Annotated in this window: 70 protein-coding genes and 1 other RNA gene (1 of these 71 only partly in view); 50 read left to right on the top strand and 21 right to left on the bottom strand. The window is 42.2% G+C overall.

Going from position 1 to position 115,343, the window contains the following annotated elements; all coding sequences use genetic code 11:
- The first annotated feature begins 231 nt into the window (after nt 1-231).
- The 8 genes from FSB76_RS02425 (at nt 232) to FSB76_RS02390 (ending at nt 14,671) form a co-directional block, all read left to right on the top strand.
- Nucleotides 232-858 (top strand): RNA polymerase sigma factor, encoded by a 627-nt coding sequence (locus FSB76_RS02425; protein ID WP_147052012.1) that lies wholly within the window; start codon nt 232-234, stop codon nt 856-858.
- Between the two features lie 73 nt (nt 859-931).
- Nucleotides 932-1,969 (top strand): FecR family protein, encoded by a 1,038-nt coding sequence (locus FSB76_RS02420; protein ID WP_147052011.1) that lies wholly within the window; start codon nt 932-934, stop codon nt 1,967-1,969.
- Nucleotides 1,970-1,987: 18 nt separating this feature from the next.
- Nucleotides 1,988-5,437 carry a SusC/RagA family TonB-linked outer membrane protein gene (locus FSB76_RS02415; protein WP_147052010.1) on the top strand — a complete coding sequence of 1,150 codons (3,450 nt, stop codon included), beginning with the start codon at nt 1,988-1,990 and terminating at the stop codon, nt 5,435-5,437.
- Nucleotides 5,438-5,455: 18 nt separating this feature from the next.
- Nucleotides 5,456-6,985: a SusD/RagB family nutrient-binding outer membrane lipoprotein gene (locus tag FSB76_RS02410; protein WP_147052009.1), complete on the top strand. Its 1,530-nt coding sequence runs from the start codon at nt 5,456-5,458 to the stop codon at nt 6,983-6,985.
- 294 nt (nt 6,986-7,279) lie between these two features.
- Nucleotides 7,280-9,253, top strand: a complete 1,974-nt coding sequence (locus FSB76_RS02405) for a sialate O-acetylesterase (RefSeq protein ID WP_147052008.1) — start codon at nt 7,280-7,282, stop codon at nt 9,251-9,253.
- Nucleotides 9,254-9,869: 616 nt separating this feature from the next.
- Nucleotides 9,870-10,259, top strand: coding sequence for a BlaI/MecI/CopY family transcriptional regulator (locus tag FSB76_RS02400; protein WP_147052007.1), 390 nt, complete (start codon nt 9,870-9,872; stop codon nt 10,257-10,259).
- Nucleotides 10,260-10,262: 3 nt separating this feature from the next.
- Nucleotides 10,263-11,987: a M56 family metallopeptidase gene (locus FSB76_RS02395; RefSeq protein WP_147052006.1), complete on the top strand. Its 1,725-nt coding sequence runs from the start codon at nt 10,263-10,265 to the stop codon at nt 11,985-11,987.
- 245 nt (nt 11,988-12,232) lie between these two features.
- Nucleotides 12,233-14,671, top strand: coding sequence for a TonB-dependent receptor (locus tag FSB76_RS02390; protein ID WP_147052005.1), 2,439 nt, complete (start codon nt 12,233-12,235; stop codon nt 14,669-14,671).
- Between the two features lie 55 nt (nt 14,672-14,726).
- Here FSB76_RS02390 and FSB76_RS02385 read toward each other — a convergent pair whose 3' ends face one another.
- Together FSB76_RS02385 and FSB76_RS02380 are read right to left on the bottom strand one after the other, a co-directional pair.
- Nucleotides 14,727-15,188 carry a hypothetical protein gene (locus FSB76_RS02385; RefSeq protein ID WP_147052004.1) on the bottom strand — a complete coding sequence of 154 codons (462 nt, stop codon included), beginning with the start codon at nt 15,186-15,188 and terminating at the stop codon, nt 14,727-14,729.
- Nucleotides 15,189-15,263: 75 nt separating this feature from the next.
- The gene (locus FSB76_RS02380; protein WP_147052003.1) at nt 15,264-15,599 is read right to left on the bottom strand and encodes a hypothetical protein; all 336 of its coding nucleotides are present in this window, start codon (nt 15,597-15,599) and stop codon (nt 15,264-15,266) included.
- 647 nt (nt 15,600-16,246) lie between these two features.
- On the opposite strand from FSB76_RS02380, the gene FSB76_RS02375 reads away from it, so the two are divergent.
- The 3 genes from FSB76_RS02375 to cls all read left to right on the top strand — a co-directional run bounded on the left by FSB76_RS02375 (nt 16,247) and on the right by cls (nt 19,878).
- Nucleotides 16,247-17,308: an acyltransferase gene (locus tag FSB76_RS02375; RefSeq protein WP_147052002.1), complete on the top strand. Its 1,062-nt coding sequence runs from the start codon at nt 16,247-16,249 to the stop codon at nt 17,306-17,308.
- A 78-nt stretch (nt 17,309-17,386) separates the two neighbouring features.
- Complete coding sequence (locus FSB76_RS02370; RefSeq protein ID WP_147052001.1) at nt 17,387-18,430, top strand: metal-dependent hydrolase; 1,044 nt, start codon at nt 17,387-17,389, stop codon at nt 18,428-18,430.
- 2 nt (nt 18,431-18,432) lie between these two features.
- A complete protein-coding gene (gene cls, locus FSB76_RS02365; protein WP_147052000.1) occupies nt 18,433-19,878 on the top strand; it encodes a cardiolipin synthase in 1,446 nt (481 codons plus the stop codon).
- On the opposite strand, the gene FSB76_RS02360 is transcribed toward cls, so the two are convergent.
- The 4 genes from FSB76_RS02360 to FSB76_RS02345 form a co-directional block, all read right to left on the bottom strand.
- Nucleotides 19,879-20,688 (bottom strand): DUF4249 family protein, encoded by an 810-nt coding sequence (locus FSB76_RS02360; RefSeq protein WP_147051999.1) that lies wholly within the window; start codon nt 20,686-20,688, stop codon nt 19,879-19,881.
- On the bottom strand, nt 20,679-23,489 hold the full coding sequence (locus FSB76_RS02355; protein WP_147051998.1) for a TonB-dependent receptor: 2,811 nt from the start codon (nt 23,487-23,489) through the stop codon (nt 20,679-20,681). Before FSB76_RS02355 ends, FSB76_RS02360 begins: the two co-directional genes overlap by 10 nt.
- Nucleotides 23,490-23,768: 279 nt before the next feature.
- Entirely contained in the window at nt 23,769-24,473 is a 705-nt protein-coding gene (locus tag FSB76_RS02350) for a LytR/AlgR family response regulator transcription factor (protein ID WP_225976395.1), read from the bottom strand.
- On the bottom strand, nt 24,470-25,501 hold the full coding sequence (locus FSB76_RS02345; RefSeq protein ID WP_147051997.1) for a sensor histidine kinase: 1,032 nt from the start codon (nt 25,499-25,501) through the stop codon (nt 24,470-24,472). The genes FSB76_RS02350 and FSB76_RS02345 overlap by 4 nt, the downstream gene beginning before the upstream one ends.
- A gap of 685 nt (nt 25,502-26,186) precedes the next feature.
- Here FSB76_RS02345 and FSB76_RS02340 point away from each other — a divergent pair.
- The 4 genes from FSB76_RS02340 (at nt 26,187) to FSB76_RS02325 (ending at nt 30,226) form a co-directional block, all read left to right on the top strand.
- Nucleotides 26,187-26,789, top strand: a complete 603-nt coding sequence (locus tag FSB76_RS02340; protein WP_147051996.1) for a hypothetical protein — start codon at nt 26,187-26,189, stop codon at nt 26,787-26,789.
- A 330-nt stretch (nt 26,790-27,119) separates the two neighbouring features.
- Entirely contained in the window at nt 27,120-27,800 is a 681-nt protein-coding gene (locus tag FSB76_RS02335) for a 3-keto-disaccharide hydrolase (RefSeq protein ID WP_147051995.1), read from the top strand.
- A 5-nt stretch (nt 27,801-27,805) separates the two neighbouring features.
- The gene (locus FSB76_RS02330; protein WP_147051994.1) at nt 27,806-29,329 is read left to right on the top strand and encodes a Gfo/Idh/MocA family protein; all 1,524 of its coding nucleotides are present in this window, start codon (nt 27,806-27,808) and stop codon (nt 29,327-29,329) included.
- 72 nt (nt 29,330-29,401) lie between these two features.
- Nucleotides 29,402-30,226 carry a tetratricopeptide repeat protein gene (locus FSB76_RS02325; RefSeq protein ID WP_147051993.1) on the top strand — a complete coding sequence of 275 codons (825 nt, stop codon included), beginning with the start codon at nt 29,402-29,404 and terminating at the stop codon, nt 30,224-30,226.
- A gap of 137 nt (nt 30,227-30,363) precedes the next feature.
- Here the strand turns inward: FSB76_RS02325 and FSB76_RS02320 are convergent, their stop codons facing one another.
- Nucleotides 30,364-31,218 carry a hypothetical protein gene (locus FSB76_RS02320; RefSeq protein WP_147051992.1) on the bottom strand — a complete coding sequence of 285 codons (855 nt, stop codon included), beginning with the start codon at nt 31,216-31,218 and terminating at the stop codon, nt 30,364-30,366.
- A gap of 564 nt (nt 31,219-31,782) precedes the next feature.
- Here FSB76_RS02320 and FSB76_RS02315 point away from each other — a divergent pair.
- Together FSB76_RS02315 and ssrA are read left to right on the top strand one after the other, a co-directional pair.
- Complete coding sequence (locus tag FSB76_RS02315; protein ID WP_147051991.1) at nt 31,783-37,659, top strand: DUF3320 domain-containing protein; 5,877 nt, start codon at nt 31,783-31,785, stop codon at nt 37,657-37,659.
- Nucleotides 37,660-37,787: 128 nt separating this feature from the next.
- Nucleotides 37,788-38,156: a transfer-messenger RNA gene (gene ssrA / locus FSB76_RS02310) on the top strand.
- A gap of 495 nt (nt 38,157-38,651) precedes the next feature.
- On the opposite strand, the gene FSB76_RS02305 is transcribed toward ssrA, so the two are convergent.
- The gene (locus FSB76_RS02305; RefSeq protein WP_147051990.1) at nt 38,652-40,178 is read right to left on the bottom strand and encodes a gluconokinase; all 1,527 of its coding nucleotides are present in this window, start codon (nt 40,176-40,178) and stop codon (nt 38,652-38,654) included.
- Nucleotides 40,175-41,068, bottom strand: a complete 894-nt coding sequence (locus tag FSB76_RS02300; RefSeq protein WP_147051989.1) for an AraC family transcriptional regulator — start codon at nt 41,066-41,068, stop codon at nt 40,175-40,177. Before FSB76_RS02300 ends, FSB76_RS02305 begins: the two co-directional genes overlap by 4 nt.
- 479 nt (nt 41,069-41,547) lie before the next feature.
- Here FSB76_RS02300 and FSB76_RS02295 point away from each other — a divergent pair, with 479 nt between their 5' ends.
- From FSB76_RS02295 to FSB76_RS02195, 21 genes are all read left to right on the top strand, one after another.
- A complete protein-coding gene (locus FSB76_RS02295) occupies nt 41,548-42,384 on the top strand; it encodes a fumarylacetoacetate hydrolase family protein (protein ID WP_147051988.1) in 837 nt (278 codons plus the stop codon).
- Nucleotides 42,385-42,479: 95 nt separating this feature from the next.
- Nucleotides 42,480-44,195 carry an IlvD/Edd family dehydratase gene (locus tag FSB76_RS02290; protein WP_147051987.1) on the top strand — a complete coding sequence of 572 codons (1,716 nt, stop codon included), beginning with the start codon at nt 42,480-42,482 and terminating at the stop codon, nt 44,193-44,195.
- A gap of 15 nt (nt 44,196-44,210) precedes the next feature.
- Nucleotides 44,211-45,527 carry a gluconate:H+ symporter gene (locus FSB76_RS02285; RefSeq protein ID WP_147051986.1) on the top strand — a complete coding sequence of 439 codons (1,317 nt, stop codon included), beginning with the start codon at nt 44,211-44,213 and terminating at the stop codon, nt 45,525-45,527.
- Nucleotides 45,528-45,699: 172 nt separating this feature from the next.
- Nucleotides 45,700-48,858: a SusC/RagA family TonB-linked outer membrane protein gene (locus tag FSB76_RS02280; protein WP_147051985.1), complete on the top strand. Its 3,159-nt coding sequence runs from the start codon at nt 45,700-45,702 to the stop codon at nt 48,856-48,858.
- Nucleotides 48,859-48,871: 13 nt separating this feature from the next.
- A complete protein-coding gene (locus FSB76_RS02275) occupies nt 48,872-50,383 on the top strand; it encodes a SusD/RagB family nutrient-binding outer membrane lipoprotein (RefSeq protein WP_147051984.1) in 1,512 nt (503 codons plus the stop codon).
- A gap of 523 nt (nt 50,384-50,906) precedes the next feature.
- Entirely contained in the window at nt 50,907-52,451 is a 1,545-nt protein-coding gene (locus FSB76_RS02270; RefSeq protein WP_147051983.1) for a carboxylesterase/lipase family protein, read from the top strand.
- Between the two features lie 588 nt (nt 52,452-53,039).
- Nucleotides 53,040-54,734 (top strand): cellulase family glycosylhydrolase, encoded by a 1,695-nt coding sequence (locus FSB76_RS02265; RefSeq protein WP_147051982.1) that lies wholly within the window; start codon nt 53,040-53,042, stop codon nt 54,732-54,734.
- A gap of 368 nt (nt 54,735-55,102) precedes the next feature.
- Entirely contained in the window at nt 55,103-59,302 is a 4,200-nt protein-coding gene (locus FSB76_RS02260) for a hybrid sensor histidine kinase/response regulator transcription factor (RefSeq protein WP_225976394.1), read from the top strand.
- A gap of 581 nt (nt 59,303-59,883) precedes the next feature.
- Nucleotides 59,884-63,075 carry a SusC/RagA family TonB-linked outer membrane protein gene (locus tag FSB76_RS02255; protein WP_147051981.1) on the top strand — a complete coding sequence of 1,064 codons (3,192 nt, stop codon included), beginning with the start codon at nt 59,884-59,886 and terminating at the stop codon, nt 63,073-63,075.
- 31 nt (nt 63,076-63,106) lie between these two features.
- The gene (locus FSB76_RS02250; RefSeq protein WP_147051980.1) at nt 63,107-64,696 is read left to right on the top strand and encodes a RagB/SusD family nutrient uptake outer membrane protein; all 1,590 of its coding nucleotides are present in this window, start codon (nt 63,107-63,109) and stop codon (nt 64,694-64,696) included.
- 23 nt (nt 64,697-64,719) lie between these two features.
- Nucleotides 64,720-66,216 carry a glycan-binding surface protein gene (locus FSB76_RS02245; RefSeq protein ID WP_147051979.1) on the top strand — a complete coding sequence of 499 codons (1,497 nt, stop codon included), beginning with the start codon at nt 64,720-64,722 and terminating at the stop codon, nt 66,214-66,216.
- Between the two features lie 76 nt (nt 66,217-66,292).
- A complete protein-coding gene (locus tag FSB76_RS02240; protein ID WP_147051978.1) occupies nt 66,293-67,795 on the top strand; it encodes a cellulase family glycosylhydrolase in 1,503 nt (500 codons plus the stop codon).
- A gap of 223 nt (nt 67,796-68,018) precedes the next feature.
- Nucleotides 68,019-69,383, top strand: a complete 1,365-nt coding sequence (locus FSB76_RS02235; RefSeq protein WP_147051977.1) for a glycoside hydrolase family 5 protein — start codon at nt 68,019-68,021, stop codon at nt 69,381-69,383.
- 198 nt (nt 69,384-69,581) lie between these two features.
- A complete protein-coding gene (locus FSB76_RS02230; RefSeq protein WP_147051976.1) occupies nt 69,582-71,669 on the top strand; it encodes a beta-galactosidase in 2,088 nt (695 codons plus the stop codon).
- 21 nt (nt 71,670-71,690) lie between these two features.
- Nucleotides 71,691-73,250 (top strand): GH39 family glycosyl hydrolase, encoded by a 1,560-nt coding sequence (locus FSB76_RS02225; RefSeq protein ID WP_147051975.1) that lies wholly within the window; start codon nt 71,691-71,693, stop codon nt 73,248-73,250.
- A 54-nt stretch (nt 73,251-73,304) separates the two neighbouring features.
- Nucleotides 73,305-75,461: a glycoside hydrolase family 3 C-terminal domain-containing protein gene (locus tag FSB76_RS02220; RefSeq protein WP_225976393.1), complete on the top strand. Its 2,157-nt coding sequence runs from the start codon at nt 73,305-73,307 to the stop codon at nt 75,459-75,461.
- A 69-nt stretch (nt 75,462-75,530) separates the two neighbouring features.
- On the top strand, nt 75,531-77,960 hold the full coding sequence (locus FSB76_RS02215; protein ID WP_147051973.1) for a glycoside hydrolase family 2 TIM barrel-domain containing protein: 2,430 nt from the start codon (nt 75,531-75,533) through the stop codon (nt 77,958-77,960).
- 382 nt (nt 77,961-78,342) lie between these two features.
- A complete protein-coding gene (locus FSB76_RS02210; protein ID WP_147051972.1) occupies nt 78,343-79,023 on the top strand; it encodes a helix-turn-helix domain-containing protein in 681 nt (226 codons plus the stop codon).
- 646 nt (nt 79,024-79,669) lie between these two features.
- Nucleotides 79,670-80,473, top strand: coding sequence for a hypothetical protein (locus FSB76_RS02205; protein ID WP_147051971.1), 804 nt, complete (start codon nt 79,670-79,672; stop codon nt 80,471-80,473).
- 758 nt (nt 80,474-81,231) lie between these two features.
- Nucleotides 81,232-81,762, top strand: a complete 531-nt coding sequence (locus FSB76_RS02200) for a hypothetical protein (protein WP_147051970.1) — start codon at nt 81,232-81,234, stop codon at nt 81,760-81,762.
- A 443-nt stretch (nt 81,763-82,205) separates the two neighbouring features.
- Nucleotides 82,206-83,891, top strand: coding sequence for a DUF262 domain-containing protein (locus FSB76_RS02195; RefSeq protein WP_147051969.1), 1,686 nt, complete (start codon nt 82,206-82,208; stop codon nt 83,889-83,891).
- 163 nt (nt 83,892-84,054) lie between these two features.
- Here FSB76_RS02195 and FSB76_RS32920 read toward each other — a convergent pair whose 3' ends face one another.
- Nucleotides 84,055-84,228 (bottom strand): GldM family protein, encoded by a 174-nt coding sequence (locus tag FSB76_RS32920; RefSeq protein ID WP_158642822.1) that lies wholly within the window; start codon nt 84,226-84,228, stop codon nt 84,055-84,057.
- A gap of 389 nt (nt 84,229-84,617) precedes the next feature.
- Here FSB76_RS32920 and FSB76_RS02185 point away from each other — a divergent pair, with 389 nt between their 5' ends.
- From FSB76_RS02185 to FSB76_RS02140, 10 genes are all read left to right on the top strand, one after another.
- The gene (locus FSB76_RS02185; RefSeq protein WP_147051968.1) at nt 84,618-87,986 is read left to right on the top strand and encodes an FtsX-like permease family protein; all 3,369 of its coding nucleotides are present in this window, start codon (nt 84,618-84,620) and stop codon (nt 87,984-87,986) included.
- A gap of 237 nt (nt 87,987-88,223) precedes the next feature.
- Nucleotides 88,224-89,648, top strand: a complete 1,425-nt coding sequence (locus FSB76_RS02180) for an MATE family efflux transporter (RefSeq protein WP_147051967.1) — start codon at nt 88,224-88,226, stop codon at nt 89,646-89,648.
- 156 nt (nt 89,649-89,804) lie between these two features.
- Complete coding sequence (locus FSB76_RS02175; RefSeq protein WP_225976391.1) at nt 89,805-90,908, top strand: twin-arginine translocation signal domain-containing protein; 1,104 nt, start codon at nt 89,805-89,807, stop codon at nt 90,906-90,908.
- A 283-nt stretch (nt 90,909-91,191) separates the two neighbouring features.
- Nucleotides 91,192-92,613 carry an alpha-L-fucosidase gene (locus FSB76_RS02170; RefSeq protein ID WP_147051965.1) on the top strand — a complete coding sequence of 474 codons (1,422 nt, stop codon included), beginning with the start codon at nt 91,192-91,194 and terminating at the stop codon, nt 92,611-92,613.
- 154 nt (nt 92,614-92,767) lie between these two features.
- The gene (locus tag FSB76_RS02165) at nt 92,768-94,816 is read left to right on the top strand and encodes a BatA domain-containing protein (RefSeq protein ID WP_147051964.1); all 2,049 of its coding nucleotides are present in this window, start codon (nt 92,768-92,770) and stop codon (nt 94,814-94,816) included.
- A gap of 27 nt (nt 94,817-94,843) precedes the next feature.
- The gene (locus FSB76_RS02160; RefSeq protein WP_147051963.1) at nt 94,844-96,094 is read left to right on the top strand and encodes a dihydroorotase; all 1,251 of its coding nucleotides are present in this window, start codon (nt 94,844-94,846) and stop codon (nt 96,092-96,094) included.
- Between the two features lie 6 nt (nt 96,095-96,100).
- Complete coding sequence (locus tag FSB76_RS02155) at nt 96,101-96,769, top strand: hypothetical protein (RefSeq protein ID WP_147051962.1); 669 nt, start codon at nt 96,101-96,103, stop codon at nt 96,767-96,769.
- A 30-nt stretch (nt 96,770-96,799) separates the two neighbouring features.
- Nucleotides 96,800-97,375, top strand: a complete 576-nt coding sequence (locus tag FSB76_RS02150; RefSeq protein ID WP_147051961.1) for a DUF4199 domain-containing protein — start codon at nt 96,800-96,802, stop codon at nt 97,373-97,375.
- A 200-nt stretch (nt 97,376-97,575) separates the two neighbouring features.
- The gene (locus FSB76_RS02145) at nt 97,576-98,136 is read left to right on the top strand and encodes a DUF4199 domain-containing protein (protein WP_147051960.1); all 561 of its coding nucleotides are present in this window, start codon (nt 97,576-97,578) and stop codon (nt 98,134-98,136) included.
- A 700-nt stretch (nt 98,137-98,836) separates the two neighbouring features.
- Complete coding sequence (locus FSB76_RS02140) at nt 98,837-100,177, top strand: OmpA family protein (protein ID WP_147051959.1); 1,341 nt, start codon at nt 98,837-98,839, stop codon at nt 100,175-100,177.
- A 122-nt stretch (nt 100,178-100,299) separates the two neighbouring features.
- On the opposite strand, the gene FSB76_RS02135 is transcribed toward FSB76_RS02140, so the two are convergent.
- Nucleotides 100,300-101,331 carry a LacI family DNA-binding transcriptional regulator gene (locus FSB76_RS02135; protein ID WP_147051958.1) on the bottom strand — a complete coding sequence of 344 codons (1,032 nt, stop codon included), beginning with the start codon at nt 101,329-101,331 and terminating at the stop codon, nt 100,300-100,302.
- Nucleotides 101,332-101,770: 439 nt separating this feature from the next.
- Here FSB76_RS02135 and FSB76_RS02130 point away from each other — a divergent pair, with 439 nt between their 5' ends.
- Together FSB76_RS02130 and FSB76_RS02125 are read left to right on the top strand one after the other, a co-directional pair.
- Nucleotides 101,771-103,240 (top strand): tagaturonate reductase, encoded by a 1,470-nt coding sequence (locus FSB76_RS02130; RefSeq protein ID WP_147051957.1) that lies wholly within the window; start codon nt 101,771-101,773, stop codon nt 103,238-103,240.
- A gap of 30 nt (nt 103,241-103,270) precedes the next feature.
- Entirely contained in the window at nt 103,271-104,923 is a 1,653-nt protein-coding gene (locus FSB76_RS02125; RefSeq protein ID WP_147051956.1) for a UxaA family hydrolase, read from the top strand.
- Between the two features lie 296 nt (nt 104,924-105,219).
- Here FSB76_RS02125 and FSB76_RS02120 read toward each other — a convergent pair whose 3' ends face one another.
- From FSB76_RS02120 to FSB76_RS02075, 10 genes are all read right to left on the bottom strand, one after another.
- Nucleotides 105,220-106,569 carry a sugar transferase gene (locus FSB76_RS02120; RefSeq protein ID WP_147051955.1) on the bottom strand — a complete coding sequence of 450 codons (1,350 nt, stop codon included), beginning with the start codon at nt 106,567-106,569 and terminating at the stop codon, nt 105,220-105,222.
- A 261-nt stretch (nt 106,570-106,830) separates the two neighbouring features.
- The gene (locus FSB76_RS02115; protein WP_147051954.1) at nt 106,831-107,940 is read right to left on the bottom strand and encodes a glycosyltransferase family 9 protein; all 1,110 of its coding nucleotides are present in this window, start codon (nt 107,938-107,940) and stop codon (nt 106,831-106,833) included.
- A 173-nt stretch (nt 107,941-108,113) separates the two neighbouring features.
- Nucleotides 108,114-109,166, bottom strand: a complete 1,053-nt coding sequence (locus FSB76_RS02110; RefSeq protein ID WP_147051953.1) for a glycosyltransferase family 4 protein — start codon at nt 109,164-109,166, stop codon at nt 108,114-108,116.
- A 7-nt stretch (nt 109,167-109,173) separates the two neighbouring features.
- Nucleotides 109,174-110,028, bottom strand: coding sequence for a glycosyl hydrolase 53 family protein (locus tag FSB76_RS02105; RefSeq protein WP_158642820.1), 855 nt, complete (start codon nt 110,026-110,028; stop codon nt 109,174-109,176).
- Between the two features lie 194 nt (nt 110,029-110,222).
- Complete coding sequence (locus FSB76_RS02100) at nt 110,223-111,038, bottom strand: glycosyltransferase family 2 protein (protein WP_147051951.1); 816 nt, start codon at nt 111,036-111,038, stop codon at nt 110,223-110,225.
- 12 nt (nt 111,039-111,050) lie between these two features.
- Entirely contained in the window at nt 111,051-111,797 is a 747-nt protein-coding gene (locus FSB76_RS32020; protein WP_158642819.1) for an O-antigen ligase family protein, read from the bottom strand.
- A gap of 619 nt (nt 111,798-112,416) precedes the next feature.
- Complete coding sequence (locus tag FSB76_RS02090) at nt 112,417-113,571, bottom strand: glycosyltransferase family 4 protein (RefSeq protein ID WP_147051949.1); 1,155 nt, start codon at nt 113,569-113,571, stop codon at nt 112,417-112,419.
- Nucleotides 113,550-114,443 (bottom strand): NAD-dependent epimerase/dehydratase family protein, encoded by an 894-nt coding sequence (locus FSB76_RS02085; protein WP_225976390.1) that lies wholly within the window; start codon nt 114,441-114,443, stop codon nt 113,550-113,552. The genes FSB76_RS02090 and FSB76_RS02085 overlap by 22 nt, the downstream gene beginning before the upstream one ends.
- 30 nt (nt 114,444-114,473) lie before the next feature.
- Nucleotides 114,474-115,082, bottom strand: a complete 609-nt coding sequence (locus tag FSB76_RS02080) for an acyltransferase (RefSeq protein ID WP_147051948.1) — start codon at nt 115,080-115,082, stop codon at nt 114,474-114,476.
- A gap of 7 nt (nt 115,083-115,089) precedes the next feature.
- Nucleotides 115,090-115,343, bottom strand: partial view of an oligosaccharide flippase family protein gene (locus FSB76_RS02075; RefSeq protein WP_147051947.1) — the 3' end only. The gene runs 1,099 nt beyond the window's last position; only the last 254 of its 1,353 coding nucleotides appear in the window; its start codon lies beyond the right edge, outside the window; its stop codon occupies nt 115,090-115,092.

Here is a 115,343-nt window from a genome sequence, read left to right as displayed (position 1 = left end):
ACATGGTAATTATAAAGCACGCCCAAAGCGAATGTATCGTTCTTTAGATTATTAAGGCGAGTTTTTTTCGTTTAATCAGCAACCAGTTTCTACGTTAATTGAGTTAGCCTATTTGAAAGCTTGCCTTTTGCGGGCATAATTATAATTTAAAGTTTATGTAAAATGATTGTTATAATTCATTACATTGTACTTAAATTCATTTTTTAAAAAGTAGATGATTTTGGCTTAATTATGTCTGAAAGTATTGTAGGTATTTACGACGACAATGTTGCAACCTGGCTTGCCTTTAAAGAGGGCAGCTGGGATGCCTACACACAGCTTTATAATAACCATTTTAAAGTACTTAATAATTACGGGTACAAATTTACCCGCGACGTAAATATTATTGAAGATGCAATACATGACCTGTTTATTAAACTTTGGACAAACAGGGCAACCCTTGGAACCCCGGCATCGGTAAAAAATTACCTGTACAAATCGTTGCGCGGTATTATTTTTCGCAAAATGCAGGGGCAATCGCGTTTTGTCGATTTAGAATCGGAAACCGATTACAATTTTTCTTTCGAGATATCCTTTGATCACCAGATTATTGCCAATGAAGAGGAACGCGAGCTTCAGCATAAAATAAAAACGGTGGTAAAAACTTTGCCGGCCAGGCAGCAGGAAATCATCTACCTGCGTTTTTACGAAGGCCTGGGCTATGAAGAGATATCCGACATTATGGAAATCAACATCAACTCCACATACAAACTGCTCTACAAGGCATTCAATAACTTGCAGGGTGCGCTAAAAACCTCAAAACTGGTTATTGTTATTGGCCTTTATGGCTGTTTAGGTACCCATATTCACGCAAATTAAATTTATTTTTATTAAGGAGGGATAATTCCCGCATGCTCATGTATATAAGGTTAAAATCAGAAACTTATATAGCATGGAGATTGCAAAATACGGCACTTATACCCTACAGGATTTTTTAGATGATGACGATTTTATTCAGTTTGTTATCAGCCCTACTAAAAATGACATCAACTTCTGGCAATCGGTTACAGCTATGTATCCTGTGCAAAAAGAAAACATTGATGAAGCTGCCCAAATTATATTAGCCTACCGCAAGCAGGATGTTTTTACAAACGAAGCAAATCAACAAAAAGTCTGGAACCGTATTGAAGGTACTTTACACGGTAAAAAGGCAGAAAAACAAAAAGTATTCCGCTTAAACACATTCCTGCGTGTAGCAGCAATGATCTTATTGGTATCATCAGCAGGCATAGCTTTCTGGATGCTGAAATACAACTCGAAAAATGAAGTAGTTACCGCTTTTGGCGAATTGCGGACAGTTACCCTGCCAGATAATTCGATAGTGATACTTAACGGCAACTCCAAATTAACATATGCCAATAACTGGGACAAAAAGGCAAGAGAAGTTTGGATTAGCGGTGAAGGGTTTTTTAGTGTAAAACATATTAATAAAGACCCCCGCCATATAAAAGCTACCGAAAGATTTATTGTGCATTGCAACGATGTTAATATCGAAGTGTTAGGCACCTCCTTTAACGTACGTAACAGGCATAATAAAACCAATGTAGGCCTGGTAAGTGGTAAAATTATGCTCGAATATCTCGACCAGGCATCGCACGATAACCGGTTGCTGGTGATGAAACCGGGCGATTACGTGGAATACGCTCACCGGAAAGTGGTAACCCAAAAGAAGCTTGCTGTGCCCGAGAAATTAACACAGTGGACAAACCACCAATTACTTTTTAACAATGCTACGTTATCACAAATCGGCGAAGTCATGACCGACGATTATGGGTATCACATTGATTATACCGACCCGGCTATTGCCAATCTGAAAATTGAAGGTGAGATAAGTGTATCAAACGTTGACGAACTTTTGGAAACAATCTCAACTACGTTATCGGTAAAGGTCACCCAATCAGACAAAAAGATCACAATCACAAAAAATTAACCCCTAAACAACTCATTTATGCGAAAATTTGACTTTTCAACTTTTTTAAAATGTTGCTGTTTCTTGTTGGTGTTGCTTGGCCAGTCGGTTTACGGCTACGCCCAGCTGGCGCTTACCAGCAATAACAGGTTTCATACCAAAGCCCCGGGCTACGCCATGCAGCAGGTTGCCGAAAACAAAGTGCTGTTAAAGGATGCGCTTGAAAACATCAAAAAGCAATTTAATGTGCAAATTGCTTACCAGGAAGGGTTGTTGGATAATAAATTTATCCCGGTTAGCTTATTTAACAACGCCAGGCAGTTTAACCTTGATGACAACCTGAAACAATTATTATCATTTTTTCAGCTGGAATACCGTAAAATCAGTAACAGCCAAATCTCTATCTATTCGATAAAAGAAACAGCCGTTTATACGGCTCCCGTAGTTGCCGCTGTTTTAATAGGCAAGGTGGTTGACGAAAAAGACGGCCTGCCGGTTATAGGCGCATCGGTATATCTGAAAGCCGATCCTAAAATCGGGACTTCGACTGATGTATCCGGTAATTTTAAACTGGTTGTTCCGGATAAATTCACCGGGAAACCATTAACCTTATTGGTTGCTTACATTGGTTATAATAAAGAGGAAGTTACTGTAACCGATTTATCATTGCCTGTTCAAATAAAACTGAAACAGAATAACAGCACCCTTAACGAGGTTGTGGTAACTGCACTCGGTATCAGTAAGCAAAGAAAATCATTAGGCTACTCTGTTACCGAAGTTAAAGGAACCGAGTTTACCCAGGCCCGCGAAAATAACGTTGCCAATGCTTTAACAGGTAAGGTTGCGGGCGTAAATGCTGCTGGTTTATCAACAGGCCCCGGCGGTTCAAGCCGTATAGTTATACGTGGTAATGGTGGCCTTGCAGGCGATAACCAACCCCTGTACGTGGTAAACGGTATGCCTATTGATAATAGTGTACCGGGTGGTGCGCCAACTGTTAATGGTATTACCAACAACGTTGACCGTGGTGATGGTATAGCTGCTTTAAATCCCGATGATATTGAATCTATCAGTGTGTTAAAGGGAGGTACTGCAGCAGCTTTGTACGGTTCGCGGGCCGCAAACGGTGTTATATTGATTACCACCAAAAAAGGAAGGGTTCAAAAAGGGGTAGGAATTGAATATAATTCAACCGCTACCTATGATAATGTTGCAGTTTTTCCTGATTATCAATATGAATACGGACAGGGTGACGGAGGCGTAAAACCGACAACGCTGGCCACCGCCCAGGGTACCGGCAGGCGTTCATGGGGTGCAAAAATTGACGGTTCGACAGATTATGTTGCTGTTGATGGTAAAACACACCCTTATACGGCTCAAAAAAATAACCTTAAAAATTATTATCAAACCGGAAGCACCTACACCAACAGCGTTGCATTTTTGGGCGGAAATGAGGCCATCACATATCGTTTCTCGGCTGCCGACCTGAATAGCAAGGGTATTTTGCCAGGTACAACCTATGATCGTAAAACCTTTAACCTGGCTTTAACCAGTAAGTTAACCAGCAAAATATCTATTGAAGCATTAGCGCAGTACAACATCGAAACGGGCCACAACCGCACCGGCGCAGGCGATGCATTGGGCAACCCTAACTGGACCCCACTTGAGGTTGCTAATACCGTTGATGTGCGCTGGCTTAAACCCGGGTACGATGCCAATGGTAATGAGCAGGTGTGGAATGATGCCGCCATCGCTTCAAACGGTTACTTTGTGATTAATAAATTTAAAGAAGATGACGTAAAAGACCGCTTTATAGGCCAGGGATCAGTATCGTACACGCCGATAACAAACCTGATTTTTAAAGCCACCCTAAGTCGCGACTTTTTTAATTACAATTATTCAAACATATTACCTACCGGTACATTGTACGTTCCTAACGGGCAATACCAGGCTATAAAATCAGATGTTTCTGAAACCAACGAACTGGTAACTGTATCGTACAAAACAAAAATTGTAAGCGATTTTAATGGCGCGGTATTAGGTGGCGTAAACAGCCGTAAAAACATCACCAATCAGCAAACCGTAAATGGTTCGCAGTTTGTTATCCCTTATTTTTACAGTTCAACTAACCTTGCTACAACGTCAACTACTCCTTATAACGCCAAAATAGTAACCAACTCGATATTTGGTTCGGCCGATTTCGACTACAAAAGCCTGGTATTCTTATCGTTCACCGGCCGGAAGGATTGGTTTTCGACATTAAGCTCAAAAAACAACAGCATTTTTTATCCAAGTGTGGGTGGTAGCTTTATATTGTCAGATGCTGTTACGCTGCCCCAGTTTTTTACCCTTGCCAAATTAAGAGCCTCCTGGGCGCAGGTAGGTGGTGGTGCACCTGATCCTTATGTAATTAATCTTACTTATAGCAATGTTCCAAGTGCAGGACAGCCATTGCAAAATGTTACCAGCAATAACATTACCAATAGCGCCCTCAAGCCCTACACCTCTACAACTACCGAGGCCGGTCTTGAACTGCAGATGCTGCAAAATCGCTTAGGTATTGATGTTACCTTATATGATCGTAAAACAACAAATGATATCGTAAATACAGCTATCTCATCAACTTCGGGTTATAATAATGTGATCCTCAACGTAGGCGAGGTACGTAACAAAGGTATTGAGGTTGCTTTAAACGGTTCGCCAATAAAATCAAAAGAGTTTAGCTGGAATGTTAACTATAATGTTGCATATAACGACAATAAGGTAGTAAAACTTGCCCCTGGCCTCTCAACCATTCAAATGGCGACATCGGTAAATGGGTACGCGCTGTTAAATAATACCGAGGGAATGTCATTCGGTACTTTATATGGCACACATATGGTGAAAAACAGCAGCGGGCAAGTGGTATTCAATTCAACCACCGGCTTGCCTGTACAATCATCATACCAACCGCTTGGCAAAAGCGTTGCCCCGCTTACCATGGGCTTAACTAACGAATTCAGGTACAAACGCTTTTCATTGAACTTCCTGCTTGATGGCAAGTTTGGTAATAAGGTGTTCTCATTAATGGAAGTATATGCTACCCGGTTAGGTTTAATGAAATCAACGCTGCCCGGTCGTGAAAATGGTTTAGTGCTAAACGGTGTAGACCAAACCGGAGCTGCTTATACTCGCACTGTTCCGGTAAGTGGCTTACGTACATATTACGACAACTATAAAATTTATTCAGACCTGTTTACACATGATGGAAGCTTTGTAAAACTTCGCCAGGTTATTTTGTCATATAATTTGCCCGGCCTTGATCTTAAAAAGGTTCATATTCAGTCGGCAAGTATTTCGTTGGTGTCGCGTAACCTGTGGACGCTTTACAAAAAGACAAAGAATTTTGATCCCGAGGAAAGCTTCACCAACAGCAATACGCAGGGTTTTGAATCCATTGGTTTGCCGCGTACCCGCTCACTTGGTGTAAACCTGGCCGTTAAATTCTAATATCTAAAGTTGATTAAGATGAAAAGACACATATCAAAATATACTTCGTGTTTGCTGTTGATGCTTGGCATTATAGCTACACAATCATGTACTAAAAACTTCGATACGCTAAACGTAAATCCCAACGCATCGTCAAAAGCTGTTCCGCAATACATTTTTACCAAAGCCGAGTACGATGGCACCGCCCGCATGCTCGATTTATTGCTGGGTACCATGCAGTATACCACCAGCTTTAATGATGTTGCAGGTTTTGGCTCTAAATACGTTTTAGCTCAAAGCCAGCAGTCGTTTGCGGCGTTCGCCAACGCTTATCCTAACGAGATAAATGAGCTGGTTGAAGTAATTAAAGCGGCTGGTACCGATGCATCGCAGGTTAACCTGGTTGCCGAGGCACGCATCTGGCGGGTATATTGTTTTAGCAGGCTTACCGACTTGTATGGCGATATCCCATATTCTCAGGCAGCGCAAGGCTATAACGGCTCAATTTACAAGCCAGCCTACGATGCGCAAAAAGATATTTATGCCGATATGCTAAAAGAACTTGACCAGGCCGCTACGTCGCTTGATGCCAGCAAGGCTACTTTTGGCGCTGCCGACCTTATTTACGGTGGAAGTACCGACAAGTGGAAAAAATTCGCCTACTCGTTAATGTTAAGATGTGCCATGCGCATGACCAAGGTTGATATAACTTCGGCGCAGTCATGGGCCACAAAAGCCATTGCCGGCGGTGTGATATTAAACGATGCCGACATTGCCAAAGTGTCGTATGTTGGGTCGGGCCAGGATATCAACAAAAATCCCTTAGCAAATGATTTGTGGAACAGTGATTATATCGCTCAAAACGGCAGTACAAATACAGAAGGCGGTAAATACCAGGATGCATTTATAAGCTATCTGAAAGCCAATAAAGATCCCCGCCTTGGTGTAGTGTCAATTGTTTACAATAGCGGCGTTGCAGATACTACTTCATCAATACAAAAAGGTATGTCGGCTTCGTTAAATGCAAAGCCTGCTGATTTTGTAACTTACTCTGAACCTAATCCTAAAACTATCCTGCTTTTAAACTCTCCGCGTTTGGTATTTACCGCTGCCGAAAGCTATTTCTTGCTGGCAGAGGCAGCATCCAGAGGTTGGTATAGCGCTGCTACTGCATCGTCGTTGTACGAGAGTGGTATCGCTGCATCTATGCGCCAGTGGGCTATTATCGGCGGCAGCGCGGGCGCTATAAGCGATGCCCAGATTAATACCTATATCAATTACCATAAGTTTAATTCGGCAGGTACCCTTGATCAAAAAATGGCGCAGATTTATACCCAGTTTTGGATTGGAATTTTCCCGGATGCACAGGAGGTATTTGCTACTTACAGGCGTACCGGGTATCCGGCTTTGGTACCTAATAATTATGTAGGCAATGCCACCGGCGGCAAAATATTCCGGAGGATGTTGTACCCGATATCCGAGCAAAATCTTAACGCCGCATCCTACGCAGCTGCAATAGCGCGGCAGGGAGCCGATGATTTCCTTACGAGGATGTGGTGGGATAAATAATGCATTCGTGTTAATAAATTGATAGATTGGTTTAAGGAAGGGTTTGGCTGCCCTTCCTTTTTATTTTAATAACGGGTTTGGGTTTGGTTAAACTGGCCTGTTTTAATTACAGGCCTTACCGCGGCCAGGTTGAAACGCTTTATGCGGGTAATTCAGATGGTTATTTTCGGTGGATTGAATTGGTTTCACGATCCCAATCGGTTGTTTTGTAATAAAGTTAACGATTGATAAATAATTTGAATTAAGGTGCTACTTTTATCCGCAAGGAAAAGTAAACCATCTATCAATTAAGTTATGTTCAAATCGTTATTGTTAACCGTGTTTTCATTTTTGGTTACTGCGCAGTTAAGCAGCGCCAAAGTAAGCCTGCCATCTGTTTTTAGCGATAATATGGTTTTGCAGCAAAAAACCAAGGCTGCTATTTGGGGGAAAGCCGAAGCCGGTAAAAAGGTAGTGATAACAACAACCTGGTCGGACAAAAAATACAGTACCATAGCAGATGCCGACGGAAACTGGAAAATAAAAGTTGGAACCCCATCTTATGGCGGGCCTTTTACCATCACCATTTCGGATGGAGAGGCGCTGGAGTTGAAGAACGTAATGATAGGTGAGGTGTGGTTATGCTCGGGCCAGTCGAACATGGAAATGCCTGTTGCAGGTTGGGGAAAGATAAATAACTATGAAAAAGAAATAGCCGGGGCCAATTACCCCAATATTCGCTTGTTGCAGGTTGAGCATATAACCAGCAGTGTACCCCTGGCCGATGCAAAAGTAACCAAAGGCGGGTGGGTGCCCTGCACGCCCGAGAATGTGGCCGAATTTTCGTCGGTTGCCTATTTTTTTGCAAGGGAAATTTATAGCAAAACAAATATACCCATAGGTTTAATTCACACCTCATGGGGCGGAACTATTGCCGAGGCCTGGACAAGCGGCACTGCTTTACGAACTATGCCTGAGTTTGTTGAACCTGTAACCACCGTTGAAACAGAGAATAAAGAAGAAGCCCAAAAAGCTTACGTGCTTAAGGCGCAGCAATGGCAAAACCTTATTGCCGAAAAGGATTCGGGATATAACCAGGGTAAGCCGGTTTGGCTGGCTGCAGATCTGGATGTTGCTAAATGGCACGATATGGTTTTGCCGGCTATTTTGGAGAAAACCTTGCCAAATTTTGATGGCGTTATCTGGTTACATAAAAAAATAGTTGTTCCGGATGATTGGGCGGGCAAGCCGGTTAAATTAAGCTTGGGCGCGGTAGATGATGCCGATATTACCTGGTTCAACGGCGAAAAAGTTGGCGAAACTGCGGGTTACAATACGCCAAGGATGTATACCATACCCGGTAACCTGGTTAAGGCAGGAGAAAATATAATTACCATCCGCGTGTTTGATGGCTCAGGCAATGGAGGCCTTTATAGTGATGCCAAATTACTATACCTGGCTAATGATAATGGCCAGCAAATTCCGTTAAACAATGCCTGGCAGTATCGTATAGGTATGAACCTTAAAAACATGCCGCCTTTTCCAACCGATCCTAAAAGCCCCAACAGGCCTTCTGTTTTGTTCAACGCGATGATTAACCCTTTTATCCAGTACGCTATTAAAGGCGCAATCTGGTACCAGGGCGAATCAAACTCGGGCAGGGCGTACCAATACCGTCAGTTATTCCCCACCATGATTAATGATTGGCGTACCAGGTGGGGCGAGGGTAACTTCCCGTTTTATTTTGTACAACTGGCCAATTACTACATCACCGAACCACAGCCATCAGCTTCAGATTGGGCCGAATTGCGGGAAGCGCAACTTAAAACGCTCTCGCTGCCAAATACAGGGATGGCCGTTGCTATTGATTTGGGCGGGTATGATATCCACCCAAAAAACAAGCAGGAAGTAGGGCGTAGGCTGGCACTGGCTGCCCTTGCTAAAACCTATGGCGAAAAGGTTGATTACTCGGGGCCAATATTTCAAAAGTATGCCGTCAATAATGATAAAATAACGCTTTCCTTTAAATTTGCAGACGGCCTTAAAACCACCGACGGCCAGCCACTAAAAGGATTTGCCATAGCCGGTGCCGACCAGAAATTTTATTGGGCCGATGCCGCAATTGTTGGCGATAAAGTTGTAGTGAGCAGTCCGCAGGTTACCAACCCGGTAGCGGTGCGTTACGCCTGGGGAATTAACCCGGTATGTAATTTATACAACGCAGCGGGTTTGCCTGCATCGCCGTTCCGTACTGATGAATGGCCGGGTGTTACTTTAAATAAAAAGTAGTTTAGGGGCAGGGAGATCCATGTAAAGTGGGTTAACATAACTTAACAGAATTTGAATTTTACTTTTATAATTATTTGATAATAAGTAGTTTGTATTTTATCATGGTTAACACTAACCTGGCGTTTTACACAACTTAATCATACCCAAATGTTTGTCCCGTTGCCGGCCAAAAAAGGTGTCGGAACGAAACTCTGAAGGGGAAATGACAACGATTTAATCGCCAATGTCATGCCGAACTTGTTTCGGCACCCCACATGCTAAGTGTACTTCATGCGGGTCACCTGTCCTGTGGGATCCCGAAACAAGTTCGGGATGACTTTCGTTTTTCAACTTGTCATGGGGGTACCTGTCGAACCATCGCGGGCAAAGGCCTCTCCGCGCGGCTCTTCGACAGCTTCATGGAGACTGGGCCTACGCACCTCGACAGTACAACATGTCATAGATAACCTGTCGATAAATAGCGCGCAAATAAATATTTAACTACGTTTGTCGTTTCTTTAGTTATGATTTATTTCCATAGCCTTCCTGGCATATTTATACGTCGTTCTCAAAAGGTACGAAAAAATTATTACCTAAAATTTGTTTCGTACGAAAATATTCCTACCTTTGAATTGTTATGAGTGAAACACAACAAAACAAGCAGCTTGAACCTACAAAATCTGAACTGGAAATATTACAGGTTTTATGGGAAAAGGGCCCGTCGACCGTTCGTGCGGTTAATGATGAGTTGCTGAAGCAGAAAGAGGTAAATTACACAACCACCTTAAAGTTGATGCAGATTATGGCCGATAAAGGTATCCTTAACCGGGACGAAAGCCAGATGAAGCATATTTACAGTGTGGCCGAAGAGGAGCAAAAAACTAAATCGCATTTGCTGGATAAGTTTGTCGATTCGATGTACAAAGGATCGGCAAGTAAACTGGTGATGCAGTTGCTGGGCAACAAAAAAACAAGCGACCAGGAATTACAGGAGATAAAAGAAATTTTAAGAAAACTGGAGGAATAAACCATGACTTACCTGAATGAATTACTGCCCCAGGGCTTCACCGCAGCGTTAAGCTATACACTGCTGCATTCGTTGTGGCAGGGTGTTATCCTTGCTGTAGTTACAAGCCTTATATTGGTGTTTACCCGCAGGCAGGCTGCGGCAAAACGCTACACGTTAATGGTAGGCGCGCTCATCTTATTTGCTTTAGCGGCCATAGGTACATTCATTTGGGAAATTAACCAAACAACGGTAGATAAAATATCGTCGGTCAGTTACATTTCGCATAATCAAACGCCGCAAATGCCTGTTTTGGGTGTTGCCGGGTTTACGCCAGGTTCGGCAATTGATAGAGGGATAAGCTATGTGAATACCCATGTCCAACTGATAGCTTTAATATGGTTTTTGGTGGTTTTTGCGCGCAGCCTCCAGTTATTGGCCGGGCTACAGGGGCTGCATCACTTGCGACGTAGGTCTGTTTTTACTGTTGATGACTATTGGAAAAAACGCGTCGCTTCATTGTCGCAAAAACTGGGAATAAAGCAAATGATAGGCATTGCCGAATCGGGCATAGCAAAAGTGCCTATGGTAATTGGCCATTTGAAACCATTGATCCTTATCCCGGTTGGTATGCTAACTGCCTTGCCTCCTGCCGAAGTTGAAGCGATCCTGGTACATGAGTTGGCGCATATCCGCCGGAGAGATTATTTGATAAACCTGTTACAAAGCTTCGTCGAGATCATTTTCTTTTTTAACCCGGCTGTACTATGGCTGTCGGCCCTGATCCGTGCCGAGCGGGAAAACTGCTGCGATGATATAGCCGTACTGGAAACAAGCAGCAAGGTAAACTACATCAGGGCCCTGGTAAGCTGCCAGGAGTTTAAGCTATCGGCACCAGCCTACGCCATGGCTTTTCCCGGCAAGCGCGATCAGTTGATTAACAGGGTTAAACGCATGGCATCGGGCAATAACCACAGCCTTAATATTCGCGAACGATCTGTTTTGGCCGTGTTATTATTAAGCGCCGGTTTGCTCACTATGGCTTTTAGCAATGCCAAAAGGATTGATAAAATGTTGATTAATACAGGTAAAACAGTATCGCATGCGGCTGTTTCTGTTAAAAAAGAACTGTTTCCTATAGATGATACCTTATCAAATCAAGCTGATTTAAAACCGGCTGATGCAAAGAAAGAAGCAAAAACAGCACTTACCGCATCGTTAGGTGCAGCTACCCCGGCTTCGGCAGATACACCGGCTAAAGCAAAACCATTGGATACCCTAAAAGGTAAATTAGGCAGATTGCATGGCCGCCTTGGAACACTAAGCGGGAAGCTTGATGAACAAAAAGAATTGGCAAAAAACGATTCTATCAACCAAAGCAGAACACAAACTGCAAAACCAACTGAGCCGGCAAATAGCGCTTATGGTTATGGCAACAAGCCTTATAATAAACAGGAGTATAAAACAGCTTACAAAGCCGACTATAAACCTTACCATGCACCAGCCGAACCAAGTATAGGAGAGGTGGTTACTGCCGAATTGAAAAAAGACGGGTTGATTGATGCTGATGCACCTAAGGTTTCTTTTAAACTTAGTCAAAGTGAAATGATCATTAACGGGGTAAAACAGCCGGATGATGTTTTTCAGAAATACAAGAAAAAGTTTGTGCCCGCGACAGGCAAAAATCAATGGACCTTGTTTAATAATTACGATACCGATACTAAAGTAACCACAACAGACAAGCCATAAGTGTTGTGTCATCGATAAATTGACGGATAGCCTTTAGCCAAAAGTCTTAAGTTCCAAGTCAAAGAAGAAAAAAATCAACTTTAGACTTACCGCTTAGTACTGTTGACTTAACACTAAATTATCCTGACTGCATGAATTTTAACCAACCCTAAACAGGCTAACGGAAATTGCCATGCCCAAAATTTGAAAAATATTAAGATTAAATAACAGATCGACCTAAAAGAAACCTCCTAACACACATCAATATGAAACTAAAAATTGCTGCTTTTTTAGCCGCCTGGCTTTTTATTGCCCCAACATTAGCTAATGCCCAGAATTTGATAACGATAACAGGTAAAATTAAAAGCAACGACGCCAGGCCGCTGGATGGTGCTACAGTTTATTTATACAAGCTTGCCGATTCGGCACTGGTAAAAACCAGCGTGGCCGATGCCATTGGTGGTTATGTTTTTAAGAATGTAAAAGCCGGACAATACAAGATAACTGTTAGCATGATAGGTTATCAAAATTATAAAAGTGCGCCTTTAAAGTTTGAAAAAGATGTGGCGCTGCCGGATGTTATTTTGCAGCTTGCCGGTAAAGAATTAAAAGAAGTAGCCGTTGTTGGCCAAAAGCAGTTGGTTGAGCACAAAATTGACCGCACTGTTGTAAACGTAGATGCCATGATTGGTAATGGTGGCAATACGGCTATGGATGTGCTTGATAAATCGCCTGGCGTAATCGTCGATCAGAATGGGGGGATCAGCCTTAACGGCAGCGGTAGCGTTAAAATTTATATCGACGACAAGCCTACCTACTTATCGGGAACGGATCTGCAAAACTACCTGCGCTCGTTACCGGCGTCAACTATCGACCAGGTTGAACTAATGACCAATCCGCCGGCTAAATACGATGCCGCCGGGAATGGCGGCGTAATCAACATCCGCATAAAAAGAAATAAAGCGAAAGGCTTTAACGGTGGCCTTAACATGAATTATACGCAAGGTAAGTACGGTAAAACCATCAACAGTTTTAATTTTAATTTCAGGGACAACAAAATCAATGTATTTGGCAACCTGGCCTATAGTACTTTTAATTCGTTTAATGACCTGGTTATTAACAGATACTTTTTAAACGATGATGGCAGCCCGGCCTCCAATTTTTTGCAGCACTCATTTATCCGCAGGCAAACAAAAAACCTGAACCTAAGGCTTGGGGCCGACTATTATGTATCTGATAAAACTACCATCGGCATTAATCTATTTGGCTTGTTGAATCCCGGCGATATCAATACCCGTAACACCAGCAAATTATTGGATGCGGCTAACGTGTTGGATTCGACTATTGTAGCCGACAATAAGGAGCATATTAACTTTAAAAACGGCAATGTAAATCTTAATTACCGCCATCAGTATAACAAAAAAGGGCAGGAGCTTACGGTCGACCTTGATTATTTGAACTACGACAACAGCACAAAGCAATCGTTCTTAAATACAGGCTATTTACCGGATGGAACAGAGATAAGTAACGACCTGCTTACCGGTAACCTGCCCGAAAATATCCACATCTATTCTGCCAAAACAGATTATACACATCCTTTAAATAACGGTATTAAACTGGAAGCCGGGCTTAAAATCAGTAATACACAAACCGATAATATTGCCAACTACTTTTATACCATCAACAATGTAACCAACCCCGATTATGGTAAAACCAACCACTTTATTTACAAAGAACAAATAAACGCCGCCTATATCAATACAAGTAAAGACTGGAAACGATTTTCGGCCCAAGCCGGCTTAAGGTTTGAAAATACTACATCAAACGGCCACCAGTTGGGCAATGTGCAGAAATCCGATTCGACATTTAAGCGAAATTATAATGGCTTGTTTCCAACCGTTTATCTGCAATATAAACTGGACACAGCAGGCAGCCAAAGCATCAGTCTGAATTATGGACGACGGATTGACAGGCCGTACTACGAGGATTTAAATCCATTTTTATCGCCGTTGGATAAGTTTACTTATTATACCGGTAATCCATTCCTTAAGCCATCGTATACCAACAACATTGAACTGGCCTATAACTGTAAAAACGTTACGGTAACCCTAAACTACAGCAATACGCAGGACGATGTAAACGAAACTATTGAGATAGTAAATGGTATTTATTATAGCAGGCCAGGCAATTTAGGCAGTATAACGGTAAAGGGCATAGCAGCCGATGCCGGTTTCGATCTTGCTAAATGGCTTAATTTTCACCTATATTCAAGGGTTTCCAATATTCACTCCGTAAGCGGGTTTTATACCGGCACCTTAAATACGCAGGGAACATACTTTTTTATAAGGCCGGTATTCAAGTTTAAGCTGCCCCATGATTGGACAACCCAACTGGATGGTGGCTATCAAAGCAGAGTAACTAACGCCCAGTTTGTAACGGTAAGCAGGGGGCGTGTTAATGCTTCTGTATCTAAAAAGTTTTCGCCATCGTTCACCCTTAGCCTGGTGGCCAATGATATTTTTTATACATTCAATGGCGGCGGTGTTATTAACAACCTGGCAAATACCCGCGCCAACTGGACTAATCTTTCCGACAGTCGTAACATAGCGCTGTCATTAAGTTATCGTTTTGGTAAAACCATTGCCGGCCTGCGCAAACACGACGCGAATGGTGCCGAAAGCGAGCAAAACAGGGTTAAGAACTAAAAGAAAGAATTAAGCCCCGGCTAATTTGTCGGGGCTTAATTCTTTAATGGATAAGTTATTTTTGAAACTGGCTGTTTAGCAGTTGCTCCCAGTCTTTTGCCTGGGTTTCCAGTTGTTTTAGCTTTAGTTCATTGTCAATAAATTGCTGGTAAAATGGTATGCTGCAAAGCTGCCGGTTTGCCTGGTCGGCAATTTGCAAAATGATTGATTTTACCGCCGTGCCATTCATGCTTTTTAAAACATAGCAGCGGGTAGCGTTATTCAGATCGTTTACAGTGAGGGTTTCCTGAGTTCCAAAAAGCAAGGCTTTGCCCGATTGCGCCCAGCCTATGATTTTATTGCCGATGAATTCCGACCGGCTTAAACTGAGGTGGTGTTCATTTGCAATTGCCTGCAGGCGCTGGTTTAGCGCCGCAAATCGTTTTTGTTTTGACCGGCGGGTGATGATCACTACCGGGATAATAAATACAGCTAATAGGGTGCCCGCAACCAGGGCATTTTCCGTTATATGGTTCATGCTTGATAATTAAAATTGAATAAATACGCGCTGTAATAAACGCGAAGAATTAAAAAAAATTAGATCAGCATGGATTTACCAGAAACCATGAAAGGGGAAAAGGATGAGCCGGTAAAACCGGGACGGCGGCACATTTGAAGCCTGGCTAATGTTAAGCCTTGCAAGCGTGTAAGGTGCACCCAGCTCAATAGCACTAAAAAAAGCTGCCGGATGTACCGTAACCTGTAATAGCGGTGCATTAATTTCGGTACCTGTCTCGGCAATTAATTGGTCATGGCGGGTGTTTTGTTTAACACTCGCTTTATTGCTGTCTTGTTTGCCGGTATAAGCGCGTACCTGTCCTGGTCCGCTTAAGTGTAAAGCGAAAAACAAGGTAACTACCAATAACGATTTCATTAACCTGGACAGCATGGGGCAAAGATAATGTTTTAGGAAAGATGAAGCAGGGAAATCGCGCTTAAACTTATTACCTCATGCAATAGCTTTTAATGTTGAGATAGGTAGCCCCTACGGGGCATAAAAGAATTTTAGACGTTTTATTCTACAAACGGGTAGCCTCTACGAGGCAAGCGCCTTGTCTCGTCCTCAAAAAAAAATTCACTTTTTTTTTAAAATCTTGCTATTTATTTACAGGTTGTTAGAATCTGTCTAAAAACGGAAATTATTCATTGCCGTTGACTTCAGTCAACGGTAAAAAAATTATAATTGCTGGCTTTAGCCAAATTATTCAAGCGGACTTTGGCTAAAGCCACTCACCTTTCAGCCATTATTCCGTTGACTAAAGTCAACGGCAATGATCTTTAAGTAATCTAAATCAAATTTAGACAGCCTCTTAGTATTGTGCCTCGTAGAGGCTACCCGTTTGTAATAAATGTCCAATGTGCTTTTTGCCCCGTAGGGGTTACCTTCTTTCTACATCAAGTTTTTAAAAGTGATTTGTTCCCAGGACGAAACGCATATGTGATAATGGTAACCAATCAAAACTATAAAAATCTAAATTTGGTCGCCTATTAACGAAACCCTTACTGCAAAATCAAAATATTGTATAAGTTTAGCCAATGAAATTTAGCGAAGCGGTTGTAAACAATAAAGATCACAACATTGAATGGATAAATAATTTGCGGCTGATCAGCATGTTTGCCGTTATTGTGTTACATACTGCTTCGCCCTTGCTCTTTGGCTATAAAAGTGTGCCGTTATTCAACTGGCTTACCGGCGATGTTTACAACGCGCTGGTACGTTTTGCGGTGCCGGTTTTTGTGATGATAACCGGGGCGTTATTGCTGCATCGTGAGTATGAGTTGGGCGACTTTTTGAAAAAGCGGATTGGCAGGCTCATTCTTCCTTTTTTGTTCTGGAGCCTGGTTTATGTTGCCTACCGGCTGTATAACGAGGAGTTTACGTTTACCGGTCATTTGTGGCCGGATGTGAAATTTGTTTTACATCAATTAAAATCAGGAGCTTATTATCATTTATGGTATGTGTACCTGTTAATAGGGCTGTACCTGTTTATTCCTGTTTTAAGTAAGTTTGTACAGCATGCTACCGAAAAGGAAATATTGTATTTTTTGGTGATCTGGTTTTTGGCGATGCTGTTGGCCACACCATATCTGAGCATCTTTAATACCGCTGTCGATCTTCATAATTTTACAGGCTATATTGGCTACCTGGTATTAGGGCATTACCTCACTTACAAGCGGTTCAACTTACGGGTGTTGCCGTACATTGCTGCACTTGTGTTCGTAGCCCTGGTGGCTTTAATTAGCTGGGGTACTTACTATTTGCAGGTAAAAGATCATGAGCTTAAAACCTTCTTTTATGAGCCGGTAGGCCCTTTTGTTGTTGCGTTGGCCACATGCGCTTTTTTGATAGCCAAATACACCAAAGTAAAACTTAATGCTACGGTGAAACGCGTTTGTAATAATGCCGGTAAATATACCCTGGGCATTTACTTAAGCCATGCCCTGGTGCTAAACATATTTGATTTAAACGATATCAATTTTACCATTTTTAACCCGGTGGTAAGTATTCTTTTAATAGCTTTTGTTTGCTTTTTACTGTCGTGGCTGTTGGTATATGGCATGAGCAAGGTGCCGGTAATTAAACATTTGGTTGGATAGCAACCAATACAAATAATTAATAAGCCGCAAACAATATCTGCGAAAAATCATTATCAAAACAAAATATAAAACCGGCCAATGGATTCAGTTACCCATATTACTTTAGGCGCCTGCATTGGCGAACTTGTATTGGGTAAAAAATTGGGCAAGCAAGCGCTGATGTGGGGAGCGATAGCCCAAAGCCTGCCCGATATTGATAGTGCCGGGGCTTTGTTTCTCTCTCCCGAACAGGCGCTTTTGGCTCATCGTGGTATAACCCATTCCTTAGTTTTCGCGTTAGTTGTTGGCCTGGCCTTAGCTTTTTTGGTTCGGCGGATACATCATAAGGTTTATGTGCCGTTTGTAACCCTGGCCCTGTTTTTTTGCCTGCAATTAATGCTGCACGATTTGCTGGATACCTGTAATGCCTACGGTACCGGCCTGCTGGAACCGTTTAGCCATCAACGGTTTTCGGTTAACCTGCTTTATGTGGCCGATCCTTTATTTACCACAGGCTTGCTTGTAGCCTTTGTAGTTTTGGTTTTTAAAAATATCCGTTATCAGGGCCGCGCGAAATGGGCTTTTGTAGCTATTGCACTTTCCGGGCTATATTTATGCTTAGCTGTGTTTAGTAAGTTGTACATAAGCGGCAGGGTACAGGCAACATTGAAAAAAGATGGGGTTCAACCTGGCTACTTAATTACACCAGCGCCCTTTACCAGCATGCTTTGGTACATTGTTGCACCGGTAAACAATGGTTATAACACGGCATATAGTTCGGTATTTGATGGTAATGCCAACGGTATTGCGTATCAATTCCATGCTAAAAATGATTCGTTATTAAATGGCGTTCAAAACAAAAACGTAGTAAATAGCCTGGTTACGTTTTCCGACAAATACTACACTATAACCAAAGCGGGAAATGATATCAATATCAACGTGTTGCGGTTTGGGCAGGTACAGGGCTGGGCAGTTGCCGATGCGCAGTTTGCGTTTAGTTACCCGCTAATTGCCGGTAAAAACCAGGCTATGCTGCTGCAAAAAGGTCGCCTGAGCGGCTGGAACGGTCATGCGCTTAAAATTTACGTTAAGCGAATACTGGGCAAATCAGTTATCGAAAATAAACCTAATCACAAAATTTAGCAATGAACTGGTATTTACCCGCAATTGGCATTTATGTTATCCTGGTTGTTTTTGTTTGTTTGCGTATATTATATGATATCCGCTCGGCAACTAAAACTTTCGCGTACTTGCTTATTACCATCCTTATGCCGGTTGTTGGTATGGTTATTTACTTTGCCGTGGGTGCCAATTACCGGAAAAATAAACTGTACTCCAAAAAAATAGTAAGCGACAGCAAGCTATTGGCCGAGATTCGTGAACAGGTGATACAGGAATCGGAAAGAAGTTGGAATAGCGGGGAAGAAGAGTTAAAAGGCTATAAAAAGCTTACCCGTATGCTGCTGAATGATAATAGCCCGCTAACCTGTAATAACGATGTTAAGCTTTACATTAACGGCGAGGAGAAATTCCCCGATGTAATAACTGCCTTAAAAAATGCCAGGCACCACATCCACATGGAATATTACATTTATGAGGATGATAACATTGGCAACCAGATAAAAGACATCCTGATTCAAAAGGCTTCCGAGGGTGTTAAAGTGCGTTTCATTTATGATGATTTTGGCAGCCGCTCCATACGCCACACCCTGGTACCCGAATTAATAGCCGGAGGGGTGGAGGCTTACCCTTTTTACAAGATCCTGTTTATAGCACTATCCAACCGTACTAATTACCGCGACCATCGCAAAATCATCGTAATTGATGGCTGCACAGGTTTTGTAGGGGGCATAAATGTAAGCGACAGGTATATTAACAACGGCAGCAAAAAGAAACTTTACTGGCGGGATACGCATGTGCGCATCAATGGCCCCGGCGTATATTATTTGCAATACCTTTTTATCTGCGATTGGAATTTTAGCTCGGGTAAAAAACTGGCTTTAGAGAAGAATTTCTTCTGCTCAACCAAAAGCGACAAAGGGCAGGCCGTAGTGCAAATTGCCGCCAGCGGCCCCGATTCGGATATACCTACTATCATGTTCTCGCTCATCCAGGCCATTGGTATGGCCGAAGAGGAACTGCTGATCACCTCGCCATATTTTATCCCCGGTGAAAGTATCCTTGATGCACTTAATGTAGCCGCGCGTAGCGGCGTTAAGGTTAAACTACTGGTTCCGGGCAAGTCCGACTCGGCATTGGTAAACGCCGCAGCCCGGTCGTATTATGGCGAGATTTTAGAGGCAGGTGTCGAAATTTACCTGTATCGCAAAGGATTTGTACACGCCAAAACCATAGTTGCCGATGGGCAACTGGCCATTGTTGGCACCGCCAATATGGATCACCGGAGTTTTGAACTTAATTTTGAAGTGAACAGCATGATATATGACGATACAATAGCCGGCCAGTTAAGCGATGCTTTTTACGCGGATATTAAAGATGCCGTTAAAATTAACCCTAAAACCTGGGCCAAACGTACCCTGTTTAAACAACTGCCCGAAAAGCTCATCAGGCTTTTATCGCCATTGTTGTAGCTATTGCGTAGTAACCCTTAAACTCAATGTATCTGTTTGCATAGCCGTAAATATGCCCAGGCCGTTGGTTACATTGGTGGGCTCGTTGAGCAAAGCCTGCGAATCGCGGGTGATATTGGTTGTTAGTATGTTGATGTATTCCTGGTTTACCCGCATTAATATCACTTTATAATGGCCGTAATAGTTAAACGACGATTGTACCAGGTTGTAATACGATGCCCGCTCGGCGTTAATCTGGAAGCTGGGCTTATTATTACTGCGGATGTAAGATATATAATAGGGATCGTTGTCAAGATTTTTGAACACCAGCAGGTGGTACAGCGAATCTGGATTACTCCATTTAATGGTAGCCCTTGTTACATCGGCATATAAAGGGTTAATGGTGCTTAACACATGAAAAACACTATCAGATAACGTAAAATTCTGCGGTTTGCCCGGCATAATGGTAGTGGCGCTAATTGCTACGCCGGCATAGGTAAACTGCATGGTATACGTTTTACCGGTGGTGATAAACGATTGATCGGCATAGGTATACGTGCCGCTTGCGCTTTCGGTTAATTTAACGCTTTTGCTGCCGTCAGATACGCTGATGCTTAAACCTGTAAGTGCCGCGCCGTAAGTTGTAGTATCGGTAAGGGCCTTTTGCTGGTAAACTTTAATACTTAACACCTGGCCGGGGATAAGGTATGATTCAACCACCGGTTTGTTGGTGGCCAATATATCCGACTGATTTTTTTTACACGATGCCAGCAGTATTAAACTGCCCATTAAACTCAATGCGATATAGCGTGTATATGTTTTTATTTCCATCTTAAGCTGAGTGTTAGGTTGGGGGTAAAGCCCAGGTAATTTACATTGGTGGTTATCACCTGGTTATTTTGCACCTGGTACTCTTTATACCAGGTATTAGTATGGTTGTAAACGTTGAAGAATGACAGGCCTATCGAGCCTACTTTATGACCATCAATCTTCAGCAGATCATACGATACCGACATATCCAGACGATGGTAGGCGGGCAGGCGTTCGCCGTTTTTGTCGCTAATGTTCAGGTAAGTTTTACTGTTACCGTCGGCTGTTTGAATGGTATAGGTTGATAGGGGGGCAGTATATGGCCTGCCGGTGCTAAACAGGAATGTTGCTGCAAAGTTAAACCTGTTGTAATGGTACATATTGATGGATTTAAACTCATGCCTTACATCCTGGTTGGCATCGTAATAATAATCGCCGAAAGCTGCAAATTTATTCTGGGCTTTGGCAAGCGTATAGCTTACCCAGCCGGTATAGTTGCCCAGCTTTTTTTGTATCAGTAATTCAACACCGGCATCGCGACCGGTACCTGTATAAAAATCTTCGGTTACGGTTTGCGTTTGCGGCGCGGCCATACGGAAACCGCCACCTCCCGTTTGGGTTTGCTTCACCGTATATTGCGTAAGCCCGGTTAAGGTTTTGTAATAGCTTTCTACACTAATCAAAAATTCATCATTTTCATAGCTAAGGCCGCCTATATAATGCCGGGCCATGCCAACCGGGATATTGTCGCCGTTGGATAGCACCCAAAAGTTACGGTCGCCGGCAAGGATGTCTTGTCGTATTACCTGGTTTTCAAACTGGTAAAATTGCCCGGTAGCACCCTTTACCGTAAAATGCTCGTTCAAATTATAGCTGGCTGATAGCCGGGGTTCAAAATAAGGCTTACCCGTCGGGCCGTAATAGCTGGCCCGCAAGCCCGGCTGGATGTGGAAGTTGTTGTTTGGGTCGATAGAAAGCTCGGCATAAACACCTTCCAGCATGGCGTTGTTATGCTGGTTAATCAGTTTGCCGGTATCGTTTTGGGTGTATTCGTAATCAATTTTTTTATAGTTAACAAAGCCTCCAAAAAGCAGCTTGTAAGTTTCGCCGGCTTGCCATTCCCATTCAGATTTATAGCCAACATCTTTCAGATGGTTGGTTTCTACCGTGCTGTTGCTAAAAGTGTGGGCAATGCCATTACTATCCAGCAATGAGCCGCCCGAACTGGCGCGTTCCCGGTTGTTGAAATACGAGGAGTAGGTAATGTAATTGTTGGAGTACAGTTTTTTACCCCACTGCCTGAACCATTTTACACTGCTGCCCAGGTTGCCATATTTGGTATAATCGGTAATGCCAATTCCGCTGCCCGAACCTGAAAGGCCTGGCGGCAGCCCGAGGGTACGGCTGTTATCGGTTTTATCGGTTCCGGAGTAATAGCTTACCGAAAGTTTATCCTTATCGCTGATGGTATATGTGTATTTGGCGTTGGCATCGTAAAAATACGAGGCAGGCGTTACCTGGTTGGCAAAGCCGCCACCACCTCGGCCGCCAAAACCGCCTCCACCGCCTCCCTGGAATGTTGTTGTCTGGTTAAACTGGTTAAATATCTTGTTATAAAAAGGCCCCTGGTATGATCGCCTGATGGAAAGCAATAAGGTTTCATTTTTGGAAAGTGGTGTCTCCAGGAAGCCGCTCGCGCTTAGTAAGCTCAGGTCCACACCCATATTGGTTTCGTTTTTATTGCCTTCCTTGCCGTTAATTTCGGTAACGCTTGATAGCCTTCCGCCGTATTTGGAGGTAAAGCCACCTTTATACAGCTGCACATCCTTTACCGCGCTGGCGTTAAAGGCGCTAAAGAAGCCATATAAGTGATCAACCTGGTAAACGGTAAAGCCATCCAGCAAAACCAGGTTTTGATCGGGCGTACCGCCACGCACATAGGCCCCGGATGATGATTCGTTTGTGCCGCTCACGCCAGGCATCAGCTGGAAGGCGCGTAGAATATCCTTATCGCCCATGGTTGGCAGTTTATCTAAATTTGCCGGCGAAAGCTGGAGCACGCCCACCTGCCTGCTATCAGTGTTCATAACTCCGCTTTTTTTGCCGGTAATATTAACTTCATTTAATGTATTTAACGATGCGTACAGCCCACATATAAGCGTGTTGTTGATTTTATCGCTGCTAAGCCTGAAATAGTCTGTTTGGTAGCCCGAATAAGATACTTCTACCACGCAAGTGTCTGAGGGTACCCGTAAAAAAGTAAAATAACCATCCGAATTACTCATTGCGGTGAGGTCGGAGTTCCGGATCTTCACTGAAGCCGATGGGAGGGATTCGCCGGTTAGCTGATCAATCACCCGCCCGTTTATGCTGAACATGAAATGTTTGGGGGCTATCTTTGGCGCTATGTCCGGGTCGTCATCATCGGTCTTTTTCCGTTTTATTTTGGCATTTGCAGCCTGCAACGAAAGTTGGTTTAGCTTTTTCAACCGGGCCAGGTCGTCGGTATTTTTCAGGATGTAAATGGTGCCGGTCGATTCAATCCAGTATTTCAAATCGTGCTCCTCGCAAACCTGTTTGATGATGTTTTTTAAAGGCTCTTCAAAAAAGTGCTCCACCACATCCATACCTTCCAGTTGGTTTTTATCATACACAATACGGATTTGGTAGGTGGTTGATATGGTATCAAGCATTTTATCAAGCGTGCACAAAAAAAAGTGGTTAACGATGATGTCTTTCAGCTTTTTTTGTGTTTGCTGTGCCTGTGTGGCCGAATGGCCTAACGCTACGATAGTAAATAACAATAAGGAAAATCTCTTCATCAGGGGCTGTATTTTCTTTGCAACGAAATTGCACCCTATTTTCATCCACATAAAATAAATGCGACATCAGGAGAGCTTGTGTAGATAAATGGGGGGAATGTGTAGTGGGGGGAGGTCCGGAAGTCGGAAAGTCGGAAAAGTCCGGAAGTCGGAAAGTTCGGGAGTCAGGGGGGCCGAAAGTCCGAAGGGAAGATAAATCGTAAAACTTGCAGCCTAATCTTCAAACTTTTAGGCATTCCTACTTCCGGACTTTCGGACTTCCGGACTTTTCCGACTAAACTAAACCTTCCCAATCATTTTATTAATCACCTCCCTGTAGCTGTCGCTTAGGGGCACTTCGGTGTTGATGAGTTTTATGCGGGCACGGCGCAGCTGGGATACATGCTGCAGGTTTACCACGAATGATTTATGCACCCTGAAAAATTGCTCGGCGGGTAGTTGCAGTTCTACAGCTTTAAGGCTGATGCGCGATAAAACCGGTTTTTGCTGATTAGTGAAATGTACTTTTACATAATCTTTCAGCCCCTCGATATATTCTACCTGGTCAAAACTGATTTTGATGAGGTTATAGTCGGCATGCAAAAAAAAATAATTTTTTACAACAGGCTGGGGTACATAGCTCCGGCGAAGTTCAAACAGGTCGATAGCCTTATGGCAGGCTTTTAAAAAACGGTCAAGCGGTACCGGTTTTACCAGGTAGTCAATTACATCCAGTTCAAAACCTTCCAGTGCAAATTTTTCATAAGCCGTTACAAATATCACCATGGGGCGCTGGGTGAGGCTTTTAATGAGCTGTAAACCATTAATGCCTGGCATATAGATATCGCAAAATATCAGGTCAATCTGCTCCTTCTGCATGGCCAGGATGGCTTCGCCGGCATTGCGGCAGCGTGCTGCTATTTGTATGCTATGCACATGTTTCAGGTTATCTTCCAGCAGGTCGAGGGCCAGCGGTTCGTCGTCAATAATCAGGCATCGCATCATTTAAGTTCAATTTGCAGCATTACAATATAAGTTTGTTCGTTTTTATTGATGTATAAGTTGTGTTTACCGGGGTAAAGTAGTTCCAGCCGCCGTTTTACATTGGCTAAACCGATGCCGCTATCATTATCCTTTTGCTTTTCGGCCGCGTTATACACGTTTTGTACGGTAAACCGCAGTGTTTCTTCATCGGCAAAAAGTGTAACCGCTATATCGGGCCGGGCAATATCGCCGGTTCCGTGCTTAAAGGCATTCTCCACAAAAGGGATCAGCAGCATAGGCTCGATAGTTTTATCAGGCGCTTTTATATCCGATTTAAAGTAAATTTTTACCAGGTCGCCAAAGCGCAGTTGTTGCAGGTCGATATAACTGCGCAGGTAATCTTCTTTTTTTTGCACTGTTACCATTTCGGCATCAGTAACATAAAGCATGTAACGCAATAATTTTGATAATTGTATAAGCGTAGGCTCAACTGCCGCAGGATTTAACCTGGATAAGGCCACAGCGCTGTTTATAACGTTAAATATAAAGTGCGGACTGATCTGCGAACGCAGAAAAGCCAGTTCGGACAGGAGCGAGGCATTGGTGATATCCTTCTTTTTATTCATCGCCCTAAACTGATCGGCCAGGTAATGGTAGGCGAAACTGCCCGCTGTAATAGATAGTAATGGGAAAAGTACAAATAAAGGTCCGCGTGGTGCCCGGCCTTCCATATCTTTTACATTGGGCAAAGGAAAATGCGGCCTGGCATATAGCAGCACGATGTTAAAAACTACAAAGGATGCCAACAAAGCCAAAAAGTAAAGCCAGATATTCTTTTTTAAAACCTTGGGGATAAGTAAAAAGGCATTCAGGTAAAACTCGGCGGCAAGTACCAGGTTGAAGGTGATGATACGTCCGGGCGAAAAAAAGTGCTGCGGCATGCCCCGCATATCCGGCCGGGAAATAATAGGGGTATAAATAATAAGCGCCCAAAATAGCAGGTGGATAAACACCTCGATAACAAGCGCCGGCTTTATGCGGTTAAACATGCGGGCTAAGGTAAACTCATTTATCCATCGTATTAAATACAATAGACGAGCGGCTTAAATGTGCCGACGAAAAGGCCTTTAGTTCTGAGTTCTGAGTTCTGAGTTCTGAGTTCTGAGTTCTGAGTTCTGAGTTCTGAGTTCTGAGTTCTGAGTTCTGAGTTCTGAGTTCTGAGTTCTGAGTTCTGAGTTAGCATTATGTTAAATAGTTAAAACAATCATAAGTCAAGGAGCTTTCCATAATGACCAATGACCAATGACCAATGACCAATGACCAATGACTAATGACCAACCACCTACTGCGTCATTATTACACAATAATAGTGGAGTAATTTCCACAAACTATTACGCAATTTTAAATTAAGTGTTGTTTTAAGCATTTTAACCCATATTTAATAATTGGTATTGCAATTGAATATAACTTAATATCCTTCTCAAAGGATTGTTTTTCATAGGTAGATGTAAAGGCCGATAAAACTGCGAGAGTTTTTCGGCCTTATTTTTTTGCTGCCTGATGATTGTTGAATAACCGGATAAGGCCAGCTTCACCGTTCTTTTGACTTAGTACTACAAAGTGCCTTGCGAAATATATAATTAGGTCCGTTACAAAATCAACAAAACAATTATCTTAGCCATTGAAAGTCGCGATCTTTACTCGTTGTTTTAAACCTTAAACCCACAAACCGGTATGCATATTTTTTTACGCGCCAAACACTGGCAATTGTTCCTTTTATCGTTTGGTATCCCTATGTTGCTGCAAATAGTAATGATGGGCAGTATTATTACGGGTTTGAGCCCTAACGCCGGTCCCGATTTTATATTTAGCTATTTTAAATTTTTTCCGTTTATTATGCTGCTGTTTATGGGCACCATGTTTGGCTGGTTTTGGTCGGTGGCCACAGGCTTACAAAGCACGGTTCCTGCGGGTATAAAAATGAAGGTTACCTTATTTAAGGTTTTTCTGCTTATCCCTGTAATATATATAACAGTCCTTTGTATAACTCTTCCTACGTTATTTTTGTCTCTCCATTTTAATAACGTTCATAACCCGGCACCAATTTTATTGGCTTTTTCAGTTATTGTTCCGCTGCATTTATTTAGCATGTTCTGCATTTTTTACTGTATGTATTTTGCCGCAAAAACTATTAAAACAGTCGAGCTTCAGCGCGAGGTTACCTTTAGCGATTTTACCGGCGAGTTTTTCCTCATCTGGTTTTTCTGCATCGGCATCTGGATATTACAACCAAAAATAAACAGGTTGGTCAATCAACAGAAAGAGGAAGTTATTTAGTATCCAATATCGTTTAGTCTACAATTTATTAGACCAGGGGTTTTGCTATCCCCTGTTAGCTGCTAAGCCTGTTTGTTATTGCCAATGCTATCAATTGCGATATTATTCACCATAAGTCGTTATTGCTATTTATTGTTCCTTTTAAGCTTGATTGAGTTTTTAAGTACCGAATGGCGCATTAATTTTATGTTATGATATAGGTAAGGTTATCGTAAATGCGTTCATGTATCTGTATTAAATCAGCCTGCAAATTCCACCCCGCTTGCATCATTCAAATAAATATCTCTACATTAGTACAACCAATTATAAACCATTTAATTCCTGTCTGCCATGATTAAAAAGCACTTTCAGCGAGGCCTGTTTGGCTGTTTATTTTTCGCTATTTTATTTTCTGTAAATGCCCAGGCGCAAAATAAGGATGGCTGGCGACAGCTTTTTAACGGTAAAGACCTTAATGGCTGGAAACAGGTAGGCAAGGGCAGCCGCTATGTAAAGGATGGCTTAACCGGCAGCCACGGCGGCATGGGCTTATTGTACTGGACGAAGGAAAAATTCAGCAATTGCACCATCCGCGTAGTTTATAAAATGCAAAAGTTTAACAGTAATGCCGGCGTATTCATCCGCATACCGCTGGAGCCCCGCGAGGAATGGATGCCCGTATTTTATGGTTATGAGGTGCAGATAGATAACCACCCGGAAACCTCCAAAGAGGACGACTACCATATTACCGGCACCCTGTACTCGCTTACCAAGCCATTGGCCAAACCGGGTAAGCCCGGCCCGCAGTGGAATACTATGGAAATTACACTGGATGGCCCGCGAACTATAGTTGTGGTCAACGGTCAAAAAGTAACCGACTATAAAGAGGGCGACCCGACGCCGGCCCGCAAATTTGATTTTGAACCGTTCCGCGGCATTCGTCCTAATGAGGGCTACATAGGTTTGCAAAACCATGGCGATGACGATGTGGTTTTTTTTAAGGAAGTAGCTGTTAAACCATTGCATAAATAATAACCATGGAGCAATTGGATGAAACAAAAGACCACAATGGCATAAGCCGCGCCGACTTTATAAAAAAAGCCGCCATAGCAACAGCCGGTTTTTACATCGTGCCTCGTTTTGTGCTGGGTGGCAAAGGTTACACCGCGCCAAGCGATAAGCTGTACATTGCCGCGATAGGTTGCGGCGGCGAAGCCGAAAATGATATTAAGCACTTTGCTACCGCGCCTAAAAAGAATGCCGTTATAGCCTTTTTATGCGATGTTGACGACAGGCAGGCCGCCCCACGCCGCAAAGAGTTCCCCAAAGCGCCTTATTATCACGACTGGCGCGAGTTGTTTGATAAACAGCATAAAAACTTTGATGCCGTAACCGTGGCCATACCCGATCATAACCACGCTTTGGTTGGGCTGAGCGCTATGCAACTTAAAAAACATTTGTACCTGCAAAAGCCATTAACACATGACATTTACGAAGCTCGCATATTAACCCAGGCATCGGAAAAATACCAGGTGGTAACCCAAATGGGCGACCAGGGGGCATCCTGTGATGGTATGCGCACCATGCGCGAATGGTTTGAAGCCGGCCTGATAGGCGATATCGAGAAAGTATACTGCTGGACCGACAGGCCGGTTTGGCCGCAAGGCATTTCATGGCCAAAAACAAGCCCGCCAATTCCTAAAGAACTTAAATGGGATTTGTGGCTGGGTACTGCAAAGCAAACCAATTATATTGACAACCTGGTGCCCTTTAACTGGCGCGGCTGGTGGGAGTTTGGCACCGGCGCGCTGGGCGATATGGGCTGCCACATTATGGGGCCGCCTTTTAAACTGCTTGGCCTGGGTTACCCAACCGAAGTTTCGGGCAGTGCCAGCACCGTTTACAGCGGTATTTTTAAAGAAGGTATTTATCCCGAAAGCGGGCCCGTATCCAGTTCAATCAAGTTTAAATTTAAACAGCAAAATGGTAAAAACCTCGATTTGTATTGGATGGACGGCGGCATAACTCCCGAGCGCCTTAACGAGCTTGACCCAGCCTTAAACATGAATGAAGCCCTGGGCGATTTCCCCGGCGAAAATGATTTTGAAGGCTGTACACTGTTTATAGGCACCAAAGGGAAGGTTTCCTGCGGATGGGGAGGCAGTCACCCCCGACTGCTGCCGCTGACCTTAAACAAGGATATAAACGTACCCGAAAAGTACCCGCGCGTTGCCGGTGGTATGGATGGCCATTGGTGGCAATGGGTTGATGCCAGTATAGCTGGCTACGGCAAAATGGAGGTGGATTCGCCATTTGTGGGGTATGCAGGGCCATTGACAGAAACAGTGCTGATGGGCAACCTGTTGCTGCGCACCTTTAACCTGCGCGAGAAAATAAAACGCAACGATCCGGTTTATGGCAACATGGAAGGCTACAAATTCAGCGGCAGGTACACCGGTTTGAATTGGGATGGCGAAAACATGCGCGTAACCAACTTTGAACCAGCCAATCAATACATCCGCCGTACATACCGGCAGGGTTGGGGCGAGTTGAAATTGTAATAGCGTCGGAAGTGTTCTGGCTAATAATAGTTTGATCTTTGGAAAAGATGGTCGAAGGTTTATATTTACATCATGCGTAAACCTTTGGTGTTATTCCTAATAAACATGATAATTTCCTCAATAGGATTTTGTCAGACTGATACATTAAAAGCTTATGGATTTTTCCAGAAAGGGCATCAGCAACAGGTGCTTCGTAATTATTCTGATGCGCGGGTTTACTATGATTCTGCTATAGTTGTCAATCCAAAATATTACGGGCCTTATTTTTATAGGGGGCTGGTCAGATATTACCTTAAGGATATCAAAGGTTCTATCGAGGATTATAGTGTTTACTTACAGGGCTATCCTAAAGCGGCCAGTGCTTATGATAACCGTGGCTGGTCAAAATATGTTTTGGGAGACAATAACGGAGCCTTAACTGACTATAATCAAGCCATTTTCTTAAATCCTAACGTTTCAAAAGCGTATTTGAACAGGGGAGGGGTTGAAAACCGATTGCAATTACATAATGATGCGTTAAAAGACTTTAACAAGGCCCTCAGTCTGAATCCGGGTAATCCCGATATCTACTTTAATATAGGCATTACTAAGGCAGTGTTAAAAGATTTTTCGGGCGCGGTAACAGCATATGATGAAGTCGTTAAGTTAAAACCAGCCTTCGATTTGGGATATTTATACAGAGGGGTTTCTCGGGCACTTTTGAAAGATATAAAAGGAGCCATCGAAGATTTGAACCAATGCCTGAAAATAAACCCCGATAACGGCGAGGCATATTTAAACTTAGGCGCGATTAAACTTGATGCGAACGATAAGCCTGGCGCTTGTGCCGACTTTAAAAAAGCTTTGGCATTAGGCAATAAGCAAGCTGAAGCGGTTATAAAGGAAAATTGCAATTAATTTCTTATACGTATTAAACGTAGGCCGTAATACTTTGAGTGTATCGGGATGGGTTACGGCAACAGTCACTTGTGTAGCCTTTTTTAACGTTATAAAACCCGGCGGGTGATATTTGTCGCTCGCCGGGTTAAAACTGTTTATAAAGCTACCGTTGTACTGTTGGTCACCTTCCAGATGGCACTACCTGGTACCGGGAAGCTTACGCCGTTGGTATTGCCACGGGTTACGGCATCCTGTTCAAAATGGTATAGCGGATGCCCTTTATAAACAAGCTGTGTTTTTCCGAATACGTTGATAGTGGTAAACTGGGTTTTATCAAAAATTGAGGGGATGCTGGCTACCTCGGTAACCTCAAAAATGGGCCACGCGGCATTATTGCTGAAATCGGCTTTGGTAAAATTGTTTTTGCTGGATGCATCCTTGCTAAACATGTACAATGTAAGCCCCTTGTCATCAGTTATAAATTGCGATGAACCTGTACCAGCTATACCCTGATCGTTGTACTGGGCCTTATCCAGCCCGATAAGTTGGGCGTTGCCAAACATAATTGTGTAGTCGGCTTTGGCTATGGCCCAAAGGTTGGCAACCTTATCACCATTGGTATCACCAGCTTTAAGGTCTTTGCTGTAATAATATAAAGGCCAGCCTTTATAGGTACTTTGTTTACTGCCATCGGGCCTGTCAATCACACCGAAATCTGATGATGTCAGGCCGGTGCCAATGGTCAACCCTGCTTTGTAAAATACGGGCCAGGTAGTAGCGCAACCGTCTACACAGGCCGAAGCACCGCTTACATCTTTGGAGAAAAAATAAAGCGAGAATCCGTTGTTATCCGTAAGTAACTTGCCGAAGGTAGCGTTATCGGTCAGCACAACTCCGGTTAGCTGCGGCGTTGGTATAATCCGGTTTGAACTTTTACTGCATGAGGAGCCCAACAGTACAATGCTTACAAACACTGCAATGATAGCATGAGGTAACTTGTAATTTTTCATAGGTTTTAATTTAAGATGTAGTTGATTTTATTAGTCATTACTCTAAAAAAGGGTAAATGGTTGCTTTTTAAGAAATGTAAAATTTAGGATGTAACTAAATGCCCGGTGGAAATTCTGAATGGGGAATAACGTATATCGCATGGCGGCGAAGACTCACCCGGCGAGGCTGCGCCCGCCACCCTCTCTTCACCTGTGGTGGAAAGAGGGGCTTGAACGCTGAATATAAATACGTTATAAAAAATAAGTAATAAATTTTCAAACCCCTCTTTCCGGCGAAGCCGAAGAGAGGGTGGCCAGCGCAGCGTAGCCGGGTGAGTCTTAACCAGCGTTGAAAGCCAATGTTTGTGTAAATATTGAATGTGTCATATGAGTAACGAATCGGAGGTGATTTAAGCGATGCTGTGAATACACTATACTATCGAAATCACAACGTCTTTTTTATACGAGACTCATGTGTTCCAACCAGTCCCCCATGCCCATATTTTAGCCGGGTATATTAAAAAAACACATTCGCAGCGTTTAATATGGAACAGATAAAAATAAATATCTATCTTTTCAACTAATATGAGCACGCATATTTTAACAGCAGCAGATATCAATCTTACATATACCCCTGTAATCAATTTCGCACTTCAGCAAAACCATGTGCCGGTAATCCGGTCACTGGTAATTAACAACACTACCGGTGCCGATTGGAATGCCCTGGAAGTTGAAATTACCGTTGAACCGGCATTTGCACCTTCGTGGAAAAGGCTTTACGGGTATGTAGAACAGGGGGATGCCTATGAAACAGGGGCTATACAGCTCAATTTATCAGCCCAATACCTGGCAGAATTAACTGAGAAAGTATCGGGTACCATAAATATTATTATCCGTAATGGCGATGAACTGCTATTGTCAGAAAATCGCCCGATAGAACTGCTTGCTTATGACCAATGGAATGGCCTGGGCTTGCTGCCCGAGATGCTGGCAGCTTTTGTAACGCCAAATCACCCCGAAATTCCGAAGATCCTTCGCCGGGCATCTGCCATTTTACAAAGCTGGACGGATAACCCATCATTTGACGATTACCAAAGCCGCAGCCCCGATAGGGTACGTAAGCAAATGGCTGCTATTTACGAGGCCATTGCCGAGCAGCAACTGATATATTGTACAGTACCTGCCAGCTTTGAGGAAAGCGGCCAGCGCATTCGGCTTTGTGATGCCATATTTGCCAACAGGCTGGCCAATTGCCTCGATCTATCATTGTTATATGCCGCCTGTATGGAGGCTGTGGGGATCCATCCGATTATTATCATAGTGAAAGGGCACGCCTTTGCCGGCGGCTGGCTGGTTGACGAATCATTTGCCGATGCGGTGAACGATGATCCATCGCTTATTACCAAACGCACGGTGGATGGTATAAGTGAGATAGCTATTGTAGAGGCTACCTGCATGAATGCGGGCAACAATACCTCATTTGATTCGGCAGCTGCATCGGCCGGGCAAAAAATGTTGAACGCCAGCGAATTTATATTATTTATAGATATTAAGCGCGCCCGTTTTAGCGGTATACGGCCGTTGCCCTTAAGGGTACAAACCGCCGCAGGCTGGGAGATTATTGAAGAAAGCCGCCAGCAGCGGGCCAATGCCCTGCCCGAAGAAATTTACGCCGGACAAAAACTAAAAAATGTAGATCATATCGAGATTTCCAAACAGCGCCTCTGGGAGCGTAAATTACTCGACCTTACGTTGCGTAACAGCCTGCTCAATATCCGGATAACCAAAAGCGTAGTGCAATTTATGACCGTGAACGTTGGAAAACTGGAAGATGCCCTGGCCGATGGGCAGGAGTTCCAGGTGTTGCCAAGGCCGGCCGATTGGGATAACTCGCTGCGCGATGCCGGCATGTACCAGGCCCTGCATCAATCAGACCCGATTGCCGAGTTGATACAGCACGAACTGAGTCAAAAACGTATCCGTAGTTTTTTACCCGAGCCGGAGTTAACCAACGGCCTTACCAGTTTGTTCCGTGCCTCGCGGTTATCCATCGAGGAGAATGGAGCTAACACGCTTTATATCGGCCTGGGTTTGCTAAGATGGTATGAAACCGATGCAAGCGAGCGCCCGAGGTATGCGCCAGTATTGCTGGTGCCGGTAGAGATCATTCGTAAATCGGCCCAAAAGGGCTACGTAATTCGCAGCCGCGACGAGGAAACTATGGTGAACATTACCTTGCTGGAAATGATAAGGCAGGATTTTGGCATCACCATTGGAGGCCTGGATACATTACCTAAAGACGAAAGCGGGGTAGATGTAAAGCTGATATTTAACATTGTTCGGCAGGCCATCATGGCCAAGTCAAGATGGGATGTAGAGGAACAGGCGGTGCTGGGCACCTTCTCGTTCAGTAAGTTTATCCTCTGGAACGATATTCATAACAATGCCGATCATCTTTATCGCAATAAAGTGGTAGCCAGTCTGGTATCGGGCAAGCTGGAGTGGCAGGCGCAGGAAAATGCCGACGTATCGCTGATACAGGATAGCCAGCTGCACCCGGCAAATATCGCGCTCCCCATTAGTACCGATTCGTCGCAGTTGCAGGCCATAGTAAGTTCGGGCCAGGATAAAAGCTTTGTGCTGCATGGGCCCCCGGGAACGGGCAAGTCGCAAACTATTACCAATATTATAGCCAATGCCTTATACGCCGGGAAGCGGGTGCTTTTTGTAGCAGCAAAAAAAGCCGCTCTTGAAGTGGTGGAAGACAGGCTGGAATCAATAGGCATAGGCGATTTTTGCCTCGAGTTGCATTCCAACAAATCAAAAAAAACAGCGGTGCTGGAGCAGCTGAAAGCAGCTACCGAGGTGGCCCGCAAAGCCGCCCCCGAAAGCCACCGCGACGAGGCCGACCGCCTGTTTGCCCTGCGAAATGAGTTGAATACCTATGTTGAAGTGCTACATAAAAAATACCCGTTCGGGTATTCGTTGTTTGATTTGTTTAGCAGCTACAGCCGTTTTGAAAAAGGGGAGGATAGGGTATATTTTACAGCAGGCGCGATAGCGCAGCTAAGCCCTGCAAAGCTAACTGCCTGGCACGATGTAGCCGAAGAATTACAGGTAGCCGGTGCGCTAATAGGCCAGCCGGCAAACCATGCCCTGCAATACATGCGTTTGCAGCAATATAATAACCAGCTAAAACAAGACGCCGGCCAATTGATAGAGAATCTGCTTGACCTTTTAAGCAAATACCAAAGCGAGCTTGTTGGCGTAAGCAGGTTGCTGAAAATAAACGGGTTGGTTAAAGGCAAGGAGCAGCAGCAATCGTTACATAACCTGGTAAGTTTACTGCTCAACTTGCCCGATATTCCGGCATCATTGCTGCAGGCCGATTTTCTGGAGCAAACCTTTGCCCAGGTAGTAGGCGTTGCGGCTCATGGGCAACAGCGCGATAAACTACGTTCGGCTTTGCTTGGCCGGTATCAAAAAGAAGTTTTAGCTATACCTGCGCAAAGAATTTTATCTGAATGGAATATTGCCGATGGTAAATGGTTTTTACCCCGGTGGCTGGGCCAGCGGACAATTGTAAAAAACATGCGCGCGCTATCGGCCACGGGGCAAATTGATAAATCGGCCATAGCCCAGGACTTGCAGCAGGTGATAGCCTTCCGGGCAGAACAGGATGTGATTGACAAAGCTGCTTTTTTACCCGGCCTGCTCGGCTTTTTATGGAAAAGTGGCGATCCCGACTGGGACGGTCTGATTCGTATCAGCGATGCCGTTATCAATATTAACCGCGCCGCAGGAACGCTTGTAGGTGCCACCCAGTTAAGGGAGTGGCGGGCGGCATTATCGCGCGAGTTTACCGAAGGCAGCAGGGCGTTTATTATCCAAAACTCAGGCGCGTTAAGCGGCTTACTGGCTACAGAGCAGCAAATGACTACTACCGAAGGGCAAATTCAACAACTGTTGGGTATAAACTTTGCCACGTTGCCCGTTGTTACCGGCGATTATACTGCTGACCTGATTGATGAGGCCGTTAAATGGGTGCAACACCTTGACGAATTGAAAGATTGGTACAACTGGACATTGACACGGGACAAAGCCCTGGCCGTAAGATTAGACCCCTTACTTACCGCTTACGAAAAAGGCAGTATGGCAAATGCCGACCTGGTAAGGCAGTTTCAAAAAGGATTTTACCGCTCGGCGGCAGAATATATATTAAGCCTGCACCCCGAGCTGGCCAGTTTTAACAGCGGCCTGTTTGGCGAAAAAATAAGGAAGTTTCGCGAGGTGAGCAGCAAGTTTGAAATGCTTACCCGGGAGGAGTTATATGCAAGGCTTGCAGCAAACATTCCGTCGTTTACGCAGGAGGCATCGCAAAGCTCGGAAATTGGCATGTTGCAGCGGGTGATCAGGAATAATGGAAGGGCTATGTCTATCCGCAAAATATTTGATGGCATTCCTAATTTGCTGCACCGGCTGGCACCTTGTATGCTGATGAGCCCGATATCGGTAGCCCAGTATTTTGATGCGGGGAACCCTAAGTTCGACCTGGTGATATTTGATGAAGCATCCCAATTGCCTACCTGCGAGGCAGTTGGCGCCATTGCCCGGGGCACAAACGTAATTGTAGTAGGCGACCCCAAACAAATGCCGCCGACCAGCTTTTTTGCCACCAATAACTTTGATGAGGACAATGTGGAGAAAGAAGACCTGGAAAGCATCCTGGACGATTGCCTTGCGTTATCTATGCCATCGCAACACCTGCTGTGGCATTACAGGAGCAAGCATGAAAGTTTAATTGCGTTTAGCAATGCCAAATATTATGATAACAAGCTGCTTACCTTCCCGTCAACAGATGATATTACCAGCAAAGTGAGTTTTGTGCCTGTAGAAGGGCATTACGATAAAGGGAAAAGCAGGCAAAATAAATACGAAGCCAAAGCGATTGTTGATGAGGTGATTAAGCGATTGTCTGATCCGTTGCTGGCCAAAAGGAGTATTGGCATAGTAACCTTTAGCTCGGTGCAGCAGCTGTTGATTGATGATATGTTAACGGACGTTTTTGTACTTAGGCCCGACCTGGAAAAGATTGCCCTGGAAACAGGAGAACCCCTGTTTATCAAAAACCTGGAGAACGTTCAGGGTGATGAACGCGATGTGATCCTGTTTTCGATAGGCTATGGGCCAGACGAAAAAGGAAAAGTAAGCCTGAACTTTGGCCCGGTAAACCGCGATGGCGGCTGGAGGAGGCTAAATGTAGCTGTATCAAGGGCAAGATATGAGATGAAAGTATTTTCGACTTTAAGGTCAGATCAGATAGACCTTAACCGCACATCTTCTGAGGGCGTAGCAGGATTAAAAGCCTTTTTAGCTTATGCTGAAAAAGGGAAAAGCGCCCTGCCGCCACGTGCATCCGTTAAGCAGAAAGAAGATGGCGGGTTTGAGCTAAGCATAGCCGAATCGGTTCGTAAACATGGTTATGAAGTACACAGCCAGATAGGATGTTCTGATTTCAGGATTGACCTTGGCATTGTGGATAGGGAAAACCCATCGGCATATATTTTGGGCGTTTTAACCGATGGTAAAAATTACCATGCGGCAAGCACCTCGCGCGACAGGGAAATTGTGCAGGTGGATGTGTTAAAGTCGTTAGGATGGAATGTGCACAAGATCTGGTCGACAGAATGGTGGGAAAAGCCGGACAAGGTTATCAGCGGTATAATGGAGGCTGTTACTAAGGCAGAAGAAAGTAAAAAGAAAGCCGTCGAACCGGCGGTAACGGAAAAAGCAAAACCGGTACCACCCCGGCCCGAAGACTTAAACAACAAACCATCATTTAACAGGTCTGTTCCGGAAGCACAAGCCCGGCCCGCAACCCCGGCTGTTTCAAAAGTTGCCGAAGCATATGAGGTTAGCCACCTAGATACTGTTCATACCCTGACAGCCGATGATTTTATCATGCAGCATAACCGTGGCAAGCTTAAAGCGCAGGTATTTAATGTATTACAAACCGAATCGCCGATAAGCAAGGAGCTGCTCATCAGGCGTGTATTGGCAGCATGGGGAATTAATCGGGTAACTGCACGATACGTTAATCACCTGGACGGGGTATTTGAGCAGATGAACCTTACCCAAACTAAAACCGCAGGGGGCAATGTTTATTTCTGGAAAGTAGACCAAAACCCGGAAAAGTATAGCATCTATCGCGTTGCCAAAACCGATGCCGATAAACGGGATGCCGATGACCTGCCGCCCGAAGAGGTAGCGAACGCCATCCGCGAAATTCTTCATAACCAGGTAAGCCTTGCCCAGTCCGACCTGGTAAGGGAGGGGGCGAAGCTGTTTGGATTTGCCCGGCTTGGTACCAACGTTGAAAGCGCCATGTTAAACGGCATTGATATTGCGGTGAAAAAGGGTTTTGCAACCGTAAATGGCGAGCGTGTAGTTTATAATGGTTGATTTGTGTGTGAAAAATAGCGATGAGTATATAAATATTGCAAACTGTTAACTCAAAACTGCCAACTTTTTAACTACCTTTGTACCCTTAACTGCAAACTGCCCACCGGCAAATTGCGAACTCAAAAAATGGGGTCGACCGGAATTGACAGGATGGAGATAAGTAGGTAAGCATGCAGCGCGTTGGGTGAATTAGCGCTTTAATCTGAACGCTCAAACTTACAAATGGCGAAAATAACTACGCCTTAGCTGCCTAATTTAGAATTAGCATAGCTTTTGTCCCGCCGGTTCTGCGTTTCATTGGATCGGCATCAGGGGCATCGACAAATGAAACTGGCCTGCTTGGGGTGTGACAAGCGGGCGAGATAAGGCACCTACGGAACACGGTACAGGTAAGCGACTGACCTTCCTGTTCCCGACAATTAAACAGAAGCTAAGCATGTAGAAAGCTTACCTTATACCATGTTTGGACGAGGGTTCGAATCCCTCCGGCTCCACTTAATTCAATGTCAAAACAGACTAAAAGCCTGCAAATCAAATGATTGCAGGCTTTTGTTTTTTAGTCAAATGAGCATATTATTCACCAATTCGCAATAAAAAGGAGCGTAATTCGGTGAGTAAGTTTAAAAATTCCTTGCTCGCCAAAAAAAGACATATAGGTTTGATAATCAATGTGTTTAAATTTTAACATTTTGTACAGATGTGATTGCAAGCTTAATTTTGTTTCACTTTTTAATGCTTAAAACATTATGAAAACTAATTTCAGTTTGCTTTTTTATTTAAAAAAGCCCAAAACTATCAAAATGGCTGGTGTCTATTCATCTACGTATTATCGTAAACGGCAAACCCTCCGAAATCATCACAGGGAGCGAGTGTAATCCCAGCCTATGGAGCAACATTGCTGGTCTATTAAAGGGACTAAGCAGGACACTAAATCTTTTAAAACATACACAAGAATATTTGTAGTGGTAATACAATCTGTTCCACCTGTATCCTTATTGACTATACCGTTCCTGCAGATCTGAAATGGCGTCAAATTCATCCGCCACTTTTGTTATCAGGCTTTCAAATACTTTAAAATATTGGGCATATATCTGGTGGTTTTCGGCGTTAGGCAAATAGGTTTGATGCATGGTAACCGTTTTAGAGGCTTCTTCTAAAGAGGGATAAATACCCATCTCGGTAGCGCTTAACAGGTATGCACCCTTGCCTATGCTGTCGGCATGACTAAGTGTGCTCACCGGCTTGTTAAATATGTCGGCGATGATTTGAGTGCAAAAAGGTATGGATGCAAAACTGCCATTGATAGACAGGGTTTCAATATGCCGGTGGTTTTCCAGTGTACGGCCAATACTGTACATCTCGTATAATATCCCCTCTATGGTGGCCCGTATAAAATGTTTGCGCTCGTGCCTGATATTAACGCCAAAATAACAGCCCCTGGAGTTCGGGTTCCAGATAGGGGCTCGTTCGCCATGTAAAAAAGGAAGGAAGATTAAGCCGCCTGAGCCAACTTCAACGCCAGCTGCTTCCTCTATCAGCATTTCCATTGACTGGTCGATATCAAAAGCTTTTTGAAAATCACCAAATTGTTTAGCAAACCAATTGAATATCACACCTCCATTACTTGTAGGTCCGCCAGTGATAATATGTTTCTCAGTAAGCAGGTAGTTGAAAATTTGTTGTTTGGGATCTTCTATTATTTTATCTCCAATGATCCGGAATGCGCCACTATCTTCAATGGTAATAGTAGCCATACTGTTTTCCCATACACCGGCACCCAGTGTGGCCAGGCATCCGTCGCTTGATCCAATGAGGATTTTAACCGACGGCGACAATTTTAAAACCCTTTGATATTCTTTTTTTAGCGAAACGCCTGAATAGAAAACAGGGTGTAGGTCCGGAAGCTCCTCTGGTGTAATACCTGCAAACTCCAGCGCCGCACGGTCCCAGGTAAAATCGTGAATATTCATTAGCCCGGTTGCAGAGGCTATGCTATAATCTATCACACACGCACCGGTTAGTTGCTGAATGATATAGGTTTTTATAGGCATAAATTTCTTTGCCAGTTTAAATTTCTCAGGGTCGTGATTTTTCATCCACGCAATTTTTATCAACGACGACATAGGATGGATGGGAGTTCCCGTGGCTTTATAAATCTCTTCGCCCAGGGTGCTTTTTTTAAGGTCGGCAGCCTCTTTTTTGCCCCTATTGTCTGCCCAGGTAATGGCGTTGCCCAATGGTATGCCATCTTTATCTACCGCCAGCAAACTATGCATGGATGAGCCGAAGCAAATACAGGTTACAGTATATTTTTTAGGGTAGATTTTCTCAATAAGCAGATTTTTTAAAATATAGAGCATGGTAATAAACATCTGCTCAGGGTCCTGCTCGCTGTGATCGGGCTGCTCGTGAAAGGTAGGGTAATGCCCCTTTGATGAACTGATTAAATTACCGGAAAGATCAAAGGCAAAAACCCGTACCGCGGCTGTACCCATTTCTATAATGATGATGCAATTCATGATGTATGTTGATGATCTGATGTTTTATTTTTCCTGAATTCGCTTGGGGTGTAGCCCGTAAGTTTTTTAAAAGTTGTAGAGAAATGCTGCGACGAATAAAATCCCGTGCTCAGCGCTATGTCGGTAACATTTACCTCGTTTTTTTTAAGCAGCTTGGTAGCTTCAGTTATCCTGATGTTGATTAAATAATTCAGAGGCGAGAAACCGGAATAGTGTTTTACTTTTTCGGTAAAAGCAGTAGTCCCCATACCTATCAGCGCTGCCATTTCTTCCACTGTCCATTGATGCGCAAGGTTTTGCCGCAGCGTTTGCTCCAGCTTTAAAAATGTTTGAGGGAAATCTCTCCTGGAATTGTTTTGCCTTATCAACTGCCTGCTGATCAACACAAAAAGCTCATCAAGCAGCTGGTTTACACGCGTGTAAAAGCCCACTTCTTCATTTTGTAATTCCAGTTGTAAATTATGCATTAAAGCCTGCGCTTCTTTCAGTTTCAAAACAAGCTGTTGCCTGTTTAACAGCAAAATTTGATTAACGGATAGCTTTTCTTTTTTGGTGAGTCCGCTCCATTTGCCAAGCAAAAGCTTTCCGCAATCTTCGGTGGAAATTTTTATCCAGAATAATACGCCGATATTTAATATCCCGCTCTCTCCGCCGATACATTGCCCCGGCAATACTAGTGCGAAATCTCCGGGGTATAACGTGTGTTCCTGCAAATCAATTATCCAGGTAAATTTTCCTTCTAAAATATAATACAGGCAAATGCAGTCCGTAACCTTGCTGTTAAAGGAATTAAGTTGGATAGTATTGTTTTTTTTGTGGGCAAACTCCAGGATATGCGGAAAATGCGCAAGTTCTTTAGATTTCCCCTGCTGAAGTATCAAATGATTCATTCAGTATAATAATTGGTATGCGTTGCGCCTATCTCCGTATTGCGATGGTATTCAACAATATAAAAAAGGATGCCTGTAGCAGGCAAGTTTACGTATTATAAAAGCAAAATTTGTATAAAAACCACCGCTGTTTTTTAATGGTATTTTCCAGTTTTAATAGGATGATACTTTGACCACACCGGGCCTGGCGCCGATCATCTTTTTACCCTTTATAAAAATATCCCCGGCTCTTTATTGGCTTCGTTACCGGCATAAAAAGCTGGTATCCGGTAGTAAAACAACTTTGCAAAGCGCAACTGAACATTTAGGCCGCGAGCGTTTTTTGCCACAAGTTTTTTGTATAAAAATCAACGCTGTGTTTTTTTGGAAGACAAAGCAATTTGGTTTAACATTCTTTGTACCTAACCAAGTAACCTGTTTGTTACATTTTTTGATAAAGAAGTAACTACCGCACAAACGGCGGGTAGTGATAGATAGCTATGCATATATTTAAAACCAACGATAAAGTTATTGTAAAACACGCCGGGCTGCTTTATAGCTCGCCTGTTTGGAAGTGGGATAGTTTTATAAACCGCGAAGCGTTGCATAGCGAGGCTTTAAAAGATATCCAAAGCGTTACGGCCAACCCTTCGTTGGTTGCCGATTTGGAACACGTAAGCACACCTATTGCCAGCCAGGAAATCTGGGCCTCTGGTGTTACCTATTTGCGCAGTAAAGATGCCCGGATGGAAGAATCCAAAGATGCCGGTGGCGGCGATTTTTATGCAAGGGTTTACAGTGCCGAACGCCCCGAGATCTTTTTTAAATCTTCGGCATCCCGCGCGGTGGGGCCTGGCGGTACTGTGCGCATCCGGAAAGATTCGAAATGGAACGTTCCGGAGCCGGAGTTAGTGTTATTTATTTGCAGCGCCGGCACCATTGAGGGATACCTGATTGGCAATGATATGTCATCGAGAGACATTGAAGGGGAGAACCCTTTATATCTTCCGCAGGCTAAATCATACGATGGCGCGGCAGCGGTTGGCCCATGCCTTTACGTGCCGGCTACAACTATTTCTCCTGACACCGAAATTCAGATTGAAATATGGAGAGGCAATGATATAGTATTTGCCGAGGCCATATTGATCAGCAGGATGAAACGTACGCACCAGGAACTTGCTAATTACCTTTTTATGGAGATGTCATTCCCCCACGGTGCATACCTCATGACCGGCACAGGTATAGTGCCGCCTGATTGGTTTACACTTAACTATGGCGATGTGATAAATATTACAATAGATAACATAGGCACACTTACAAACCGCGTGGGGGAGTAGTGAGTATGAACTTGACGATGATGATCCGGTACGGCATTAGGTAATAGCCATTCACGACAGCATCACGATAACTTAAATTATAAAACAGAAATAAAATGTCACAATTCAGAAGTTCTGATTGGTTTGGAAAAACGGGTAAAATGGGGTTTTTATACCGAAGCTGGATGAAAAACCAGGGTATACCTTCCGATCTTTTCGACGGAAGACCGGTTATTGGTATTTGTAACACATGGTCAGAACTAACACCTTGTAATGCCCATTTACGCGACCTGGCCGAATCTGTTAAACGCGGGGTTTATGAAGCCGGCGGTTTTCCGGTGGAATTCCCCATCATGTCGTTGGGCGAAACATTGCTTAAACCCACTGCTATGCTTTTCAGGAACCTGGCCAGTATGGATGCCGAGGAATCAATACGCGGCAATCCGATAGACGGCGTTGTGTTGTTGACCGGCTGCGACAAAACTACGCCGGCTACCATGATGGGGGCCGCCAGCGTAGGCTTGCCTACTATAGTAGTTCCGGGTGGGCCAATGCTGAATGGTAAATACCGGGGCATGGATATCGGATCGGGCACGGCAGTATGGAAATTAACTGATGATCTTATAACCGGCAAAGTAACCAATGACGAATATCTTGCCGCCGAAAGCTGCATGTCGAGAAGTGCCGGTCATTGTATGACCATGGGCACCGCCTCTACTATGGCTTGCATGGTCGAGTCGCTTGGGATGTGTCTTTCGCAAGCTGCGGCCACTCCTGCAGTGGATTCAAGAAAGAAAGTGTTGGCCCAGTTGTCAGGCAGGCGCATTGTAGAAATGGTGAAGGAAGGGCTAACGATATCAAAAATACTCACCCGCTCAGCTTTTGAAAATGCAATTAAAGTAAACGCAGCTATTGGCGGTTCTACCAATTTTATCATACATCTTACCGCAATTGCCGGACGTGTTGGGATAGACCTATGCCTGGACGATTTTGACAGGCTTGGCAGTAAAATACCCTTGTTGCTTAATTTGATGCCCTCCGGAAAATACCTGATGGAAGACTTTTACTACGCAGGCGGGTTGCCCGTGGTATTGAAAGAGCTGGGTAGTGAATTGGATATGGATGCGATAACGGTGACAGGAAAATCGCATGCAGAAAACATAAAAGACGACGGTATATGCTATAATAATAAGGTTATTACAAGTTACAACAACCCGATTATCCCGGAGGCCGGCATAGCAGTTTTAAAAGGTAACCTGGCTATCAATGGTGCGGTTATCAAGCCTTCGGCGGCAACGCCATCGCTAATGCAGCATACGGGTAGGGCGGTGGTTTTTGAAACGATCGAAGATTATCATGCCCGGATTGATGAGCCGCAGCTTGATATAGATGAGACCTGCGTAATTGTGCTAAAAAATGTTGGCCCGGTGGGGTACCCCGGCATGCCCGAAGTGGGCAATATGGTGTTGCCTAAAAAACTGCTTGATAAAGGTATTACGGATATGGTAAGAATATCCGACGGACGGATGAGTGGCACCGCTTACGGTACTGTTGTACTCCATGTTTCGCCGGAATCTGCCATTGGCGGCAACCTGGCGCTTGTCCAAAACGGGGACCTTATACACCTCGATGTACCGGCAAGAAGAATAGACCTGCTTGTAGATGAGGCTGAACTTGAAAAACGGAGACAATTGTGGCAAAAACCAGCTTACCATACCAACAGGGGCTATGTATCTATGTACCAGCGTCACGTTCAGCAAGCCGATAAAGGAGCTGATCTTGATTTCCTGGTTGGAAACTCCGGATCTGTTGTAACCCGCGATTCGCATTAAATTAAGCTGATAATAATGACAATACTTGTACTGATCCTTTGTATTTTACTGCTTGTTGCACTGATAACATGGGCAAAGGTAAATGCTTTTCTTGCCTTTCTTGTTGTTGCTTTAGTGGCAGGTTGTTGCTTTGGCATGCCATTTACAACGGTTATCGCATCGATAAATAAAGGCCTGGGCGATACTTTAGGGTCGGTAGCAATCATTATTCTATTGGGCGCGATGCTGGGTAAGCTGGTTGCCGAAAGCGGCGCAGCACAGCGCATAGCTCATTTTATGCATGATTTGTTTGGCGCCCGATATGTAAGCTATGCCATGGCTTTGACGGGTTTTATAGTGGGTATTCCTTTATATTACAATGTAGGTTTCATTTTGTTAGTGCCTATCATCTTTTCGGTTGCTTCCAGCTATCGGTTGCCGCTGTTGTATGTGGGTATGCCAATGCTTACGGCTTTATCGGTAATGCATGGTTTTTTGCCGCCCCATCCTTCACCAATGACACTCATCAGCGTTTTTCATGCAGATGTAGTAAAAACATTTGGTTATGGGCTGATCATCGCTATTCCTGCTATAATAATTGCAGGGCCTATATTCTCGGCCACACTCAAAAAAATAGGGCCTCACAGTTTGCAATTTGCCCATAGGTCGGCCACCTTGCCTGCTCACCAGCTGCCGGGTATTGCTAACAGTATACTATCATCGCTTTTACCGGTGGTATTGATTTGTATGGCCCATTTGCTGCCTGTACTTTTTGGGCAAAATCCATTAATAAGGACTTTAGCGGCATGGTTTGCCGAACCCATTATTGCCATGCTGGCTACCGTAATTATAAGCACCTATACGCTTGGTTTGCGCAAAGGCAAATCGTTGGCAAAAATAATGGATGGTTATGTGTGTGCAGTAAAAGATATAGCCATGGTATTGCTCATTATTGGTAGCGCGGGTGCATTGAAGCAGGTATTTGTAGATAGCCACTTAAGTAACGCCCTTGCCGGTATGCTGGTTAGTAGCAGCATGCATCCCTTGTTGCTTGCATGGCTGGCTACGGCTTGTTTACGGCTTTGCCTTGGTTCGGCCACGGTGGCTGGTGTAACGGCTGCCGGGGTGTTGTTTCCGATAGCTCATCATGCAAACGTAAATACCAGTTTACTGGTGCTGGCTATCGGAGCAGGCAGCCTGTTTGGCTCGCACGTAAACGATACAGCTTTTTGGCTATGCAAAGAATATTTTGGGCTATCGGTAAAGGAAACACTCCGTTCATGGACGGTTATGGAAAGCCTGGTAGCTGTAATAGGACTTGCAGGCGTCTTATCATTAGATTTTTTAATATAAACCGATAAATGTATACACCCAATTTTAAACTAAAACCCTGCGTAAAATGAAGAAAAAACTGTACTAAAAATTAAAACGGCCTTTAAGTGCCGTCCGGAGAAGCTCTTTCGCAATTACCAATTTTGAGAAAGAGGTTAAATTAAGATTTGCCAATTGAATTAAACCTAAAATCATGGAAAAAAAAATCAAAGCATCTGGAATGATGCTGTCTATTACAATAAGTGTTCTTTTTACACTTATGATTACTACGGATGTATGGGCCGGAAATGTAGCCAAGGTCCTGATCAAGGCCGATGTGGGCGTACAAACAGTTACCGGCAAAGTGATCGATGAAAAAGGGCTGCCACTTGTTGGCGTCAGCGTTAGCGAAAAAGGAGCCAGAAACGGCGTTTTGACGGATGTAGACGGTAACTACCGGATACAGGTGTCTGCCAATAATGCGGTGTTAATATTCAGCTATGTGGGATACAGTCCCAAAACCGAGCCTCTGAACGGGCGTAGTACGCTAAATGTTACGCTGGAGCCAAGGGCAAACGCCCTAAGTGAGATAATAGTAACAGCATTAGGGATAAAGCGCGAGTCGAAGAAATTGGGCTATGCGGCAGAAAATGTGCGCGTGGGCGAAATAACGGCTAACCGTTCCACAAACTTTGTTAACTCGCTTGAGGGAAAGGTAGCAGGTTTAGACATATCGCCACCCGCAAGCGGGCCCGGCGGAAGTACCAAGATCCGGTTGCGCGGGCAGTCTGCTTTTCAGGGCGATAATGCGCCGTTGATTGTATTAAATGGCCTTCCTTTGTCGCAAAGTCCATCAAGCACCAACAGTTACACGCAGTCGGTAGATCTTGGCGATAATATGCAGCAGATAAACCCGGATGATATTGAGTCGATGACCATATTAAAAGGAGCCACAGCTGCCGCGCTTTACGGTTCAAGGGCAAGTAACGGTGCGATAATCATTACTACCAAAAACGGTAATAAAAATACAGGTATAGGTATTGAGTTTACCTCCAATTTTACTCAAAATCAGGCGCTTGATTTTACTGACTTTCAATATGAGTATGGGCAGGGAGAAAATAACGTACGGCCCAAAACCCAGGGTCAGGCACAAAGCTCAGGCGCATGGAGTTTTGGGGAAAAGTTTGACAACGCGCCTACCTACCAGTTTGATGGGGTACAACGCCCTTACGCGCCAGAAAAAAATCGTATAAGCAAATTCTTCAGGCGTGCCAACGCGTGGACTAATACCATCGCTTTTTCTGGCGGCAATGATAAAGGCAGCTTTAGATTCTCTTATTCGAACCAGGACGCGCAAGGTATAGTACCTAACAATGATTATCACAAAAAAATATTCAATCTGGGGCTGAATTATAATTTCACACCTAAACTATCTGCACAGATCTATATAAATTACGACCACGAGAATAATAACAACCCGCCGGTAATTGGTATTCAGGGCACATCGGTTACTAATTACATGTACCGTTATTCCAACTCGGTTAGTCTTGATGTATTAAAAGCAGCTGCGGTTGATGCCAACGGCAACGAAGCGCCAACTTCACGTTTTACTACCCTTACCAACCCATACTGGATAATGAACAAGCAATTTACAAGGCAACCTAAAGATCACCTTTTAGGTACGGCCAGCCTTCGTTATCAATTTTTTGATTGGCTTTACCTGCAGGGCCGTGTAAATATGGAATATAGCGCTTCGTTTTATGAACAAAATGTGCCAACCGGCACTTTGGCGAACGCTGCCGCGCCAGTAGGCCTTTATAACGGTAGTTATAACTCAAATGACAACACTTACCGTGCGTTAAATGCCGACTTTTTATTGGGAGGTGGCCACAAATGGGGAGATTTTTCTTTGGATGCCACTATAGGAGGAAATACTTTTCCTTCGTCGTCACGGGGATATACCGTTACAGCAACAAATTTTTATGTCAGGGATTTTTATACTCTTGGAAATGGCGCAACCACCACATCGGCTTACGCAATTTCAAAATCAACTGTAAACTCGCTTTATGGAACTGCCGAGTTTGGATATAAATCCTATTTATTTATAAATGTAACAGGCCGTAACGATTGGTTCTCGGTGTTAAGCCCCGAGCATAATCATTACTTTTATCCCTCCGTAAGCGGCAGTTTTGTTTTCTCGGAATTTTTAAAGAATTCGCCTTCGTGGCTCTCGTTTGGAAAGATCAGGGCAACTTATGCTAATGTGGGGAGTGCTAACGGCATTGGCCCTTACAGCAATTCGCTTACCTTCGCACTTTCTCAAAATACCTTTAACGGCTTTCCACTTGGAAGCATTAATAATACAACTACTCCAAACCAAAATATTAAACCTTACAGCGTAAAAGAGAAAGAAATTGGCCTGGAATTGCGAATGTTTAACAGCCGTGTGAATTTAGATGTAGCCGCATATGATAAGCACACCACAAACCAGATTTTAAGTGTTGCTATATCAAACGCATCGGGTTATACCGGCACCATTGTAAACCTTGGCGAGCTGCAAAACCGTGGTATGGAGTTCTTGCTGGAGTTGATACCCATCAAAAAAGAGAATTTTACCTGGCGTTCAGCGTTTAATACCGCCATAAACTCCTCAAAAGTATTGACACTGGCTAACGGTCAAAATCAACTTACACTGGGTGCAGGCGAATTCTTTGGTTCTATTGTTGATCAGGTTGGCCTTCCGTTAAACCAAATACAAGGCTCCACTTACCGTAGGGATGCCAGTGGTAACATTATTTTATCGGGCGGTAAACCAGTGGCAAGCACTTCTCCCAGGCTTTTTGGCAGTGCTTTGCCTAAAGCTACAGGTGGTTGGGTAAATACCTTTTCTTACAAGAAGTTTACCCTGATGGCCCATATTGATTATAAAACGGGTGGTAAAATATTGTCAAGTTCAAACCTTAATTTCCTCAGAGAAGGCTTATCAAAAGAGTCGCTGGTTGGCAGGGATGGTGGCGTTAAGTTCAACGGGGTGAATGCCGATGGTACGCCTAACACAACAGCAGTGAACGCCGAGGATTTTTATGCTAACTATCGTTCTCAAGGTATCATAGACCCATTTGTTTATAAGTCGGATTTCATCAAGCTAAGAAACGTTTCGCTGAGCTATGATTTTTCGAAGATGGTAAAGGCGAAATTCATAAAAGGGCTTGTGCTTTCTGCCGTATGCCACAACGTGCTTATCATCAAAAAATATACACCTAATATCGATCCGGAAGCAATATCATCAAGTGGCGATATTTTAACCGGGTACGAGCAAAGTTCACTGCCCACCACGCGGACTTATGGATTTAACCTTAACGTCAAATTTTAAAAAGAGTACGATTATGAAAAATTATATAAAAGTCATATTGTCTGCTGCCTGCCTGTGTTCTGTCGTAGGTTGCGATAAAGGGTTCAAAGAATTAAATGTTAACCCCAACAACACCACCAGTCTCGACCCAACGTTTTTGTTTTCCAATGCCGAGGTATTAACCTATTCATCATTAATGGAAACCGAAGCAACCGTTGTTCAACAGTTTATCGATCCTTTTGGCGGCGTTACCTCGGCGTTTAATTTCAACGTGTTAAATCAAACATATACGGTACTGCGGTGGAATAATGCTTACCCGAATAGTATAAAATTGCTGGAGCACATCTTGTCGGAAACCAAGGGCGATGCGTCCCGCTCCAACCTGTACAATGAGGCCAGGATATGGCGGGCCTATAATTATATGATGTTGGTAGATACTTACGGAGACGTGCCCTACAGCCAGGCGGGCCAAGCCTATCTGAGTTCGGCGTTCTTGCCTAAATATGACAAACAGCAGGATATCTATGCCGACTTGGTGAATGAACTTACCACAGCTACGGCGGCATTAGATGCTGCAAAAGATGTGGTTAAAGGCGATGTTTTTTTTGCCGGAAATATTCCGCAATGGAAACGCCTGGGCTACTCACTCTTATTGCGTATTGGGATGCGCTATTCTAAATTAGATGGCGGTAAGGCAAAAACAATTGTGCAGGCTGCTTTTACCGGTGGTGTAATGCAATCCAACGCCGATAATTGTTACCTGAAGTATAACAACGCATACCCCAACTTAGTTACGCAGCAAATTCAACAGCTAACCAATACATATTATCTTGCCGAGCCGTTTATTACGCAATTGAAATCAACCGGCGACCCAAGGCTTAAGTACATCTCGGCAATGTATGCCGACCCGGGAAAAGCATTATCCCTTGCGCCGGATACAGCGTCGGCCAATCAGTTTGGTTTGCCCATAGGTTATGATAGTGGTACGCTGCCAACAGCGCCGGGATTCCGTGGCGCGAGTGGTTCTGGTTTCAAATATTCGCAGGTAAACTATAGTGTATTTGGCAAAGTAACCGCGCCGCAATATTTTATAACATATGCCCAAACGCAATTACTATTGGCCGAGGCCGCTTTTAGGGGATATATAACCGGTACGGCAAGTACCTATTATAATAATGGTGTAAAAGCGGCGATGGATCAATTTGCCAGCTATGACGCTGTTGCTGTAATTAGCAGCGACGCCGAAAATGCGTATTTGAACAACCCGGTAAATGCGTATTCTGATGCCAATGCTTTGAAACAGATTAATACCCAGTATTGGATAACTTCATTTGGAAACGGTGCAGAATCCTGGGCCAATTTCCGAAGAAGTGGCTTCCCAGCGTTATCGCCAAATACGTATCCCGGCAAGCAAATAAAAGGGAGTTTTGTACGCAGGTACACTTACCCGCAAACAGAATCGTCCATTAACGCTGATAATTACAGGGCTGCGGTAGCGAGCATAGGCGCGGATGATTTGGATACGCCCATATTTTGGGACAAATAACCTGGTTAGTATGCTTTAATGCCCCGGTGCCGACTGGTTCCGGGCATTATCGTTTTTACAGGCTGGTATTACCATGAAGTTTAAAAATCCTTATTAATAGGGGGTAAGGATCGGGAGTGTTGATGTCCAAAAAATATTATAAAGTTTATCCGTCATCTCATCACAAAAAATTGGGCGTTCATATAAGTGAGTATAGCAATATTTTCAAACCTTACGGCGATGCTCACACTATCTTGAGTTTAGTTAGTTTGTTGATGAATAATTATCTTATTTATAGATTGTTATCATGGCTTGTACATGTAGTCTATCTTTTTGTTCATTTCTATCCCCTCCTTTTTTCAAGTAACCGTAGCTTCAACCCTTGAAATAACACTTTGATGCAGTGCGTTTGAAACGCTGATTTTGAACAATATTCCACCAATTACCAGTTAAACCGGCATCTATTTGTTTTTTGACTTAGCGAATAGCTGAGGCCCATTTTAATTTTAACTTAGTTTTGATAAGCCAATAATTATAAATTTTTATGAGATATCTGATTTTTATGCTTGCTTGTATGTTTGCTGCTCAATTTATGCAAGCTCAACCCGCTCCTGTTAAAGTAAAAGAGGGATTGGTACAAGGAACGTTTGAAAACGGTCTTACTATTTATAAAGGCATTCCTTTTGCAATGCCTCCCGTAGGAGACTTACGCTGGCGCGCTCCGCAGCCCGCTGCAAAATGGGACGGTGTTCGCCAGGCCGATAAATTTGCTCCGGAACCTATGCAGGGTGGCAATTCCGTGTCAGGAAAAAGTGAAGATTGCCTTTATCTGAACGTTTGGACACCTGCTAAATCGCCAACGGACAAAATACCTGTACTGGTGTGGATATACGGTGGTGCTTTTAACTTTGGCGGGACAGCCGAACCAGCTTATAACGGCGAGAAGCTGGCAAAAAAAGGAGTTGTACTGGTTAGCATAGCCTACAGGGTAGCACAGTTGGGATTTTTAGCACATCCCGAGCTTAGCGCCGAGAACCCCAATCATGTTTCGGGAAACTATGGTTTGTTGGATATGGTCGCCGGGTTGAAGTGGATAAGGGAAAACATCGCCGCTTTTGGTGGCGATCCCAATAAAGTTACAATTTTTGGCGAATCGGCAGGCGGTATAGCAGTAAGTATGTTATGTGCAAGCCCGTTGGCTAAAGGCCTTTTCCATGGTGCAATTTCGCAAAGCGGCGGTTCATTTGGGCCTACGCGTGCTACAACTTATCCTGGTGAAAATATGAAAAGCCTGTCTTATGCCGAAGCCGCAGGCGCAGCCTACGTTAAAGACGCCGGCTATACTTCAATTGTTGATTTGCGAAAGGTTGATGCGGATAAACTGCCCGCTGTACGCGGATTAGCCTGGCCCATTGTTGATGGCCGGGTAATACCGGGCGACCAATATAAGCGCTATGAAGAGGGAAAATATAACGACGTACCTGTCCTGGTAGGTTATAACTCCGATGAAGGTGCCAGTTTCTCGCCTCCAAAAACGCCGGAAGAATATATTGCCGCGGTAAAAGGCCGCTATGGTAAGTTTGCCGACGAACTTATTAAAGCTTATCCTGCCGGTACTGTTAACGTTGCAAAAACTGCCCGTGATTTGATGCGGGACGCAGCGTTTGGCTGGCATACCTGGAGTTGGGCAAGGTTACAGTCAAAGGGTAAGTCGAAGGTTTTTTATTATTATTTTGATCAGCACCCTAATTATCCGGAAGGTTCGCCCCGTGCCGGATATGGATCGCCTCATGCACAGGAAGTAGCTTATGTGTTTGGTACGCTGGATGCTTCAAATCCGCAAACCACTAAAACAGACCTCGATATTTCGGATGCGATGAGTACGTATTGGACAAATTTTGCAAAGTATGGCGACCCGAACGGGGTGGGAGAGCCTAAATGGCCCACTTTTAACGATGCTCATCCTGTTGTTATGTATTTTTCGCAAACCGCACATACCGGCCCTGTACCGGATGCCGAATCGTTAAAGGCGTTGGATGCCTATTTCAAGTGGAGGCGTTCGCCGGATGGGGAGATGGGGATTAAATAGCTTTAATTATAATCCAACATATGCTTTTCAGTACCGCAGGCATGGTTAATTTTTAACGATGCCTGTTTCCTGCCTCATTAACCACTTGATACAAGCTGTTAATGAGGCCTTGTTTGAATAAGAGCGTGTTCAAACTTATCAAGCTGTTTAATATTTAAGATCAATATTGAAAGGCTTATCAAAAGCATTAGCTTATTTTTGTATTTTTTTGAGGTTAAGATCACCAATAATTGCCCTTATGTTTTTTTGCAGTATTAAAATTATCACAATCAGGTACCTCACCATTACTGTTGCACAGAAAAATTCAACATTTTGAACATTTAGTGCCCTATTTATTCACTTTTGTATCCCTTCTTCCTTTCTGCACATCTATATTTTTGGTCAACCAATAAACAAACCAGAGAGCGTTCCGAAGTCGAGATATCCGTTTTTTTTTCGGCATCGAAGCAGGAGCGTTTTTATCGATCATGAATGTGGATGTATTCTATAATACTGGTTAGACAGTCTATAAAATTGCTATATCCACAATTGCCGATGAGTATTCCGTTTTTTTGGTCTTTTTTATAAGAAACCAATTTTACATTCAATATGAGAACACTCAACTATTTTTTCAGCATCGCCATCATCCTGGTGGCGTCGGGATGCCGCAAACAGGAAACTCCCAGCGCGGCCGTTATGCCGCTTGCTAAAACGAGTACCAAAACGTTAACCGCAACCAGTTATCCGAGTTACAACACCTCGCCCCTTGCACCTGATCAAACCGGGGTAACCAGTACAGCCGCCCAGCTTGCAGCAAAGTTTCAATTGGGCTGGAATATTGGTAATACACTCGAAGCAACAGGCAGCGAAACGGCCTGGGGTAACCCATTGGTAACCCAGGCACTTATTGATGAAGTTAAGAAAGCCGGTTTTACCGCAGTTCGTATCCCCTGCGATTGGGATCAGTATTCTAACCAAACCACGGGGCAAATTCAGCAATCATGGCTCAACAGGGTGCAGCAGGTTGTTCAATATTGCGTTAACGATGGCTTGTACGTGATATTGAACATACACTGGGACGGCGGATGGCTGGAGAACAATTGTACCACCAGCGCGCAGGCCGCCGTTAATGCCAAGCAAAAAGCCTTTTGGGAGCAGATAGCTACGCAAATGCGCGGCTTTGATGAGCATGTGATATTTGCCAGCGCAAATGAACCTGCTGTGTCGGATGCTACAGGGATGAGTGTTCTGCTGTCTTATCATCAAACGTTTGTTAACGCGGTAAGATCAACCGGGGGACATAACAGTTACAGGGTGCTGCTTGTTCAAGGGCCAAGCACTAATATTGACGGCACCAACAATTTAATGAATACACTCCCAACAGATCCGGCGAGCAACCGTTTAATGGTTGAAGTACATTATTATGATCCGGCTCAGTTTTGTTTTTTGACATCGGATGCAAGCTGGGGTAATATGTTCTATTATTGGGGCAGCGGCTATCATTCTACAACCGATGCTTCACGAAATGCTACCTGGGGTGAAGAGTCATATATGACTTCAGAACTTTCGTTGATGAAAACAAAGTTTGTTGATAAGGGCATTCCTGTTATGTTGGGAGAATATGCAGTAAACCGCAGATTAGGCCTTACCGGCGATGCGTTAAACCTGCAACTTGCAAGCAGGGGTTATTTTCTTAATTATTTTATCCACCAGGCATTACAATATGGATTAAAACCATTTTATTTTGATTCCGGCGGTACTGACTCAACCAACCCGGGCAGAATTATTAACAGGCAGAACAACAGCGTTTACGATCAGCAAGGGTTAGCCGCCATTATGCAAGGAGCGCAAAATAATACTTCTTCAACAATTCAGGTTGGACAGGTTTACCAGATTTACAGCAGGAACAGTTTCAAAGCACTGGAATTTGCGGGCTGGGGAACCGCTAATCAAACACAGGCCGACCAATGGGACTATTTAGCAGGTGCAAACCAGCAATTTAAAGTAGAAGATGCAGGAGGCGGCTACTATAGGTTAACACCTATGCATGCTACAGGAAAATGTTTGGAAATGTATGGCTTTGGCACCGGTAATGGTGGCCAGGTAGATTTGTGGGATTACAACGGCGGCGCAAATCAAAAATGGTCAATTCAGATAACCGACAACGGATATTATAAAATTACCAATGCAAACAGCGGAAAAGTATTGGATGTTTCGGGAGCTTCGCTCAATAACGGCGGTGCACTTGTCCAATGGACCTATTCCGGAGGCCGTAATCAGCAGTGGGGATTTGTGAAAATATAGCATACAAACCGACGAAAATCAATTTAAACGATTTGTTTAAAAATTGCGAATAGTATGGTTTAGAACATAGTTAAGATATCACAATAACTGTGATTTAGTTGAAGAAAGGCAGGTCAACGCGTCCGGGGTGCGATACGGGCGCGTTTTTAAGCTATCGCAGTATAGGCTGATTTGCTTAAAAATGACCGGTCAATGCGTCCGGGGTGAGATACGGACGCATTTTTTATTAAAATAAGCCAGGTTTTAACCTGTTAAGGTAACTTCGGTATCTTTGATTTTATTTGTAATAAATTGTCTGTTTAAGTAATATTAATATTACCTTAGTGTACTGACTTTTAAAATCATTTTTTTGATTTTGGGTCCCAATAATGATCTCTATTCGCCTAAAATATTACTATCTTCTTACCGTTACATTAATCTCGATATGTAACAATGTTTTTGGCCAAAGCAGTCAGCTCCGTTTCTCACACCTTGATATAGGGGATGGCCTATCGCACAACCAGGTAAATAGCATAATTAGAGATTCTGAAGGTTTTATGTGGTTCGGCACCGCATCAGGCCTCAACCGTTATGACGGTTATACCTTTAAAGTGTTTAAGCATGACGAAAACCGTAAGGGATCTATTAACGACGATATCGTAGTTAGAATTTTTGAAGGCCCTGATAAAAAACTATGGATAAATACCCGCAATGGTTTTTGTTTTTATGACCCCAAAACGGAGCAGTTTAGCAGTGACATGCAGCCGCTACTCCGTTCTTTAAAGCTTCCCGGTTATCCGAATGTCTTTAAAATAGTGAAAACCAGCCCTGCCGATTTTTGGTTTTTGGTTCCCGATTCTGGTATTTATAAATATAATACCTTAAGCAAGCGAACAAAACGCTATTACCACGATGTTAACTCTATTCCATCATTGTACTCAAGCTCTATTTCTGATATTACAACCGATACCCAAGGCAACGTATGGATTGTTTACAGTGAGGGCACGGTTGAAATGTTTGATGTTAAGCGTAACAAAATTAGCTACCATACGGATGTTTTTAATAAGGTGACCCATAATAAAAACGGAGCATATTCTTTAACAGTTGATGGCGATAATGAGTTGTGGTTTTATGAACCATACGTTGGGGCAGGGATATTTTACTACAAGCCTTCAACCAGTACTTTGCTGCATATTGACAAGGAATCGGCAGGAGCAAAGCTGAAAGTGAACGCCGTAACCAGTGTCATCCAGGTTGACGATGGCTTGATATGGATTGGCACCGATCATGGTGGCATAAATGTACTGGATAAAAAGAATTTTAAAATTACTTACCTGCTAAACCGGGAAGACGACCCCACATCGTTAAAACAAAATAGTGCAATGCTCTATAAGGACGTTTTAGGTATTGTGTGGGCGGGTACTTTAAAAAAGGGGGTAAGTTATTACCATAAAAACATCATCAGGTTTCCCCTCTACAGGCATTTTGCTTCAGATCCCGGCAGTTTAAGCTTTAACGATGTTTACAAATTTATTGAAGACAAACAGGGAAACCTGTGGATTGGCACCAATGGGGGAGGGCTGATTTATTTTAACCGCAAAACAGGCAAGTTTACCCAATATAAACACGATACGCGAAACGCGAATAGTTTAAGTAGTGATATTATTCTCGACCTATATCTTGACCATGATCAAAAATTGTGGATAGGTACCTATTTTGGCGGGCTTGACTGTTTTGATGGTACAAAATTTACTCATTACAAACACAATGATAAAGTAGCCACCAGTATTGCTGATGACAGGGTGTGGACCATTTTGGAAGACTCGTCGCACCGTTTTTGGATAGGGACATTTGCAGGCGGACTTGAAATTTTCGACCGGTCTAAAAAGGTATTCTATCACCCTTTTAAACAGAGCGATATCAGGTCGCCGATGATATCAGCCTTGTTTGAAGATAGGCGTGGCAATGTATGGACCGGAGGGTATTATGGTATCGACGTTATATTGAAAAATGGGAAAGGAGTAGTTCATTATAACTCAAATGGGAGTAATGGCAATAATTTAGTCTACAATGCCATAAACAATATTAATGAGGATAGTCGTGGTTTGATGTGGATAGCAACAGCAGGTGGGTTGAGTGTTTTTAATCCCAATACAAAAATTTTTACATCGCTCACAAAAAAAAATGGGCTCCCTGCAAATCCTATATCGAATACGCTGGAGGATAATAATGGAAGGGTATGGGTGAGTACCTCAAATGGGTTGAGCCGCATTACCTTAACACCAAAGGCAAATGGTTTTAATTTTCACCTCGAAAACTTTGACGAAACCGATGGCTTGCAGGGCCGTGAATTTAATTCGAATTCCGCTTTAAAAACACATAGGGGTGAATTGATATTCGGAGGTGTTGATGGCTTTAATATTTTTGACCCTAAGAGCTTAGAACCCAATAACAATAAGCCGCAATTAATATTTACCGATTTTCAATTATTTAATAAAAGTATATCAGCCAACGAGCCGGTTAATGGACATGTGGTGCTATCAAAATCTATATCGTTAACTCAAAGTATTATACTTAATCACAATGAAAATGTTTTCTCGATAGAATTTGCCGCCCTTGATTTTTTCAATCCCGGAAAAACAAAATATCAGTATACGTTGGAGGGATTTGACAAAGGGTGGGTAAATGCGGATAACAGAACACGAAAAGCTAATTATACTAATCTTGATGGGGGAGATTATGTACTTAAGGTACGGGCATCCAATTCGGAGGGCGTATGGAATCCGAATTACATTTGGTTAAGGATCAAAGTATTGCCACCATTCTGGAAATCAACTTTAGCTTATGTTGTTTACCTGGTGGTGTTCCTGGGTATACTGTTGCTTATCCGGCAAAGAGGTATACAAAAAATAAGAAGGCAGTTTGCCGTTGAAAAAGAAAAACAGGAGGCAAAATTACTAATAGAACAGGAGCGTCAGGAGGTTAAACGTATGCAGGAGCTCGACCAACTGAAAACAAAATTTTTGACCAACGTAAGCCACGAGTTCAGGACGCCGCTGTCATTAATCATGGCGCCTGTTGATAAAATGCTTACCCGGGCTGACCAGGAACAGAAACAACAGCTGAACATGGTAAGAAAAAATGCCAGGCGCCTATTAAATCTGGTAAATCAGCTGCTTGATTTTCGTAAGATGGAAGTTCAGGAGTTGAAGCTGCATAGCAAGCCCGGCGATATTGTGAAGTTTATCAGCGAAATAAGCATGTCATTTAAAGATATTGCCGAAGAAAAAGAGATTGATTTTGTATTTGACACTACGGTTAATTCCATGTTTACCAGTTTTGATCATGATAAGATAGAAAGGATACTGTTTAACCTGATATCAAATGCCTTTAAATTTACCCCGACTGGTGGTCAGGTAAGCGTTTTACTTAATGTGGATAAGCTGTGCGATAGTGATGTTTTTCTTGAAATAAAAGTGATCGACACCGGTATTGGCATTCCGCCTGAAAAACATAGTAAAATTTTCGAGCGTTTTTTTCAACATGACATTCCGCAGTCGATGATTAATCAAGGCAGCGGCATCGGCCTGGCTATTACACATGAGTTTGTGAAGATGCATGGAGGAGAAATAACAGTGGAAAGCGAACCGGATCATGGCAGCTGTTTTATTATTAAACTGCCGGTAATTATTTATGACGGGGCGGCAATGGAACTACCAGTTGAAGATGAAGTTGATATTGAAAGCCCTAACGACGTCATTAATTCTGAAAATAAAGCGGTATCCAAACAGCAGCATATAAATAAAATGCCGGTGGTTCTTTTAGTTGAGGATAACGATGATTTTCGTTTTTATCTGAAAGACAATTTAAAGGACATATTCTTTTTAATCGAAGCTTCGAACGGAAGAGAAGGCTGGCAAAAGGCGCTTTCGCAACATCCGGACATTATTGTTAGTGACATCAGCATGCCCGAAATGACCGGAATTGAACTTTGCAAAAAACTAAAAAATGATAAGCGTACGTCGCACATTCCCATTGTTTTGCTAACCGCATTGACTGGCGAGGCCGAACAGGTAAAGGGATTGGAAATTGGCGCGAATGATTACATGACAAAACCTTTTAATTTCGAAATACTCCTCTCAAAAATTAAAAACATCCTTACGCTGCGGGATACTTATAAACGTACATACAAAAAGCAAATGGATGTGCAATTGCAGGAAACGCCTTTACAAAACGAAGATGAGAAGCTGTTAAGGAATATAGTAGAATATATAGAACTTAATATTTTAAACGACAGTCTTTCGGTAGAAGAATTAAGCCGCAAAATGAACATGAGCCGCGGATCGCTTTATAGTAAGGTATTGATGCTTACCGGTAAGTCGCCTGTCGAATTTATTCGCTCTATCAGGCTTAAAAAAGCTGTGTATCTACTTGAGAACAGCCAGATGACAATTAGCCAGATTTGTTATGAAGTAGGGTTTAACACCCCCAAATATTTTACAAAACTATTTAAAGAGGAATATAATATGCTTCCCTCATATTATATCAGTTCTATTCGTCAAAAGAAACTGACCGAAACTGAAGAATAATAACACCCATATCATTATAACACAGTTAACCATTTACGTGTTTGGCTCTAAATATTAGTCAATCGTCCCCGAAATTCCGGGGTACAAATGTCTGCGGGATTTAAACTATAATACAAGTTTTTATAGTAATACGACGCATAATTGCTTGGTTTTTTGTTTGTAATTGGTTCATTTGTAAATAGTTGTGTTCGCTTGAACATTTGGTCTATATTTTTACCCAACTCTACCACCTCCCATTTTTTAAGTTATCATAGTTTCATCCTCCGGAATATAAGCTTAAGTAATGTATTTAAAGACGTTGCTTTTAAACAATGTTCCACCAATAACCAATAGGACCAGTAGTTAACTTTTTTTGAATTAGTAAACATGCGTCTGGCTGCACCTGAAGTTTTTAACTGATTGTTCGGGCAGCCGTTTCATGTAAAGAAACCAGCAACAAAATAGTTTCCGAAGGTTGTTTTTGAGTATTGGTATCCCAATAGGTACGATAACAAAATAATTATGAATGAGAGAAAAACCAATTAAGCACTAACCAAAAAGAACTATGAACCAATTATCAAACCTTAAAATCCTATTACCAGATGGATAAAAATTTACAAAAAAGAGTGAAATACCAAATTTCATTAATTATCACGGGCATATTGCTTTATTTTTCTGCCCAAGCACAAACCGTAAACATTACGGGTAAAATAACAAGCGCCGACGATGGCCAGCCAATACCAGGCGCAAGCATTAAAGTTAAGGGGACGAGCCTGGGGACTATATCAGGCATTGATGGTGGCTATACCATAGCAGCTGAGCCAGGCAAGGTGCTTGTTTTTAATTTTTTAGGTTTTGCGCCACGGGAAGTAGCTGTTAAACAAGCCGGTGTAATTAACGTAAGGCTTAATTCAACATCAAGCAACTTAAATGAGGTTGTTGTCATTGGTTATGCTAAGGCACGAAGAAAAGACGTTACAGGGGCTATAAGTTCAATATCGGGAACCGATTTACGCCAAACGCAACCAACTACTTTTGATCAGGCCTTGCAGGGTAAGGTTGCAGGGGTTGTGGTTCAACAAGTGTCGGGCCAGCCCGGTGGCGGTGTATCTATTCAAATACGTGGCGTGTCGTCAATAACCGGCTCCAATTCGCCTCTGTATGTGATAGATGGTATTATTATCCCCCCGGTTTCCGACCCCGGCAACGGTTCAAATCCATTAAATAGCATCAATCCTGCCGAAATTGAATCAATAGATGTATTGAAGGATGCTTCGGCAACAGCCATATACGGTTCGCAGGCAACCAATGGCGTAGTGGTTATCACTACAAAAAGGGGCAAAGCCGGCCCACCACGGATAACCTATGATTTTTATACCGGTTACCAGGAAATAGCCAAGCGGCTCCCCACAGTAAATTTGCCACAGCTTGCTACTTTTATTAATGCACGGGCCGTTGCCTGGGGCTTCGATGCCAGGCCCGAATTTGCCAATCCCCAATATTTAGGCCCTGGTACCGATTGGCAAAAAGAATTGTTCCGGAAAGCTCCGATGATGAATCACACGCTTACGGTAAGCGGCGGGGATGCCAGAACCCAATATTTACTATCAACCTCGTATTTTGACCAGGAAGGGATAGCCCTTGGATCTGATTTTAAAAGATACTCGTTAAGGCTGAATTTAGATAACAAAACCACTGATTGGCTAAAAATAGGGACCAGCCTTCAATTAGCGCATATTAATGAAAATGTAAATTCAACCGCCAGTAATGTAATTAGCACCGCACTAAGTATTACTCCCGATGTTCCGGTAAAAAACGGTGATGGTTCCTTTGGTGGTGTTACCGACCCCAACGGTTGGGTACAACCTGTTGCCAACCCGGTGGCATTAGCCCAAATTGTCAAAGACCTAAAAAGAAGGAATCAAATATTCGGAAATGTGTATGCCGAAGTACAATTTACTAAAGATCTGTCGCTGCGAAATGAGTTATCGGGTAATTTCGATTTTAATACGGAAGATAGGTTTTCACCAACTTATAGTTTTGGTAAGGGTACTGCCAGCCCTAACTTCGGTTCCTCTGCCGCTGGCCAAAATTTTTATATAGTAATACGCAATTTTTTAACTTATAGCCATAATTTCAATAAATTTCATGTTGATGCCTTAGCGGGGCATGAATCGCAGGAGAGTACTTTTGAAAATCTTGGCGGTGCGCGAAGGAATTTCCCTTCAAACAATGTGCAGGCCATTAATGCGGGTGATGCTACCACGGCCACAAACTCGGGCGATAATTCAAATTCAAACCCCACTGGCGGCTCTGCACAGGAATCCTATTTCGGCCGTGTCAATTTTTCATGGGATGATAAATATCTGCTAACCGGCAATTTACGAAACGATGGTTCCTCAAATTTTCCAGCTGGTAATCGTTGGGTTACTACCTATTCAGGTGGATTTGCCTGGAAAATTAATAACGAGACATTTTTGAAAAGCGTGAAGAGTATAAATGAATTGAAGTTGAGACTCGGTTATGGCCTTACCAACAATCAAGGCATACCGGGCAATACGTTTGTAACCCAACTTGCATCGGTGGCAAATGGTTTATCAGGTACAGCGCAGTTTCAAAACAATTTGGCAAATCCGTCTGTAAAGTGGGAAAAAACAGATTATTACAGTGCCGGGATCGACGGATCGTTCTGGAACGGGCGATTAGGTTTTTCATTAGACGTTTACGACCGCGAAACAAACGGCCTTTTATTACAGGTGCCACTTCCGGGATACACCGGTACTGTTGCGGGTTATGGGCCGGGATCTATGCAAGCGCCTTATGCCAATGTCGGCTCGCTAAGCAACAAAGGGTTTGACTTCCAAATCAACTCTACCAATATTACTTCTAAAAATTTTACTTGGAAAACTGCTTTTACCATATCGCGAAACAACAATAAAGTAACCTACTTAGGTGCAGGAGGAGACCAGGCCAACTTAAGCCAGAAATCTTATGTAATTAACGATATAATTGAAAAAACAACAGTGGGCCAGCCCATTGGCGAATTTTACGGCTATGTATTTGACGGGATTTTTGCAAAACCATCTGATTTTCAAAACCATGCCCGGCCTGCTGATCAAAGCGGTAACCCTTATCCAATTTCTCCAGCGGGCGGTGGTATTTGGTACGGCGACCGTATGTTCAAGGATTTGAACGGCGACGGTGTTATCGACTCAAAAGATCAAACCTTTTTGGGCTCCCCCATACCCAAATTCCAGTATGGTATCAATAATACATTTAACTACAAAAATTTTGATCTGAATATTTTCTTCAGCGGCAGTTATGGCAACAAGGTGTTCAATCAAATGGCTATACAGCAATCCGATCCGCAAAACCATACTACCTATTTTACATCGGTATTAAATTATGCAAAACTGGCTATGGTTGATCCTAACGGCTCTTCATCCGATGTTAACAATGTATATGTTACCAACCCGAATACAACAATTGTAGGCGTGAGAAATGACAATACCAACGGCAATAACCGTCCTAATAGTTTGATGATCGAGGATGGATCGTTCCTGAGGTGCAAAAATATCACCCTGGGTTACCGGTTGTCAGAAAGTCTACTATCCAAAATATCTGTGAGTTCTGTTAGGGTGTATGCCAATGTATCCAATGCATTTATCATTACAAAATATAAAGGCATGGATCCAGAGATAGGTTCGTGGAACCCGCTTCAGGCAGGTTGGGACAGCGGTTATTATCCGCAGCCAAGAGTATTTACTATTGGTGCAAACATAACCCTGAAATAATAAAACGATCACCGATTAAAAATATACGTTTATGAAATCAATTCACAAAATTATCATCATCCTGCTATGTGCAGCAGCAGTAGCCGGATGTAAAAAGAGTTTTTTGGACCGTCCGTCCAACTCGCAGATAAGTTCTCTTAATTTTTACAAAACCACCTCCGATTTACGCCTGGCTACGGCAAGTCTTTACGGTGGTTCGGAGTGGTGGCAATGGAACAATGGTGCCTGGTTACCGCTTGGCGACGTATTGAGCGGCACCGGCAGCTTTCAGTATAGTAACGATTTAGTACAGCTTTTTACACGCACTATTACCGCGCAAAATGGTCTGGTGACCAATGGCTGGGTTGGCTTGTACAATGTTATAGCGCAAAGCAATGGTGTTATCAATGCCATCCAGCAGCAGGCGTCTTCGTCAATTTCGGCAACAGACAAAAATGCGGCGATAGCTGAGGCAAAATTTATTCGTGCCGTTGCTTATTATCACCTGGCGGTGTATTGGGGAGCGGTGCCCATTGTTGAAGATAACAGCAAACTGATCAAAGATCCGCTGCTTAATCGTAATATCGTTTCAGATGTTTATAAATTCGTTGCTAAAGACTTAACCTTCGCAGCGCAAAACCTTCCAAAAACTGATGAAAAAGGCCGGGTAACTACCTGGTCGGCGCAGGGAATGCTGGGTAAAGTGTATTTAACCATGGCAGGTTTAGGCAAAAGTGGCAGCCGCGACCAGGCCCTGCTTGACAGTGCTAAAAAGTATGCGGGCAACGTATGTAAAAATAGCGGGTTAGACTTGCTTCCCAACTATGCCGACCTTTTCAAGGCGCAAAACAACGATAATCAGGAATCCTTATTTTCCCTTCAATGGGCTGCTGGTGTAGGCTATGGAAATGGCAACAATATGCAAACTTATTTTTCACCAAGCGCGGATATACTTCCTCAAAAGCAAGGTGGATGGCAACCCTTACAGCCAACCTATGATTTATACCGGATGTATTCTGCAAAGGATACGGTAAGGCGCAAGGCCACTATTATGCTCAACGGAGATTTTTATCCTGAATTGAATGCTGCCGGCGGTGGCTATAAGGCGACGGGTACGGGCCTTAAAAAGCACATTATTGGTAACGAGAAAGATAACAATTCGCCAACAATGGATACGTGGTCATCCATCGAACACAATGCAATTCTTAGATTGGCCGATGTGTATTTGGTATATGCCGAAGCTATTTTGGGCAATAATGCTACTACGAGCGATGGTGATGCGCTAACCTATTTTAATAAAGTGCGGGCAAGGGCCGGCGTGGATATTGTTACTGCGGTAACCCCTGCCTTGCTGCGTACGGAGAGAAGAGTTGAACTGGCTTTTGAAGGACAATATTGGATAGATCTGGTTAGGTATTCTTACTACGATCCGGCTAATGCTGTGAAGTTTCTTAATGATCAGGATGCCACTCACGGCCGCATTTCGTTTACTTATGACCCTGCAACGAAAACAGCAAAAAGGGACACCACTGCGCTGCCATCTACGCTGCCGGCAACTATCAGCTCATTCACGTTGCCAATTCCGTCATCAGAGTTGACCAGTGACCCTAAATTGGCACAACCACCAGTACCATATTATTAATCAAAAAATTAAAACATATTGTTATGAAAAAGAAATCATACTTACGCTTGTGTTTTTTGCCGTTTCTCTTGATGATAGCGGCCTTATTACCAGCTTGTAAAAAGAATGCAGATGGCGGTGGCGGTGCACCTCCTGTTATTGCCGCTATCAAGAGTTATGTAGCTTCGCCTAATGATACAGTTTTGCATAGCGCTGTGGCAAAAGGTCAGTGGGTAGTAATAACCGGGCAGAACTTGCAAAATGCAACTCAAATTTCTTTTGACGGAGTTCCTGCCTCTTTTAACACTGCTTTATTTGCCCCTGGCAGTGCTGTGGTACAGATACCGGCCATACAGTTTTCAACAATTGATACTACTAAACTGTACACAGTAAAGTATGCCACATTAGCAGGCTCTACAACGTTCTCGTTTAAATTAGGTCCGGCAGCGCCTACTATTACGGCTATATCTAATGTATTTGCCGCCCCGGGCGATTCCGTTCATCTTTTTGGCTCAAATTTAGTGTTGATTCAACGCTTTTTATATGGCGGAACCCAAATTTCATCATTTAAACCGAGTCTCGACGGAACTTCGCTTGGCTTTCTTATGCCGGCAACAACGCCCACTGATCAGGTATTAGTATCCACCAAGGCAGGTACAACGTCTTTTAAAATAGTGGCAACGCCAACAATTACCGGCATTTCCAACGAAAATGCCAACAAGGGCGATTCGGTGTTTGTTTATGGTACATACCTTAAAAACGTTCAATCGCTATCTTTCGCAGGTACGGCAATTACTTCCTTTAAAGAAACAAGTGATGGAAGTTCTGTTCGTTTTGTTTTGCCTGCGTTATCGAAAAGCGGGCCTGTATCTGTTACAACAAAATTTGGCGCGGCTACCACAGCATACAATGTGAACGATATAGCCACAGGAGCCATATCAAACTGGGAATGGAGCGGCGTCTTCAACTGGGCATGGTGGGGCGGAGCCAATCTTACCAGCGGCGATCCAAATTCGGGGTGGCCTCCTTACAATTCCGATTTTCCTGGTAATTCAAGCCTGTACATGGTGCTTAAAAACGGCGTTTTGGCTCCCTCAGAAGGCAATACCTTCTCCAGTTATGCAATACTCATGAACGGAACACAGTGGGTACCTACAGCTAATCTTAATGACCCTGTTGACAATTGGGCATTTAAATTCGAAGTAAATATTTCTAAACCCTGGAATGGTGGTACAATTGATATTTTGAGTGGGGTAAGTGGCAGCCCTATAGCCAGATGGGAGCCATGGCAAAAAACTACAGCAACCGCGGCATATACTACAAAAGGATGGATAACAGTAACTATTCCGCTGTCGTCATTCCGTAAAGCCGATCCTACGCTTGGAGATGGCAAAGGTGCCGCCATAACGCAAATTACCGATTTGGTTGGCCCATCTGGGAATAGCGCATGTACAGTGTATATACATAACTACGGTACTTCAGCAACAGCAACCGGCTTTTATGGTGCTTTTGATAACCTGAGGGTTGTAAAAATTAAATAAACAGGTTGAACTCCACAGCAACTTATTGCTGTGGAGTTTTAATAAAATAAAACATGATTTTTTATAAAAAACGAATATGAAGATAACAAAATTAAGGATGGCGTGTAAGATTGCGGGGATATTTATAGCAATTTGGGCTGTAGTTTCCTGTAAAAAAAACGAAACACCTCCGGCGCAGCTTACCCTTGGTAACATCACCGATACGATACCCGAAGGCGGCGGAACCGTTGCATTAAAATTTACCAGCAACGCCTCATGGAAGGTTGATACTGTAGGCATTGGATGGCTGCATTTAAACCAAACATCGGGTAATAGTGGCAACGTTGCCATTAATTTAACAGCGGCAGCAAATTCATCGGGCATGAGCCGCTCTGTGCTTTTAAACCTGAGTTCGACCAATGGGCAAAGCAGGCGGATTACCATAATGCAAAATGCTAAAATTTATCCATCCTATAATACATCGCCAAAAGCTCCGGATGCAACCGGCATGGGCAGCACAGCCAAACAGCTGGCGGCAAATATTAAAATGGGATACAATATTTATAACACCATGGAAGCTCCGGGCGGAGAAACCGGATGGGGAAATCCGCTAATTAGTCAGAAGCTAATTGATTTGGTAAAATCATCTGGCATGAATGCCGTACGCGTACCTATTCAGTATGAGTCGTCGCACGTCATCGATAAAAAAACTGCCAAAATTGACCCGGCATGGCTTGCCCGGGTAAAACAAGTGGTTCAATATTGCATTAATGATAACGTTTATGTAATGGTTGATATCCATTGGGACGGTGGCTGGCTTGATTGTACAGCAACAGGTGCTAAACAGGATTCTATTAACGCCAAGCAAAAAGCTTATTGGGAGCAAATTGCCACCACGTTGCGCGATTTTGACGAACATTTAATGTTTGCCAGCGCCAATGAACCTAATGCTACAGATATACCAACATCTAATGTATTGATGCGTTATCATCAAACGTTTATTAACGCGGTACGCAGTACCGGCGGTAAAAATAGCTATCGTACTTTAATTATTCAGTCTCCTTCAACATCAATCGATTTGGCTAACGAATACCTGAAGTCAAGTAACGTGTTTAAAACCGTGCAATTGCCTGCAGACCCTACACCAAACAAAATGATAATTGAGTTTCATTATTATACTCCGTCAAATTTTTGCATATTATCTGCCGACGCCAGCTGGGGGAAAGAAGCGTATTTCTGGGGAGCCGGCCTTCATACAAAAAATCCGCTGTTCCTTGACCGAAACTCCGGGCCCTGGTCAGAAGAACATTATGTAGATTCGTTATTCCACACTGCCAAAGTAAACTTTGTGGATAAGGGAATGCCAGTGATTATGGGCGAATACGGCACAGAATATCACGCCGATAAATTAAAAGGGTATCCGGCTGATTCGCTATTATCTGTAAATTCCCAGATGCATTTCTATCGTTATGTAACACAACAAGCCAAAACAAATGGGGTATTGCCGTTTTTATGGGCAAGTGATGTATTTAACCGTCAAACTAACACCATAGGAAACCAGCGTACACTGGATTCGCTGAAAAGAGGAGCCGGGCTTTAATTAAACAAGCAATTTATGTAAAAGCCACGTTCGATGAAAGAACTCACCGGACGTGGCTTTTACTGGATTATCGTCCTAACGTTATTTAAAATCAAATTTTTATCCACGGGAGATCAGGAGCCGAATGAAAGCCAGGAATTCTTTTAAAATCTTATTTTTTTTTATTACCGTCATATCTTTTTTCTCCTGTAAAACACCGAAAAAACAGGGCTCTGAACTAACAATGAATAATAGGCCATCTGCCACTTTTGCAATTGAAGGAGTGCTATCAAAGAATTTATACCATAGCCGTAATGCCGGGCGCGGCAACAGCTATCCTGCCTCCGGCCTGCAAACAGGCAAAACGTTTCGAAACCGTAGTGTCATCGTTAATTACGGAGCAAAATCAACGCAAAGTAGCGCAGTACCAAACTATCCCGGTATTTTGACGGTTAATTCGTATAAGCTACAGGAACAAAGAAATACGGCGGCCGGGACATTCACCATTTACCCTTCCTATAATAAATCGCCAAAGGCCCCGGACTCAGAAGGGATGAAATGTAATGCTGTTGAGCTTGCTGCTAAAATAAGGTTAGGATGGAACATCGGCAATACATTTGAAGCCCCCGGCGGCGAAACAGGCTGGGGTAGCCCTGTTATTACAGAAGATTATATAAAGCTTGTAAAACAGCAGGGGTTTAATGCCATTCGTATTCCATGCGCCTGGAGCTGGAAGCATTTAAGCAACCAGGCGACTGCACAAATAGACCCCAACTGGCTCAAAAGGGTAAAAGAAGTAGTGGGATATTGCGTAAAGAATGATATGTATGTCCTGCTCAATATTCACTGGGATGGAGGCTGGTTAGAGAATAATATTGAACAGACAAAACAGGAATCTGTCAACGCCAAACAAAAGGCACTTTGGGAGCAAATAGCGACAACTATGCGCGATTTTGACGAACACCTGATGTTTGCCAGCGCCAATGAGCCGAACACAGACAATGCCGAAAAAATGGCAGTACTTGCTACCTATCATCAAACCTTTATTAACGCGGTTCGATCAACCGGCGGAAAGAATAGTTACCGGGTATTAGTGGTGCAAGGCCCTTCAACAGATATTGACAAAACGTATGACCTGATGAATACTCTTCCCCGGGACCAGGCGACCGCACGGATAATGGTTGAGGTGCATTACTACTCTCCATTTCAATTCTGCCTGTTGGACGGCGATGCAGACTGGGGCAAAATGTTTTATTACTGGGGCGCAGGACATCATTCTACTAAAGAGCCCAACCGCAATGCCATCCTGGGTGAAGAGGGGGATGTTATTGCTTCTTTCAACAAAATGAAAACAAAATTCGCCGACAAAGGAATTCCTGTATTATTAGGTGAGTATGGGGCTTACAGGCGTAATAACGGCAAACATGTTCCTTTAGATCTGGCAACACACAATGATGCGGTGGATTATTGGCTAACTTATATTACAAAGCAGGCGAAAGCCAACGGTATGCTGCCATTTTTCTGGGACACGGGTGGTGCTTTGGACAAACAAAATTATTCGGTAAAGGATCAACGTACAATTGTGGCACTTAACGCAGGCGCCAACTAAAATTATACCCAAAAAAGTGGTAGTAACATTTAAAATGATACCACACAACGCTGCGATATCACGAATTAAAATAAGATACCGGCAGCATTAAAACCGATGTTTTACCGGTTTACAACAGGTGAAATATTGATAATACTAAAAGAAAATTTATTGTAAAACAATACACGGTTGCTTCTATAAAAAGCCCTGGATTTTTAGATGAGAAAATTAATAACAGCAATAATATTAGGGATATTGATCCCCTCTGCTACTTTAAAAGGACAGGAAGCCAATCGGTTTTTCCCCGAAAAAGATCTGGTAACAACGGGTATCTATTATTACCCCGAACATTGGAGCGAAGCCCAATGGGAAAGGGATATAAAAAAGATATCTGACATGGGTTTTGAGTTTGTTCACCTGGCCGAATTTGCCTGGTTCAAAATGGAGCCCGGGGAAGGACGGTTTGATTTTACCTGGCTTGACAGGGTGGTTGGGCTTTGCACAAAGTATCACCTTAAAGTGTTGCTATGCACACCTTCTGCAACCACCCCAACATGGATGCGGATAAACTACCCCGAGACTTTTGTTATGGACGGCCATTATATCCGGGCGGAGAATGGTACGCGGGGCCTTGAATCAATGGTTAATCCGAAATTCCGTGGCTTTGTACAGAAGATAGTAGCAGAATTGGCAAAACGATACGGGCAGAACAGCAATGTGATGGGGTGGCAGATAGATAATGAACCTGGCGCGGTATCTGATTATAGTCCTTCATCGCAGGAAGCATTCAGAACCTGGCTGAAGAATAAATACAAAACCATCGATGCGTTAAATACTGCCTGGGGAGCCGCCTTCTGGAGCCAGTGGTTTAATAGTTTTGAACAGGTAATCATCCCGAATACCAACCTGGTAGGCTGGTGGGGCAATAATCCACATGCCTTACTGGATTTTAAGAGATATTCGGCAGATGCCCAGGCCGGATTCCTTGATTTTCAGGCTGACGTTTTGCGCAGTTACATTTCAAAGTCGCAGTTTGTTACCACCAACTATACCGCCGTTTGCACGGGTTCAGATCCTAACCGTACCACGAAACTTGATTTTGCAGCTTACACCGCTTATCCAAACGGTGGTAGCGATAATATTGGTGAATCGGGTTTCCGTTTAGGCAACAGCGATGTTGTTCTTTTTGCTTCAGAATATTACAAATCTGTGGGTGGTGTGTCGGGAGTTTTGGAAATTCAGCCTGGCCCTGTCAATTGGGGAAGCTACAATCCACTGCTTTTACCTGGTACCGTTAGGCTATGGTTGTACCACAGTTTTGCTGCGGGCGGGAAGGTCGCCTGTTCGTACCGCTTTCGGCAGATCTTATATGGTGCCGAACAATATCATGCCGGTGTGATACAAACGGATGGGGTAACACCTTCACAAGGCGGTAAAGACTATATGCAGTTCATGAAAGAAATAACAGAACTGCGGAAGCAGTTTACGCCGGGTGCGAAGATGCCGGCAAAGCTGGCCGCGCGGTCGACAGCGCTTCTGTGGAACGTGGAAAATTATTGGAGCATTGACAGGCAAAAACAGACCGGGCAATGGAATACATGGGATTATCCTATAAAATTTCTCAAAACTGCAAGATCGCTGGGGGCACCTGTTGATGTCATTCAGGAAACGGCGGACTTGTGGAAGTATAAGTGTGTAATCGTTCCCGCTTATGAAATGATTGATTCTGCATTGGTGAAAAAATGGAATGATTATGTAACAAAAGGCGGCCACCTGGTTATTACCTGCCGTACCGCTACCAAAGATCGCAGGGGCCATTTTTGGGAAGGGGAGACCGCTATGCCAATTTCAAACCTGATTGGCGCCCATATAAGCCAAACCGATATGCTTTCATCATACGGCAAAGGCGATATATTGATGGGGGCTAATCATTATCCATGGCATAGCTGGGCCGATTTGCTTGTGCCGAATGATACTGCGGGGGTATTGGCCACCTATAATAACCAGTTTTATAAAGGAAAAGCTGCTGTTGTAAAACACCGGATAGGCAAGGGCTACGTAACCTATATCGGCGTAGATACCGATGATTCCAAATTAGAAAAAGACTTGTTGAGACAAATTTATAAAGATGCCGGCGCTACAACGGAAGATTATCCCCCCGGTGTTTTTGTTTATTGGCGCGATGGCTTTTATACGGCATTAAATTACTCATCAGAAAATTACACGGTAAATCTGCCGGATAATGCAAAAGTTTTAATTGGCGAAAAGACACTAAAACCATCGGGTGTGCTTGTGTGGACAGAATAATTTATTAAGCATAAAAAACAGATGAAAAAAATAATTTGGGTATTGGTGGTTTCGCAATTCGCTTTTTTGGCCAGTGTAAAAGGGCAAAGAGCGATCAACGTTGATTTAAACAAAACATCAGGTAAGCTTAATACCATGTTTAACACTTGCGTAGGCGCAGGCCGGGCAAATGAAGGGCTGCGTGCCGACTGGCAGCAACAACTGGAATATGTAAGAAAACAATGTGGTTTCCGGTATATCCGGATGCACGGACTGCTTACCGATGATATGGCGGTATATACCGAAGACGCGAAAGGTAAACCTCAGTATAATTACATGTATGTAGATGCCCTGTTTGATTTTCTGCATAAAATTGGGATGAAACCTTTTGTCGAGCTGGGCTTTATGCCCAATGCGCTGGCAAGCGGAAACCAGACAATTTTCTGGTGGCGCGGCAATGTTACCCCTCCAAAAGACTACAACAAATGGCAGGCACTTATTACCAACCTTGTGCAGCATTTTACAGAACGGTATGGTGCGGAGGAAGTAAAGTCCTGGTATTTTGAAGTATGGAATGAGCCTAATTTATCGCCCGGATTCTGGACAGGGACACAGGACGACTATTTCAAATTGTACGATTATTCTGTAAAAGCGGTTAAAAGTGTAAACCCCGGATATAAAGTAGGCGGCCCAGGCACTGCAGGCGCGGCCTGGGTTCCCGAAATGATCAGTCATTGCAGCAAAAACAATGTGCCGATTGACTTCGTCAGTACCCACTCTTATGGTGTAAAACAAGGCTTTTTGGATGAGTATGGCAATTCGGGTACGGTATTGAGTAAAGATTCGCTTGCCGTGAGTGGCGATGTGTTGAATTCCCGTAAACAAATTACCCAATCAGCGAAACCCGGCCTGGAACTGCATTATACAGAATGGAGTTCATCCTACACCCCGGCAGATCCTTTGCACGATAGTTATCATGAAGCCGCCTATATCCTGGAAAAATTAAAACAGGTTGGCCATGCGGCCAACTCCATGTCGTACTGGGTTTTTACCGATGTGTTTGAGGAACCCGGCCCGCGGTATACGCCTTTTCACGGAGGTTTTGGTTTACTCAACATCCAGGGCATAAACAAGCCTGCTTTTTATTCTTATCAATTTATGAATAAGCTTGGAAGAACGGAATTAGCGAATAACGACACCCGTTCATGGGTTTGCAAAAACGATAAAGGGGATATCCAGGCCTTATTGTGGGATTATACCTATACGTTGCCTGATTCGGTTAATAATCAGGCCTATTATATAAAAGATTTGCCAGCCAAACCTAAAGGCAAAGTAAAAATAAACCTGTCGCATGTGCCTGCCGGAAAATATACCATGGAAATATATAAAGTAGGGTATAGGGTGAACGATGCCTATACCCGCTATGTGGATATGGGCAGGCCCGGACAGTTAAACCGGCAACAGGTTGAAAAGTTAAAAGAAGAAAATGGCTCTCCTGTTGCAAAACAGGAAATTGTAGTAAAACCCAATGCAGTATATTCCCAGGAGCTTGATATCCGGGAAAATGATGTGATACTGGTAAACCTGATTAAAAAATCTTAACACATGAATATATTAATACCAAAGTTGAAAACAATAAAGATAATATGCAGCTGTATGCTTTTTTTTATACTGCTGATAGCAGGGTTGGCACAGGCGCAGCAAAGTTTGAATAATAGTAAACAAGAAGAAAAAATCCGTTCACTGATTAGCCGGATGACATTGCAGGAAAAAGTGAGCCTTTTGCACGCGAATTCCAAGTTTTATGTATCCGGGATAAAGAGGTTAGGTATCCCTGAATTGGCGCTAAGTGATGGACCACATGGTGTGCGTGCAGAAATTAACAGGCACGACTGGGGTTATTCGGGCTGGACCACCGATTCGGCAACCTGCTTCCCTCCAGGAACAGCCCTTGCTGCAACCTGGAATCCTGAACTGGCCTCAAAACAAGGGCTGGTATTAGGCGAAGAAGCCCGTTTCCGAAAAAAAGATGTGCTGTTGGGACCTGGCATCAACATTATCCGTTCGCCACTTGGTGGCCGGAACTTTGAATACATGAGCGAAGACCCTTTTCTTATTTCGAGAATGGCAGTTGCTTACATTAAAGCCCTGCAGTCAAAAGATGTTGCGGTGAGTGTAAAACACTGGGTAGCCAACAACCAGGAAACGCATCGCGATTCTGTTGATGTACAGGTAAGCGAAAGAGCTTTCCGTGAAATTTATTTACCGGGTTTTAAAGCTGCTGTAACCGAAGGCGGCGCTTATACCGTAATGGCTGCTTACAACAAATTCAGGGGGGACTGGTGTTCGGAAAACGAATATTTGAACAGGCAAATTCTTCGGAAAGAATTTGGGTTTAAAGGCGTTTTAATGACCGATTGGGCTGCGGCGCATACTACGGTAAAGGCTGCATTAAGCGGGCTTGATTTGGAAATGGGCACCGACATAAAAGATTACAACGAATGGTATTTTGCCAATCCGTTAATAAAAGCCGTAGAAGAAGGAAAAGTACCGGTATCGGTAGTTGATGAAAAAGTAGCGAACGTGCTGCGCGTAATGTTCAAAACCAGGATGTTTGATGAAGCTAACCGCGAAAAGGGAAAAATGAATACACCGAAGCATCAAAAGGCAGCATACAATTCTGCAGCCGAAGCTGCTGTATTACTTCAAAACAAAGGCAACATTCTTCCTGTCAATTTCAACAAAATAAAATCGGTTGCTATCATTGGTGATAACGCTACCCGTAAACATTGCGGCGCGGGGCTTAGCTCCGAAATAAAAGCGTTATATGAAATAACGCCTTTAGAGGCCATCAAGCAAAAGTTTGGCGCCAGTGTAAAAATAAATTTTGCCCAGGGATATGAAAAACAATCTACATTCAAAGAGGGCAGCAACCGCGGCCAGGGAAATTCAGATCATGTTGATTGGAAACTGATTCAGGAGGCTGTAAAAGTTGCCCGGGAATCAGATGTAGTTATCATTTTCGGAGGTTTAAACCACGACTTTGATACGGAATCTTTTGACAAACAAAATATGGATTTGCCTTACGGACAGGAAGTTTTGATGCAGGAAGTAACAAAAGCAAATCCAAACACCGTTGTAGTAATAGTTGCGGGATCTCCTGTAAAATTAGCGGGGATTGTTAACCGGGTACCTGCTATTTTATGGTCGTGGTATGGCGGCATGGAAGCCGGCAACGCAGTGGCCGATATCTTAAGCGGTAAAGTGAACCCATCCGGCAAATTGCCTTTTACACTTCCCGTTGCGCTTGACCAGTCGCCGGCCCATGCTTTAGGTAATTTTCCGGGGAAAGATTTGACAGTAAATTATGAGGAAGATATTTTGGTGGGATATCGCTGGTTTGATACTAAGAAAATACAGCCCCAGTTTCCTTTTGGATATGGGCTTTCTTATACCGGTTTTGTACTTAATGATTTTTCGACAGACAAGAAGATCTATGAAAAGAATGATGTTATCCATGCAAAATTAGCGATTAAAAATACAGGTAGCCGTTACGGTGCCGAGGTTGTGCAATTGTATGTAAGCGATCCTGTTAGTTCGGTTTTGCGCCCTGAAAAAGAATTAAAGGCTTTTGAAAAAGTTTTTCTGCAGCCAGGCGAAACGAAAACAGTTAAACTGGATGTAAAGGTTAGTGATTTAGCTTTTTATGACGAAGAAACAAAATCATGGAAAGTTGAAGCCGGTGAATTTGTTCTTCAGTTAGGTAACTCATCGCGTAATATTTCAAAAACAGTAAAAATATCCGTTAAGTAAGCTCATTTCAAAAGGTGCTGAAGTTTCGAAAGTATAAACAGTTAAAAGAAAGATTACCTGAAAATCACTATGAAGTTGCATACATACCATGTTAAAGCAATAGTTATAGCCCTGCTGTTTTTATCCGGCAACATTGCGAGCCATGCTCAAAATTCCGAAAAAACAGGGCGAAAACAATTATTTGATTACAACTGGAAGTTTTTTCAGGGAGATACAGCATCGGCAAAATCAAGAGATTTTAACGATATGGGTTGGCGGAGCCTTGATTTACCGCACGATTGGAGTATTGAAGGTAAAATAAGTCTTAAAAACCCAACCGGGGGAGGCGGTGGATATTTCCCGGCAGGTATTGGCTGGTACCGGAAAACCTTCAAAGTTCCTGTTGAATGGAAAGGCAAAAAAGTTTCCATCTACTTTGAAGGAGTTTATATGAATTCTGAAGTTTTTATTAATGGAAAATCACTTGGGATTTACCCTTATGGCTATTCATCCTTTAGTTATGACCTTTCACCTTATTTAGATTTTAATAACGAAAATGTAATAGCGGTGCGGGTAGACAATTCGCAACAATTAAACAGCAGGTGGTATAGTGGTTCGGGCATTTATCGCCACGTTTGGATGAATGTTACCGATGCTGTGCATATAGCCAATTGGGGAGTTGCCATTACTACCCCTGATGTGTCTCCCCAAAAAGCAACCGTCCAGATTAAAACATTGGTAAAAAACGAAAGTGGTTTGCCTCAAAGTATTATTTTGAGCACATGGTTAACGGATGCAAATTCTAAAAATGCAGGAAATAATCAAATAAAGGTTGAACTGGCTGCCAATAGTGAGAAAGAAGTTGCCCAAACTATCATGGTAGCAAACCCGCAACAATGGACGCCGGAGACACCCCGTTTATATGATGCTCAAATAAGTATCATCCGAAATAAGAATGTAATTGACAAAACGGAAACGAGTTTTGGCATCCGTTCTATCAAATTTACACCCGAAAATGGATTTCAGCTTAATGGCAAAACAGTAAAGCTTGATGGCGGGTGTGTGCATCATGATAATGGTTGCCTGGGTGCTGCTGCTTTTGATCGTGCAGAGGAGCGTAAGGTTGAGTTACTTAAAGCAGCCGGATTTAACGCAGTAAGAACTTCTCATAATCCCCCGTCTGAAGCATTTTTAAATGCTTGCGACAGGTTAGGCCTATTGGTTATTGATGAATCGTTTGACTGCTGGAGAATAGGCAAAAACAAGCAGGATTATGCACAATATTTTGGCCAATGGTGGAAACTCGACTTAGATGCCATGGTTTTGCGAGATCGTAATCACCCTTCAATTGTCATGTGGAGCATTGGTAACGAGATAGTGGAGAGGGGTAGTCCCGACGCTGTAAAAACAGCCAAAATGCTTGCAGATGCCATAAAAAAGATAGATACCGTTCGCCCGGTTACATCGGCCATTGTGGAAAATGGTAAGGACTGGGCAACACTTGATTCCCTTATGGCGGCTCATGATGTTGGTGGTTATAATTATCATTTGTGGAATGCGCCTGCCGATCATAAGCGTGTGCCTTCACGAATGATCGTTCAAACGGAATCGTACCCTAAAGATGCTTTTGCAAACTGGAAGCTGGTAAAAAACAACAATTATGTTCTTGGGGATTTTGTTTGGACAGCTATGGATTATCTTGGAGAATCGGGGATAGGCCGCTGGTATTATTCGGGCGACGTGCCCGGCGAACACTGGGAACATGATTTTTTCCCCTGGCATGGCGCCTACTGTGGTGATATTGATTTGATCGGGTGGAGAAAACCGATTTCGCATTACCGTAACCTGTTATATAACAATACCGAAAAACTCTACATGGCCGTTCGTGAGCCCGAACCGGATCCTTTAGAAATTAAAACAACCTGGTGGGCTGTATGGCCGACCTGGGAAAGCTGGACCTGGCCGGAATATGAAGGAAAGGCCGTTAAAGTAGAAGTTTATTCAAAATATCCCAGGGTACGTCTTTACCTCAACGACAAACTCATTGGCGAAAAGCCAACGACAGAAGAACAGGAACATAAAGCTGAATTTACAGTCCCTTATTCGCCTGGCCGGCTTAAAGCAATAGGTGTGGATAAGGATAAGGAAATTGAATCAACCGTTTTGCAAACCTCCGGGGATGCTGCCAAAATCAAACTGACTGCTGACCGGAAAGAGATAACGGCTAACGGGCAGGACTTGTCTTATGTTACCATAGAGATTACCGACAAGGATGGTATACTTGAGCCCAACGCGGCAAGTCGCCTGCTTTTCAAAATTGACGGCCCCGGAACAATTGCCGGCGTTGCTAATGCGGATATGAAAGATACGGACTCCTATGTTGGAAATACACGAAAAGCCTGGCACGGACGCGCGTTAATTATAATTAAAAGCACTCATAATTCAGGCGATATTAAATTGACGGTTACTTCCCCCGATCTATCAGAGGCTGTTGTAAATATTAAAACGCTTGGGAATTAGTACTTGTGAACAGCACATAAGAATCAATAAATTTAAGGAAGCGTCTCAAGACCATAGTTTTTTCGAATCCCTCCGGCTCCACTAACTAAAACGCCGGCCTCTGACAAGGGGTGGGCGTTTTACATTAATATTCATAATGACCTACCTAACCTCTTGCTAAATTGGGTTCGGCCTTTTGGCATGGCACCGCGCACTACAGGCAATAATTTTAGCAGTCTTAACCCATAACATGGTTAACATAACTTAACATAATTTCAAAATATTTTTTACAACTAATTGATTATTAATTAGTTGTAAAAAATCATGGTTAACATGTGTTTGTGCTAAAAATATTAGTATTTATCGATAATTTTTACTAACTTGCTATTTAAAATTAAAGAACATGACGAACGAAAAAACAAGGCCCTCCGTATCGCTTAGGGCATCGAACGACAAAATTAATGGGCTCCTGGCCAGGGAAAGGATCACGGCGGCAGATGTTGGCGACCTTAATCAGCAGGAGCAACGGCTGTTGGAGAACAAGCTTACCGAAATCCTGGAGCGATCAAAAGGGGAGGAGCGGGACCGGTTTTTGGCAAAAATAGATCCCATTATGCATGTAAATACAAAAAGCGACATTTGGGAACGCAACCACATGACGATAAGCAACGCCATTGAAAATTTTATGCGCCAGCATGCCGTTATGCCCACTAAAAACGACATAGCCCAGGAAACCGGCCTGAGCCGCCAAACCGTTGCCAAACATTTTAAAGAATATAAAACGCAGCCAGAATTTGCCGCAGAAATGGAGCAGTTTAAATTTATGAGCCATAAAATATTGGCCAACGTATTTAAGCAAGCCAGTAACGGCGATATGAAGGCCGCCAAACTCTATTTTGATATGGTAGGCGCCATCGATAAACAGCCGGCCGCCACCGTTGTTACCGCTCAAAACAACTATATTCAGATAAACAACACCATCCTGAGCCAGGAAAATTTGAAAAGCCTAAGCCCTGCCCAATTACAGCTGATAGAAAATATCGTTACCAATAAAGCCGCCGAAGTGCCCTTGCTGGGCGTTTAGTTATATTACCAGTAGCTTGCGCTGTTTTGTCCTCTCAGGGATCATCTTGAAAAGGTACCCTGAGGCTCCTTGCTAAGTATGCATCATACACATCTTGACCTGCATGGCACCGTCAGGGTACTCCTGTGGAGAGACTCTAACGGGATGAAAATAATGAAATGAAAAACTTCGATGTTGGACATTCGACATTCGGTGTTCGATATTATTTTTCATTTCTGCTGCTATTAAGTTAAGCGTTTTCGACCCCCGTAGGGGTATACCATTTGTAGAGAGAATAGAAAAATAATGCGCCGTGCCGTAAGTACGGAACTTATGAAGCGTACATACGGCACGCAAATTTTTAAATTTAAATTTGCTACAAATATTTTGCTCCGATGGAGCAGCCTGTCAATCCCTTAGTCCGCACATTGTTAGAATTTTCTCCACCGCGTAGCGAAATACCGCCGAAAAAAAGTTTTTGGAGACAACTCCAACAACGGCGAAGTTGTCATAAGGTTTAAGGATTTATTTTTTGAAATAACAACAATGTTTATTCAAATATCTTTATATTAGGGTGTTATGCAATTTAAACACTAATTAAATAGTTTGTTTTATTTTAAAGTATTTGTTTTAGTTAATACGTTAATTTTTAAACCTTGAATCTATCATGAGTGAACCAACGCTACCGGAAAACGGGTCCGACGATCCGGTTCCAGATAATATTCTACCGCCAAGCCCAAAACCAGAGAAAGAAGAATTTCGCTCGTTCAGGGTTGACTGGCATTCGACAAGCCGCAAAGTAATCATCTTATGTAAAATTGGCATCTACTGCTTTATTTTTTTAATGGCTGCCAGTTGGACGTATAACAACGTGCCAATGCCGTATGGGCTATTTCTTTCGGGAATTGAACTTTTAATTGCGGTGGCTGCATCTTTCACAACGATACGATTGGGTACCAACAAGCCCTGGAAACCCTACGCTAACAAAGGGTTGTTAAGTGAAAGTGCTCAGGTTAAATTATTGCTCTCCAACATCGTTATGGATATGAAACAGTTTGACCAGACGGGGAATTACTACTTCACGGGTGTGCGTTTTTATAAATACACTACAGCAATCTTATCCGGTATTTCAACTGTCCTTTTGGGCTTAAACGTCAAAACGCTGAATAAAGATTGGGCAGAAATTTATCCTGAACTTTCGAAGAATATTGCTTTTGTGATCGGTGCCATCATTACAGTGTGGACAAGTTTAATGAGTTACTGGAATATTGAAAAATATTGGCAGCAAAGTAAAGCTGTCGTATATAAGCTTGCCGCACTTAAAAAGGAAATCGAGAATTTGGATAAGGCCGGTAAACTTCCCGACGAAGTTATACAACAAAAATATGAAGCCTACGTAACGATAATCGAAGAATATAATAAGTACAGGCAAGGCGGAAATGATAATCGGCAAGGTGCACCTGCTCCCTGACCAATCATAAAAGGCGCGATCATTTTAAAGGTTATGCTCCTCAGGACCTCCCCTGAAAAAGGGACCCTGAGGCCGCTTGCTAAGTATACACCATGCATATTTCGACCTGCATGGCACCGTCAGGGTTCTCCTTTGGAGAGACCCTAACGGGACGAAAATTTTTAAGGTATCCCTTTCTTCATCGCAGGTTTCCCTTATTCGGGCGCCTGGCCTTCCTTTTATTTGAAATTTAAGGATTCAGGCGGAAAAATTCTGTATTTATTGTATTGATAGAATAGTTTTTATGGATTATTGTGGTAAATGATACCCAATTTTGGCGTGGCGTTGTGTGGTGCCATGGCCGATTTGTGCTTGCTATGTGATATTTTACAAGAGTCACAAGTGAGCCAACTCGCGGGCAACCGCGCAACAGTGCGCCAAAGTGGGGTTTGACAGAAGATTGTGCCGGCAATGAAATTATCTTCCGGGTTTCACACAGGTAATCCACTCGCAGGCAACCTCACAACACTCATCTAACGTGGAGTTTAATTAATTATGCAGGTAACATAATTAATATGGCCTAAGCCCGCCGATAGAAGCGGGGTCGGGCTCATACACTTATACTGCACAAGCCATAGGCGCGGGCCGGTATTCGCTGCTATCCCTTACGCGGAGATAAAAAAGGACAAATCTTATACACTATAACTATGCGTTCATTTCATAATACGCTGTTATTTGCCTATCTTAAGAGCTTTCACACAATTTAATAATTATCACAAATGATTGAAGTCAAAGATTATATAACAATTGCAGGTATTGCAGTTTCTGTAATATTTAGTTTTTGTTCGTTGATAGTCGGACTAAAGAACGCGAAGAAAACATTATTTATAAATTCAGTAACTGCCTCGCGTATTAAATGGATGGATACCGTCAGAACAAGTATCTCCGAATATTGTGGGTTAATTCTGCATGTCGGGTTAACTGACATAGATGATGAAAAAGAAGAACGTTTAATTATTGAGAAGATAGACAGGCTTAGATTTTCAATAAAATTGCAACTTAATCGGTTTGATAGCTTTGACCGTAAAATTATAGAGAAAGTAGACCACCTGTCAATAATAATTGAGGACGAAGATTTAGAAGACGAAGTTCTCGAGTCCGAATTAAATCAGCTTGTAATTCTTACTCAGGATATTCTTAAATTAGAGTGGGAAGGCATTAAGCAGGAGGTTAGGAAAGGGAATTTAGCAAAACGAGAAAAATTAGCGCTTTATTACAAACACCATCTACCTAACGCTCATAATGATTAATTATGAGTACCCCCGCCGATAGAAGCGGGATCGGGCTATATGCTTATACTGTACAAGGCGTTATGGGCGGGCCGATATTCGCTGCTATCTAAGAAACCACTATGGTGTCAATAATTTAATATCCAGTATAACACAAATGACAAAAATATTCGTCTACATGTTTTCTTTCATCCAAGTCGTAACCTCTTTAGTAAGATTATAACTTCCCCATCCCGATGAGCTTATATCTATTTAGCTTCTGGTCGGTGTTATCACCGCACCGGCCGAAGCTTGTATTTTACATTTGCTTTAGTTGGGCGTCGGTAAGGCCAACTGGAAGTGTTGCAGTGATAACACCGACCACAGGCTAAATGGAGTGGTGCGGTAAAAGCATCGAGCACAGGCTGAAAGGTTCTAAATTATTTCATAGAAAGTTGTATATTACAACCATCAACAAAAACCTTATGCAGCTTCCAGAACCACAATCTAAGCAATACTCTTCATTGTTAAACGAAATAGAAAGCGGACAAGTAAAGATTCCACAATTCCAGCGCGAATTTGTTTGGGATATGAGCAAATCAGCAGATTTAATTGATAGCATAATTAAAGGTTATCCTATTGGAACGTTTATCTTTTGGCGAACTAATGAAAGGCTTCGAGCAGTTAGAGACTTAGGTAACTTTAGACTTCCGGAACCTCGTCAGGGAGAGTTTGTCAATTATGTATTAGATGGTCAACAAAGGATGACTAGCTTGTTTGCAAGTTTAAAAGGGTTGAAAATAGCTCGAGAAAGTGGGAAGATTGATGATTACTCTGAAATGTACGTCGATTTGGATGCGCAGGATGACCAACAAATTGTAATAGTAGATATTTCCGGTAAAAATGCAGAATCAATTATCCGCGTAACTGATCTTTTGACGGGCAGTTTTACAATGCTAGCTGCTTTTGACGCTAAGTATCATAAGAAATTGCAACATTTTCAGAATATAATCCAGTCTTATAACTTTTCGATTATATTATTAAAAGATGCAGCTATCGATGTTGCTACAGAAGTGTTTACAAGAATTAATGTGGGAGGGAAATCGCTCACACTATTTGAAATCATGATAGCAAAGACATATGACGCTTCAAGAGATTTCGATTTGTCAGAGAAATATAAACAGTTGATACGGGAATTAATACCTCATAATTATGAAACGATATCTGATACAACAGTTTTACAAACAATCTCTATGATTCTTGAGAGTGATTGCACTCGAAAGCAAATACTTAAGCTTGATAAGCAACGCTTTATCAACGAATGGGAATCGACCATATCGGCAATTAAAAGCGCTGTGGAATATTTTAAGTTTACATATGGAATACCTGTGTCAAAATTATTACCATATAATGCGCTTATAGTACCTTACTCCTATTTTTTTTATCATCATAAGGATGTTCCTACTGGAGACAAACAAAAGTATTTACAGGATTTTTTTTGGCGATGTGCATTATCCGGCCGGTATTCGTCAGGTGTTGAAGGTAAATTAGCACAGGATATCAAACGTATTGATTTAATAATAAGTACGAGGCTCCCTCAATATGAATGGGCAGTAGATGTAAGTCCGGAATTTATCAAAAATCATGGTTGGTTTAGTGCTGGTAGAAGCTTTATTAAGGCCATACTTTGCTTATATGCTTACAAGCAGCCGAAATCTTTTAATACTAATGCAATTGTTAACATCAGCAATTATTGGTTGAAACAAGCCAACAGCCGAAATTATCATCATTTCTTTCCAAAAGCATATCTCAATAAAAACCTAAAATGGGAAAACAAGGGTTTCTGGATAAATCACATTTTAAACATAACGATAGTAGACGATTTTCTTAACAAAAGGGAGATTACCGCAAAAGCACCTTCCAAATATATGTCACTTTTTAGGAAAAAGAATTTATCGCTCGACGAAACGATGAAGTCTCATTTGATCAATAATTTGGAAACTTTTGGTATTTGGGATGATGACTATGAGTCCTTCATTAATGAAAGAGCCAAAGCAGTAAGCAAAGAGTTAAAGATGAGAGTAATAGAGACTGAGATAGACAGGAACTTAGAGGCAAAGTTAGAAGATTATTATGAGGAAGAAGTTACCGATGAGCTTATAATTGAATAATATTATTCTGAAATATCCAAAAGAAATATTCATTTTGGATATTTTAGCAAGAGACCATTAAAAGATTCTATGTACTATTATTGGAGGTCAAGTGTATCAATTAGCTATAAAGGAAATATAATCTAAACCTCTTAATGTGCGATCGGGACCAACGGCACGAAGATTAGTAAAAAAAAAGCTTATCACCTATTTTTAAGTTACTTATAGCTGATTTCATTTGAGGCGACAATTGATTTCCTTCTGTATTAAATGCCCGTTTATCTGCTTTGGACATTATCAGAAGGGTAAAACCAGTAATCGTAAATTTAGCATCAAAGATAGAATTAGGTATATTCACAAATATCCTGTCCTAAGCCTTTATGTTTGCAATACTAAGACTGCCTTCAGATTTTCCTGCAAAAGTAACCTCAGGTTCCTTAATTCGGGTCACCCGGTAAGTACTTTTATAAATTTCTTTCTTTTTCCCATTCAGCTTCTGGTCGGTATTATCACCGCACCAGCCAAAGCTTTTGTTTTACATTATGCTTTGGTTGCAAAATACCGGGCTTCCGTAAGGCCAACTGGAACTCGTGCGGTGATAACGTCGATCACAGGCTAAACAAGGGACGATCAAAACATATTTATCATCACATAATTCCCATTTATCAATATATTGTACATTTGAAATAACCCCCGGGCAATTTGAATCCTGATATATTCCATATTAATCTATACCATGTGGCAGCCATGGCAACCCTGTTTTCGGGGTTCACACTTGCGCTGCTTTTAGCATTTGCAAAAAGGGAAGGGCAGGCGGCCAACCTGTTGTTAAGTGCCGCTTTAACTGTAATTGTACTGAAGACCGGCGGGCTTTCCCCAATCTTATTACCGGCGCTGGGGCCGCTGTTGTATTTTTATGTGCGGCGAATGACGTTGCCAAACCTGCAATTTGCCCGAAAGGATATACTGCATTTTTGCCCTTTGCTGGTTACGTATTGGATGCCGGGCTGGCTGGTGCTCATATCGGTTGTCATTTATATATACCTGTCGCACCGGTTGATACAACATTTTTATAACCGCTTGCAGCCGGTACTCATGGATAGGCCGCGCTTTGCTTTCCGCCGGTTGGATCAAGCCCTGTACTTGCTTGGGTTGCTTTGTTTGTTATGGCTTTTTAATGATGCCTGGAGTTTTGCCGTTGCTTTTGTGCTTATTGGCGTGGCGGCCGAAGTGGTGCTAAAATTGGATAGCAGCATGCAACCGGCTACAGCGGTAACTGATAGGTATGATGCAAAGGAAAAAAGCCGCAGGGTGAAGGAAGCCGTAGCCGCAAACCGTTTTTACGAGGATGCCGAACTGACCTTAACCACCCTGGCAGCAAAGCTGCATATCCACCCGCACGATTTATCGCGAATTATTAATGTGGGGATGGAAAAGAATTTCAACGACTTTATTAATGAGTTCAGGGTTCGTGAAACTGCGCGGAAAATGCGCGACCCTGCCAATGGGCATCTCACGCTGCTGGGAATTGCCTACGAGTCGGGGTTTAATTCCCAGCGGACGTTCAACCGCGTTTTTAAAGAGATGACCGGCAAAACCCCGGCAGAATATAAAAACGGCCTGAAAAAAGAGTTGCCAAATGATAAGTTGGCCATCTCATCACACTTACCACCGGTAATATTGCGTCCAGGAAGCCCGCCAAATTGGGCTGCTGTAAAATTAAACCGCAATTACATGATTAGGAACTATTTAAAAATCGCCTGGCGCAATCTTATCAACAATAAAATATTATCGCTTATTAATATAGGCGGCCTTGCGGTGGGCATGGCGGTGGTAATGCTGATTAGTTTGTGGATTTTGGATGAAGTATCATTTGATAAGTATCACAATAATTACCGCCATATAGCCCAGGTAATGCAAAATGTGAACATTAATGGCGAAGTGAAAACCTCGTTCCATCAACCGTACCCCCTGGCGGCCGAGCTCCGCAAAAATTATGGCAGCGATTTTAAATCAGTAGCCATGTCGACACTCCCGAGAGATTATATCCTGGCTTTAAGCGATAAAAAGCTGAACGAGCAAGGCACCTTTATGGAAGCCGGCGGGCCGGACCTGTTTACATTAAATATGCTCAAAGGCAGGCGCGATGCCATAAAGGATCCATCATCGATATTAATATCCGCGTCGACGGCAAAGGCATTTTTCGGGAATGAGGATCCCATGGCTAAGGTGTTAAAGCTAAATAACCTGGACAACCTGAAAGTAGCCGGTGTATACGCAGATCTGCCCGAAAGCACCACGCTTGCCGGTTTGGCTTTTATTGGCTGCTGGGACCGCTATGCCACAAATTATAGATTAAGCGGAATGAGAGAGCCGTGGGGGCCCGGTATTGTTAATTTATATGTTCAATTGGCTGATAATGCCGACATCGGGAAAGTGTCTTTAAAAATAAGAGATGAAATGCTGCGGCATTTGAAACCGCTTTCGGCTAAAACAAAACCGGCGCTGTTTTTGCAGCCGATGAGTAAATGGCATTTGTACCGCGAGTTTAAGGACGGAAAAAATACCGGCGGCCAAATACAATATGTGCGGCTTTTTGGTATTGTAGGTGTGTTTGTACTACTGCTGGCCTGTATTAACTTTATGAACTTAAGTACTGCCCGATCTGAGAAACGCGCGCGCGAGGTAGGTATCCGCAAGGCAATTGGTTCGTCCCGCAGCCAGTTGATACAACAGTTTTACGGTGAATCGGTGCTTTGCGTATTACTGGCATTTTTAGCCGCCTTACTACTGGCAAGATTAAATCTCCCGGCCTTCAACCAGCTGGCCGCTAAACAAATAATTATTCCATGGAACAGTCCGGCGTTTTGGCTCGCCGGTATTGGTCTTAGTTTGGTTACTGCCATTATCACCGGCAGCTACCCGGCGCTCTACCTGTCGTCATTTAAGCCAGTAAAGGTATTGAAGGGCGCGTTCCGGGTTGGGCGGCTGGCTTCAGCACCTCGTAAAGTACTGGTGGTACTTCAGTTTACAGTTTCTATTGTACTCATCATCGGTACCATCGTAGTTATCCGGCAGATACTTTTTGCCAAAGACCGCCCTATAGGCTACAACCAGGACAGGTTGGTTGCCATACCCATCCGGACTATTGAGCTTCACCAACACTTTGATGCGATAAAAGAGGTACTTGCAAGTAATGGGACAATAACTGAAATGGCCGAAGCCGATGCGCCGCCAAATAAAGTTGCCGGTACTACCAACGGAGTGGGTTGGCCTGGGCAAGACCCTAAACTGGATATCAATTTCGGCCAGGAGGATATTTCATACGATTATGGCAAAACCATTGGTTGGGAATTTAGCGCAGGCCGCGATTTCTCACGGTCATTCCTTTCAGATTCATCAGCGGTGATCATTAACCAGGCGGCAGCTGATTTTATGTTGATGAAAAAACCTACAGAAAACCACCTGACTTTTTTTGGCCAACAGTTTAAGATCGTAGGGGTAACTAAAGATATCATTAACCGGTCGCCTTATGAACAGGTACAACCTATGGTTTATTTTCTGGCAAAATGGCCCGGAGGCTGTTTATTGCTAAAGATAAACCCCAAAATGAGCGCAGGTAAAGCCATTAGCAACATAGCTTCGGTGTTAAAAACCGAGAACCCCCAACAGCCATTTGAGTATCACTTTGTTGACCAGGAATACGCCAAAGAATTTGGTAATGAAGAACGTATAAGTAAGCTGGCTACCGTTTTCGCCGGCCTGGCTATATTTATCAGTTGTCTCGGCCTGTTTGGCATGGCATCATTCATGGCCGAGCAGCGTGTTAAGGAAATAGGTATACGTAAGGTGCTTGGCGCTTCTGTATTCTCCCTATGGCAATTGCTATCGAAAGACTTTGCCATACTGGTGTTTATTTCAATAATTATAGCCTCGCCTGTAGCTTATTGTTTTATGCATAACTGGCTGCGCAATTACCAGTATCATACCGATGTTGCCTGGTGGATATTTATCGTTACAGCTATTGGCGCTATATCAATCACATTAATTACAATAAGCTTCCAATCTATAAAATCTGCATTGGCAAACCCGATAAAAAGTTTAAAGACAGAATGAGGCTTCATTCAACTTTACATCTCTCAGGCCCCAATAAATCACTTACCGTAAGTTGAACGTATGTTTGGCTTGCGTTTTTTTTGTGATGAAGTTCTCAATCCATAGAGTTTCGTCCAACTAACATCTTAAGCTAAAATTGATTCTTAATCACAACTTGCGTAAGCAAAGGTTTCATTATATTTGCTATCCAGGGTCTCAGATAAAACGCCGCTCCCTAAAAAACACAAGCTTATATTTATGTCACAATCATTTACTGCAAAGGGTAAGGTATCTTCGTTTTTCTCGGTCTTAAAACAAGCAATAAAGGGTCAGGAGGTTGATTTAACATCCATCAGCATAAAAAGGGCAATTGTTTTATTGGCTATTCCCATGATGCTGGAAATGGCCATGGAATCTGTTTTTGCGCTGGTCGACCTTTATTTTGTGGGCCATTTAAAAAACAGCAGTCATGCAATTCAAACAGTGGGTTTAACCGAATCTGTTTTAACCGTAATATATTCGCTGGCCATAGGTTTAAGTATGGCTGCAACAGCTGTTGTTGCCCGCCGCATTGGCGAAAAAAATCCTGAGGCCGCGTCAAAAGCAGGTATGCAAACCATTATAATAGCTATGCTTATTAACCTGGGTATAAGTATTTTCGGCTTTTTACATGCGCGCGGCCTGCTTTTGATTATGGGCGCTTCGGCAGAAACTGCAGATCATGGTACTCCATTCGTCCGCATCATGATGGGGGGCAGCATCATCATTGTGCTGCTGTTTTTAATCAATGGCATTTTTAGGGGCGCCGGCAACGCCGCCATCGCCATGCGTAGTTTGTGGATTGCCAATATCGCAAACATTATTTTATGCCCAATTTTTATCAGGGGCCTTGGGCCAATCCCGGCCTTTGGCTTAACGGGCGCAGCCATAGCCACCAGCATTGGCCGTGGTTTGGGCGTAACCTACCAGGTTTATAATTTATTTAATGGCAAAAATGCTTTAAAAATTCGCCTAAGCTATTTTATACCCGAATGGCAGCAAATTAAAGCAATTATTAAAATTGCTGCTCCGGGCATTTTACAATTTGTAATAGCCAGTTGCAGCTGGATATTTTTGGCACAATTGGTTGCAACAACAGGAGGCGACCACGGCTCTGCAGGCTATCAAACTTCGCTACGGTTAATGATGTTCTTCTTACTGCCTGCCTGGGGGTTAAGCAATGCTGCGGCAACGTTGGTTGGGCAAAATTTAGGAGCCGGGCACCTTGAACGCGCCGAACAATCGGTATTTCAAACGATCAAATACACGGTGGTATTTTTAGGTATAGTAAGCATCTTGTTTTTAACCTGCGGCCATTTATTTGCTTCTTTTTTTACCGACGATGAGGCTGTAAAAAAAGTGGCTACCCGTTCATTACAAATTTTGAGCGGCGGCTTTATTATTTATGGAATAGGCATGGTGTTAACCAGCGCGTTTAATGGTGCCGGCGACACCTGGACGCCTACTAAAATTAACGTTTTTACATTTTGGTTATTCCAAATACCTTTTGCTTATCTATTGGCTAAGTATTTTGCAATGGGGCCAACCGGAGTTTTTATATCTATCCCTGTGGCCGAAATTGGATTGACAATAGCCGCTTACCTATTATTTAAGCGCGGAAAATGGAAGAAAACCATGGTGTAGTGCGGCTGCACTGAAAGTATCTTTCATTTGTATATACAAATACAAAAATAAATCTGATATTAGAATCTGTTTTAACCAATTAAACAGCCGTTGAAAGGTAGCCGCGTTTCGCGACTGTCTTGATACCTGATACTAATTACTTGATACTATTAAATCATGGAAAGAAGAGATTTTATAAAAAACACCGCTGTGGCTTCGGCATTGGTGGCCGCCGCGCCGGTAAATAGTTTTGCCATTTTACATAAGGACGTTAAACCCGACGATCAAATTATAGGACAGGGTGGCTATACTTACAAAGCCGATAAAGGCTGGGCCAAAATTAGCGTAAACAGCCACCCATTAGCCAATTGCCACGAAATGGTTCAGGATAGTAAAGGCCGGTTAATTATGCTGGGCGATCATACTCAGAACAACATCCTGATTTTTGATAAATCGGGCAAATTGCTTGACTATTGGGGTACCGCTTTGCCGGGCGGCCATGGGCTAACCATCAGCAAGGAAGGCGGCGAAGATTTTCTGCTGCTTACCGATTGCGGCTGGGCGGTTGATAAAACAGGAAACTCGTACGGTCAATCGGGGCAGGTGTTAAAAACCACGGTTGATGGCAGGCTGATATTTGCTATCGGGCACCCACGCACCATTGGTGTTTATAAAGACAATGAGCCTTTTAAACCAACGGAAACGGCCGTAGCGCCTAACGGCGATATTTATGTGGCCGATGGTTATGGGTCTGATTATATTATTCATTACGATAGTAAAGGGCAATATATTCGTCATTTTGGCGGGCATAACAACACCAATAAAGAGCATAACCTGGTGAATGCACATGGTATCACGGTTGATACCCGCGACAAGAATAACCCAACGTTAGTTTGTACCTCCCGCGAGGAAAACTGCTTTAAGATATTTACAATGGATGGTAAATTCATAAAACGCATTGATATGCCAGGTATGTATGTTTGCCGGGCAGTGATTGATGACCAAAATATTTACGCGGGTGTTTGTTGGAGCAAAGATACCGGCGGTAACAGGTTTGATTACTCGGGCTTTGTAACCATATTGGATAAAGATAATAAAGTGATCTCAAATCCTGGCGGTTCCGCACCCGTGTACAGGAGCGGTGTTTTACAGCCTACTTTACAAGCGCCAGGCAGCATTTTTCAGCACGGGCATGATGTGTGTGTTGATGAGGATAAAAATGTTTACGTATGCCAGTGGAATGCTTATCATACAGCTCCGGTGAAATTAACCAGGGTATAGAGCAATGCTTTTAAGTTAAAAGAAAGAGAAGTGAAATAATATCGAACACTGAATTTCGAATCTCCAACACCGAAATTTTTCCTTCATTATTCGAAATTGGATATTCGGTGTTCGATATTAAATCTACCTTAGTTCCTTAACTTAAACTACATAGCATTGGATATAGGGTGGGCAGTTGTTAATATAGTTGAATAATATGCCAATATGAATTTATTTTTTGTTGGCCGTTTTTAACAAACTTAGCTGTTTACAAAAACCTTAATTAATAAACATTTTATCTGCTATGATTAATATTACTATCAAAACAAAACTGTTGCTGGTTTTTTGTTGTACGCTTATTTTAAGTGTAACCAACGTAAACGCCCAGGGTATTTCAAAAACGCAGCAACCATTGTCGGTATTGCAGCAAAAATTCGTCGACCTGCGCTTTGGCATGTTCATTCACTTTAATATCCCCACTTACGAAAATGCCGACTGGCCTGATCCTGAAACACCTGCATCGGAGTTTAACCCCAAAAAGCTGGATTGTGTGCAGTGGGCAAAGGCAGCAAAATCGGCCAATATGAGCTATGGTTGCTTAACCACCAAACACCACAGCGGCTTTTGCATCTGGGATACCAAAAGCACCGATTACAATGTAATGAACAGCCCTTTAAAACGGGATGTTGTTAAAGAGTATGTTAAAGCTTTCCGCGACCAGGGTTTAAAAGTAATGTTGTATTACTCTATTTTAGATACGCACCACAAACTGCGCCCCAACATGATCCAGCCAAGGCATATCGAGATGATTAAAAAACAGATCACCGAATTGCTTACTAACTATGGCCCGATAGAAGCCCTGATTATAGATGGCTGGGATGCACCATGGTCAAGAATTTCTTATGACGATGTTCCTTTCCAGGAGATTTATCAATTGGTTAAATCGTTACAGCCAAACTGCCTGATGATGGATTTAAACGGCGCCAAATACCCCGGCGATGGTTTATATTACACCGATATTAAAACCTATGAAATGGGTGCCGGCCAGCGTTTATCAAAAGAAACCAATAAAATGCCGGCTTTGGCGTGCCTGCCTATCCAGGCTAACTGGTTTTGGAAAACAGATTTCCCAACAACGCCAATCCGCGATGTAAATAAGTTTGTGAACGAAACTTTGATTCCGCTTAATAATGCCAGCTGTAATTTTATACTGAACGTAGCGCCAAATACCGATGGATTGATGGACGATAACGCGCTTGCCGGATTAAAACAAATAGGGCAACTATGGAAAAATGAAGGGCCGGTAGGTAAATTAGGCGAAACAGGCCCGCCCATTGTATCGCATAACCTGGCTAAGCATGCACCGGCCAATTCAAGCTGGAGCGATGACTCCGAAATTATGGATTTTGCTAATGACGATGATTTTAGCACTGTGTGGCAGTCAAACCCAAGGGTGAAAAACCCATGGTACGAGGTTACTTTGAAACCGGGTCAGGCTTTTAACACCATAGTGGTATTTGAACGCAAACCCAATATTAAAAAATACAAGCTGGAATACCTTGACGGCGCCACCTGGAAAACTTTATTTGAAGGCGAAAACCTCAGCCGCGTTAAAGTAAACCGCTTTGCCCAGGTAAAAGGCGACAAAGTGCGTATGTCTATCCAAACTTATGATGAGGCACCAAGCATAGCCGAGTTCCAGGTTTATAATGAACCGAAGCTATAGGCAGATGTGCAGATTTCAGATTACAGATGTGCAGATTGAGGGATAACTTCTATATTATTGTGGGTACTCATTAGGCTTTACCTAATGGGCACCCGCAACGACATGAAAAGAATAATCTGCATATTTGCACATCTGAAATCTGTAATCCCAAAAAATGCACTTCATCTACCCGGCTTTTTTATTTGCATTGCTAACGTTAGCCATCCCGGTAATTATTCACCTGTTCAACTTTCGTAAGTTTCAGAAGGTTAATTTTAGCAATGTTCAGTTTTTAAAGGAGATCCAGGAGCAGCAGTCGTCCCGCCGAAATTTGAGGGAGCGCTTAATATTGGCATCAAGGCTAATCGCATTAACATTTTTGGTTTTAGCATTTGCAAGGCCATTTATCCCTGGCCAAAATTCAGGCGTTGCGGGCAGGCAAAACGTAGTAAGTATTTTTGTAGATAATTCATACTCCATGCAAACCCTTAACCGCGAGGGTTCATTGCTGGATGATGCCAGGCAAAAAGCTAAAGAAATAGCGTCGGCATATAATATAAATGATCGCTTTCAGCTGCTTACACAAGATTTTGAGGGCAAGCATCAGCGCTTGCTCAGCCGCGATGAGTTTAATGATGCGGTAGACCAGGTAAAGATTAGCGCACAAAGCCGTAACTTACAGCAAATAGTAAGCAGGCAACAAAGTTTACTGTTAAGCCAGCCGGGCGCTGCAAAATTTGCTTATATTATATCCGATCTGCAAAAAAACATGGCCGCTAAGCCGCTGAAAACGGATAGCGGCGTTGCGTATAGCTTTATTCAACTGAAAGCTGGAAATCTGCCCAACGTAGCAGTTGATTCTGTTTGGCTGCTCAGTGCTGTTCATCGCCCTGGCGAAAGTGAAAAGCTGGTAGTGCGGCTGCATAACTATGCCGACGAAAATGCCGAAAAAATCCCGTTAAAAGTTTTAATTAACGGCGCACAAAAGGCTTTAGGCAGCTATACTGTGGCTGCACGGTCGGCACAAAACGACACCTTGTCGTTTATGGGTTTGCAGGCGGGCTGGCAGCAGGGTGAGGTGCAATTACAGGATAACCCCATCACTTTTGATAACAGGTTTTATTTTAGTTTTAACGTGGCACAACAAATGCCTGTTTTGCTTATTGATGCGGGAACACCAAACCTGTACCTGAAAGCTGTTTTTGCAGCCGATCCTTTTTTTAAAACCGTCCATGTACCGGATGGCAATGTGGATTACGCTGCGTTGAGCGCTTATCCCATAATTGCTATAAGCGACGTTAAAACGATATCTACCGGGTTGGCGCAGCAGCTAAAAACTTACGTTTCAAAAGGAGGTACCCTGGTAGTTTTCCCCTCAGCCAATGCCGATCTGGCTAATTACCGGTCATTCCTGCAGGGGATGAACGCCGCCTACCCGGAAAAACTAATTACCGAGACAAACAAGGTATCCGGCATTGACAGACAAAGCCCTGTATTTAAGGGGGTATTCGAAAGCTTTCCTCAAAATCCCGATTTGCCTGTTGCAAAAAAATATTTCCAATTAAGTGCTGCCCATAGTGTTGCCGATAACCTGATGACGCTAACCGGCGGCCCAACTTTTTGGGCCGGATATAACAGTGGCAGGGGCAAGGTGTATGTAGCTGCAGTTCCGTTAGATGAGGAATTTAGCAATCTGCCACGCCATGCGCTTTTTGTACCCGTATTGTTCAGGATTGCTTTGCTGAGCGGTCATGACCTGCCCTTATTTTACACTTTGGGGCAGGATGAAACTTTAGAAATTCCACCGGTGCAAATTGCCGAGAAACAATTGTTTAAATTGAGCAGGGGCGACCAAAGCACAATACCCGATGTCAGGCAGCAGGAGGGGAGCACATTGCTGTACATATCGGATCAATTGCATGAGCCCGGAATTTACACTTTGAAAAAGCAGGATAGCACACTGGCTACACTGGCTTTTAATGATAACAGGAGCGAATCGGATATGAGTTATCTTGACGCTGCGGCATTAAAACAAATTATGCCAAAGTCAAGCGCCTTTATTACAGGAGGTAACGCATCTTTAAAAGGTATTGTTGCCGAAGCAAATTTAGGCACGCAATTATGGAAACTTTGTATAATTTTGGCATTGATTTTTCTGGCTGCCGAAATTGCGCTCATCAGGTATTTTAAACCCGGTGTTCCGGTGGTAAAGCAACCGGTTTAAACAACAAAATCCCTTAAAGCAGTGCTAATGAATTTGCTTATCAAATCTGCCACTATCCTTGATCCCGGATCACCCTTTCACCAACAAGTTGCCGATATTTTAATTGAAAACGGACTTATCGCCCGCATCGCCAATGATATTGAAGCCGATGCCATGTTATTTGAGGGCGAAGGCAAATATGTATCACCCGGTTTTTTTGATTTGAACTGCAATATTGGCGAGTTGGGATTGGAAACTAAGGAAGATATTAAATCTGGTACACAGGCCGCCGCCGCCGGAGGTTTTACCGGTCTGGCCATGATGCCAAATACTGCCAACCCGGTGCACTCTAAAGCCGAGGTAGAATATCTGATAAACCGGTCGAGAGGGAATTTGGTAGATGTTTTTCCCTTAGGCACTATATCACACAAGCGCGAGGGCAAAGACCTTGCCGAAATGTATGATATGTACCTGAGTGGCGCCAAAGCTTTTACCGATGGTAACCGCCCCGTACAGGACGCTGGCTTGATGGAACGTGCTTTACTGTATGCACAAGGATTTGATGCGATGGTATTTTCCTATCCCGAAGATACAGCGATAGCAGGCAAAGCCAAAGTGAATGAAGGCGAAATTAGCACCTTACTGGGTATGAAGGGGATCCCGTCGCTTGCTGAAGAGCTGATGATTGCACGCGACCTTTACCTGGCCGAATACACGGTATCTAAAATACACTTTAGTACCATATCAACCGCACGCTCTGTCGAGCTTATCCGGGAAGCCAAACGTAAAGGTTTGGAAGTTACCTGCGATGTTGCGGCACACCATTTAATACTTACCGACGAATCCTTATTAGGCTTTGATAGCCAATACAAGGTAAAGCCACCCCTGCGTACCAAAGATGATGTAAAAGCCCTGTTAAAGGGCTTAAAAGATGGCACCATCGATGCTATCGTATCGCAGCATACACCGCACGAAATTGAATTTAAAGATGTTGAGTTTGAGGTAGCAGCTTATGGTATGGTTGGCTTTCAAACGGCGTTGCCACTGGCCCTTGAAGCAGGTTTGCCTGTTGAATTGCTGGTAGAAAAACTGGCCATCAACCCGCGTGAGATACTTGGCGTTGATGTGCCCGTAATAGCCGAAGGTGAAAAGGCCAACCTAGTGCTTTTTGACATTGATGCAGAGTGGGAATATAATAGCAAAAGCAATGTATCAAAATCGGTAAACTCGCCTTTTATTGGCGATACTTTAAAAGGAAAAGTGCTGTTAACCTATAACAACAAACAAATATCTAAATAGAAAAACATGATAGATCCAAAAATAGAAACGGCCTTCCAGGCTGCCTTAGAGGCATTTTCTAAATATAACAGCTTTGATGCAACCGTATTAACCGGCGATTTCGGCGATGTTTTTATTTCCGACGAGGATTTCCTCACAAAGGTTGACGCTTTGGACGAGGTATTTGACAACAACCCACAGGTTGAGGTGCTGCGCGAGGTGTTTTTTGATCTGCTGATGATCAACTTTTTTAGCGCCGATGTAAAAAAACTGGAAGAAGATTACCTGGATACCCCCGAGTGGGAAGATATTGAAGAACAAACCCTTGACCGCGGTACCGAGCTGTTAAACCTGCTCCTGTACTTAAACGAGTGTGAAGACGAGGATATTGAGCCCGAGTTGGAAGATTACCTGAAAGAATTTTTATTGGTTGATGAAGACGAGTTCCAGGACGAATACCGCATTTACGAGCCTATTATAGCTAACCAGATATTGATGGAAAGCCCGGTAGAAGAAATTGCAAACGTAGCCAACAGCTTGCCCGAAGACTCTGAACTGGCCGAACTGTTTTACCCGGTAATGTGCTTTTTTCAAAATATCGATCCATCGCCCGAGGCAAAGGCTATTATAGCCGAAAACGCATTGGAAGCTGATTTTGATATGGCTGTTTTAGAGATCCTGATCAATTTTCAATAGGCAGTTAGGTTGCCTTAATTACATGTAAGCATGAGCGAAGAGATAAACAAAAAAATAAAAGTACAAGGATTAATCAACGGGTTGATTTTGGGGTGTGTGTTATCTGTTGTAAGTATCATTTATTTTTATTTTATGATACTGGTGGCAAAAACTGCTGTTACAGTAACCGTTGGCTCGGTGCTGTTTTCGTATGTGTTGCCAATTGGGATAGCCATTTTGTTTTGTATGAGTCTCAGAAAAAAAATAGGGGGGTACTGGAATGTGCGCCAGGCAACAACCTGTATTTTTATCATGTTTTTTGCTTCGTACTTATTAGTGTTTATAATTAAAGACAATGTTTTTGCCAAAGTTATTGAGCCTGATATGCTGCAAAAAACAGAGACGGCAATGATTGCTGCACTAAATAAATTGAAGGCCGAAAACCCTGCAAACGCAAAGGATGTGGATGCTAAGATAAGTGATATGAAAAAGGCGTTAGAGGGCGAAAAAAATATCACTGTAGGACAGCAAATTCAATCGTTAGGAATTAGTATTATATTTCTGTTTGTGTTGGCCCTGATTTTTGCCGCATTTTTTAAAAACGAACAGCAGGTTTATAGGACCTGAACAGGCGGCGCGTCGATATAACCAATAAGTAGATATGATTTTTGCAGGCCTTTCCCCATCCGGGAAGGCCTTTTTTAATTTGTACAGTAAGCAGTACAGCAGTTGAAGTTGCCGGCAGGTATCAAATAAATGTAGGGTGGCATAGCGGATTTCTAAAATATTAGTTAATTTAGGGAAACAAAAAATAAACCTACAATCTCATGGAAGAAAAAAAAGCCAGCCCGTCTGCCCCCGCAATAAAATGGGCGTTGATTGGCGTAGTAACATCAATAATACTTACTTACGCCTTCGATTTATCGAATATCGACCCTAATTCAAAATTAAGGTGGATAAGCTATATCCCATTTATTACGTTTTTGTGCCTCTCTCAAAAAGAATATCGCGATCAGCTTGGAGGATATTTAACTTATGGCCAGGGTTTTCAGGCCGGGCTGTTATACTCCGTTTTTATGGGTATACTCGCTGCTATTTTTACATACCTGTACTTTGCTATTCTAAGCCCGGAAATGGTTGAAAAAATACTTGCATCGTCAGAGGCACAATTACAAGCAAAAGGCATGTCCCAGGATCAAATTGATACAGCGATGTCCATGACGCGTAAATTCATGAAACCTGGAATTATGGCTGTTTTTGGCTTGATAGGTACTATAATTATGGGAGTAATCATCGCGCTTATTACAGCTGCCATATTCAAAAAAGAGCGCCCTCCGTTTCTGAATGCCGGATATGATGAACCACAGCCGCTCGATTCAACCGTGTAATAATACAACTGATCTTATAACAATTCAACAGGCCTTTTCTGAAAAAGAAAGGCCTGTTTTGCTTTCCCGACTATACAGAATACATTGTGTATAGCGGGTAATGAATGGTAACGGGGTTAAGTGTCGGGACTTTTTATTATCCTGGTCCAGGTAACGTTTGTCGGTAACATAAAAGCGCCGGGTATTATGCCAGTTTTTTTGGCATATTAATGATAACAGACGAATGATTTTCGATGTCTTGCCTGCGCCCGGTTAAATACTTTAAAAATTGCACAGATCCAAGCCGTCGTTTAACTGTATACTAACACTGTATCCTAATACAGACAGTTTATGTACTTAAAATAAAAATAACTTTTCAGTCATTTATTATTTTTCGCTGGCGGCTTACTTTTTTTTGACTAAATCGCCCTCATTTTTCCGAATGACACATTGTTAAGGTACCTAAAGTGTTAGCCTAAAAGCGTATGTTTTTGTTTTTTGGCGTTCTTTTTGCAAAAGAGCAAAATAACAAAACAAGTAAATTGAAAACGAAGATGGTAAGTGTAATTGATTCGATATCTGAATGAAAATTCAACCAATTGGTTCTTTTAATTTCATAACTATAAATCAATTTTCCTTTTTCGAAACAATTTGCTTTTTTTTAAGTTATAGGTGATTATAAAGGCTTTTGAAAAGCCAAAAAAACAACAACAAAACAACTATGAATTACTCTACATTAAAGAAAACAGTCGCATTATCATTTGCTTCTTTGATGGTTGTAGGTATGGCTACTGCCCAAACCGATTCCACCAAAACAGCAACTACAACAATGTCTTCTGAAACTTCTACCGCCAAGGTATTTGGTGGTATTGGCCAGTACAACACATTCAGCATCGGTGTTAGCGCCGGTATCACTGATGGGCTTGTTCCGTTTACCATTAACACTACCAACAAATTTAAAGTTGATTTGGGTTATGGATTGTATTTAAGGCAGCAATTATCGCACACCTTTAGCTTACAGTTAGATTACTTAGGCGGCAAAGTGCATGGTATTGATAAAGAAGGTACTGAAAAATTTGGTTACACAGAATACAAAACATCGTTCAACTCGGGAGCGATAAGCGGTGTGTTCAACATTGCAAGTGTTAGCTTTTTACACCGTAAAAACAGCGTTAACTTTTATGGTTCTGCTGGTTTAGGTTTAGACTTATATAAAGTTAAAGAAAACACTCCTGTTGGCGGAAGTCCGGTTACTAACCCATGGGGCGATAAAACCATTAAAGAACTGTTTGCTCCGGTTGGTGCAGGCGTAAAGTTCAGACTGTCTGACGCGGTAGCTTTAAATTTCGGCTACACAATCAGCTTCGTACAAGGTTATAACTTTGGCGCTATTCACACTTACCCTAATTTTAGTCACTATTCTTATACCTATGGTGGTTTAGAGTTTACTTTAGGTTCAAAATCAAAACAGAACTTAACATGGGTTAACCCGGTTGCACAAATGTATGATGAATTGTACGATGCAGCCTTACGCCAGGAAGTTGAGGCTTTGAAAGGCCGTGTTACCAATGTTGAAACTGCGGTTAGCGACCTGAAAAAAGATTCGGATGGTGATGGTGTTGCCGATCAGTTTGACAAATGCCCAGGTACTGCTGCAGGCAGCGTAGTTGATGGTTCTGGTTGCGTTATCGTATTCCCTAAACCAGATTCATCTGCATTAGCTGCTAAAGCTCCTGCAACTGCTTACTCAAACATCCAGTTTGAATTTGACAGCTCGGTATTACGTACTTCATCTTACCCGGTATTAGATGCCACATCGGCTGATCTGCGTGCTTCGGGTGCCAAAATCGAAGTTGATGGTTTTGCTTCATCTGAAGGTACAGCTGCGCACAACATGTCTTTATCGAAAGATCGTGCTAACTCTGTAAAAACTTACTTAGTTAACTCAGGTGTTGATGCTAAAAAAGTAAAAATCAAAGGCTATGGCGAAACTAAGCCAATTGCTGATAACTCAACAGAAGAGGGTCGTGTATTAAACCGTCGCGTTCAGTTTAAAAAGTAATAATGTTTAATTAAATATTATTTTGCGAAAGCCCCGGATAACCCGGGGCTTTCTTACGTTTATACAACTTTTTTTAAATGATTAAAGCCTAACAGTTATTAATCGCATCTAAAGGAATACTGTTATTTTAATTTTTGCGACGATAATCTTTCAATTAACAACGTATCCACCCGCTCGGTTGTAAAGTCTTCAACCGGCCATTTGCTCTCAATGGTTTTTATAAGCAGTTCTGTGGCTTTTTGTCCTATCTGGAAAGCCGGCTGGCGGACTACAGTGAGCGGCGGGTCAAATAAATCAACAACCTCCGAGTTGGTAAAGCCGGCCAAAGCTAAATCATCCGGTACTTTTACACCCAATTTTTTTAAAATAGACATGCAATTAATGGTCAGCCTGTCGCTGCCTATAAAAACGGCTTCGGGCCGGTCATCCATAGCTAACAAAGCTTTTACGGCAAATTCAATTTCGTCATAAATCATCCCGCCATGCTCGCAATTTTTTAAATAACCAGGTTTAAATTCGATACCGTGCTTAGCCAGGGCTGCTTTAAAGCCGTTAAGTCTTTCAACCGTTATCGATAAGTTATTTGAATTGGTTAGGTGCGCTATTTTTTTAAATCCGGATTTTATCAAAAGTTCTGTAGCATCAAATGCTCCCTTAAAATTATCAGCAACTACCCTATGTGTATTAATATCCGCAGCTATTCTGTCAAAAAATACTATGGGGAACCCTTTTTCATGAAGATATTTATATTGCGATGTATCTGTTGTTTGGGCAGATAGAGAAACAAGCAAACCATCAACATGTCTTGAAAGCAAGTGCTGTACGTTAACCGTTTCCCTGTCAAATGATTCGTGGGTTTGCGTAATAATAACATGATAGCCAAGGTTATAAGCAATAGATTCGATGCCATTGATGGCCTGCGAGAAATAATCATTGGCTACCTCGCACACCACAACACCAATAGAATGGCTTTTTTGATCTTTCAAACTTAAGGCAATAGGGTTAGGGCGGTAGTTCACCTTCTCCGCATACTCCTGGACAAGTTTTTTAGTTTCGGCGCCAATTTCGTAGCTGCCCTTTAATGCCCTTGATACTGTGGATGTTGAAACACCCAAAGCCTTTGCAATGTCCTTAATGGTATAAGATTCAAACATAATTTGGTTCTCTGATCGTGCAAATTACAGCAAGATCAAACGTTTTCAAATATTAAGAAATTATTTTACGACTAAGTTATCGTAAAAACCGGGATTTGTTGTGTTCTCCTATATCGCCAAAAATTACGCAAACGTTACTGGGAACGATTGCGTGTTTTTAGTTGGTCAAATGCTTTTTTTTATAGCCGAGAGCCGTTAATCTTGTTGATGAATTGTCGGTGGCATCGTCCTAACTTGTTCGCAGCTACATGTAGCGTTAAATTCCCCCTCCGGTTAAGTATGGCAAATTCGCATTATTTGCTGCGAGCGATCCATGGTTTTACAATGAAACTTAGATGGCCGGAAGCTGCCGCTGTAGTTTGCAAACAGCAATGCTGCTAATGACCGGTTAGATTTTATCAAAAAAAAATAAATTATAAATACCCCAATCAAACAAAATATGATCCTTTCAAAGTATAACCTTAAAAAAATAAACACAAGTGCCATTGAATTACCGGCCGAACATCTTTTTGAACTGCCGGAAAAAGTACTACAATTTGGCACGGGAGTGCTTTTAAGAGGACTGCCCGATTATTTTATTGATAAGGCCAATCGTAACGGAATTTTTAATGGCAGAGTGGTTGTTGTAAAATCAACAGATACAGGTACTGTTGATGATTTTGATAAACAGGATAATTTGTATACCATTTATTCAAAAGGAATTGTAAATGGTAAGGAAGTAAGCGAGCAGATAATTTCGTCGGCTATAAGCCGAGTGCTTTCTGCAGCTAATGAATGGGACGAGATTTTAGACGTTGCCAGGAGTGCCAAATTAAAAGTGATCATATCTAACACCACCGAAGTAGGTATTAAGCTGGTAAAAGAAGATGTGCGTAAACACCCGCCGGCTTCGTTTCCGGGCAAGCTATTGGCTGTTTTGTATGAGCGTTATATGGCTTTTAACGGCGATGCCGATAGTGGCCTGGTAATAATTCCAACCGAGCTTATTGTTGATAACGGCAAAAAACTGGAGGCGATTGTATTAGAATTGGCCCATTTGAATAAACTGGAGCCCGACTTTATGGATTGGCTGGAAAGTAGTAACAGGTTCTGCAATTCGTTGGTTGACAGGATTGTGCCTGGTCGCCCGGATAGTGCATCGAAAGATGAATTAGAGAGCAGTAATGGCTATACCGATAATCTTGCCATTATGGCCGAAACATATAGTTTGTGGGCCATTGAGGGTGATGATAAAATAAAAGAAGTATTGTCATTTGGCCAGGTTGATGAAGGTGTGGTGATAACGCCTGATATTGAATTATTCAGGGAGTTAAAGTTAAGGTTGCTAAACGGTACACACACACTATGCTGTGCTTTTGCTTATCTATCGGGTTTTAAAACGGTTAAAGAGGCAATGGACGATGCACAGTTTACAAAGTTTATTACGCAACTGGTGTTTGAAGAGATCAGGCCTGCTATCCCTTATAAAATTGATGACGTTGTAGCAGCCGATTTTACAAACAAGGTGTTGGATAGGTTCCGCAATCCGTATATCAGGCATGAGTGGTTAAGCATTTCGGTGCAATACTCCACCAAAATTAAAATGCGGGTTATTCCGTTATTATTAAATTATTACAAATTAAACAATACAGTGCCGGCATGTATGGCAAAGGGGTTTGCCGCCTTTATTCGTTTTATGCATGTTAAAGCAGGGGATGGGGGGCAATATATCGGAAACATAAACGATCTGGAATATCATGTTACAGACAGCCAGGCGGCCTATTTTGCAAAGGTGTGGGAAACCTCCGATAGCGATGCTGTAATCAAAAATATATTAAAGAATAAAGACCTGTGGGATGCCGACCTGGGCATTTTACCTGGTTTTACTACAGCGGTGACAGAACAGTTTAACCAAATTAACAAAGGATAAACACATCGCCGTACAATTAAAATTAAAACAATGAAACAACGAATTATAAAAGTACATCCTGCCGATAATGTACTGGTAGCCCTGGTCGATTTACAGCCAGGCGAAGAGGTTGAATATAAGGGGAATAGTTATAAATTGCTTGAATTTATACCAGCCAAGCATAAGTTTGCAATTGCCGATATTCCACAAGGCGGCGAAATTATCATGTATGGCGTTTTGGTGGGTAAGGCAAAAAGTCCCATTCCCGTCGGTGGTTTGCTCTCAACAGGCAACGTAGTACATGCTGCCAACAGTTTTTTAACTGGCACAAGCCACACCGATTGGCATAAGCCAAACGTAAGCAAATGGCAAAGCCAAACATTTAACGGCTATCACCGGGAGGATGGTAGCGTGGGTACAGCCAATTACTGGCTTGTGGTACCAATGGTGTTTTGCGAGAACCGCAATATTGAGGTATTGCAGGAAGCGCTGGTAAAGCCTTTGGGTTATGGGCGCAAAAAAACATATGAAATAAAAGCCCAACAACTGATAGGTATGATTAAAGCCGGCGGAGAGATCAATGAAGTATTGTATACCGAAATTAATGGTGACACTGCCCAGGCAACCGGTACTAAGCTATTCCAGAATGTTGATGGTATTAAGTTTTTATCGCATACCGGAGGCTGTGGAGGTACACGCCAGGACTCAACTACCTTGTGCGGCCTACTGGCCGGCTATATTACCCATCCTAATGTAGCAGGTGCTACCGTATTAAGCCTGGGATGCCAGAATGCCGAGGTGAAGACGTTGCAGGAAGAGATCAGTAAACGCTCGCCAAACTTCAATAAGCCGTTATATATACTTGATCAGCAAAAAATCGGGAAAGAGGCCGACCTGATGGAACTGGCCATCCGGCAAACTTTAGCCGGCTTAATGCAGGCCAATGCAAACTTTCGTAAGCCGGCACCATTAAGTAAACTTATTATAGGACTGGAATGCGGGGGATCAGATGGCTTTTCGGGTATTTCGGCTAACCCAGCAATTGGCTACACATCGGATCTGTTGGTGGCGTTGGGCGGTTCGGTTATCCTGGCCGAATTTCCTGAATTATGCGGTGTTGAGCAAAACCTGATTGACCGTTGTTTGGATAAAAATAAAGCCGAGCGTTTTGCCAGCCTGGTGAGCAGTTATAGCCAACGGGCCGAGGAAGCAGGCTCTGGCTTTTATATGAACCCATCGCCGGGCAATATAAAAGACGGTTTAATAACCGATGCCATCAAATCTGCCGGGGCCGCAAAAAAAGGCGGTACATCACCTGTGGCCGATGTGCTTGATTATCCCGAAAAAGTTACCAAACCGGGTTTAAATTTGCTTTGTACACCCGGTAATGATGTGGAATCAACCACGGCTGAAGTTGGTTCGGGGGCTAATATAGTTTTGTTCACAACCGGGTTGGGGACACCAACCGGCAACCCGATAGCCCCGGTTGTTAAGATAGCCACAAACACCACCTTATTTAACAGGATGAGCGATATCATCGACATTAATACTGGTACTATAGTTGAAGGCGATGAAACTATTGAACAGGCAGGCGAAAGGATACTGGACTACGTAATTAAAGTAGCAAGCGGCGAAATTGAAGTAAGTGCGGTAAGGCATGGACAGGATGACTTTATCCCGTGGAAAAGAGGGGTATCCTTGTAGTATATTTACAATTACTAAGAATTAAGAGCCAGAAATCAAGATAGCCCAAAAGCGTCAAAACATAAGGGTTTTTCAAACCTTTGATTCTGCGTAAATCGCTTGTTTAAGAAGCTTTATCACTGGTGCTTATCTCAATGAAATCATCTGATTAAGAACACTATCAGAAACTATTTTACCGCAATCAAAAAAGCCAATTAAGTATAAATATTTAATTGGCTTTAATGTTTCCGGTTGCCTTAAGTGGTTATTCCGGTACTTGTTACAATGCACTCGGTAGCGAGATAAACCCTTTGATGTTATTTCCCTTTCAATTGCACCATAACCTGCACTGTTTTTAAAATGATATTCAAGTCGTTGTTTAACGAAACGTTTTTCAAATAAACTAAATCGTATCTAACCCTGTCACGCATTTGTTCTAAATTTTCTGCATATCCGTAATTTACCTGACCCATAGATGTAAGACCGGGCTTTAAACTGAAAAGTTTTTTGTAATTGGGGGATTTTTCTATAAGTTGTTCGATAAAAAACTGCCTTTCAGGCCTTGGCCCAACAATAGACATGTCCCCTTTAATAACGTTCCAAAATTGTGGTAATTCGTCAAGTCTTGATTTTCTGATAATACTTCCCCACTTGGTAATTCGCGGATCGCCATCACTTGATAATTGCGGCCCTAATGCCTCGGAGTTTACAAACATACTCCGGAATTTATAAATGTAAAACGGTTTAAGATCTCTTCCCATCCTCTCCTGTCGATAAAAAATAGGACCTTTTGACGTCAATTTGGTTATGAGCATTAATAATATAAATACCGGAAAACCAATTATCATTACAGAAGCAGAAAATATGATATCAAAACTCCGTTTAAAAACCACAATTTTTAAGGCAAGTTCCGGCTTTGATGTAAGCTGGATAACGGGAAGGTTATCGTAGTTTATAACATTCGCGAAATTATTGGTTAGGAACAGGTCAGAAACAAACTTTATTTTAACTTTCTTTTCATCACCTTTATCTACCAGTTTTTGTAACAAAGACGGCTGGATGCTCTTATAACACACAAATATCTCGTCGGCCTGTTTTTCAAAAAAAATATCGAGCACTTTTTCTTCAGGAAGATCCTGGGTGGTTTCTTCCGGGATAAAATCTATAAAATGGTAACCATACTCGGGGTGATTATAAAATGTTCTTTTTAATCTATCTGCTATGTTATCGTCACCAATTAAAAGAATATGCCTTCTGTTGTAACCTTTTTTCCTGATGTAATCAAGAATGAAAAAGATAGCGGCCCTTTGTAATAGTATCAGCGAAAGAAATAAGGTATAGGTAAAAAGAATTTCCCACCGGCTAACCTCAAAAAACTTAAAAAAGTAAACAACGCCAAGCACCGCTAATGAATGGTAAATAAGCGAAGACAGAATCCGGTTAACACTATGGCTAAATACCAATGGCCGGTGAATAACATAATTTTTAGTTAGCGAAGCAATAGAAATCCATGCCATATTAACCAGAAGTAAAAAAATGGATGAATTTACCTCATTGGAGAAGTAGTTAAATACCAATAAATGAGCACATTGTATGCAAATATTTAATAATATTAGATCACTGATAAAGGTGATTACCGGGACGAGTTTTGAGTATCTTATATTCATAAGGTTAAGGATGCACAAATGTAATATTTTTTCATTAATAAAGCACTAATTATGCCAAAATGATAACAATTACTACTATTACGAATGATAAACCTTAAATGCGACAATAAAGTTTTATTTTTTTTATTAAAAGAACAACTTTTTTTATTTTTTTGTGCTCATTATATAATTCGAAATTCCCTTTTTTTCAACCGTCGGTAGAAAACGTAATAACGTTTTCAATAATTTCGTTGTAATTAAATGCAATTGGGTCGTTAATATTTAGCTTTTAAAAACTTTTAAGGCATCATAAACCATATCTACTGTAATATTTTCCATGCAGTTCTCTTTGACGCCATTGTACTCATAACCATAGTTTAGATAGCCAAAATGACCAGTAATCGGAACAATTGAAACGGTATTTTTGTTGTATGGTCTCCAGCGCAATACATTAGTAGGTCCATGTAAGCAAACTTGATTTTTATTTAATGCAGCAGTGATATGCGCAACACCGGTATTAACTGAAATGGTTAAATAAGATGCGGAAATAAAATGTACCAACTCCTGTAAGCTAAGTTTTCCGCTAAGATCAGCAACGGATACTTTGTGCATTTTTTTTGCAAGACTGAACAGTTCAGCCGATTTTTCGATATCTGAAGGTGCGCCAGTTATTACTATCCAGTCAAATTCCGTACTGATTTTATTAATTAACTCAACCCAATAATTTAAAGGCCATTCTTTCATATAACTTTTATATCCTCCCGGCCAGGGGTGAATAACACAGTATTTCCCCATTTGTTTTATTAACTGAGTGGAGTTATCACTTGGTATAATTGATAATATCGGCTCATGCGGATTACCATTATATAGGGCACTTATTAAGTTTCTGAAATTATCAATTTCATGTAATTTTGCCGAGTGTGTTACCGGAATATCATAAACATAATGCCGGAATTGATTTTTTGAGTTAAAGCCAATCTTTTGATCGGCTTTAAAAAAGGCGGCAAAAATAGAGTTTAATCTTGGCCATGGGCCAAAATCAATAAGCAAATTAAAGCGGCCACTGCTTCTGATTAAATTATATGACTTGGAAACATTTGTTATCGACAGCTTAATGGTTTCATCTATCCCTGGTATTAATTTAACTATTTGGTAGTTGGTATTGCCGGTAAAGGCGGTTATACTGATACCAGGATATTGAGATATTAAATCCGCAATAACTGCCGACATTAATACATTGTCGCCAATAGAGCCCAGGTTAAGTATGGCCAGGCGGGCATTAGGTGTTATAGGCCGAATCGCTTTTCGGCGTTTAAATGCCCCTAAAAGCATTACTAAAGGTATCCCGACCCAACGATCTAATTTGTGAAATAATTTATTGCCTTTCTCCATATAACAGAACCGTTTTTTATTTTGTGATGAATTAAAACACTTACTTTAATAATAGTCTGAAATTATCTGCTCCAGCACAATAAAGCTGCAACAAGCTCAAATTGCTTCCTAAATATTCTCTTTATAGCCGTCAATTGAAAGCCAGTGGTGCACTATCAATGCAGCCTTCAAGGTTAGTCAGATAAAGAGGTTATTGAATCAACTATTAGCCGGGCAGAAAGTTGCCAGCTAAAACGGGCGATATTTCTTTTACCTTTTACAATAAAGTTATTTCGCAATACTTCATCATTCTTTAGCAACATAATCCCTTCTGAAATACTTTTGCTGCTTTGAGGATTTATGTACAGGCTGGCTTCTGCACATACTTCTTTTAAGCTATCAATATCAGATACAATAGTTGGACACCCATAGGCCATAGCTTCTAAAGGAGGAATGCCGAATCCTTCATATAAACTGGGATAGATAAACATTTGCGCGTTTGTGTACAAGCCAGCTAAATGAGCATCGTCAACACGGCCGGCAAATACCACGTTTCCGTTGGTTTTCATCATTTCGTTTCCCTGGTTATTGAAAATTGGACTAACATCCCCAACAATAACAAGTTTGATGCCTTCATTGGGCATTTCGTTAAAGGCTTCTATGAGGGTGAGGATATTTTTTCTTTTTTCTATAGACCCAACTGTCAAAATGTAATTTCCGTAGGCTTCTGCGGTGTATATTGGTGTCGATAAGTCTGATATTCCATTATATATTACTTTTATTTTTAGCGGATTAATTCCAATGTACTTCACAATTTCCGACTTTGAGAAATCACTGACAGTGAAAACTATTCGGGCTTTTTTAGCAATCCTTGGAATCAGAAATTTGTAAAATCTCACAAAGTTTTTATTAAACCAATCTGGATTTACCAAAAATGCAACATCGTGTAGCGTGATAGCTTGATTGCCATAAAAAATGGGCGCTGCATTACACAAGTTTACTAAAAAGGGGTTCCCATTTTTTTTTAAAAATATTGGCAAATCAATTTGTTCCCAAACAACACCTCTGCGTTTTCCTATTATCAGCACATCAAATTCTTCTGCCAGGTGATGGTGAATTATGTTTGATGGCGCAACAAACCTAACCATAGGTATCAACACTTTTAATTGCTTTGCAATTTCTATTGCAAAGCGTTGTACCCCAGTTAGTTTTTGGGTAAGGAAACGCGCGTTTATAATGATATCCATAGCCTTATTAATCAAAAATTTGAGCTGCCTTTTTGTAATGCCAGTCGTTTAAATTTGATTTACTTTTTGTTGTCCATTTTATAATTCCATAATGCCGTTCGCTTTCGTCAACATTTGGTAAGTCAGGTTCGTCTAACAACTCGTATATAAATACAGCTTTTACCAGGGGGTATCCACGGCACGTATTTATAAAAGCTTTTATCCAGGCCGCTTGTTTTCCTTCGGTATATAAATCGCTTCCGTTTGATTGATTTATTTCGGTAAGCCAAATAGGCTTGTGAAATTTTTTAGATAGAATATCTAACAGATCTACATGAACACTTTGGGCGTACTCGTCCATTTTTGAATACCAGTGATAGCCTATTATGTCATAAGCAACATTGTGTTTTGTTAACAGGTCAAAAAAAACATAATGGAACCATCCCCCTGTATTTATAATAATCTTAGCATCGGGCTTTTGATGCTTTATAGCCGCAATCATTCCTTTCCAAAAAGCAGCAACCACCTTTAACTTATCCTGGTCATAATCTTCAGGATCACTACCTGAGGTGCCGCTTTTTGTAATGAGTAAATCCTCTTCATTACCTAATTCATAATAATTAATATAAGCGCCATATTTTTTAACAAATGTGTCGCATATCAGGTATCCTTTATCAAACGATGAAGTTTCATCGTCATTGAAATTCAACCCAAGCATGTATATCATAGGCAACAAATCAATTTTATTTTGTTGCGCTATTGTTGTCATTTCAAAAAAAGTCGCCTCATTTTTGATGTTGCCGTTATAATCAATTGGCACATCAAATCTATATTGCCTGAATTTCTTTTTTTTCAGAATCTCAAATTGCGTTGATAACGACATTTTTGTATAAGCCAGCTGGTTAAGAGGGTGCCCGTTTATTCCGATAGTTAGTTTTGTTTTTTCTATGGTTTCTTTAGTTGGTAAACTGAGGTCTTTTTTGTAACAGAAAAAACAACATGTTATGACTACTGCGAAACAGGAAAATAAAAAAAGGATAGCTTTTATATAATACGACATATTGAACATACCTGATTTTATTTTTTTAACTTACCGGCCAACAGCCACGATAACAAATCCCGTCTTTTGTTTAAATATTGCCCGATTGTAGTATTCAGCACTATTTTTTTGAACACATTCCAATAAAAATACCACTCGGCATATAGTCCGTAATTGTATTTTTTTACCGATAAATAAAACTCTTTGTGACTTTTTTTATAGTTTCTGTCGCTGGTCCCGGCCAGCCTGAAATTGGCCAGCGTTTTATTTATGTGGATAAATGGTATTTTATTGAACAAACAGCGGTGAATGAATTCGCTGTCCATAGCGTATTTAAACTCTTCCAAATACCCACCTAACCTATCGTATATCGACTTACAAATGAAAGTGGAGGGATGAAAAATAGACATTACCCTCCATAATCTATCAGCGTCAGCAATCAGCTCAAAACTGTTTTTATCGTTAAAGTACAAAATATCGCCATAGTAAACAGCTTCCTTCTTTTCATTAGCCAAATAAGCGTCTACAACACTTTGCACTGCAAATTCATTATATATATCATCACTGTTAAGGATGCCAATGATATCACCTGTGGCTTTTTGAATTCCTTTGTTAAATGCGTCACTAATGCCCCTGTCTTTTTCCGTTACAAAAACATCTATGTGCGTACGATATTTGTTAATAATGTTAATAGAATTGTCTGTAGATCCGCCATCAATAATTATGTATTGGATTTTTTTATATACTTGATTAACGATGCTTTGAATGCATTGTTCAATGTAAGCGTCGCCATTGTAAACGATGGTAATTATGGATACCAAAGGCTGCTCTTTTTCCTTATTCAATTCGTTCATAAATTCATGTTATCAGGTTAACAAACCGCCGTCATCGTCTAATATGCTGCTATAGCTAACCGGATGAAGTATTTTATCAAGAAAACTATCTTTAGCACCGTATATTAATATAAGCGAACTCAAAATATAACTTGAATAAGCCTCGCCGTTTAACAACACCAATAAAAAAGGGATTGAAATAAAAAAGTTTATCTTTTTAAACGTTACTCTAAAAAAGCATAGGTATACAAACAAGTATATAAACCCAAGTTGATAACAAAGCTCAGAAATAGACGACGTAACAAACAATGTGTTTTCAGCCTGTTGCTTGCCAATTCCAAATATCGGGTTCTCAGTCGCGATTTTAAATGCGCTAAGTGTAGCGTCGAGCCGATCATTTGCAGAATTGGCAGCGCTTATGTTGTCTTGTGTGAATAATTTATCGACAGTTTGAACATAAAGTATCTCACCAACATTAACATCTGTGACCACGGAAATAAGGAGGCTTAAAAAAACTACAATTGAAATAATAGACACAAAAACAAGCATCAATCTTCTTTTTAATTTCTTATCTTTTGAAAACAGGAATATATCTGTGGCAATGATGATTAGCAAAATAAACCCGGTTGTGGAGAGTGTTAAAAAAATACTATATAAATAAATTAAAATACCTTTCGTCTCCTTACGAATATATATATACCAAAACAAAGCAAAAACTTCATTAAATACCCAGGCACCAGGTTCCCAAAAAATACTTTGTACCCTAAAATCGTTATTCACCCTATCGGTATAAATTATCAAATTATAATATCCGTTTATATCTGCGAACAGTTCATTATAGTGTACAGGAAAGACGCTTAATAATGAATAATTAACTAAAAAAACGGAGCCGAGAACAACACTAACTATGCATAGAAAAAAAATAATCTGCGCGTATTTATCAAGGATAGAGAAAAGTAACTTTTTCCTATAGAAGCCCAATATAAGATAAAGTATTAGGGTAGAAAAGGTATTTACCAGGTCAGGGTCTTTTGAAATATTAACCACCTTTGACAAAAGTGGGAATACAGCCAAAAATATAACAATCGCATTGGGATAAGATATCAGTTTTTTACTAAATGCGTCATACAATAGGTATGCGGTAAGCAAAACGTACATTAACAGCTTAACTGCAGTTGGGAATTCAAATAATAACCACGAGCCATTTGCATACACCATAAATGCAGCCAGGATGTACTCGGAAATGAATTCAACGTTATACTTTTTAATCTCGCTGGTCATGTGTTTGAAATAACGCTTATTGCGGTACTGCCGGTTCAGCTATCAGGAGTCATATGCTTGTTGTTAAAAGCATTACCACCACATATTCTGAAATATATTAAAGGTTTATTTAGTGTTATTACACCTGTTTGTCATAAAATATGTCCAGAAAGTTTCTTGCAAAATCAATTACAGCGGTTTGATGATCGTAATTGATATTGAAAACAATTGTTTTATTTAAAACAGCTACTATCTGTTTTTTTAAGTCCGTAGCATCATGCGGATTGAAAAATAGAGTGGAATCTGGCAACTGTTCTCGGTGTACAGGAATATCAGAACAGATAATGCACTTATTTAAAAATTTGGCGTCTTCAACAACTGTACTCCATCCTTCAAATAAAGATGGCTGGATAACGGCGATGCTGTCACTCATCAACTTTAATTGCTCCTCTCTATCAATAAAGCCTAAGAAGAGCACCTTCTTATCCAAATTATTGATCCTAACATACTCTTTTAAGTCCTGCGTATAATTAGGATCGCGGTGATCATATTCTTTTCCAGTTAAAACAAGCTGAATGTCCGGAAACTCATTAGTTAAGGCTTCAAAGGCTTGTAGTACAACCATGTGGTTTTTATGCCGCCAAAATTGATTAGACGTAATGAGGTAATCACCTTTGATGCCAAATTTAACTTTAAGATCGGCTATAGAAAGCAATTTAAAATTAGGGTTAGATGTGCTAACAAATCTTAAAACTTTTTTGTGGTTGGTATTTTGCGGGAAAAACTTATCAAGGTCGTTTAATGCCGATTGGCTGCTAAAAACGATAGGCTCCTGCTTATCAACCATTCGCTTATAATGTAAAAAACGTAATTTAAGTTCTCGCTTTTTAAAAAAATGTGGTAAATAAAGATCCTGAAAATCGGGTATCCAGCAATAATATTTATTAATGTTTTTTGTATTGATATAAAATTTTCGATAGTAGAAGTTTTGAACAGACTTGCCCGGCAAATCTACCGTTGCTAACTCCTTACCGAATAGTAATAAAAAAATATTATTAACAGTTACCAGCCTCCGGCTTGGTTTATAGTTAAAACCAATATAATTTATATACGGATAGTTAATGTCGATGATATCCGTTAACAAATCTGAATGGTCATGATAAAGGTTTATCTGCGGTTTTTCTGCATCGGGCAAAAAACCGAGTGCTTTGATAATGTTAAGAATGTAATAAGTTCCGCCAATCCAATTCGCATCGTAGTCATAAATTAATGCTACTTGTTTTCTTTCAACCATTTTGCTGTATTAATTAACCCTTCTTCAATATTAACTTTAGGTTCGAACCCAAAACTTCTGACGATAGAAATATCTGCTTTCCAGTTCAGCGGATCACCTGGTTTAACAATATTATTAAATGTAATAACAAGCTCAGGATCAATAGCGCGGCAGAATGTTTCTGCGGCTTCCTTTATAGTGGTTTGTATGCCTGACGCAATGTTAACTGCTTCACCATTAAAAAGCCCGCGCTTAATTATACAATTAATTGCATTCATTAAGTCTGAGATATAAATAAAATCCCTGGTTTCGAACCCGGATCCAAACAGTTCAATGTTTTTAGATCTTAGGGCTTTTTGATAAGTATCCCAAAATAGTTGCTTTTTTAAAAATTCGCCATAAACAGAAAACAATCTCAAATTAATTGTTTTCAGGTTGTATAAATAATAATACTCTTTGCAAATATGTTCTGAATACAACTTATGCCATCCATATGGCGATAAAGGGTTTGCCTGTAGCGTTTCTTTAACAGGTATTTGAGCAGGATTGCCATACACTGCTGCCGATGACATGTTGATAAATTTACAGTCGGGATTGTGCACCCTGATAGCATCTAACAACTTTATAGTATTGGTAACATTAAGTTCAAAATCAAAAACAGGTTGATTTATTGAAACGGGCACACTTCCGTTACCACTGGCATTTATGCAAAAATCAAAAGCATGTGTTAAAAATATCTGCTCAAAATTAGTATTTTGCTTATTAAGAAAAATATAATTTTTTTCGCTGACATCAATTACATCTGCGCCCCATACATCGTGCTCCGTTGAGAAAAAACGGCAAGTGTGAGCACCAATAAACCCCTTTGAGCCAATAACTAATATTTTCATCATTTCTTTATCAGATAATTAAATCTCTTTTAACTATTCAATTAATTTTTTCAGAACCCTGGCAGGGTTGCCACCAACTAAAACAAAAGGAGGTACATCTTTGGTAACAACAGCACCTGCGGCAACGATAGCTCCACGTCCAATTGTTACCCCTTTTAATATGATCACATTGAAATTTATCCAAACATGATCTTCAATTACAATTGGTTTTGTAACTATCGTCCCTTTTTCTTTTGGATGTCCCTCTTTTAGCAATTTTATATATGTTGCGGCTCTTTCAATATAATCAAGTTCATGAGCGGTGGTATCCACTATGTTTACGTTATGGGAAATAAGTACATCATTGCCTATTGTTACATCTTCGCCAGACCATACGCGACTACCGATGCCAACATAACAATTGTTGCCTATTTTAATTTTACCACCATAAGCAAAAACAAGAAGCTCGCCCAAAATAAAAGTTCCTGTGCCAACAACTATACGATCCTTATCATTAGTCATGTTAACGATTCGTGCACTTTCTAAAAAAGTAGTTCCATTGTTGGTAACGTACCTATTGCAATTTGCGCGATGTTCAATATCATTCAACTTGTTTAAGACCTTTTTAAAAGCCCGTATAAAAAAAAATAAAAATTTATTCATGGCTTACTCATTTATTCCAGATACCCGTAGCTGTGGCGCTAATTATCTTTTTATACTGTATCGATGAAAAAATATTGGCGATTATCATTGTGATAATTGTTGCCAACGGTATTCCTATTATTCCTGCATGACAATACCTGACAAAAAAAACAGCCATCGGGATGTTAATTATCATGCCGCCGATGGACAGGTAAAGTTGAACCCTAACCTTACCCACTCCATTTAAAAAATTTGAAAAGATGGCACCCCAATTGGTTGTTA

This window comes from Mucilaginibacter ginsenosidivorax (genome assembly GCF_007971525.1).
GTDB lineage: Bacteria > Bacteroidota > Bacteroidia > Sphingobacteriales > Sphingobacteriaceae > Mucilaginibacter > Mucilaginibacter ginsenosidivorax.
Note: the sequence above shows the minus strand (reverse complement) of the source record. Positions and strands in the feature narration are given on the sequence as shown.

What these genes read in the sequence shown, in the direction of transcription:
- FSB76_RS02425 (WP_147052012.1), top strand. Translation starts at nt 232, where the DNA reads ATGTCTGAAAGTATTGTAGGTATTTACGACGACAATGTTGCAACCTGG.
- FSB76_RS02420 (WP_147052011.1), top strand. Translation starts at nt 932, where the DNA reads ATGGAGATTGCAAAATACGGCACTTATACCCTACAGGATTTTTTAGAT.
- FSB76_RS02415 (WP_147052010.1), top strand. Translation starts at nt 1,988, where the DNA reads ATGCGAAAATTTGACTTTTCAACTTTTTTAAAATGTTGCTGTTTCTTG.
- FSB76_RS02410 (WP_147052009.1), top strand. Translation starts at nt 5,456, where the DNA reads ATGAAAAGACACATATCAAAATATACTTCGTGTTTGCTGTTGATGCTT.
- FSB76_RS02405 (WP_147052008.1), top strand. Translation starts at nt 7,280, where the DNA reads ATGTTCAAATCGTTATTGTTAACCGTGTTTTCATTTTTGGTTACTGCG.
- FSB76_RS02400 (WP_147052007.1), top strand. Translation starts at nt 9,870, where the DNA reads ATGAGTGAAACACAACAAAACAAGCAGCTTGAACCTACAAAATCTGAA.
- FSB76_RS02395 (WP_147052006.1), top strand. Translation starts at nt 10,263, where the DNA reads ATGACTTACCTGAATGAATTACTGCCCCAGGGCTTCACCGCAGCGTTA.
- FSB76_RS02390 (WP_147052005.1), top strand. Translation starts at nt 12,233, where the DNA reads ATGAAACTAAAAATTGCTGCTTTTTTAGCCGCCTGGCTTTTTATTGCC.
- FSB76_RS02385 (WP_147052004.1), bottom strand. Translation starts at nt 15,188, where the DNA reads ATGAACCATATAACGGAAAATGCCCTGGTTGCGGGCACCCTATTAGCT.
- FSB76_RS02380 (WP_147052003.1), bottom strand. Translation starts at nt 15,599, where the DNA reads ATGCTGTCCAGGTTAATGAAATCGTTATTGGTAGTTACCTTGTTTTTC.
- FSB76_RS02375 (WP_147052002.1), top strand. Translation starts at nt 16,247, where the DNA reads ATGAAATTTAGCGAAGCGGTTGTAAACAATAAAGATCACAACATTGAA.
- FSB76_RS02370 (WP_147052001.1), top strand. Translation starts at nt 17,387, where the DNA reads ATGGATTCAGTTACCCATATTACTTTAGGCGCCTGCATTGGCGAACTT.
- cls (WP_147052000.1), top strand. Translation starts at nt 18,433, where the DNA reads ATGAACTGGTATTTACCCGCAATTGGCATTTATGTTATCCTGGTTGTT.
- FSB76_RS02360 (WP_147051999.1), bottom strand. Translation starts at nt 20,688, where the DNA reads ATGGAAATAAAAACATATACACGCTATATCGCATTGAGTTTAATGGGC.
- FSB76_RS02355 (WP_147051998.1), bottom strand. Translation starts at nt 23,489, where the DNA reads ATGAAGAGATTTTCCTTATTGTTATTTACTATCGTAGCGTTAGGCCAT.
- FSB76_RS02350 (WP_225976395.1), bottom strand. Translation starts at nt 24,473, where the DNA reads ATGATGCGATGCCTGATTATTGACGACGAACCGCTGGCCCTCGACCTG.
- FSB76_RS02345 (WP_147051997.1), bottom strand. Translation starts at nt 25,501, where the DNA reads ATGTTTAACCGCATAAAGCCGGCGCTTGTTATCGAGGTGTTTATCCAC.
- FSB76_RS02340 (WP_147051996.1), top strand. Translation starts at nt 26,187, where the DNA reads ATGCATATTTTTTTACGCGCCAAACACTGGCAATTGTTCCTTTTATCG.
- FSB76_RS02335 (WP_147051995.1), top strand. Translation starts at nt 27,120, where the DNA reads ATGATTAAAAAGCACTTTCAGCGAGGCCTGTTTGGCTGTTTATTTTTC.
- FSB76_RS02330 (WP_147051994.1), top strand. Translation starts at nt 27,806, where the DNA reads ATGGAGCAATTGGATGAAACAAAAGACCACAATGGCATAAGCCGCGCC.
- FSB76_RS02325 (WP_147051993.1), top strand. Translation starts at nt 29,402, where the DNA reads ATGCGTAAACCTTTGGTGTTATTCCTAATAAACATGATAATTTCCTCA.
- FSB76_RS02320 (WP_147051992.1), bottom strand. Translation starts at nt 31,218, where the DNA reads ATGAAAAATTACAAGTTACCTCATGCTATCATTGCAGTGTTTGTAAGC.
- FSB76_RS02315 (WP_147051991.1), top strand. Translation starts at nt 31,783, where the DNA reads ATGAGCACGCATATTTTAACAGCAGCAGATATCAATCTTACATATACC.
- FSB76_RS02305 (WP_147051990.1), bottom strand. Translation starts at nt 40,178, where the DNA reads ATGAATTGCATCATCATTATAGAAATGGGTACAGCCGCGGTACGGGTT.
- FSB76_RS02300 (WP_147051989.1), bottom strand. Translation starts at nt 41,068, where the DNA reads ATGAATCATTTGATACTTCAGCAGGGGAAATCTAAAGAACTTGCGCAT.
- FSB76_RS02295 (WP_147051988.1), top strand. Translation starts at nt 41,548, where the DNA reads ATGCATATATTTAAAACCAACGATAAAGTTATTGTAAAACACGCCGGG.
- FSB76_RS02290 (WP_147051987.1), top strand. Translation starts at nt 42,480, where the DNA reads ATGTCACAATTCAGAAGTTCTGATTGGTTTGGAAAAACGGGTAAAATG.
- FSB76_RS02285 (WP_147051986.1), top strand. Translation starts at nt 44,211, where the DNA reads ATGACAATACTTGTACTGATCCTTTGTATTTTACTGCTTGTTGCACTG.
- FSB76_RS02280 (WP_147051985.1), top strand. Translation starts at nt 45,700, where the DNA reads ATGGAAAAAAAAATCAAAGCATCTGGAATGATGCTGTCTATTACAATA.
- FSB76_RS02275 (WP_147051984.1), top strand. Translation starts at nt 48,872, where the DNA reads ATGAAAAATTATATAAAAGTCATATTGTCTGCTGCCTGCCTGTGTTCT.
- FSB76_RS02270 (WP_147051983.1), top strand. Translation starts at nt 50,907, where the DNA reads ATGAGATATCTGATTTTTATGCTTGCTTGTATGTTTGCTGCTCAATTT.
- FSB76_RS02265 (WP_147051982.1), top strand. Translation starts at nt 53,040, where the DNA reads ATGAGAACACTCAACTATTTTTTCAGCATCGCCATCATCCTGGTGGCG.
- FSB76_RS02260 (WP_225976394.1), top strand. Translation starts at nt 55,103, where the DNA reads ATGATCTCTATTCGCCTAAAATATTACTATCTTCTTACCGTTACATTA.
- FSB76_RS02255 (WP_147051981.1), top strand. Translation starts at nt 59,884, where the DNA reads ATGGATAAAAATTTACAAAAAAGAGTGAAATACCAAATTTCATTAATT.
- FSB76_RS02250 (WP_147051980.1), top strand. Translation starts at nt 63,107, where the DNA reads ATGAAATCAATTCACAAAATTATCATCATCCTGCTATGTGCAGCAGCA.
- FSB76_RS02245 (WP_147051979.1), top strand. Translation starts at nt 64,720, where the DNA reads ATGAAAAAGAAATCATACTTACGCTTGTGTTTTTTGCCGTTTCTCTTG.
- FSB76_RS02240 (WP_147051978.1), top strand. Translation starts at nt 66,293, where the DNA reads ATGAAGATAACAAAATTAAGGATGGCGTGTAAGATTGCGGGGATATTT.
- FSB76_RS02235 (WP_147051977.1), top strand. Translation starts at nt 68,019, where the DNA reads ATGAATAATAGGCCATCTGCCACTTTTGCAATTGAAGGAGTGCTATCA.
- FSB76_RS02230 (WP_147051976.1), top strand. Translation starts at nt 69,582, where the DNA reads ATGAGAAAATTAATAACAGCAATAATATTAGGGATATTGATCCCCTCT.
- FSB76_RS02225 (WP_147051975.1), top strand. Translation starts at nt 71,691, where the DNA reads ATGAAAAAAATAATTTGGGTATTGGTGGTTTCGCAATTCGCTTTTTTG.
- FSB76_RS02220 (WP_225976393.1), top strand. Translation starts at nt 73,305, where the DNA reads ATGCTTTTTTTTATACTGCTGATAGCAGGGTTGGCACAGGCGCAGCAA.
- FSB76_RS02215 (WP_147051973.1), top strand. Translation starts at nt 75,531, where the DNA reads ATGAAGTTGCATACATACCATGTTAAAGCAATAGTTATAGCCCTGCTG.
- FSB76_RS02210 (WP_147051972.1), top strand. Translation starts at nt 78,343, where the DNA reads ATGACGAACGAAAAAACAAGGCCCTCCGTATCGCTTAGGGCATCGAAC.
- FSB76_RS02205 (WP_147051971.1), top strand. Translation starts at nt 79,670, where the DNA reads ATGAGTGAACCAACGCTACCGGAAAACGGGTCCGACGATCCGGTTCCA.
- FSB76_RS02200 (WP_147051970.1), top strand. Translation starts at nt 81,232, where the DNA reads ATGATTGAAGTCAAAGATTATATAACAATTGCAGGTATTGCAGTTTCT.
- FSB76_RS02195 (WP_147051969.1), top strand. Translation starts at nt 82,206, where the DNA reads ATGCAGCTTCCAGAACCACAATCTAAGCAATACTCTTCATTGTTAAAC.
- FSB76_RS02185 (WP_147051968.1), top strand. Translation starts at nt 84,618, where the DNA reads ATGGCAACCCTGTTTTCGGGGTTCACACTTGCGCTGCTTTTAGCATTT.
- FSB76_RS02180 (WP_147051967.1), top strand. Translation starts at nt 88,224, where the DNA reads ATGTCACAATCATTTACTGCAAAGGGTAAGGTATCTTCGTTTTTCTCG.
- FSB76_RS02175 (WP_225976391.1), top strand. Translation starts at nt 89,805, where the DNA reads ATGGAAAGAAGAGATTTTATAAAAAACACCGCTGTGGCTTCGGCATTG.
- FSB76_RS02170 (WP_147051965.1), top strand. Translation starts at nt 91,192, where the DNA reads ATGATTAATATTACTATCAAAACAAAACTGTTGCTGGTTTTTTGTTGT.
- FSB76_RS02165 (WP_147051964.1), top strand. Translation starts at nt 92,768, where the DNA reads ATGCACTTCATCTACCCGGCTTTTTTATTTGCATTGCTAACGTTAGCC.
- FSB76_RS02160 (WP_147051963.1), top strand. Translation starts at nt 94,844, where the DNA reads ATGAATTTGCTTATCAAATCTGCCACTATCCTTGATCCCGGATCACCC.
- FSB76_RS02155 (WP_147051962.1), top strand. Translation starts at nt 96,101, where the DNA reads ATGATAGATCCAAAAATAGAAACGGCCTTCCAGGCTGCCTTAGAGGCA.
- FSB76_RS02150 (WP_147051961.1), top strand. Translation starts at nt 96,800, where the DNA reads ATGAGCGAAGAGATAAACAAAAAAATAAAAGTACAAGGATTAATCAAC.
- FSB76_RS02145 (WP_147051960.1), top strand. Translation starts at nt 97,576, where the DNA reads ATGGAAGAAAAAAAAGCCAGCCCGTCTGCCCCCGCAATAAAATGGGCG.
- FSB76_RS02140 (WP_147051959.1), top strand. Translation starts at nt 98,837, where the DNA reads ATGAATTACTCTACATTAAAGAAAACAGTCGCATTATCATTTGCTTCT.
- FSB76_RS02135 (WP_147051958.1), bottom strand. Translation starts at nt 101,331, where the DNA reads ATGTTTGAATCTTATACCATTAAGGACATTGCAAAGGCTTTGGGTGTT.
- FSB76_RS02130 (WP_147051957.1), top strand. Translation starts at nt 101,771, where the DNA reads ATGATCCTTTCAAAGTATAACCTTAAAAAAATAAACACAAGTGCCATT.
- FSB76_RS02125 (WP_147051956.1), top strand. Translation starts at nt 103,271, where the DNA reads ATGAAACAACGAATTATAAAAGTACATCCTGCCGATAATGTACTGGTA.
- FSB76_RS02120 (WP_147051955.1), bottom strand. Translation starts at nt 106,569, where the DNA reads ATGAATATAAGATACTCAAAACTCGTCCCGGTAATCACCTTTATCAGT.
- FSB76_RS02115 (WP_147051954.1), bottom strand. Translation starts at nt 107,940, where the DNA reads ATGGAGAAAGGCAATAAATTATTTCACAAATTAGATCGTTGGGTCGGG.
- FSB76_RS02110 (WP_147051953.1), bottom strand. Translation starts at nt 109,166, where the DNA reads ATGGATATCATTATAAACGCGCGTTTCCTTACCCAAAAACTAACTGGG.
- FSB76_RS02105 (WP_158642820.1), bottom strand. Translation starts at nt 110,028, where the DNA reads ATGTCGTTATCAACGCAATTTGAGATTCTGAAAAAAAAGAAATTCAGG.
- FSB76_RS02100 (WP_147051951.1), bottom strand. Translation starts at nt 111,038, where the DNA reads ATGAACGAATTGAATAAGGAAAAAGAGCAGCCTTTGGTATCCATAATT.
- FSB76_RS02090 (WP_147051949.1), bottom strand. Translation starts at nt 113,571, where the DNA reads ATGGTTGAAAGAAAACAAGTAGCATTAATTTATGACTACGATGCGAAT.
- FSB76_RS02085 (WP_225976390.1), bottom strand. Translation starts at nt 114,443, where the DNA reads ATGATGAAAATATTAGTTATTGGCTCAAAGGGGTTTATTGGTGCTCAC.
- FSB76_RS02080 (WP_147051948.1), bottom strand. Translation starts at nt 115,082, where the DNA reads ATGAATAAATTTTTATTTTTTTTTATACGGGCTTTTAAAAAGGTCTTA.